Origin of the sequence: Micromonospora sp. NPDC023814 (assembly GCF_040639595.1) — a bacterium.
In the GTDB taxonomy this organism is placed as follows: Bacteria; Actinomycetota; Actinomycetes; order Mycobacteriales; family Micromonosporaceae; genus Micromonospora.
The window spans coordinates 1-85,046 of record NZ_JBFAAF010000030.1 but is presented as its reverse complement, the minus strand read 5'-3'; the positions used below and the strand labels follow the sequence as shown (position 1 = coordinate 85,046).

The following is an 85,046-nucleotide window of genomic DNA, read 5'->3' as shown; positions in this document are numbered from 1 at the left end:
CGTTGGCGCGCGGGCTCTACTCGATTCCTTGGACATGGAGCGTCGCCGGGAGGGTACGCCTCCCGACGCTCATCCACAGGTTTCGAGCATTGCTCTGCCGGCCGATGCCGTTGCAGCCCTCGACCGCCCAAAGGCGGTCCTTGTGCTTGCGGCCGGCGCTCAGCATGGCCAGGTAGCTGTCGCGGTCAGTGCCGAACCGGCCCTGCCCGACTGTCTTCTCCCGAGCGTTGATGATCTCAATGGTGGCGGAACGCTTGTGCGGGTCCACGCCGATGATGACCCGGGCCATCGTGTCCTCCCTCGATCCGACAGTGTTCGTCGACGGGAGGGCAGCGCTACCTTGAGCTGGGCAGTCCCCTCTTGAGCCTCTCTCCGCCGCGGTGACCGGCGGGGCGCACGCCAGATGAGAGCCACACCAACCTGCGGTGGGCAGCCGCGATGAGAGCGACCCCACCGGTCACCTCGACCAGGCCTGGCCTGGCTGCGGTCGTACTATCAGTCAATAGGTAGCCGCCCTGCGTGCGCGCTGGCTCGTCACAGTCGGTGATGGTCGCTCCGCACTGATCTGCCGCTCCCCGTGTATCGCGATGCGGCTGGAATATGGCATGGAGGTTCCTGGCCGGGTCGGGCACGATACGGGCGTGATGCTGCTGGTTCCTGCGGATCCACTGCGACCGCGCCGTCCCGACGAGCACTTCAGGGCGGAGGCGGTCGCCGCTCGTGAGGCCGGGCTCGACGTGGCTGTGGTCGACCACGACGCACTGACCAGGCCGGATCGTGCGGAGCAGGCGGTGGCGTTGGTGCCAGCCGGCGGTGAGGCTGTCTACCGCGGCTGGATGCTGCGCAGTGAGCAGTATGCGGCCTTCGCTGAGGCGCTGGCCCGGCGCGGCGTGACGCTGCGAACCTCCGCCGAGCAGTACCGGCGGGCCCACGAGCTGCCCGGCTGGTATGCCGCCTTGGCGGCGCTCACCCCCGCGTCAGTGTGGACCAGAGGCGTCATGCGAGCGGATTTCGATCGGGCGCGCGTCGAGCTGGGCACGGGTCCGGCCGTCCTGCGCGACTACACCAAGTCGATGAAGCACTACTGGCACGAGGCGGCGTTCATTCCCGACCTTGCCGATGGCGAGACGGCCTGGAAGGTGGCAAGCCGCCTGTGGCACCTGCGTGAGGACGACTTCGTCGGCGGATTCGTGCTACGCCGCTATGAGCGATTCACCTCCGCCGAGGCGCGTACCTGGTGGGTCAACGGCGGTTGCGTCGTGGTCAGTTCGCATCCGGACACCCCGAACGACTTCCCGCCCCTCGACGTGGACCTTGAAGCGGTCGCACCGATGATCGCCGCACTGGGTCTGCCGTTCATCACGGTGGACCTTGCCCTACGCGCCGACGGAGTCTGGCGGGTCATCGAGATCGGCGACGGGCAGGTCAGCGACCGTCCGGCCACCACCGAGCCCAGCAAGCTGATCACAGCGCTGCTCGCCCGCACCCCCTGACTGTCACACGTGCACCGCCTGCCGGGGCATCCGCTTCCGCGAATCGCTCGCTACCCAAGGTGAGGCGGCTACCCGGCAGCCGGCGCGTCACTCAGCCCGGCGTTGGAGCGGAACTGGAGTACGTCCATGGCCTGGGGTAGCAGGATCGGCCGAACGCGGCACCTCGTCGACCTGCCCTGCCTGCCGTCAACGCGAGGCCACCCGGCTGACCAACCGGATTCGCGGTCTGCTCACCCAGATCCACCCCGCACTGGAACGAGCGTTCGGCAAGAACATCCAGCACAAGGCCGTCCTCGAACTGCTGTCGCGGTGCGGCGGCCCAGCCGGGCTGCGCAAGGCCGGCCGCCGCAAACTGGTGTCGATCGCCGGCAAGAACGCACCCCGCATGGGCGAACGCCTGGTCGAGCGGATCATGGCCGCCCTCGACGAGCAGACCGTCGTTGTTCCCGGCACCGCCGCAGCCGAGACGATCCTGCCCCGGCTAGCCGACAGCCTGCGTGACGTCCTGCAACAACGTGACCAGGTCGCCGCCGAGGTGGACAGGATGCTCGATGCGCACCCTCTTGCCCCGGTCCTGACCTCGATGCCCGGCATCGGCGTCAGGACCGCAGCCCGGATCCTGCTCGAAGTCGGCGACGGCACCGCCTTCGCCACCCCAGGGCACCTGGCCGCCTACGCCGGGCTGGCCCCGGTCACCCGCCGCTCCGGCAGCAGCATCCGCGGCGAACACCCTCCCCGAGGCGGCAACAAACAACTCAAACGCGCCTTCTTCCTCGCCGCGTTCGCCGCCCTCGCCGACCCCGTCAGCCGCGCCTACTACGACCGCAAAGTGCGCCACGAGGCGCTGCACGATCGAGTGGAGGTGAGAGACCGCCACCTCTTCGCTGTCGCAGCAGCGAGGTGAAGCTGGGGGCAGCCTGAGCCGGGGAACGCCGGGGAGGGTGGGAAGCAGCCCCGACAACGCCGGGACGGGTCGGCACTGCCAGACGGCCCGGGTTCGGCAAGCGAGGTCAGAAGGTGTAACGAGAGTGAACCAGTGGTTGAAGCTCCGTAAGCGTGGTACCGGCTCGAACCTGGTGGATCTGGGCCGGACGCAGTACGCGGTTCCTGTTTTGCGGAGGAATCGCCTCTCGGTCGATGTCTTCGGACATGGGTCGGGTGACCGCGGTGAAGGTCTGCGGCGTAACCGCGGGGAAGCTGCCGGAGTAGAGCTGGGCGCCGCCCTGACCGATCGATCGCGTGGTGAACGTGGGAACCATCTCAGGTCGCCCTACCCGCCTGGTTACCAGCCGGGCGGCGGGCAGGTCCGTTGCCGACCGAGGGCCATGGGGTGGGGCGGAGGTCTCGTAGTAGTCCGAGCGTCGGAGAGCGGCGCACATGGCGAAGGAGACCAGCAAGTCAGCAACGAGGAGACTGGAATGCCAGGAGGCCGTGGGTGAACACCAACGCGCCGACGTTGCTATGGCCGTCGTTCACGGCAGCCGAACGCCGGGTACTGGAGATCCAGGCCAAGCTGCACCGATGGGCGACCGGTGACCCTCAGCACCGGTTTGATGATCTCTACAACCTTGTCGCCGATCCCGCCTTCCTCGTGGTGGCGTGGGATCGGGTGCGGGGAAACAAGGGGTCCCGCACGGCCGGAGTGGACGGCAAGACCGCCCGCTACATCGAGGCCGAGCAAGGGGGCGAGGTATTCCTCGGCCAGCTGCGCCAGCAGTTGAAACAGCGCAGTTTCCAACCGGTTCCGGTCCGGGAGAGGATGATCCCCAAGGCGGGCGGCAAGCTGCGCCGTCTGGGCATCCCCACCACGGCCGACCGGGTGGTCCAGGCATCCCTGAAACTGGTGTTGGAGCCGATCTTCGAGGCGGACTTTCTCCCGTGTTCCTACGGGTTTCGCCCCGGACGCCGGGCGCACGACGCGATCGCTGAGGCTCGCCATCTGGCCAGCCACTCCTACGAGTGGGTGGTCGAGGGCGACATCACGGCGTGTTTCGATGAGATCTCGCATCCGGCCCTGATGGACCGGGTGCGGGCACGCATCGCGGACAAGCGCGTGCTGATCCTGGTGAAGGCATTCCTGAAGGCGGGCATCCTGGGGCAGGATCGGCATCTGAGGGAGACCGATACCGGAACTCCGCAGGGCGGCATCCTGTCACCGCTGCTGGCCAACATCGCCCTGTCGATCCTGGACGAGTATTTCGCCCGGATCGCGGGCGGTCCGGCCACGCCGGAGTGGCAGCGTCGGGGCCGCCGTCGTCAGGGCAAGGCCAACTACCGCCTGGTGCGGTATGCGGACGATTTTCTGGTGATGGTGTCCGGCGATCGTGAGCACGCCGATCAGGCGCGCGACATGGTCGAAGCGGTCCTGGTTCCGATGGGTCTACGCCTGTCGGAGGCCAAGACGTTGATCACCCATATCGACGAGGGTCTCGACTTTCTCGGCTGGCGCATCCAGCGTCACCGGAAACGAGGCACCAACCAGCACTACGTCTACACCTATCCGGCCAAGAAGGCACTCAAGGCCGTCACGGCCAAGGTCAAGACGATGTGCCGACAGAACATCAACCACCCGCTGGAGGCTCTGCTGCACCGGCTCAACCCGGTGCTGCGAGGCTGGGCCATCTACTTCCGGCCAGGGGTGTCCAGCTCGACCTTCCAATACCTGTCCAAGTACGCCTGGGAACGGGTGATGGGATGGATCCGACGCAAACACCGAAAGATCACCTGGAAGGAACTCCGCCGACGCTACTGCGCCGGCGGATGGTGGCCCGCTGACGGCGAGATGACGCTCTTCGATCCCGGCAAGGTGCGGACCACCCGCTACCGCTACCGGGGCACGAAGATCCCCACGCCGTGGACCCCAGCAAGCTGAGTGACGACCTGACCCATCGCGGCTTGTGGAGAGCCCGGTGCTCAGTGATGGGCACGCCGGGTTCGGCGGGCGGCCCGAGGAAACGGGCCGGTCGAAAGACCGGCACCGCGCCTCGGGCCGACCCAACCGCGCCCAAGGCAAACGCCACAACGCCGCCCTCATCTGCCTCGCCCGACGCCGCTGCGACGTCCTGTTCGCCATGCTCCGCGACAAGATCCCCCATCAGCCCCGCCCCACACCGCCGATCACCGCTTGACGAGACCCATAGGGACACCCCCCGGAGCCCGGCTCGTTATCCCGTTGGACCAGTGCTGGAGTTGTTTTGGTCCGTAAGCTACCGGCAGGCCGGTGGGGGTAGATCGTCGAGCCATCCACGGACCGCGGTCGCGCTGTCGGTGTCACCAGTGCTGGTGAACGCGTTCACCGCTCGCTGCCAACTGGCACGTGCCTCGTCGAACCGGCGCACCTCAGCCAGGGTGAGGCCGAGGTTGCTCCACGCCGTGCCTTCGCCGTGCAGGTCGTTAGTCTGCTGGCAGATGTTCAGGTCCTTGGTGTGGGCGGTGATGGCCTCGTCGAACCGGCGCACCTCGGCCAGGGCGATGGCGACGTTGTTCCACGTCTGGCCTTCGCCGTGCAGGTTGCCGGTCTGCTGGAAGATGTCGCGGGCCCTGCTGTGGGCGGTGATGGCCTCGTCGAACCGGCGCACCTCGCGCAGGGCGACGCCGAGGTTGTTCCACGCCGCGCCTTCGCCGTGCAAGTCGCCCGTCTGCTGGAAGATGTCGCGGGCCTTGGTGTGGGCGGTGATGGCCTCGTCGAACCGGCGCACCTCGGTTAGGGCGGCGCCGAGGTTGTTCCACGCCGCGCCTTCGCCGTGCAAGTCGCCAGTCTGTTGGCAGATGTTCAGGTCCTTGGTGTGGGCGGTGATGGCCTCGTCGAACCGGCGCACCTCGCGCAGGGCGAGGCCGAGGTTGCTCCACGCCGCGCCTTCGCTGTGCAGGTCGCCGGTCTGCTGGAAGATGTCGCGGGCCTTGGTGTGGGCGGTGATGGCCTCGTCGAACCGGCGCACCTCGGTTAGGGCGGCGCCGAGGTTGCTCCACGCCGCGCCTTCGTCGTGCCGGTCGCCGGTCTGCTGGTGGATGTCGCGGGCCTTGGTGTGGGCGGTGATGGCCTCGTCGAACCGGCGCACCTCGCGCAGAGCGAGGCCGAGGTTGTTCCACGCCTGGCCTTCGCCGTGCAGGTTGCCAGTCTGCTGGCAGATGTCGCGAGCGTGGGTGGTGATGGTGATCCAGTCGGTGAAGTGACGGCGGAAGTCCAGGAACCGGGCGAGGTCGGACGCGAGGCCGACGGTGGTGTCGGCCAGGTGGTGGGTGGGGGCGGTGGTGGCTGCGGCGATGAGGTTGGTGTGTTCGGCGTCGAGCCAGACCAGCGCCCGTGCCCGGTCACCGAACACGCTGGTGTCGGTCGGAACGGTCGGGTCGAGATGGGTTTTCGCGGTGCGGACGGTGTCCTGGTAGTAGCCGTACAGCTGTCGCCGGGCCCGTTCGGTTTCGTCGCTCATGGTGGGGGCCTGGTCGGCGGCGTACAGGCGGATGAGGTCGTGCATGCCCCACCGGTCCGCAGCGGGTTCGGCGATCAGGTGGGCGCGGTGGAGGTCTTCGAGCAGCACGCTGGCCTGAGGTTCGGGTAGGTCAGCGAGGTGGGCGGCGGTGGTGGTGGCGACGTCCGGGCCGGGGTTGACCGGCAGGAGCCGAAACATCCTGGCTTGGGCGTCAGTGAGGTGCTGGTAGGACAGATCGAACGCGGCGCGGACCGCGGCCTGCTGCCGTGACAGCCCGTCCAACCGGCCTTGCTCGTCGCGTAGCCGGCCGGCGAGGGCCTGCGGGTGCAGGTGGGGGCGGTCGGCCAACAGCGCGGCGACGATCCGCAGGGCGAGGGGTAGCCCGGCGCACAGCCCTGCCAGGTCGGCCAGCGCCGCACGCCCGCCGGTCTGCAAGCGCGGGTCGCCGGGACCGCGGCGGACGGCGATGACCTCACTGATCAGGGTGACGGCCGCGACCGGGTCAAGCACGTCCAGGTCGTGCAGGCGGGCGTCGATGTCCAGGGTGTGCCGGGAGGTCACCAGTACCGGGATCCGGTCTTCACCGGGTAGCAGCGGGGTGACCTGGCCCTCGCTGGCGGCGTTGTCGATGATCAGCAGCAGGCGCCGGCCTTGGCCGGTGTAGGCGTCCAGGACGCTGCGCCACAACCGGGACCGGTCCTGCTGTGTGGGCGGGATGTGCTCGCCGGGAATCCCGATCGCGCTCAGCCAGCCTGCCAGGGCGTCGGCGGCGGACAGCCGGCGTCCGGAGTCGTAGCCGAACATGTCGACGAACAACACCCCGCCGGGAAACCAGCCCTCCCGGATGCTCTGGTGGGCGGTGTGTAGGACCAGTTCGGTCTTGCCGACCCCGGCCATTCCCGCTATCGCCGACACCAACTGCGTCCCGCCCGCCTGGTCGGGCCGCAACGCCTCCCGTAGGGTCTGCACCGCAGTGTCACGGCCGGTGAACACCGCCGCAGCAGGTGGTAGTCCGGTCAACGCGGGCCGGATCTGCGCGGGTAGGACCACCTGGATGTCGCGGCCCATCACTACCGCGCTGAAGAACACCCCACCGGTGATCCGGTTCGACACCTCGCCCGGGCTCGTCCCGGAAGCGGCGTCGGTCACCGGCTGGTCCCGTCCCCGCCCTGCCGCCCGCCGGGCGGAGGGGGTAGTACGACATCGCGCATGTCCCGGCCCATGATCAGCGGCCCGTGAAACGTGCCGCCCTCGACCCGGTTCTCCACATCCCCCGACGGGCCCCCACCGGCGGGCGTCGCTGGGCTATCCGAGCCTGCGGGAGCAGCAGGCGCAAGCGGGTCACCGGCCAGGCTCACCTGCTGCATATCCCGGCCAAGCAGCGCAGGCCCGGCGACCTCACCGTCGCGGATCGTGTTCTGCACCCTCTCCGATGGCCGTTCCGCGGTCCCGATCTGCCGGGACCGGCGGGCCTGGACCACACTGCACACGGCCACCACCAGGCCGGCGATGTTCAGGAACACCCCGATCACGCTGGCCCACCGGTCCGCGTTCACCAGCCCGGCCCGCGCCAGGAACCCACCCAGCGCGAACGCCACCAGCCCGAGGGCCGCCCCGACGATCCACCACCGCTTGCCGCCACGCATGGTCATGAACCAATTGTCGACCGTTACCACAACCGCCCGCCACCCGCTGACGATACGGCCCTTGAGGACCAACGGCGCTGGATCCGGCGCTAGCCGTAATCGCCTGGTCGGAGGGTTGCAGCGCCCGGTAGAGGGTGGAGCGGCCGACTCCGAGGTGCCGGGCGATGGCAGTGACGGATTCGCCGCGGGCCTGGCGGGTGCGGGCGACGGCGAGATGTCGGTGACGGTGGTGGGGCGGGCGTCCGGGCCTGCCGCTAACTTCCGGACCAGAAACAACTCCAGCACTGGTCCAACGGATAACGAGCCGGGCTCCGGGGGCGTTCGTGCAGGCTCCAGTGTCACGCCTCGGTTGCGGGCCGTGCCTGAATCCGAAAGGGGAGGTTTCCGCCATTTTCCGCGATGCGTAAATATGGGGGTATGGCATATAGATCAACATCGGTCAACAGCGGTGAATGGCTGACACGCCACACAGTCGCCGGCGGCCGACCGTGGTCCCGTCCCATCGCGCTGGCGGGGGAACGGAGAAGCCCGTGGCGGGGGCGGGCCGGTCGATGCCCACCCCCGCCACGGCGTCACCCCCGCAGCAGCGGCAGCACCCGGCGGCCGAGCAGGTCGACACCGCCCGCCGGGGTCAGACCGTGCGGGGTGCCGAACTCCACCCGGGTGGCCCCGGCATCGAACACCGCCGCGGCCTGCGCCGCGACGTGTTCCGGGGTGCCGGAGAAGGCGAACAGGTCGAGCAGGTCCCCGCCGATCAGCGCGCCGGCGAGGTCGTGTTCCTGGCGGGCGACGTGCTGCTGGATCCGCGACAGCAGCTCCGGATCGATGTCGACGTTCGGGTCGAGGGCGGCGACCACGGCGAGGTACATGGCCACCTCCGTACGGGCCACCCGACGGGCCAGCGCGCCGTCCTCGTCCACCACGGTCACGGCGCCGAGCACCACGCCGACCTCGTCACCGGTCCGACCGGCGGGCGCGGCGTCGTCCAGCCAGGCCCGCATCGTCTTGGCCATCGCCGGGTTGGCCGAACCGCCAACCTTGATCTCCGAGGCGAACGCGGCGGCCGTCCGGGCGGTCTGCTGACCCCACGTCCCCACCAGGACGGGCACGTCGGCGCGGACCGGGGCGTAGCGCAGGGCGGTACCGGGCGCCACGGTGAACTCCCGGCCCTGGAAGCCCCCGTCGTCGCGGGACAACAGCAGCCGGACCACGTCGACGGTCTCGGTGATCCGCCGCAGCGGCCGGGCCTGCGGCACCGCGATCTGATCCAGCCAGGTGCCCCGGGCCAGCCCGAGGTAGGCCCGCCCGTTCGACGCCAGGTCCAGCGCCGCGACCTGCCCGGCGATCTCCGCCGGATGCATGGTGAACGGGTTGAGGCAGGCCGACCCGAGCCGGATCCGTCGTGTGTGCCGCGCGGCCACCAGCAGCGGGAAGAACGGCGGCTGGTACATCAGGTCACCGAAGACCGACAGCACGTCGAAGCCGTGCCCTTCGGCGAGCTCGGCCAGCGCGGCGTACTCGTCGGCGCTCTTGTCGGACTGGAGTCCGATGCCGACCAGCCGGCGCCCTTCGTCGGTGCTCACGTGAGTTCTCCAGTCGGGATCTGTCGCCGGGCGGTCCGCTCGATCCGCAGGATGACCCGCTCGTCCGGATCCGGGCAGGCCACGTGGCAGTCCCGGGCCAGCCAGTCCTCCGGCGGCAACGGACGTTGCTTGGCCGGCAGCAGCGGCAGGCACGCCGCGAGGGCGTAGAGGCAGAAGTGCCGGCCGGTGGGGATGGTGAGCCGGCTCGACTCGGTCAGGTCGATGTGGTCGCCCGGCTGGAGGCCGCAGACGGAGCGGCCCTCGATCCGTTCCACCACGACCCGCAGGTCGTACAGGTCGGTGACCGGTTCCTCGCCGCTCAACGGAGGGCCTCAGCGTGGTGGTGCACGATCCGCCAGCCCCGCTCGTCGCGGCGCAGCACGTCCGTCACCCGGAAACAGCCGTCCGACTGCCCGGTCGCGTACCGGGCCCGCAGGACGTAGCGGACCAGGCCCGTGTCCTCCCACGCCTCGGCCCGGAACTGCTCGGGGGCGACCGAGGTCGGGGGCGCGGCCGGTCCCCGGGCCGCCGCCCGGCGGTCCCGCAGGTCGTCCAGGGCGGCCAGACCGTCCAGCAGGTCGGGTGCGTCGGACTCCCAGATCGTCAGTTCGGGGTGCAGCCGGGCGTCGAACGCCGCCCGGTCGCCCAACGACCGGTACATGTCGGTGATGGCGGCGGTGAGATCGTCAACGGTCATCGGGGCTCGCTTCCGGTCGGGGCGGACGGGGGTGTCGGGGGCGGATCAGGAGAGCTCGGCGAGGCGGGCGCGCAGCGGATCGAGCCCCATCGGCCCGAGCCGCAGGGCCCGCTGGTGGAACCGCTTGCGGTCGAACCCGGCGCCCTCGCGCCGTTCGACCTCCCGGCGGGCCTGCTGCCAGAGCCGCGCCCCGGCCTTGAAGGCCAACGCCTGCGCCGGCCAGCCGAGGTACCGGTCGACCTCGAACCGCGCGGTCGCCGGGTCCAGCCCGGCGACGCGGACCAGGAAGTCCACGGCCAGCTCGGGGGTCCACCGGCGCGCGTCGGTGAAGCCGGTCCCGGCCGGGATCGGCACGTCCAGGTGCAGGCCGAGGTCGATGACCACCCGGGCGGCGCGCCACATCTGCCCGTCGAGCATCCCGAGCCGCTCGGCGGGACCGGCGTAGAGGCCGAGCTCGTCGGCGAGGCGTTCGGCGTAGTGCGCCCAGCCCTCGGCGTACCCGTGCACCTGGCACAGCGACCGCTGCCACGGGTGCAGGTCGACGGTGGTGAGGGTGATCGCGTGCTGGAGGTGGTGCCCGGGCAGCCCCTCGTGGCAGAGCGTCCCGACGTGCCGCCACACCGGCACCGTCGACTCGCCGGGGGGCGTCGACCACCAGATCCCGCCCGGGCGGGTCAACCCGGCGTCGGGCGGGGTGTAGTACATGACCCCGGAGGCGGCGGGGCTGATCCGGCACACCACCCGGCGGGTGGCGGCCGGGATGTCGAAGTGCGGGCCGTCCAGGGCGTCGGTGAGCCGCTCGGTGCGCTCCCGCAGCCACTCCTCCAGGTCGGGCCCGACCGGCACCCGGCCGGCGGGGTCGGCGTCCAGCCCGGCCCGTGCGCCCGCCACGTCCGGGTACCCGAGCTCGGCGGCGATCGCGCGCTGCGCGGCGGCGGTCCGGGCCAGCTCCTCCCAGCCGTACGCGTACAGCTCGTCCAGGTCGACGGTCGCGCCGAGGAAGCTGCGCGCGGTGACGGCGTACAGGCCGCGGCCGACGCCGTCGACGTCGGTGGCCCGTGGCGCCAGCTCGGTACGCAGGAACGCGGCGAAGTCCGCCGTCGCGGCGGCGGCCGAGCGGGCCCCGGCGGCCAGCTCCCCGGCCAGCGGCCCGTCCGGACACCCGGCCACCAGCCGGCCGTAGAAGTCGTCGGAGGTGACCCAGGCGGTGCACTGGTCGGCGACCGCCAGCACCTGCCGGCGGGCGACCAGGTGCCCCCGCCGGGCCGACCAGCGCAGCGTCTCGGCGTACTGGCCGAGGGCCGTGGGCACCCGGCGCAGGTGCGCGGCGACGACCGCCCAGTCCTGCGCGATGTTGCGGGGCAGGTTGTCGAAGACCTGCCGGACCAGGTGCACCGGCGTCGCCAGCGGGGCGAGCAGCCGGGTGGTGAAGCCCGCGTCGTAGAGGTCGACCTCACTGGCCAGCCGGTCGATCAGCGCGCCGGCGAGGGCCCGCTGGGCCGTGCCGTCGACACCGGCGCCGTCCGCCGCCGTGGCGGTGCGGCGGGCCAGCTCCGCGCGGGCGGCGAAGCCGTCGGGGGAGAGGTCCGCGAAGTGCGAGTCGGGCGTACGACCCGCCGCCTCGGCGGCCTCCGGGTCCAGCTCGGCGAGCGCGTCGAGGTACCCGTCGGCGACCTCGGTGATCGTTGTCATCGGGCGACGCCGAGACGGCCGTGGTCGTCGCGGTAGGAGACGCCACCCTTGAGCACCGCGTGCAGGGTGCGCAGCGCGGACACCGAGCGGGTGGGATCGTCGCGCAGGACCAGCAGGTCGGCGTGCTTGCCCACCTCGACGCTGCCGAGCGTGTCGGCCTGGCCCAGCCACTGCGCGGGGCGGATGGTGGCGGACTTCAGCGCGTCGGCGACGGGCATTCCGGCGTCCACCATGAACTCCAGCTCACGCACGGTCGCGGTCGTCTCGTCGTAGCCGACGTGCGGTGGCATGTCGCTGCCCAGCGCGATCGGCACCCCGTTGCGGATGGCGTGCTGGAGGCTCTCCCAGTGCCGGGGCCCGGCGGACAGGGCGCGGTCCATCAGCCAGCCCGGCACGCCGGCGTCGCGGAAGAACTGCTCGCAGCGACTGACCACGATGGTCGGGACGTACCAGACGCCCCGGTCGGCCATCAACCGGGTCACCTCGTCGGTCAGCTCGTAGCCGTGCTCGACGCAGTCCAGCCCGAGTTCCACGGCGCGGCGCACCGATTCGGCCGGGCCGGCGTGCGCGGTGACCTTGCGTCCCCAGTCGTGCGCCACCCGGATCACCGCTGCCAGCTCGTCGTCGAGCAGCTGTGGGGTGTCGATCGACTCGAACTCGCCGGCGATGCCGCCGGAGATGCACACCTTGATCAGGTCGGCGCCGGCCCGGATCTGCTGCCGGGTGAGCCGGCGGAACCCGTCCGCCCCGTCGGCCTCCAGGGCGTCGGCCTCCCAGCCGTGCCCCCCGGTGCAGCAGAGGGCATGCCCGGCGGTGAAGATCCGCGGACCGTCCACCGCGCCGCGCTCGATCCCTTTGCGCAGGGCGAAGTCGGCGTAGCGGCTCTCGCCGACGAGCCGGGCGGTGGTGACCCCGGAGTGCAGGGTCCGCCGCGCCGAGTCGGCCATCAGCAGCACCAGCTCGGCCAGGTTCGACCGGTGCACCTCGTCGCCGAAGTGGCCGGGCAGGCCGAGCGAGAGGTGCACGTGCATGTTGGTCAGGCCGGGCATGACGTGGTCGCCGTGCAGGTCGACCACCCGGGCGCCGCCGGCCTCGGCGAGGATGTCGTCGACCGGGCCGACCGCGCGGATCGTGCCGTCGGCGCCGATCCAGACGCCGCTGTCGCGCTGGACGTCGTCCCGCACGCCGTCGTAGAGCGCGAGGTTGACCAGGACCTGTTCGGTGGGGATGTGCATGCGGTGTCCTCTACGCGGCGGGCACGGTGGTCGGCGCCACCGTGGGGTCGTTGAGCCAGCAGGCGGCGCTGCGGCCGCCGAGGTCGAGCGTGGGCGGCTGCTCGCCGCACGGCCGGAAGGCGTGCGGGCAACGCGGCCGGAAGCGGCACCCGACCGGCGCGTGCGCCGGGTCGGGCACCTCCCCGGCGAGCGTCCTGGGCAGCTGCGGGTGCGGGCCGATCTGCGGCACCGCGTCGATCAACGCCCGGCTGTACGGGTGCCGGGGCGAGGACCACAACTGACGGGTGGGCGCGGTCTCCACGATCCGGCCCAGGTACATCACCGCCGTGACGTCGGCGATCTCGTGCACCAGGGACAGGTCGTGCGAGATGAACAGCATGCCCATGTCCAGGTCCCGGACCAGCCCGACGAGCAGGTTGACCACCTGCGCCTGCGACGACGCGTCCAGCGCGGTGACCGGCTCGTCCGCGATGATCATCCGGGGTTCCGGCGCGAGCGCCCGCGCGATGGCGAGCCGCTGCCGCTGGCCGCCGGAGAACTGGTGCGGGTACCGCTCCGCGGCCCCGGCCGGCATGCCGACCCGGTCCAGCAGGTCGGCGACCCTCGCCCGGCGGGCGGCGCCGGTCACCGTGTCCGGCACCCCGTCGAGGAGCTGCGCGCCGATGGTGCGCCGGGGGTTCAGCGACGCGTACGGATTCTGGAAGACCATCTGGAGCCCGACCTCCGGCACCGGCCGGCGCCGCCAGCCGAGCGGGGTGATCGGGCGGCCGGCGAACCGGATCGTCCCGGCGCTCGGCGCGGCCAGCCCGACCGCCACCCGGGCCAGCGACGACTTGCCGCAGCCGGACTCGCCGACCAGGCCGACGATCTGGCCGGGCGCCACCTCCAGGCTCACCCCGGCCACGGCCCGGACCGGCCCCCGGCCCCGCGGCTTGTACTCCACCTCGACGTCGCTGATCTCGAGCAGGTTGCCCGACCCGACCGGCTCGTTCATGCCGCCACCTCCAGGTGCGGACGGACCACGCAGGCCACCGACCGGTCGGTGCCGGCGGGGGACAGCGGGGGAGGCGCGGTGCCGCAGGACGGCTCGGCGTACCCGCACCGGGGTTGGAACGGACATCCGGGCGGTGCCTGCCCCGGCGTCGGCGGCCCGCCCGGGATGGGACGCAGCGTGCCGACGGCCTGGGTGCCGTGCGGGCGGGCGCCGAGCAGCGCGGCCGTGTACGGGTGGCGCGGCGCGGTGAGCAGTGCTCCGGTGGGGCCGGTCTCCACCACCCGCCCGGCGTAGAAGACGTACCCGCGGGTGGTGAGCGCGCTGAGCACTCCGAGGTCGTGGGTGATGAAGGCGACGGCCAGCCCGGTCTCGGCGCGCAACTGGTCCAGTAGCGCGAGGATGCCGGCCTGCACCGTCACGTCGAGCGCGGTGGTCGGCTCGTCGGCGATCAGCAGCCGGGGGCGGGCGGCGAGGGCGATCGCGATGGCCGCCCGCTGCCGCATGCCGCCGGAGAACTGGTGCGGGTACGCCCGCACCGCCCGCTGCGGGTCGGGGATGCGGACCTGGTCGAGCAGTTCCACCGCCCGCCGGTCCGCCGCCCGCCGGTCCAGGCCCAGGTGGACCTGCATGTGTTCGGTCAGTTGCCGGCCCACTGTGAGCATCGGGTGCAGCGCCGCGGTGGGGTCCTGGAAGACCATCGCGATGCCGGCGCCGCGCACCTTCTGCCAGCGCCTGGTGTCGAGGCTGAGCAGTTCGGTCCCGTCGAACCGGGCCGACCCGGTGACCTTGGCACCGGCGGGCAGCAGCCCGAGCAGGGTCTGCGCGGTGAGGCTCTTGCCGCACCCGCTCTCCCCCGCGATGCCGACCATCTCGCCCTCACCGACGGTGAACGACACGTCGTGCAGGATCGGCAGCGGCCCCGTGGGGCCGGGCAGGGTGACGGCCAGGGAGTCGACTTCGAGCAGCGGTCGCATTCTCAGCGTCCCTTCGCGTAGCGGGGGTCGATCCGGTCGCGCAGCGCGTCGCCGAGCACGTTGAAGGCCATCACCACGGTGAGGATGGCCAGGCCGGGGAACACGCTGACCCACCACATGGAGAGGTCCTGTGAGCCGAGCGCCACCATCGACCCCCACTCGGCCGCCGGTGGGCGGGGGCCGAGGCCGAGGAAGGACAGCGCGGACAGCAGCAGCACGGCGTTGCCGAGCTCCAGGGTGGCCAGCACGATCGCCGGCCCCACGCTGTTGGGCAGGACGTCGCGGCGCAGCGCGCGGACCGGCCCGATGCCGAGCAGCCGGGCGGCGCTGAGGTAGTCCTCGCCGCGCATGGTCAGCACGGCGCTGCGGATGACCCGGGCGTAGACGGGCCAGGAGACGATGACCAGCGCGAGGACGGCGTTGCGGGTGCTGGGCCCGAACGCGGCGGTCACCGCCATCGCCAGGATGATCTGCGGGAACGCGAAGACCAGGTCCGTCAGGCGCATCAGCGCCTCGTCGACGAACCGTCCCACGTAGCCGGCGACCAGGCCGAGCAGACCGCCGATCAGCAGGGCGAGCGAGACGATGGCGAGCGCGAGCGGGATCGACAGGCGGGAGCCGTGGATCACCCGGCTGAACACGTCCCGGCCGAGGGAGTCGGTGCCGAACCAGTGCGTGCCCGACGGCGGGGCGTACGCGTCCGGGCTCTGTGCCAACGGGTCGTACGGCGCGACGACCGGGGCGAACAGCGCCATCAGCAGCCACCCTCCGAGGATGACCAGGGCCGCCACGGCGATCGGCTGCCGCCAGATCGGCCGCCCGGTGGAACGTCCGCGCAGCCGGCCCAGGAACCGGCGCCGGGCCACCGCGTCGGTCGCTTTCGGGTCGGGGGCCATGGTGTCGGGTGCGAGTGTGGTCATGACAGCCGGATCCTCGGGTCGATGAGCCCGTACAGCAGGTCGACGGCGAGGTTGACCAGCGTGTAGACCAGCGCCACGAACAGGCTGACGCCGAGGATCGCGGGCAGGTCCAGCGCCGTCGCGCTGCGGTACGCGTACTGGCCGAGGCCCGGCCAGCCGAAGATGTTCTCCACCAGCACCGTGCCGGAGAGCAGCGAGGCGAAGGCCAGACCGGAGACGGTGATCACCGGGACCAGCCCAGCCCGCAACAGGTGCCGGCGGAACACCACCCGGGCGGGCAGGCCCTTGGCGTACGCGGCCCGGATGTAGTCCTGCTGGAGCACCTCCAGCATGGACGAGCGGACGAACCGGACCAGCATCGCCACGGTCAGGCTGGTCAGCACGAGCACCGGCAGGACCAGGTGCTGGGCGGCGTCCCAGGCGACGTCCCACTGACCGGCGAGGGCGGCGTCGACGGTGTACATCCCGGTCACCGTCGGCGGCGGGCTGAAGTCGGTGGAGAGCCGGCCGCCGCTGGGCGCCAGGCCGAGCTGGTAGAAGAACACGTAGAGCACGACGAGCGACAGCCAGAACGGCGGGGTGGACAGGCCGAGCAGCGCGCCGACGCGGATCAGCTGGTCGGTGATCCGGCCGTTGCGGACGGCGGCGAGCATGCCGATCCCGGTGCCGATCAGCAGCGCCAGCACCATGGTGGGGATGGCCAGTTCCATGGTCGCCGGCACGTACTGCAACAGGTCGTCGGTCACGGTGCGGCCGGTCTGCTGGGAGATGCCGAGGTCGCCCGTCAGCAGGTTGCCCAGGTACTGGAGGTACTGCACGTACAGCGGCTGGTCCAGGCCCCACTTCTCGCGGAACGCGGCCACCGTCGCGGGGTCGTTGAGCGCCTGGTCGGAGAGGTTGGCCGTGACCGGGTCGCCGGGCACCACGGTGACCAGGCCGAACGTCACGATCGTGACGCCCAGCAGCAGGCCTGCCGTGATCGCCACCCGCTTGGCCAGGAACACCAGCAGCGACCGGTGCGGCCGAGGCCGGGACGCGGTCGTGGTGACCGCGCCCGGCTCGGCGTCGTCGACTGTCGTCGTCATGAGATGGTTACTCCCGGCCGACGGCGGCCAGGTCGACCTGCCAGCCCGCGGCGGTGTAGTCGGTGCCGGTCAGGTCGCTGCTCGCCACGACGGTGGAGGAGTTGTTGGCCAGGACGACGTACGGCGAGGCGGCGTTCATCGCCCGCTGCCACTCCTGCATGGCGGTGGCCCGGGCGGCCAGGTCGAGGGTCTCGGTGACCTTCTTGCCGGCGGCCACGACGGCCGGGTCGGCCCGCTCCACCGTCCAGCCCGAGCGCAGCGCGGTGGCCTGGCCGGGGGACATGTTGTTGATCAGCGAGTCGGCGACCGGGTAGTTGAGGCTCTGCGGGGTGAATCCGAGCGCCATCTTGCCCGTACGCATCTCGTCGAGGAACGTGGTCAGCGGCTGCGGGGTCAGTTCCAGCTTGATGCCGGCCTCGACGGCGTCGCCCTGCACCTTGGTCGCCACCGTGCCCAGGTCGACGCCCTTGTACGTGATGGCCGGGTAGTTGAACTTGACGGTGGGGTTGGTCAGCCCTGCCTCGGCGAGCAACGCCTTGGCCTTCGCCACGTCACGCTTCGACTCCTCGCCGGCGGGCAGCGCGCCCGGGTAGGCCGGGGCCACCAGCCCGGCGCCGGGGGCGGCGCCCTTGCCGTACAGCCCGGCGATGCCCTGGTAGTCGATGGAGGCCCGCAGCGCCTGGTTGAACTTCGCGTTCGAGGTGACCCCGGAGACGGCCGGGTCGGCGTTGAGGAAGAGGAAGTAGACGGTGTCCTGCATGGCGGAGGTCTTCAGCGTGTCCGGCAGCCCCTCCAGCAGCTTGCCGGAGATGTCCAGCGCGATCTCGGAGCCGCCGGCCCGCTGCATGGTCAGCTTCTGGGTCTGCACGTCCATGTTGCGCAGCACGACCCGGCCGAACTCTGGCTTGGTGCCCCAGTAGTTGGGGTTGGCCTCCAGTACCACCTGCGCCGACGGGTCGTACGACTTCAGCACGTACGGGCCGCTGCCGATGGAGTTCTTGTCGAGGTACTGCTGGGCGGTGTCGGTCTTCGCGGCGTCCGCGGCGTCCGTCGCGCCGTTCTCCTTGGCGACCTTGGAGTTGACCACGCCGGTCGAGGGCATCGCGAGGACCACGGGGATGTTCGGGTCGGCGGTCGCCGAGGTGACCACCACGGTCCGCTCGTCGGTCTTGGCGACCGTGAGGCCGCTGACCATGACCGCCGGGCTGGCCTTGACGTTCTTCAGCCGGTTGAGGGAGAAGACCACGTCGTCGGCGGTCAGCGGGCTGCCGTCGGAGAACTTCACCCCCTCGCGGAGCTTGAAGGTGAAGGTCTTCGCGTCGGCGGAGGCCTCGTACGACTCGGCCAGCGCCGGGACGGGCTTGCTGACGTCCGAGCCCTTGAAGGTCAGCAGGGTGTCGTAGAGGGAGTGCACGGCGGTGAGGCCGGTCGCCTCGTAGATCCGGCCGGGGTCGAGCGTCTTGAGGACGAACGAGGTGTTGACGGTGAGGGTCTTGGCCGAACCACCGCTACCGTTTCCTCCGCTGCCGCCCGCGCTGCACGCGGTGCTGGAGGCTGTGACCAGCGCCGCCAGAGCGATTGCTCCGACGCGGAGCCGGCGAGGGGACACCGACATGCTGTTCCTACCTTCGTATGGGCCGGCCCGCGCGGGACGGGCTCTGGGGTTGTCGCGCCGACGTCGCCGGTGACGCCGAGGTCGGGGGCCGGTGCCAACCGATGGCGGCTCGCGGGGCTTCGCCCGTAGACCGTCATGAGGTTGGATGTATCCGGACGGGACTCCTGTCCGGTTCGCACCCCGACGTCGCTTGTCTAGTTACGCCAAACACGTTCGCCTTGTGTTTGACCATGCTAGACAGGGGCGTATAGTTGCGTCAAACATTTCTAGCCACACTGTTTTGGAACGAGGAAAGACGCATGCTCGGTGACCAGCTCCGCGACCTGCGCCAGCAGCACTCCCTCACGCTGCGCCAGCTCGCGGCCGCGGCCGACGTCTCGCCCGCCCTGCTCAGCCAGATCGAGAACGGCGCCACAGACCCCAGCCTGGCCACCCTGCGTAAGCTCGCCAAGGTCTTCGACACCTCCATCGCGGCGCTGTTCTCCGAGCCGGACGCGCCGCTGGTGCACATCAGCCGGCCCGGCTCGCGGACCCGGCTCGCCGCTCCCCCCGGGCAGATCGCCTACGACCGGCTCACCCCGGGGCGGGGCGACCTGGAGGTGCTCGAAGCCGAGCTGGCGCCCGGCGACTCCAGCTCCGGCGAGCCGTGGGCGCACCCGTCGACCGAGTGCGCGATCGCCGTCACCGGCGAGGTCGTCGCCGAGATCGGTGGCGAGAAGTACGTGCTGAGTACCGGCGAGGCGATCACCTTCGATTCCCGGCTGCCCCACCTCTATCGCAACGCCAGCAACCAGCGGGCCCGGCTTATCATCGCGGTCACCCCGCCTACCCCCTGACCCACCCGGCACGTCACCCGGCCCGCGTCGCGCACGCGGGCGGTACGACGCCGCCCGTCGAAAGGACCCCGCAGTGGACCGCGACAGCGTCGACTGGTTCGGCTACCTGCCGGCCGTCACCACCCCGTTCACCGCCACCGGCGAGCTGGACCTCGCCGCCTGGCGCGTCCAACTGGACTGGCTCGCCGCCGAGCGGCTGCACGGGATCATCGTCGGGGGCACCACGGGCGAGTGGTTCAGCCTCACCGAACAGGAACGCGCCGCGCTGTTCCGGATGGCCGCCGAACGGGTCGGCGACCGCCTCACGGTGCTCGGCGGCTGCAACGCGTACACGCCGGCGGAGGCGATCCGGCACGCCGAGGCCGCCCGGGACGCCGGCCTGCACGGCATCCTGCTCACCCCGCCGCCGTACGTGGTGCCCACCCGGTCGGAGATCGTGGCCTTCTACCGGACCGTCTCCGAGGCGGTCGACCTGCCGCTCTGCGTCTACAACTGGCCCCGTGGCACCGGCGTCGACCTGGACGCCGACCTGCTGTCGGAGCTGAGCGGGCTGGACACCGTGGTGGCGGTCAAGAACTCCACCCCGGATTTCGGCGGATTCGTCCGCAGCCTCGTCGCCCTGCGCCACCGCGTGCGCTACTTCGGCATCCCCACCAACGAGGTCGGCATCGAGCTGATGACCACGATCGGTGGCGACGGGCTGATGGGAGCCGGCGCCGTGCTCGGCGCCGACCACCCCGACTTCTTCCGCGCCCTGCGCGCCGGGGACCTCGACCGGGCTCGGGTCCTCGGCGCCCGCGACCGGGTGATCATGGAGGACTGGTTCGGGCCGGACTACGGCGCCCGGTTCGGCAACGCGCAGGCGATCATGAAGTACGCGCTCACCCTGCGCGGCGTACCGGCCGGTCACGTCCGCGCGCCGCTGCTCCCGCTGACCCCCGCCGAACAGGACCGCGTCCGGGCCACCATGACCCAGCTCGACCTGCTCCCATGACTTCGTACGACACGGCGGTCATCGGCGGCGGTCTGCTCGGCTGCGCGACCGCCTGGCACCTGGCCCGCGCCGGCAACCGGGTCCTGCTCGTCGAGAAGGACCAGGTCAACCGGCACGCCTCCGGGCAGAACGCGGGCAGCCTGCACTTCCAGCTGGAGTTCCGGATGGTCGAGCACGGCGACGACGGGGCCCGCGCGGCGGCCCGCGCGCTCCCGCTGCACCTGGACGCCATGCGGGCCTGGGCCACCGTCGAGGACGAGCTCGGTGAGCGGTGCGGAGTGTCCCGCACCGGCGGGCTGATGCTCGCCGAGACCCCGGCGGAGATCGCCGTGCTGGACCGGAAGGCCGCCCTGGAACGCGAGTACGGCCTCGACGTCGCCGTGCTCTCCGGCCCGGAGCTGCGCCGGTTCGCGCCGTACCTGGCGGACACCGTGCTCGCCGCCGGTCACGTGCCCGGCGAGGGCAAGGCCAACCCCCGGCTGGTCACCCCGGCGCTGGCCCGGGCCGCCGGCCGATACGGCGCCGTGCTGCGTACCGGCTGCCGGGTCGCCGGGCTGCACCGGCGCGGCCGGCACTGGGAACTGCGCACCGGGATCGGGCCCGGGGACACCGCCGGGGAGACCCACCTGGCCGACACGGTGGTGCTCGCCGGCGGGGTCTGGACCGCCGAGCTGGCCTCGATGGCCGACGTCCGGCTGCCGGTCTTCCCGGTCGGGCTGACGGTGAGCGCCACCGCCCGCAGCCGGCCGTTCCTGCCGCACCTGATCCAGCACGTCGGCCGACGACTGTCGATGAAGCAGACCGAGGACGGCAACGTGCTGATCGGTGGCGGATGGCCGGCCAAGCTGGTCAGCCGGGCTGGACAGGTCGACCTGGAGACCAACCCGGAGTTGCGGTACGAGTCGCTGGTCGGCAACGCCGACGCCGCCCGGGTGGTCCCGGCGGTGTTCGACCTGCCGGTGATCCGGACGTGGACGGGCATGACCACGCTCACCCCGGACCACCTGCCGTTGATCGGCGCGGTCCCGCGCCGGCCCGGGCTGTTCGTCGCCACCGGCGGCTCGGCCTTCACCCTCGGCCTCACCTACGCCCGGCTCCTCGCCGGCATGGTCGTGACCGGCGAGACCGACCGGTCGATCGAGGACTACTCACCCTCCCGCTTCGGAGCGCTGAACTTTGTCTGAACACCGCCCGTCGAACCCTCCGGACGCGCCGAGGCGCACCCCGATGGGCCGACCCGAGCCGGTCACCATCGAGGTGGACGGGCGGACCGTTCCCGCCCACCCGGGCGAGTCGCTGGCCACCGCGTTGCTCGCCGCCGGTGAGCGGTCCGTTGGCACCACGCGCGGTGGCGCCCGCCGGGCGCCCTACTGCAACATGGGGATCTGCTTCGAGTGCGTCGTGACGGTGGACGACGTGCCCTGCCAGCGTTCCTGCCTGATCCGGGTGCGGGCCGGCATGCGGGTCCGCACGGCGGTGCCCCGGTGAGCGCGCCCGACGTGGTGGTGGTCGGCGCCGGCCCAGCCGGGCTGGCCGCCGCCGCCACCCTCGGCCGGCACGGCGCCGCCGTCACCGTCGTCGACGAGCAGGAGCAGCCGGGCGGGCAGATCTACCGCCAACCGCCGGCCGGGTTCACCCCGCCGGCCGGATCGTCCTCCGCCGGTTGGGCGCTCCTGGCCGAGGCCACCGCCGCTCCCGGCGTCCGGTGGCTCGCCGACACCACGGTGTGGGGCGTCCTCGGCACCCGGGCCGGCCTCGACGGGTACGCCGGCGACCAGCCCCCGCCGGGCCGCTACCGGGTCGCCACGCACGGTCCGGCCGGGGTCCGCCTGCTCGAACCCCGGGCGGTGCTGCTCACCGCCGGCGCGTACGACCTGCCGGTGCCGTTTCCGGGCTGGACCCTGCCGGGAGTGCTCACGGCGGGCGGTGTGCAGACGTTCGTCAAGGCACAGGGCCTGCTGCCGGGCGGCCGGTTCGTCCTGGCCGGGGGCCACCCGCTGCTGCTGGTCGTGGCTGCCCAACTGGTTCGGGCCGGCGCCCGGGTGGTCGAGGTCGCGCTGATCCAGCGTCGCCGCGACCTCCTGCCCGGACCGGCCGGGCTGGCCGCCGTGGCGGGCGCGGGAAGCAAGATCGCCGAGGGTGTCGACGCGCTGCGCGTCCTACACCGGGCGGGCGTGCCCGTCCGGTTCGGCACGGTGGTCCGCCGTGCCGCCGGCGACCCGGACCTGACCACGGTGACCCTCGCCGAGGTCGGCCCCACGGGGCTGCCGGTGCCCGGGACCGACCGGGACGTTCCCTGCGACGTGCTGGCGCTGGGGTACGGCTTCGTCCCCTCCGTCGAGCTGGCCCGGCAGGCCGGTTGCGCGGTGACCTGGGATTCCCCCGCGGGCGGCTGGGTGGTCCGGCACGACGAGTGGCTGCGGACCTCGGTGCCTCAGATCGCGGTGGCCGGCGAGCTGACCGGCGTCGCGGGCGCCGAGCAGGCGGAGGTCGAGGGCCGGCTCGCCGCCCTCGGCGTGCTGCGCGACCTGGGGCTGCTCGACGAGCACCGGGCCGTCACGCTGGCCCGCCCGGTCCGCCGGGAGCTGCGCCGCCGGCGACGCTTCGTCACGCAGGTGCTCGACCGGTTCGCGCCGGACCGGGCGGCCCTGGGCAGCCTGGTCACCGACGACACCGTGCTCTGCCGGTGCGAGGAGGTGCGGGCCGGCGACGTGCGCCGCGCGCTGCGGGCCAATCCGCACCTCGCCACCGCGAACGCCGTGAAGCTGGTGACCCGCGCCGGGATGGGCCTGTGCCAGGGGCGGTCCTGCCAGCCGGGCCTCTGCCAGCTCATCTCCACGCTGACCGGCCGGGGGCCGGAACAGGTCGGCGCGTTCACCGCTCAGGCGCCGGTCAAGCCCGTCCCGCTGCGCGCCCTCGCGGTCGGCGACGAACCGTCCGCCGCGGACTGACCGAGGATCGGCCCAGTCGACGCGGCGCCGATCGGCCCTGCCATCGGGCCGATCGGGCCGTCAGGCTCGCCGTGCAGCAGGACTACTTCGGCGGCGGCCCGCTGGAGATCCAGTACCCGCCCCACGCCGAGTCGCTGCCGCAGATCACGCACGTGATCGATGCGGCCACCTCCGTGGGCGTTCCCGTTGTCGCGGTGCAGCACACGATGGGCGAGGACGCACCCGTGTTCAACCCGACCCAGCCCGGCTTTCAGCTGCACCGGAGGTCGAGAGCCGCCGCACGGGCGAGTGGAAGTCCGTCGTCAAGCAGTACGGCACCGTGTTCGCCGGCGCCGACCTCCTCGCCTGGCTGCGCGAACGCGAGATCGACACCATCACCCTCGTCGTCTACCTGACCAACAACTGCGTGCTGGCCTCCGTCGCCCGAGGCTGAGACCCACGGCCTGGCAGCCGGAGTCACTGGCGGAACAAGAACGCCACCACTCCCGAAAAGCCCTCCGTGTGGACGGAGAGCCGCTGAGCCAGTACGTTATAGGAGTCTAAGCTCACGATAGAGATATTTTGCCCGGTTCCGACTACGGATCAGATGCTCGTGTACGGCAGGCAGGCCACGTTCTCGGCGGTGCGGCAGAGCCTCTGGGCGTACCCATAATGCGCAGCCGGCGATCCACCATGCGCAACGCCTCCGGCTCCGTCTCGAACTCCCACCGCAGCACCTTGCCCGTCTCGCTGTCACCGGTGCGGGCGACCACCGTCCAGCGCGTCCGGCGGATGAGCAACACGTCCCGGCGCGCCAAGCGCCCCCAGATCCCGTTCCACCACCGCCGGACCTCCTCATCCGCGGTGATCGTACGCATGTTCGATAACGTGGCGGGGTAGGGTAGCGAACCAGCGGAGGTAAGTCACTCGCAGCGGTCTTCGGCGCCTCGGCCGTACGGCTCGCAACAGTCCGGGCGGTGCCGGTAGACCCGCAGGTCCCGGCCGCGCCCGTGACCGTACTCGGTCGTGATCTCGTAGAGGCAGGCCTGCCACACGACGGTCTCCCCGCCGCCGGGCACCACCTGTCCGTCACCCGGCCCGCCGCGCAGCAGCACGTCCACCCTCCGACGGTACGTCCACCACGAGCACGCGACGCGGCGCGTGAGACTCCGTTCCCCCGAGCGGGCAGGCGCTGCCGGCTGCAGCCGATATCCAACTGAACGCGTCGCCCCAGGTGCCGCCCGTCGGTAGCTGCGGCGAGACTCTCCGCTCGCACGTGGCGCCTGACCCAGCGTCAAGCGCGCTGCGACCGCCCGCTGGCGCATTCGTTGTCGCGGATCTGGGCCCGAGGCGGTCCGTGTCTCTCCCACGATGACGTGGGGGTGGGGATGAGTGGGGCGCGCGGCCGGCGTGGTCGGGACTGGAGGTGACTCCCGCCCGCCCGCGGGCGAGGGCCGGAGCGGAGCCGGTGCTGCGTCGCCCGGTCGCGCCGATGCTCGCGGCGCCGGTCGACGTGGTGCCGGAGGGCCCGGGCCTTGTGCACGAGCCGAAGTGGGACGGGTGGAGGTGTATCGCCTTCCGCGAGGCCGACGATGTGTACCTGCAGTCGCGGGCCGGCCGGAACTTAACCAGGTACTTCCCTGACATCACCCGCACGCTTCGGGCGTCCATGCCGCCGGGCGTGGTGCTCGACGGTGAACTGGTCGTGTGGGAGCGTGGCCGGACGAACTTCGCGCAGCTGCAGCGGCGTGTCGCGGCCGGCCGCGGCGTGCTGCGGCTGGCCTACGACTGCCCCGCCCACTACGTGCTGTTCGATCTGCTCGCGGACGTCGACGGTCGGGTGATCCTCGATCTGCCGCTGTCGCAACGGCGGGCTCGGCTGGAGTTGCTGCTCGCCGACGTCCCAGCGCAGTTGACCCTGACTCCGCAGACGGCCGACATGCGGCAGGTGGGGGACTGGCTCATGCACTGGACCGTCGCGGCGGGCATCGAGGGTGTGGTCAGCAAGCGCCTGGTCGGCCGGTACCAGCCCGGCCGCCGCGGCTGGTCGAAGTACCGCACCCGAATCGTCACCGAGGCGATCATCGGCGGGGTGACCGGCAGCCTGCGCGAGGCGGACACGCTGCTGCTGGGCCGGTTCGACCGGATGGGCCGGCTCCGCTACACCGGCCGCACGCACCCGCTCAACGCCGAGCGACGGCAGGAGTTCGGGGCAATCCTGTCTCCGCCGCGGTCGCCGCCGCACCGGCGGGCCGCCGTGGCGCATCCGTGGCCGCAGCCGTTGCCGGCGTCCTGGTCGGGGCAACTGGACCGGCCGGAACCGCTGGAGTACGTGCAGGTGGAGCCGACGGTGGTGGTGGAGATCGAGGCGGACGTGGCGTTCGAGCACCAGCGGTGGCGCCATCGGGTCAAGGCCGTCCGGGCTCGCCCGGACATGTCGGTGTACGACGTTCCGCTGCTGCTCGGCGAGGAGGAGGGCTACTTCGGCGAGACGTAGAAGCGACACCGAGCACACCATCCGCATGTTCAAGCAGACTCTCGGCTGGACCAACTCGAAGCTGCGGGACCTGCACGCCGCCGACCGGGAGACGTGGCTGGGCCGTGGTCTTCGAGTTACTCGAGGGTGGGTTCCAGCAGCGGGGAATCGTGGCGGTTGGCGCCGGTCAGGACGCGTCCCGGCGGGATACCGCGGGCCTCGACCATCGTGGAGCGTTTCATGCCTTGCTTGCCGCGGTCGACCGGGGACCTGCCGGCGACCTCGCCGCCGCCGGGGGCCTTGGTGATGCACCCGTCGAAGGCGAGGTCGTCGAGCAGCAGGCCGACGATGCGGTCGTAGGCGTCGATCGCGATTGCTTTGATCTGGGCGGCGGGTTCACCAATTCGTCGCGGCGGTTGCGGATCGTGGTGGCCGAGCAGGTCGAGTCGGCGATGGCCTCATACGAGCAGCCGAACCTCAGCACCTCCTAGTCGCGGTGCAGGGCCGCCCCGTCAGCCCTCACGCCGGTACGCCCGACACGACGTCCGCGACGTTGCCCCGGTAGCAGGTGGTGGTGGAGATGTTGGGGGCGTTCACCGTCGGGCCGTAGACGATGTACCGCTGGCCCGTCTGCACGTTGCGGCACTGGATCTGGACCTGGTAGCGGCCGGTGTCGCACTGGGCGGTACCCCGGCCGTAGTAGTGGTTGCTCCCCTCGTGGACCCACTCCGCCCACGAGACGCAACCGGTGACACCGATTGTGGGCAGTGGGTCCTCGACGGGGTACACGCCCTCGGCGACGTTGCCGCTGTAGCACTGGGTAGTGGCCGTGCCGGGGGCGTTCACCGCGTAGCCGCCGTAGACGACGTATCCGACGCCCGTCTGCAGGTTGCGGCACTGGAGCTTGACCTTGTAGCGGCCGGTGGCGCACTGCACGTTGCCGCGACCGTAGTAGTAGCTGTTACTGCCCTCCTGGACCCACTCCACCCACGTCGTGCAACCAGTGGGGGCGACCTGGACGCCCAGGTCGGAGTGCGCCACCGCGCGGGCCTGGGCCGGGGCGGCCTGGATGGGAGCAGCCTGGACGGGAGCGGCCTGGGCGGGAGCGGCCACGGCGGAAAGGCCGAGAACGGCCGCCGCGACCAGCGGAAGCGAATGCCTGAACAAGTCTGTCTCCTGACGGGGGATGGGGGAGAACTCGCCGAACGGCAGGGACCATATTAAGAAGCGCTTTGAAAGACGTCTATAGAATGGCGGAAAAATGCGCTTTGTCATGGGCGGGATTGGCGGCGGTTTGGGCGTTTTCACAGGTCCGAGCAGGCCAGCTACGCCGTTCGGGTACGTCGTTCGGTCCCCTGTGGAGCTGCCTCGTCCATGCGCCCGCGCCCTTCGCCTCGGCGGGCGCGAGAATTGTGTCGGAGTCCGAACTCCGGATGACAAAGACCGCTTTGTCGCCAGGGAAGGCGGGAGGAGGGCGGGCCAGTTCGAGCGCGGCGAGGGCGGTGCCGGCGGCTTGTTGGGGCTCACCGGCGGCGGCGTAGGCGGCGGCGGTTCGCGCCAGGTGCAGGCCATGTTCGCGTCGGTAGGACTCCGGCCACGTATCGAGGGCTCTGTCGAAGCACTGGACAGCGGTGCGCGGGCGGCCCAGCCGAAGCCAGCCGTCGCCTTCCTGCGCCCACACGTACGGGGTGGTGCAGAAGGAACCGAGGCAGCTGGCGTCCCCTTCGATATCGGCGACGAGGTGTTGGGCGTCGTCGACAGCGTGCGCTCCTTCGGGCTCTGGTCGCCAACGACCAACTCTGGGATCCGAAGAACGGCAGCTGCGGGCTGGTATTCAAGGAGGCCGGGTCACCACGCGGCCGGGATGCCTGCCGCCAGCTTGCCCAGTGATGAACTCTGATGATCCGGGCGCCCTGATCTGCCGCTGATCGGGCGTTGGCAACCCAGCGAGTGGGCACGTCCGGAACTGCCGATGAGCGTGCGGCATCCGAGTCCTCACGTCTGTTGAGAAAGCAACTGCCATCCGCGCTCCTGCCAGGGCTCGTCCCGGCGCCGGAGTGCCCCGGCACGATCTTCGGCCGTGGACTGCGCGAGCTTGGCTTCATCCGCGCTCATCCAGCCGTTGCGGCACGACTGTTCGTACTCGTCCCAGTCCTCGATCTCGACACGCGAATCCCGCTCGTGAAACACTGGGTCCAGTTCGAGATCGATATACCGCCAGCCTGCTTCGGTGCTCTCCGGCGGGAGGCACACGTCGATCTCAAGCCGCCGATCAGCAGGATCGCCGACCCACCACGCCACCCACGGACGGCCCGCCGCGAGCAACACCACGACGGGTACTGAAAGAGCGCCACTGTCGTCCGGAGCGGCCCATGGTGAACCGGCCGGGCCCCGCAGCCACGTCCCGTCACGGTCCTGGTGGACCTGCTGGAGATCAAACCAAAAGACGCCTCCGGGGCGTTTGATTTTGCACAGACGTACGCTTCCGCTGTTCTGAACCGCGCCCATGGGAGAACGCTAGGGGCAAACGGAGTACGCCCGCGACCCGGCGCACCATGGAGGCGTCCGCATCTGCCGCCGACAAAGCGCGGCACCTGACCCGCTTCCCGCCTCAGGCCAGTCCTCCACGGTTGCGTCACGAATCATGCGGTGACTGACGCTTGTGCGCACCGCGTCGGCCGACCGGTCTGGTCGGACAGTTCCTGCGAGGACGTTCCGTCGACCTCGTGGGCCACGGGTCCGATGACGACGTCCGTAGGATCTGGGAGTGGACGATGTGCATGGCGCAGATTATCGACCTCCGGCATCCGTGACCGGCTGGGCGCGGCTGTTCGTCAGCCACTGCCAGTACGAGGTGTTCACCGTGCCGGGCGCGTCCGGCGTGGGGATCTATGTCCTCGGTGACGACCTGCTGCACATCGGCGGGCCGAATCAGCTCACCGGCTTCTGCGGCATACACACCGGCTGGATCGAGGTACGCGTCCGTGTGTTGCCCGGGCCTCCGGCGGAGGTTGACGCTGGCTGGGACGCGATCAGCGAGGCGACCCTCTGGAGTCCCAGTGGCAGGCTGTCGGTCGTCGGCTTGATGGGTGGCACCGCGGAGGCGCTCACCGACGTCGCCGTGCCGCGCGGGCTGATCCGGGTGCGGGTGCATGCGCGCGACCGCTTGCATGAGACGGTACGCACCGATGACGACCCGCCCGAGCGGCACGAGTTGCACATTTGGGCGGTGTCCGAGGAGACACCACGGCGTACGGTGCTGGCCGACCCGGGGGGCCGTGACTGGGAGCAGAAGCCGGCGAAGGCCGCCGAGCGGGCGATGCTGTCCCTGGTGCCGCGCCCGTCCGGCCGTCCGGCCATCCTTCGGCCACTGCCAGCCGATCCGTACGAGGACGACGCCGGCCTGCCCCGGGTGACGGTGGTCCGTCACCGGCCCGCGCCGGTCGAGGTTGCCGGGGGAGTGCTGCCCGCCGGTGACCTGGAGGTCCGGCTGGAGCGGGTCGACGGCGAGACTCTCACGTGGTCGTGGGCCAGCGCCGGCGAGCCGATCTTCCCCCATCCGCTGGACACGCTGCCCGACGACGAGCAGAGTTCCGTACGGCTGACGTCCGGCCCCGACGGCTTCACGCTGCGGCACGAGGGAGTGCTGGGTCGGCAGGCCTTTGCCCTCGGCCTGATCTGGGACCATCTGCTCGAGACCGCCGGGTCGTATCCGTGGATGGAGACCTTGCGGGTTCAGGCCGCAGAGGCGACCGCGCTGGTCGAGAAGACCCGCCGCCTGAAGGCCGAGCGCGAGGCCGAGCAGTGGGGAGGTTCGCCGCCGTCGGACCGCGTCCGCGCGCTCGTCAGCCAGGCGCGGTCCCTTGCCCGGATCGACCGCCTGTTGCTCGACCGCATCGACGCGCTGCCCGCCGCCCGTCAGCGTGAGGCAGCCTGCTGGGCGGCCCGCCGCGCGATGCGGGTGGCCGGGCTGGAACGGATCGGGTGGATCGCCGACGCGCTCGCCGCCGCCGATGCCGACCGCGCACTGCCCCGACCCTTCACCGAGCAGGGCGGCACCGCCGCGTTCAACCGGCTCTTGTCCGATCCCGAGGTACCACGCACCACCATCACGCTCCGCCTGGCGCCGAAAGCGTTCGGCGAACATCGTGTCACCACCGGGGCGCTCCAGCAGGCCGCCGCGTTCCCCGCCCTGATCGCCCTGGCGAATGACGATCCGCTGGTCGCCGCGATCGACGCCATCTACAACGCGGCAATCGCCCACGGCGACGACCGCGACCGCTTCCTCACCGACGCCCACACCGCCCTGCCCTGAAGCGCCGACCCGGCATGCAAAGGCCAAGGGCGGCACCAGAAGCGTCGCTAACGCCTGCGCAGCCGAGTCGACGGCCCCGACCGAACGCATGACGGAACCGCGCCCGCGCTCTCTCATAGCCGATTTGAGCGAGTCGGGCAGGCGATTGGGCAGCCGGACGCGGCCGACCGCGTAGTCGCATGCAATAAACCGGTGACGTCGGTGGTGAACTCCGCGACACTGGCCGACGTGGAAGAGGTCGAGGTCGTCGTCGCCCATCACGAGCGCGCGACCCTGCGCGTCGGCGACGTGTTCCTGAAAGTCGACGCTGATCAGACCCGCACGGATGTCGAGGTCGAGGCGATGATTATGGCGCCGATCCCTACTCCGGAGATCCTGTGGCGCAGGCCGCCCGTACTCGCGCTCGCCGCCCTCTCCGGGACGGCGCTCGGCCGCCTCGGCGAGCCGTCGACCGCGTCTTCGGCGGCGTGGGCCGCAGCGGGTGCCGCCGCACGGATGCTGCACGACGCGCCGTTGCCGCCATGGCCCGGTCGCCGCCTCGACGAGTTGGCGTCGCGCCTCGACGGTGAATGCGAGTGGCTCGTTACGAACGGCGTCCTTCCCGCTGACCTGGTCACGCGCAACCGCCGGGTTGCCGAGGCTGCGCTTCGGCCGTGGACCCCGGTGTTCATGCACGGCGACCTGCAGATCGCCCAGTGTTCGTCGACGACGACGAGGTCACCGGCGTGGTCGACTGGTCGGAGGCGGGCCAGGGCGATGCCCTGTACGACCTCGCCAGCTTGACGCTCGGACACGAGGAGCACCTCGGCAACGTCGTCGCCGGCTACGGCGCCGACGTCGACCTGGACGTGATCCGCGCGTGGTGGTCATTGCGAAGCCTGCTGGCGATCCGCTGGCTGGTGGAACACGGCTTCGACCCGGCCGCGCCAGGCTGCGAGGTCGACGTGCTGAAATCCCGGATGTGAGGCCGCACGAGCCCGCCTGCCACGAGTGCCGTCGCGATCTGCGCGTGTCGCGGTGCGGTCCGATCATGCCGACTTGAGGACGTTCTTTCGGCTGGCCCGGAGTTGGGGTCAGGAGGTCGGCTACCAGCCGGACCAGTGCCATCGGCGGACATCGAGCCATCGGGCGGTAAGGGCGGTGGCCAGCAGCCCACCGAACGCTACGGTTCCTTCATGTGAGGCGTAGGCGATCCAGGCAAGGCTGTTATCGCTCCATACGCCCTCGGCGCCGGTATATCGAGGCACGAACAGATCGAGGTCGACCAGGTAGTCTGCGCCGTATTCACGCAGCTCAGCGACCCGTCGGCCGCCCGCGTCCTGTAGCACCTGGCGAACTCGGGCGGCACCCTGCTCATCCCACATGTACGCCTCGTGCAGCACCAGAACCTCGTCTGGCACGGGAGTTGCCAGCATCGGGTGCCAGGACAGACCCTGCAGCCCCCATCGCTGCTGCAGGCGTTGCCGCCAGTCCGACGACTCCCTGGCCGTCAACACGCGGCGATATCCCAGCGGCTCGACGTCGATGTCGGATTCCGAAGTCCAGCCGCCGATGGCGGCGGCGAACATCTGGCGCTCGTCGCGGATGACCTCAGCCTCGGCTTTGCCTTGTGGTTTGAACAGCGACTGGGCGTCGTTGGCGGCGCGGAGCAACGCGGCCGAGAGGTCGGCAAAGCTGGGTAGCCGGTCTGGGTCGAGCCGTTCGACCTGTCCAAGCATCGCCTCGACGATGTTGTATCTGGGGAAGATGCGCCGAGCCTCCCGCGTGTAGTGGTAGTCGTCCATCGCCCGGCCCTGGTTGGGCAGCTCCGCGTACATGTCGGCCAGCTCGTCGTACCTCCGCATCAGGTATCGGCGGGCTACCAGGTGCAGCATCTCGGGTTCCACCCGACGATTCTGCCGCCCTGTCGACCAAGCGCGCATCGTGTCATGCCGCTACCCGCGCGCTACGGGATGTCACGACGAGATGGGTCACCTCAGCTTCTGGTCATGGGCCGATGAGCGGACACGTTGAGTGCTGGTGTTGATGCTCCGCCGTCCACGAGCGCGCCCCCGACGGAGCGTCTCGAGCCGGTAGGGTCGCGGCGTGACGACGAGCGCCGGTTCCGGGGCTGACCCTGCGCCGGAGCAGCGGCGGTGGACATGGGAGCTTCCGGTCGGCCCGCGCTGGCTGCTTCTTGGCGATGTCGGTTTTGAGGGCTTCTACGAGGACGACACCCCGCTGGCACTGTGTGTGGAGATCGAAGGACTGTTCGTCGACCTGCCGCCCCGGCCGCGGGAACGGTTCACGCTCGTCGGCTGCGCTCCGGACGGCACGCTTGCCGACCTGCTCGACCGGCTGCCCGCCGAGGCACTCGGCACCGAACGGGCCTGGCTGGGTGACATCTCGATAACGGCGCCACCGCCACCGCCAGGTACGCCGCCGTCCTGGTGGGGCGAGGACCTCGGCGACGTCGTCGTGCTCGCGCAACGGCCAAACCGCACGATGCCGGAAACCGTGGACATCGATCTCGACGGGTTCATCCACGTCTACGACCGCACGGACGCAGTAGTACGTCCGGGCGACGTCACCCAATTCGTCCTCTCGGGCCGGGATGAGACGCCGTACGGCACATGCCGGGACCTCACCGGCGTGTTCCGCGAGCAAGCCGCACCGCCGGTGCCGCAGGTCCGACTACTCGGCTGCCGACCGGAAACGCCGTTGCTGACCGCACTCGACGCGGTCGGGCAATCGACCAAGGCGAGCCTGCGTCGCCGCCGGATCCGCGCCGAGGTGCACAGGATCGCCGCCGATGGTTCGGTCGATCGGGTGATCGGCGCCGTGGTGTCCGGAACGGTCGAGGCAGGCGAGCCGTCGCGGCTCGGTGCCGGGCTCCTCGACGTGGCCGTCGACAGCGACCCACAGGAACCGCTGCCCACGGGAGTCCTCGGCATCCTGGAGCAGTGGCACAACGGCCCGCCCGCCCAGAAGAATCTGTGGGCCGGCTACGACCGGGAGCTGCGCCACCACTGGGCTGGAGTGGCGCTCGCCCACCGGTCCGGTGCGCCGGACCGGCCGCCCGACACCACGTACGACCTCGACGGCCGGTTCGTGACCAACATCGAAGGGTTCTACTGCGCGATCGGCGAGGCGATCAATGGCCCGGGCGGATACTTCGGCTGGAACCCCGACGCCCTCGACGACTGCCTCTGCGGGAACTTCGGCGCACGGACACCGTTCCGGCTGAGGTGGCACGACTCGGTCGTCGCCCGCGAACACCTCGTCGCCGGCTACGACCGGCGACGACTGGGACCAGCAATCACCCTGGAATATCTGCTCGGCATCTTCGCGCAACACCATGTCGAGGTCGACCTGCGCCGAGCCACGAGCGGACACTGACTACCACCACGCCACCTGCAAGTAGGTGGCCCGCCCCACCAATGTTTCACGATCGAATGCTCACTCATGCCGCGATCCGGGCTGTGTCGCTACGTGTCATCGATGCGTCGTCCTTACCGCAGTCGGAAGACGGGGCCGCGGGGCGTGAACGGTAACCGGGCGGCTTCCGGGATGAGGAAGGCGTGTTCGCGGCGGATGCGTACGACGTCGCAGTATCCGTCGGTGATGAGCAGGATCGGTGCGGCGGTGGGGAAGTCAGGGGCGGTTTCCAGCAGGTGTATGCCGGGCTGAAGCACGGTGCCGCCGCGCCCGCGGACCCGTACCCGGCCGGCGATCTGTTCCACCGGCAGGTATCCGGCGTCGTAGGGGTGTGCATCGCAGAAGACCACGCGGGCGGCGGGCACGTCACGGGCGATGGCGTACGAGGCGATGGCGCCGAGTGCCTTGCCGAGCAGTTCGTGGTTCATGGATCCGGAGGTGTCCAGCACGACCCCGAAGGTGCATCGGGGTATCGGTTCGTCGGGCCATCGCCAGCCCGGTCGCGGGATGTTCGGTGTGCTGGCCTGCCGTCGTGACGGGCGGGCGTAGGAACGGGCGCGCTGCGGTGAGGGTACGTACTCGTCGAACCAGCGGGCCAGCTTGGCATCCCACGGCAGTGGCGGCTGTTCCAGGACCCGGATCTCGGCGACGAGTCCGGCTGGCAGCTGCCCCCGACCTTCCTGCTGGTGGTAGGCATAGCCGGTCAGCAGCGCCCGCCGGTAGAAGTCGTCCAGGTCCACCCGGTGCCCGGGTGTGCCGTTGCATGGCAGGGGTTCACCGAGCACGTCACCGAGGCCGGTGCCGCGCAGCGTGGCGAGTTTGCGTAGGCGGCGTAGGTCCCTGGCGATCTGGTCGTAGACCGCCTCGGCGGACACGCCGGCCAGCTGCGGGTCGTGGAGCAGCCCGTCCGGTGGTTCGCCGACACCCATCTCGATCAGCCAGCCGTTTATGACGTAGTCCGCCGCGACGTTCCACAGGTATGCGTCGCGTCCACCGATCCGGTCGCCGTGGCGCAGCGCGGCGTGCAGCATCTCGTGCGCCAACACGAACCGCCACTGCATGCTCGACAGATTCCGCAGCGGGTTCAGGTAGATTTCCCCGGCGGACGAGGATACCGCGGCGATCGTGATGTTCCAGCGCTGCGCCAGCTTGGCGTCGGCGACCAGCGTGAATCGTGACGCCAACGCACCGAGCAGCGGGTAGGACGAGACGAACCAGCTCATCGCCAACTCCCAAGGTTGACGGTGGCTGGCCCGGTCGGTCAGCGACCTGCGTGCCCCGCCGGCGACATCCACCGCCGCCGTCGCCGCTGCGGACAGCCCCACCGCGAATTGCGCCGGCCAGTCCGGCGCACCGACCCCCGCCACGCCCGTACCTGGAGATGGTGAGGGGATCAGGTCTGGTGCGTGGCCGCCCGTACCGCAACCCGCGTACTCGGCCGGCACGCCGGCGTGCCGCCACTGCCGCAACAGCACCGACTCATCGGTGGTGGGCAGTTCAGCCGGCAGCAGCAACGGTTCGGCGCCGAGTTTGAGGGCCCGCTGGAACCGTGCCACGGCGAGGCAGGCCACGTCGGCGTACGCCGGGTCGGCGGCGTAGCGATCTGGGGCCAGGTGACCGAACCCGAGGTGCAGCAGGCAGTGCGCCAGTACCCACGACCACTGATCCTCGTCCAGCCGGTGCGCTTTGCTGGCCCGGATCACCCCACGCGCGTCGACCACGGCGATCGCCTTTGCCGCCACGAGTTGGCCGTCGTCCACCAGCACCGCCCGCGCCCCGGCACGCTGCCACGGCCCGACCTGGAAGCTCAGCAACGGGGCGAACATCGGATGCCCGGTCAGCTTCCGCCACGCAGCGTCGAACGCAGCCACGTTCGGGTCGACCGGCGCCCGCTTCCTGCTTCCCATCGCGTTGTCCTGCGTCAGGTTCGGGCGGCGACCAGCCGGGGCAGGTCCCGGCTCACCTCGACCAGGAACCACGCTGGCAGCACCGGCGCGCCGTCCTCCCCAGCGGCGATGACCATCTGGGCACACTCCAGCGAGATCTCCGCCAACTGGACCAGCAGCGCCTTGGCCCGGTGCGCGAACTGCCGCAAGGCCGGCGAGGCGCGCTCCTTGCTGGCTGGCAACTCCTTGACCAGCCTGGCCCGGAACGCCTCCGCCAGGAAGTACAGCAGGTCCCGGTCCCCGACTGCGGTAGGCCACGCCGCGTCCCCACGTACGACGGCGTCGAGCCCGTAACGATGCCGCACGATCTTCAGGTAACCGCAGAACCCGGCCGCATGGGCAGGGCTCAGCGTGCCAGCGGCCAACAGCCGCAGGGTGTGTTCGTCTATGCCATCACCGTAGGACGACAGCGCGTCGGAGAGCATGTGCCAACTGCGCGGGGTGGAGAACACCTCCTTCACCTTGGGCGGACTCACCCACAACTGGTCCGGCCGCTCAGACAGGTAGTCGACCACCCAGCGGTGGATACCGGCGCCCTGCGCCCACGCCAGCCAGTCGTCGACACTGGCACGCAGATGCACATGGACCAGCCGGTTGACCAAGGCTGAGGCCATCGGCCGGGCCAGCGCGTTGTCCGTAGCCCGGTTACCCGCACCGATCACGATCGATCCCGCCGGCAACTCGTAGGCCCCGATGCGGCGGTCCAGGATCAGCGAGTAGAACGCCTTCTGCACCTCCGGTGTCGACGCGTTCAACTCGTCAAGGAACAGGCAGTACGGTTCGTCGCGGGCAATCGACTCCGGCGGCGCGAAGCGGCTGCGGCCGTCCCGCAACTCCGGCACTCCGATCAGGTCCTCCGCCGCGAGTTGGGTGCCGACCAGGGTCACGCAGTCCAACCCGAGCGAGGCGGCGAACTGGCGCACCAGCGAACTCTTGCCGATGCCCGGAGCGCCCCACACGAACACCGGCCGGACCACCGCCACATGCAGTAGCAGATCCGGCAGTTGGGCGGGCGTCACCGAGATCGCAGAATGCACCCGCCCATCCTGCCCACCACCAGGACCAACCCGCATCCCATATCCGTCGCGCCGACGCGAACAGGAACAACCGAGCCAGCGCGCAACGTGCGTCGATGCCAGCCCCCCGACGGTCTCACGGCGCCTGTCGGTCGTGATCGGGCTCTATCAGGTCTGCGTCATCGACGCCATCCTGGATCACTCGCCGGCCGACTACGTCCGCCGGCCCACGGTCCCGGTCAAGTCGCCGACCCTCGGGCTGGATCACCTGCAGTTCGAAGCTCTGATCACTACCGCCCGGCCGTCGGCCAACCCGAACGACTTCGCCTTGGTCGCGCCTCTGGGCCTGCGCGGGCTGCGGAGCTTCGAAGCGTGCAGGTTGAATATCGCCGACCTGAGCGAGGAGCGCACCTCGCGGTCGACGGGGCCCGCCTGCTGCGCCGTTCTTGGAGAGGCACCGCCAAGGAGCGGCGTAGTAGCCGCGATCTTCCCAACCCGCAGGCCGCCCGCGACGCCCTCGCACGGGAGGCCACCGCTCGCATGCGCGAGGGCTTCGTCTTCGTCCGTGACTCAGCCGACACCCCACCTGGCGAGCCCGTCCTGCGCTGCGCCCCGCCGGACCGAGACGGCCGCGCTGTGACGCTCGAGTGTGGCACGATGCTCCACGCGTATCCGCACCCCCGGATTCGCCGCAAGTTCGCCAAGCGGCCGGCCAAGCTCTCACCGACTGTCAAGATCAGACGCACTCATCTGACGCGCGCCGTGCGCGCCGAGCCGCCGAGGTCCGTCATGTCCCGTCTGGTCGGCCCTGCTTGTCGCCCGTGTTCAAAGCGTGGCTCGCCGGCATAATGCCTACGTGTCGAACGCCGATCTCACGTTGTCTGCTTGGTTGGACCTGTCCGACGAGGCCGCCGGCCGCACCGCCGCTGCCATCGCGCGTAGCACCGAGGTCCGTCTCGCCGGCATAGGTCCGCATGCGTACGCTGGCCGGATCGGGCGGGTCGCCTTTTTCGATCGCGACGGCATCCGCTTCGCCCTGGTGCCCGGCGGCACCGTGCAGCTCGGCCATGACGCCGACCGTTTCGTTCCCAGCGCCGGACAACTCGCCGACTTCACCAAGGCCGTCGCAGAGTACGGCCTGACCGGGCCGCTCAACCGTTTCGTGGCCGAGGCCACCTCGCCGCCGCGCCACGTGTTTCTACCGGCCCGGCTCGTCGCGGTTCGCTCCGAGGAAAGCGACGCGCTGCTGGCAGCCGACGACGACGCCGATGTTGACGACAGCGACGAGGAGTACGACCACGCCTGGCTGATGGCCGGACTCGATCGCCGCGGCCTACGGCCGCCGACTCCCGACGAATGGGAGTACGCCTGCGCAGCCGGGGCCACCAGCCTGTTCCGCTGGGGCGACGAGTATCCCGAGGGCGCACCCTACGGCGACGTGCCCCTCATCCAGGAACCGAACCTGTTCGGCCTGGTCATCGGAGACGACCCGTACCGGGCCGAGTTCACCACCGACCCAGCGGTCCTGTGCGGCGGAGACGGCGGCGCGGCACTCTGCGGCGGCTACGGCAGCTTTCTGACCTGGATCACCCTCGCCACCGCCTACCGTGACCCAGACCTGGCGGAGGCCGTCTACGACGGAGGCCTCACCGGCGAGAGTCCGGTGCGTCCCGTCCTGCAGATACCCTGATCAGATAACTCCAGCAGGTCCGCTGCGCCCGCACCGTCGGCACCCCGATGCACCTCATCGCCCACGAAGACGTCCTCGTGTTCACCAAGACCCTGATTTCCGGCAGTTCGGACGACATCAAGTGCTGAACATCGGAACCGGAGCAGGCTCAGGGCTGATCTTTGCATATGGATCCCGGGTTGGTGAGAACCCGGGGAGTCCGCGCGGATGGGGGTTGGGGTGTGTGACCGGTCGCCGGTCAGGTGCGAGGGGCATACATGATGCCGGCGACCCCGGTTACCCGTACGACCGGTCCCGGCCCGAAAACTCATCGGGAGACTCCGGAAGTCGCTCGTCGCGGGTGGCGATCGCGGCGGCGCGGTCGGCGATGGGCAGGCCGACGCCGATGCACCTTCGGCTACCCCACCATCCGCCGGGCCGGTAACCACAACACCTGCGTGATCTGCAGAAGGAACCACCCGGCGCCGTGCACAACGAGCCGGCCGATCACGCGTTGGGCCACTCGCGGGGCGGGCTGACCACCAAAGGCGAGCCAACAACCGGCTGACGCTCGACCGGCATGACCTGCTCGAACCGCACCGTCGTCCACGTGTCCACCCGGACCCATGAGGGCCGGGTCGGGCACGTCCGGCAGGACACCGAGGGTGGCGGCGTAGATCAACTCTCAGGGATCATCGACCTCCAACACGGCCACGTGCACTGGACGCCATTGATCGCGCGGCGTGGCGTCGGCGATCACCATGACCGGAAGGTCCCACGGCGCGCTCCGCCTGACCCGGTACGGAAGGTCGGCGTCCAGTACCTCGCATCCCTGTCCGCAGCGGGTACGGAAGCCATGGCCGACCTGCCGGCCCGTACCTTCCCGCATCTAGCCAGCACTGCGAAGACAGCGCGAGGCGTCGCGCACCAGGAGCCAAGATCACCGTGAGCGGAACCGAAGCTGGCATCTTCCTGGCGCCTCAGGCGAATGCCTCGGTCGAGAGGTAGGGGGAGGCGTCTGCACCGCGTCTGGCGGTCATCGCCCAATGCCACGTAGCAAAGTTGATCATGCAGTGGACGAACCCTGCATCGATCCCTTAGAGGAACCCCTTCCGTTGGCGGCGTGGTGGAGGAAGGCGGAGGCGAGAGCGGTCAGGTCGCCGGTGCGCCAGACGATGGCGTAGTCGAAGGTGGGACCGTGGGCGATCGGTAAGCAGGTCAGGCCGGGGCGTGGGTAGAGCTTTTCGGTTTGGGCGCCGACGATGGCCACGCCGTGGCCAGAGGTGACGTAGGCCAGCATTTCTTGGAAGCCGGGCAGCCGGGTGATCGTGGGCACCGGCCGGGTGAGTGGCAGGTGGTGCTCGATCCAGTAGTCGGGAAGATTCTGAGCGAACAGGAAGGTCTCCTGAGTCAGGTCCTCGGGGGTCACTTGGTCGCGTCGGGCCAGATGGTGGTCGGCGGGGACGGCGAGCAGTGCGGCTTCGGACAGCAGCACAGGCCCGACCGTGAGGTCCGGTTCGGCAACGGGCAGCGGCAGGATCGATAGGTCGACTTCGGCGCGGCGCAGTGGCCCGTAGAGGTCGTTCAGTGCGGTCTCGCGGATGGTGACCCGGCAGCCCGGCGTACCGGCATGGAAGGCGTCGACCAACGGCAGGACGCGGCGGGCGATGGCGGCGGACATGTAGCCGAGGTGGAGCTCACCTGTGGTGCCGTGGCCGGTGGCAATCGCTCGCGCGATCGCCGTCTGGACCTGCGCGTAGGCCGGGCCGAGCTCGTCCAAGAGCTGCCGGCCGAGCGGGGTCAGCTCCACCCGGCGCGTGCTTCTGGCGAACAGTGGCGCCCCGAACCGGCGCTCGAGCTTCTTGATCGTTTGGCTGACCGAGGCAGGCGCGACCCGCAGCCGCTCTGCGGTGCGGGTGAAATGCAGCTCCTGAGCCAGAGCCAGAAACACCTCGATGTCCTGCCGTTCCATCCCCCCATTGTTCACCCTGGCTGAACGATTGTTGACAAACCCGCCGTTGATGGCGGGGTTGCCGGCGTTCAGGATTGCCCTGATGTCACAACGAACCGCAGGACTGACGATGTGGGTACCGCGGCTGCTGGCTCAGCATCGCTACCTCGTCCTCGGCACCGCGGACGGTGAGGGTCGGCCATGGGCCAGCCCGGTGTTCTTCGCCGCCGACGGGCAGCACCGGGTTCTGTGGGTGTCCTCGCCGGACAGCCGGCATTCACGGAATATCGCAGCGCGTCCGGAGGTGGCGATCACCGTCTTCGACACGGCTGCGCCCGTCGGCGGGGCGGAAGCGATCTACCTGGAGGCAACTGCGGGGTCGGCTGCCGACGACGCCCGCGCGGCGGACCTCGCCTTGCTTAACACCCGCCTGCCGACCGGTCACCAGCTCGTGCCGGAGGACCTCGAACCGGCTGGGCCGTTGCTGGTCTATCAGGCCGCGATCTCCAGGCATTTCGTGCTCATCCGCGGAGGGGATGCCCGTTTCGACAACGTCACCGATGCCCGGCTCGCGGTGTTTCCACCCGACCCCGACCCCGACCCCGACCCCGACCCCGACCACAGCACCCACACCATCTGAAGGAGACGCATGGCAAGGCTCATCTACTCGATGATCACCTCGCTCGACGGCTACGCCGAGGCGGCGGACGGAAACCTCGGCATCGGGGCGGAGGATCCGGAGGTGCATACCTTCATCAACGACGTCTTCCGTCCCGTCGGCACGTACCTCTACGGCCGACGGATGTACGAGACGATGGTCTACTGGGAGACCGCGCACACCGAGCCCGACCAGCCACCGCATATCCTGCAGTACGCCCGCGACTGGCAGGCCGCGGAGAAGATCGTGTACTCCACGACGCTGGAGTCGGTGTCCAGCGCGAAGACCAGGATCGAGCGGACCTTCGACCCGGACGCGGTGCGCAGGCTCAAGGCCGAGGCTGATCACGACCTGACCGTCGACGGTCCGAACCTCGCGGCCCAGGCGATCGCGGCCGGCCTGGTGGACGAGTACCACCTGTTCATCACCACGAGCGTGGTCGGCGGCGGCAAGCGGTTCTTTCCCGACGGCGTGCGCCTCGAACTCAAGCTGGTCGAGGAACGTGCCTTCGACAGCGGACTGATCTACGCGCGCTACCGGACCCGCTGAGCCGCGCCGGTTGCTGACATTGCGCCGGCCTCGGCTGTGCGGCGCTGGGGGCGTACCGCCACCTACATCGCCGTCGCGGTGCCCCTGATCTACTGCCTGGCCCGATGGGCGTGGGCGCTCGGCATCCCCCTCGGCGTATCGCCCGAGTTCCTGCGGGCATCTCCACAGGCCACCGCGGGTTATCGCTCGTCTAGTGCGGTCACGGCTAACACCGCCACGGCGGTGGCTTACGACCTGAAGGTGTTCTTCGCGGTGGTTGCATGAGGCGGAGCGGGCCAAAGGTCAGCGTCCATCCGGCGTTTCGGGCCGCGTTTGCTCCCGCGTCTCGATGAGGCCAGTGCCGTGAAGCAGCCGCAGTCCTGTCCGCAGGGCCCGTCATGGGCCACAGTGGTCAGGGCGGCCGACACGGCCTGCAACCGGGCCGCGTCCTCGGAGAGCGACGCGCTCGCGCTGAGTTCGGTCGCCCAGGCCGCGGTGCCCGGACCGGCCTCGACGGCCTGTCGGTTCCGCGCGGCGAGATCGGCCTGCACCTGGTCGAGCCGGGCGGTGACCGCGTTGGCCAGCAGCCGCCGCGTGCCGGGGCAGTCGCCGTCGCGCCGGCCGGCAGCGAGCGGGCCGAGAGCGTCGGCGTCGAGGCCGAGGTCTTCGGCACCGGCCAGCGCCCGCACCGTGTCCACTTCGGCAAGCGGGTAGCCGAACCGGTCGCCGTCGCGGCGGTCCGGCGGCACCAGCACAGCCTCCGCGTAGCGCCGCAGCTGCGCGGCGGGCACCCCGGACCGGGCGGACAACTCGGCGAGTTCCAGCAGCCCGGTCACGACATCGCTTCCGCGCGGACGGCGTTCGCGCGCTGGGTGAGGGAGGCGAACACGTCCGCGTGCGCGGCGGGGACCTCGATGTCGAGCACCGCTTCGCCGTCGGTCGCCTCCTGCGGGGTGATGGTGAAGGTGAAGAACGAGCAGCACTCGGTCTCCCGCGCGGCCAGATCGCGTACTCGGTCCGTCAGCCCGGCGGGGCCGGTCAGGTGCAGCCGGGCGTGGGTGGTGCTGACCTGGTCGACACGGCGCACGGCGGTGGCGAACAGGTTGTCGAACTCGGCCAGCCGTAACGGCTGCTCAGCGGTGGGTAGCGTGCACGCGCCGGGGACGTCGAACGACATCACAGGTTCCTTCGAACGGATGGCTAGGACGCCGGTGGGGCGCTGTCCACTCGACGGTAAACCTGTACCTGGGTACTGGATGCAAGCCTTCGGTCCGGGGTGACGCCGGGTGGGACGCAGCCACCGATCATTCCTGTAGCCGTCGCCGGCGTGCGGTGTGCCATGGCGGCTTGGGCCAGGCTCGGGTTGCAGCAGCGCCTGGGCGTTGGCGGCGTATCGCACGGCGGCGCGCTCGCTGATCGCGAAGACCTTGGCCAGATGCAGCGGATCGCCGCCGGTCGCGAGGGCCTCCTCCAGCTGGCGGTCGATACGTAGCCGCTCGAGCGTGGCCGGGAGTCGCCGCAGGTTCAGGATCCAGGTGTGGCCGACCGGTCCGAGCCGCAGGGCGGTGATCTGGTTGATCAGCAGGTGCGGGTTCGCGGTCCGGGGCCAGGTGCGGCGCCGGTGTTCGAGCCATTCCAGCAGTACCCGGTAGGTCAGGTCGTCGAGCGGTCGGGTGTTGCCGCCGATGGTCAGCGACCGTCCGGCCAGGTCGAGGTCGACCAGCTGCATCGCCCGGATCTGGATGGGGCGGGCTGCGTGGATAGCGGTCAGGACGACGAACACGCGGGCCTGCACCGTGTTGGCGGCAGCGATGGCGGCGTTGATCTCGACGCTCGTCAGCGGCTGCCAGATCGCATGTTCGCGTCGTGGCCCTTGGACGCGCACGGTGGGGTTCCGGAAGATCGTGCCCGTGCGTCTGGCCCAGCCGAACAGCGACCGTAGCGCGCACAGGGCCGTCCGCCGTGCCTCGCCGTGCAGGGTGTCCAGGTAGGCCACGACGTCCTCGCGGGCGACTTCCCGCAGATGGGCGTACCGGGCCGACCAGGCCGTGACGGCCAGCGATGCGGCGTGCCGTACGCCGCATAGACACCGACGGATTGGCGACACCGGCTGCGCCGGCAACGGTCGCACCGGCTGCCGTTTCCGATCGGCCTTGGCGGTGGTCGTGTCCCGGCAGGCCGCGTTGCTGCGGTTGCGCCGCCCGTGCGGTGGCCGCCCCGGGTGCCCGGGGCCGACGACAGGTGCCCGATCCGTGGGCTCTCGAAGCACGGGCTCCAGGGGCTCATGGGCACCCTCGCGAACGAACTGGGGAAGCACAACATCCGGGTGAACACCGTCAACCCGGGGATGGTCAACACCGAGATGGCGATGAACGAACGCCTGCTGAGGGCGTACATCCCCGGCGTGGAGAACCCGACCCTCGACGACGTGGCCCGGGTCTTCGGCGGCCTGGCGTTGCTGCCGGTGGCGTGGGTGGAGCCCGAGGACGTGAGCAACGCGGTGCTCTGGTTGGCGTCGGAGGAGTCCCGTTTCGTCACCGGGATCGCGATTCCCGTGGATGCGGGCCTGCTCGCGAAGTTCTGACCCCAGTGCCGACGGCTTGATCTCAAGCGCGCTTGACGGTGTGGGGTTCGAGGTTGACCTCGAACCCCACACCGGATGCGCGGGCCAGCCCCGGTGACCGCGCGGACGTGGGTCAGGCGCGCTGGGCGAGGGCGTCGACCAGACGGCGCGCCGAACCGGCCAGGTTCCACTCGCCGGCCAGCTCCAGCAGCCGGTCCGGGTCGGCCGGGGCGCTGGGCAGCGCGGTGGCCAGCTCGGGCAGCGGCACGTCGAGGGCGACCCGGACCACCTTCGGCGCCACGGCCAGGTAGTCCCGCGCGGCGGCGAGCTTGGTGCGCAGCCCGGGGGCGAAGCCGGAACCCGGGTCGTCCAGGGCAGCCAGGATGCCCGCGATGTCGCCGTAGCGCTCCACGAGCCGGGCGGCCGTCTTCTCGCCCACGCCCGGCACCCCGGGCAGCCCGTCGCTCGGGTCCCCGCGCAGGGCGGCGAAGTCGGCGTACCGGGCGGCCGGCACCCCGTAGCGGGACCGCACGGCGGCGTCGTCGCAGTCCTCCAGCTTGGCCACGCCCCGCCCGACGTAGAGCAGCCGCACCGGGCGGGCGTCGTCGACGAGCTGGAACAGGTCCCGGTCGCCGGAGACCACCTCGACCGGCGCCGGCTGGGTCACCGACAGCGTGCCGAGGACGTCGTCGGCCTCGTAGCCGGCCGCGCCGACGTGGGTGATGCCGACGGCGTCGAGCACCTCCAGGATCAGCGGCACCTGTGGGCTGAGCGTGTCGGGCACCACCTCGCCGCCCTCGGGGGCCAGCCGGTGCGCCTTGTACGACGGCAGCAGCGCGACGCGCCACTCGGGTCGCCAGTCGTGGTCCATGGCGCAGACCATCCGGTCGGGCCGGCGGGTGCGGATCAGGGCCGCCAGCATGTCGAGGAAGCCGCGCACCGCGTTGACCGGGCTCCCGTCGGCGGCGCGGGCCGCGGACTCGGGGATGCCGAAGAAGGCCCGGAAGTAGAGGCTGGGCGCGTCGATGAGCATGATCGGGGGTCGCTGTGCCACGCCCGACAGCCTGGCACACCGCACCGACGTTCGGGGGGTACGGCACGGCGGGACAGCCCGGCGGTCAGGAGCGCTCGTCGCTGGAGTAGAGCGCCTCGCGGCGGGCCAGGTACTGCACCGCGTAGCTCGCGACCAGCAGCGCGACCGCGAGCGCCACCTCGATCCAGGCCGCCGTGCCGTTGGCGATCGTCAGGCCGACGATCAGCAGCACCAGGCCGGCGACCGCGAGGATCCCGGACCAGAGCAGGCGGCGGCGGCGCGCCGCGGCGCGGTCCGGGTCGTTCGGTGCCACGGCTGTCGCTCCTCTCCGCCGGCGAGGCGCTCGCGGCTCCAGGCTATCGGCGCGACCGGCCGGCCGCGCCGGAACCGTGCTGCGAGCGCCCCGGCGAGGGGCGCAGACTGGCCGGTGTGACGTTCCTTCCCGGCCTGACGCTCGGCCGACGGTTCCACGACGAGGTGCTCGCGCCGATCCTGCGCCGGCGCTTTCCCGGCCTGCGCTACGCGGCCGGCCTGCTCGACGGTGGCTCGGAGCTGCTCGGGTTGGACACCGCGCGCTCCACGGACCACGACTGGGGGCCGCGGGCGCAGCTCTTCGTGGCGGCGGCCGACGCGTGGCGGATCCCGCGGCTGCACGCCGCGTTGGACGCCGACCTGCCGGCCGACTTCCTCGGCTGGCCGACCCGGTTCGCCGGGCACGGCCGCCTCGGCGTGGTCGACCCGGCGGGCGTCCGGCACGGGGTGAAGATCGACGAGCTGGTCGGCTGGTGGCGCGACCGGCTCGGCTTCGACCCGGCCGCCGGGATCACCACGGCCGACTGGCTGGCCACCCCGACCCAGCGGCTAACCGAGGTGACCGGCGGCGAGGTCTTCCACGACGGCCTCGACGGGGCACTCACCGGGGCGCGGGCGGCACTGCGGTGGTACCCGGACGACGTGTGGCGGTACGTGCTCGCCGCCGGGTGGACCCGTGTCGCCCAGGCGGAACACCTGCCCGGCCGCTGTGCCGAGGTCGGCGACGACGTCGGCAGCCGGGTGGTCACCGCCGGGCTGGCCCGGGACGTGATGCGGCTCGGCCTGCTGCTGCGCCGCCGCTGGCCGCCGTACGACAAGTGGCTGGGCACGGTGTTCGGCCGGCTGCCCGGCGCGGGGCCCGTGGTCGCGGCCCTGGCCGACGCGTTGGGCCCGGGCGACTGGCCGCGCCGGGAGGACGGGCTGGTCCGGGCGCTGGAGACCGTCGCCGCCTGGACCGACGACACCGGGCTGGCGGCGCCGGTGGGCGCCCGGCCGCGCCCCTTCCACCGCCGGCCCTTCCTGGTCCTGGACGCCGGCCGGGTCGCCGCCGCGCTGCGCGCCGCCGTCACCGACCCGGCCCTGCGCGGGCGGCCGCCGGTCGGCGCGGTCGACCAGTTCGTCGACAGCGTGGACCTGCTGACCCACGCCGACCGGGCCCGCCGGCTGGCCGGCGCGCTGTCCCCCGTCGTGCCGGACGGGCCGGGCTGAGCGCGGGGTCGGGCCGTCAGCGGCCCGCCGGCACGGGGCTTGCCCGGCGGTCGCCGGCCGCCCGCTCGTGGTCGGTGAGGTCGCGCAGGCGGCGGACGGGGGACAGCAGCAGCGCCAGGGGCGCGCAGACCGCCGCGAACGCGAAGACCAGCAGGGTGGCGCGGGTCCCGGCGACACCGGCGAGGGCGCCCGCGAGCAGGCCGCCGACGGGGATGGCTCCCCAGGAGACGAACCGGACCGTCGCCATCACCCGGGAGAGCAGCTCGGGCGGGCTGGCGATCTGCCGGTAGGTCCGGGTGGTCACGCTGAGCACCACGACGCCGGCCGCGAAGACGACGTTGCCGATCGCGAAGGCGACGTACGCCGGCCAGCCGGTGCCCCAGGGGACGACGAACGCGCCGCCGACCGACACGAAGCCGGCGACGACCAGGGCCCGGGCGGTCCCGATCCGGGCGGTGATCCGGGACGTCAGCGCAGCCCCCACGAGCGAGCCGATGCCCTCGACGGCGAGCAGCAGGCCGACCAGGCCCGCCGGGGCGTGCAGCTCGCGCACCAGGTGCAGCGGGTAGAGCGCGAGCTGCGCCCCGCAGACGAAGTTCACCGCCGTCGCGGCCCACATGCCGGGGCCCATCACCGGGTGGTACGCCACGAAGCGCCAGCCCTCGCGGATCATCTCCCCGACCGGCGGCCAGCGGTCCGGCGCGTCGACGCGGCGGGCGGGCAGGGTGCGGAGCAGGGCCGCCGAGACGAGGTAGCCGGCGGCGTCGACGAGCAGGGTCGGCACCGCGCCGAGCGCCTGCACCGCGAGGCCGCCGAGCGGCGGCCCGCCGAGCTGGGTGGTGGCGTGCGTGGCGGAGGTCAGGCTGTTGCGGGACTGCAGCTGGTCCCGGTCGACGATGCTCGGCAGGAAGGTCGAGTTGGCCACGTCGAAGAGCACCGTGGCGAAGCTGACCACCAGCGCGGTGACCACCAGGTGGGCGACGGTCAGCCGGTCGGACCACCACGCGACCGGCACCGACGCGACGGCCAGCGCGCGGGCCAGGTCGGCGCCCACCTGCGTCCCACGCAGCGGCAGCCGCTGCGTGACGACGCCGGCCGGCAACCCGATCACGAGCCAGGCGACGTAGCTGGCCGCCGCGATGAGGCCCATCTCGAACGCGGTGGCGTCGAGCACCGTCAGCGCGGTCAGCGGCAGCGCCACGGCGCCGACCGCCGACCCGACCGCGCTGGTCGTGCCGGCGGCCCACCACCGCCAGAACACCCCGGCTGCATGCCCGACGCCCATGTCGTCCGCCCCCGTTCGCGAGCCAGTGAGTTCCAATTTGAAACGGACTATAGTCGAGGGCGACGGAGCGGGCGGGGGTGGGATGTGCGGCGGGCCGATCTGGCGGACGCGGACTGCGGCATCGCGCAGGCGCTGGGCGTCCTCGGCGACTGGTGGACGTTCCTCATCGTGCGCGAGGTCGCCGGCGGGACCACCCGCTTCGACGCGCTCCACCGCGAGCTGGGCGTCAGCCGGCGGGCGCTGACCGAGCGCCTGGCCGGGCTCGTCACGCACGGCGTGTTGGAGCGACGGCCCTACTCGGCGCACCCGCCCCGCTTCGACTACCTGCTCACCGCCAAGGGCGAGGGCCTGTTGCCGGTGCTCATCGCCCTGCAGGACTGGGGCACCCGGTACGTGATGGGCGACGGCGACCTCACCGCGACCGCCGACGCCGCCTCCGCCGAGGCGCGCCGCGTGCACGACCTGGTCGGCCGGCGGCTGCCCGACGTCGTGCTGCCCGGGCACGACGGCCGGCCGGTCGCGCCGGCCGACGCGCGGGACTGGAGCGTGCTCTACTTCTTCCCGGGGGCGTTCGCGCCCGGGGCGCGGGCCCTTCCGCCGGGCTGGGGGGAGATCCCCGGCGCGGCCGGCTGCACGCTGGAGTCCACCAGCTACGCCGCCCGGCACGCGGACTTCCGGGCCGCCGGCACGCGCGTCCTCGGAGTGAGCACCCAGCGGCCCGACCAGCTCGCCGACTTCGTGGCGCACGCCGAGCTGCCCTTCCCGCTGCTGTCCGACCAGGACGGCCGGCTCGCGGCGGGCCTGTCGCTGCCCACCTTCCGCGCCGGCGGCGTCGAGCGGTTCAAGCGCCTGACCCTGCTGGTCGGCTCCGACGCCGTCGTCCGCGCGGTGCAGTTCCCGGTGACCGACCCCGCCGGCTCCGTCGACGAGATGCTCGCCCTCGTCCGGCGCCGGGCCGCCTCCTGAGCGTCCGGCCGGGGAGCGCCCGTTGGCGCGCCGGGTGGGCTGGGTCCGCGCCCGAACGACCGTTAAGCTGACCGGTGTGGGATCCGAGGAGCTGTATCCGCCGCAGCGGCTGGCTGCCGCGCAGCGCGCCACCGCCGCCGCCGGGCTGGACGCGCTGCTGCTCACCCCCGGCTCAGACCTGCGCTACCTGACCGGCTACGACGCGCACGCCGGCGAGCGCCTGACCTGCCTGGTGCTGCCCGCCGAGGGCGAGCCGACGCTGGTCGTTCCCACCCTGGAGCGGCCGGTGGCCGAGGCGTCCCCGGCCCCGGCCACCGGCGTGCGGATCGTCGACCACGCCGACGGCACGGATCCGTACCCCCTCGTCGTCGCCGCCCTCGGCGGGCCGGTGGCGGCGGTAGGGCTGGCCGACCGGATGTGGGCCGAGCAGGTCCTCGCCCTGCGCGCCACGCTGCCCGGCGCCACCCAGCGGCTGGCCTCCGAGGTGCTGCGCGAGCTGCGCATCCGCAAGTCCCCGGCGGAGGTGGCGGCGTTGGCCGAGGCGGGCGCGGCGATCGACGCGGTGCACGACCGGATGGGGGAGTGGCTGCGGCCGGGGCGCACCGAGACGGAGGTCGCCGCCGACATCGCCGCGGCGATCCGGGCCGCCGGCCACGTCACCGTCGACTTCGTGATCGTCGCCGCCGGCCCGAACGGCGCCAGCCCGCACCACGGCACCTCCGACCGGCCGATCGGCGCCGGCGAGCCGGTGGTGGTGGACATCGGCGGCACGATGCCCTCGGGCTACCGCTCCGACTGCACCCGCACCTACGTCGCCGGCGGTCCCCCGCCGGCCGAGTTCGCCGACTACTACGAGGTGCTGCGCGCCGCCCAGGCGGCGGCGGTGGCCGCGGTCCGCCCCGGGGTGACCGCCGAGGCCGTCGACGCCGCCGCGCGGGAGCCGATCGCCGCCGCCGGCCACGGTGCGGCGTTCCTGCACCGCACCGGCCACGGCATCGGCCTGGACGGCCACGAGGAGCCGTACGTGGTGGCCGGCAACGCCCGCCCGCTGGAGGCGGGGATGGCGTTCTCCGTCGAACCGGGCATCTACCTGGCGGGCCGGCACGGCGCCCGCATCGAGGACATCGTCGTCTGCACCACGGACGGCGTGCAACGGCTCAACACCACCCCCACGGAGCTCATCGCACTATGACTGTCGACCGGATCCTCCCCACCGACGAGGCCCACGACCTGCTCGACCTCGCCACCGAACTCGCCGACCGGGAGCTCGCCCCGAAGGCGGCCGGCTTCGAGGAGCGCGCCGAGTTCCCCCGTGAGGTGCTGCGCACCCTCGGCCGGGCGGGCCTGCTCGGCCTGCCGTACGCCGAGGAGCACGGCGGCGCCGCCCAGCCGTACGAGGTCTACCTGCAGGTGCTGGAGATCCTGGCCAGCCGCTGGCTCGCGGTCGCCGAGGCGGTCAGCGTGCACACCCTGTCCTGCTACCCGCTCGCCCAGTTCGGCACCGACGAGCAGCGCAAGCTGCTGCCGGACATGGTCGGCGGGGAACTGCTCGGGGCGTACTGCCTCTCGGAGCCGCAGGGCGGGTCGGACGCGGCCAGCCTGACCACGAAGGCCGTGCGCGACGGCGACTCCTACGTGGTCACCGGCACCAAGGCGTGGATCACTCACGCCCGGGTCGCGGACTTCTACAACATCTTCTGCCGCACCGGCGGGCCCGGCCCGAAGGGCATCTCCTGCCTGCTGGCCGACCGGGGCACGCCGGGCATCGCCCCGCAGGCGGCCGAGCGGACGATGGGCCTGCACGCCTCGCCGGTGGCACAGGTCGCCTTCGACGACGCCCGGGTGCCGGCCGAGCGGCTCATCGGCGGGGAGGGGATGGGCTTCACCATCGCCATGTCCGCCCTGGACTCGGGGCGCCTCGGCATCGCCGCCTGCGCCGTGGGGCTGGCCCAGGCGGCGCTGGACTACGCGGTGGGCTACGCGAAGGAACGGCAGCAGTTCGGCCGGGCGATCATCGACTTCCAGGGGCTGGGCTTCACCCTCGCCGACCTGGCCACCCAGATCTCCGCCGCCCGGGCGCTGATGCTCTCCGCGGCCCGGCTGCGCGACGCCGGCCGGCCGTACTCCATCGAGGCGGCGAAGGCGAAGCTGTTCGCCACCGACGTGGCGATGCGGGTCACCACCGACGCGGTGCAGGTGCTCGGCGGCGCCGGCTACGTGACCGACCACCCGGTGGAGCGCTACATGCGCGAGGCCAAGGTGCTGCAGATCGTCGAGGGCACCAACCAGATCCAGCGGCTGGTCATCTCCCGGGCGCTCGCGAAGGGCTGACGGTGTCCCGACGGGCCGGCACGACGCGTACGCCGCGTCGTGCCGGCGGGGGTGCGTCGTCGCAGCCGGGCGGATTTCCCGGTAGGTTGCACGCCGTGGAGGAGATCGACCGCGCCATCGTCGCCGCACTGACCGCTGACGGTCGGCTGTCGTACACGGATCTGGCGGAGAAGGTGGGCCTGTCGGTGTCCGCGGTGCACCAGCGGGTGCGCCGGCTGGAGCAGCGCGGCGTGATCAAGGGGTACGCCGCCCGGGTTTCCTTCGAGGCCCTGGACCTGCCGCTGACCGCGTTCGTGGCGATCCGGCCGTTCGACCCGTCCCAGCCGGACGACGCCCCGGAGCGGCTGGCCCACCTGCCGGAGATCGATTCGTGCTACTCCGTGGCGGGGGAGGACTTCTACCTGCTGCTGGTGCGGGTGGCCAGCCCGACCGATCTGGAGCGGGTGCTCCAGGAGATCCGGACGGCGGCGAACGTGACCACCCGTACGACGGTGGTGCTGTCGACCCCGTACGAGAACCGGCCGCCGAAGATCAGTGCCGAGTCCCAGGATCGGGGGCGTTCCCGGCCAGCGGGGCAACCGGCTGGTTCCACCGCTGGATGACCCGCCGGCCGTGCTCATGACCGAGCACGCTGACGGTGGCGGTGTCCAGCCGCAGCAGCCCGCCGGCCGACGGCGGCAGCCCGACCCAGCGGGCGCCGAGCACCCGCAGGCTGTGGCCGTGCCCGACGAGGGCCACGGTGCCCCGGTCGAGCAGCGGGTGGACCCGGGCGAGTGCCCGGTCGACGCGCTCGCCGACCTCGCTGGGGGACTCCCCGCCGGGGCAGCCGTCCGTCCAGAGGTTCCAGCTCGGGTGGTCGTCGTGGATGTCGGCGGTGGTGCGGCCCTCGTAGTCGCCGTAGTGCCACTCGGCGAGGTCGTCGTCGGTGCCGGTGACGGGGAGGCCGGCGAGCTGCGCGGTGCGCAGCGCCCGGGCCCGGGGGCTGGTGAGGCCGGCGGCGACGTGCCGGCCGGCGAGGAACTCGCCGAGGGCGCGGGCCTGCCGTTCGCCGTCGGGGGTGAGCGGCAGGTCGGTGTACGAGGTGTGCCGCCGGCTGGCGCTCCAGGTGGTCTCGCCGTGCCGGATCAGCAGGATCTCTCCCATTCGTCCAGTCAACCAGAAGCCCGCCCCTCCCGTTCACCTAGTGTCCTAGGACGCCCTAGGGGGAGTGCAGCCCACCACACGGCACAGCCCAGGTTTCCGTCTGCCGGGTCCGGGCACGCAGTCGGACGAGGGGCACGGAAGGCCCGGCCCGGGGCAGGAGCAGGGGAGGCGACATGAGCTTCACCGACAAGGCGAAGAACAAGGTCGAGCAACTGACCGGCGCGGCCAAGGAACGGATCGGCGACGTCACCGACAACGAGCGGATGCGGGGCGAGGGCGCCACGCAGCAGAGCGACGCGCGTGCCCGGCAGGCGAAGGAAGCCGGCCGCGACGTGAAGGACGCCTTCACCCGGTGACCCGTGTGCGGTGACGGCCCCCGGTCCACCCGGGAGCCGTCACCTGATCCGGGGCGAATGGGCCCGGCCGCAGCTTCCAGCCCAGAACGAGGTCAAGAACTGGAATGTGATCTAGGCGCCGCCACTGCGCCAGGTGCGCCGCCGAACGCCAGCACCAGGCCCAGCAGATACGAGGCGAGTGTCAGGCCGGCGTCACCGCGAACCCTCGTCGGCGCAGCAGTCGTCCGTGCGGCTGTCGGCCGCCGGTCCGGCCGGGGTGAGCCCGGGTGTGCAGCAGGTGTCACCGCGCCACGCTTCGCGGCCTTCCTTGACCGCCACGGCGGCGATGGCCAGCGCGGCGATCGGGTCGGCCCAGGACCAGCCGAACAGACTGTTCAGCCCCAGGCCCACGAGCAGGACGGCGGACAGGTAGGTGCACAACAGGGTCTGCTTGGAGTCCGCGACGGCCGAACGCGAACCCAGTTCCCGGCCGGCGCGGCGCTGCGCGTGCGACAGCAGCGGCATGATCGCCAGCGACAGTGCCGCCAGCACCAGGCCGGTGCGGGAGTGCTCGGCGTCGGCGCCGCCGACCAGGGCCCGCACCGACTCCACCGTCACGTAGGCGGCGAGAGCGAAGAACGAGAACGCGATGATCCGCAGCGCCACCTTTTCCCGGGACTCGGGGTCGCGGCCGGCGAACTGCCATGCCACCGCCGCTGCCGACGACACCTCGATCACCGAGTCGAGGCCGAAGCCGATCAGCGCGGTCGACGACGCGATCGTGCCGGCGGTGATCGCCACGACCGCCTCGATGGCGTTGTAGGTGATCGTCGCGGCGACCAGTAACCGCACCCGGCGGGCGAGCACCGCGCGGCGCGCCGGCGACGGCCCCGCCGGTGTCAGGTTGATCAGGGGCAGGGTCATCAGCAGCAGTCCTTCTCGTCGGAGTCCGGGCAGGCGGCCGGGTCTACCGTCAGTACGAGGCCGAGCAGGTCCGCGAGGGCGTGCGCCAGCCGGGCGTCGGTCAGTTCGTACCGGGTGCGGCGGCCCTGCGGCACCGTGACCACCAGGCCGCAGCCGCGCAGGCACGACAGGTGGTTCGACAGGTTCTGCCGGGTCGTGCCCAGCAGTTCGGCCAGTTCCGCTGGATAGCCTGGCCCGTCGCGCAGCGCCAGCAGCAGCCGCGCCCGGGTGGGGTCGGACAGGGCATGACCGAAGCGGGCCAGGACCTGCCCGTGCGTCAACGTCTCCACACTGCGGATAGTACACCGGGTGGTGTACTAATCGAGGTGACCGCCGCCTACGGCAAACCGGGGTGAACCGCCGTGCGGAGGTGTCGTCGTGGGTCGGAGACGCGCCACCCCCGGAGCCGGTTTCGGCTCCGGGGGTGGCGGGGTGCGGGTGGGTCAGTCGTCGACGCGGTGGTCGGCCCACCACTTCTGCCCGGTCTCGGGCAGGGTGTCGATCGGGTCGTAGTAGGCGTAGCGCTTGTTGAGCGCCTCGGTGTCGGCGGACTCGATCGAGGTGCGGTAGTTCTTGGTCCAGTAGGAGATGCCGCGTTCGCGGTCGTACTCGGTGAGCATGTGCACCCAGCGCTTGCCGACGAAGGGGACGTCGCAGACGATGCGCGGGGTGGCGTAGCCGGGCAGGTAGCCCATGATGTCGTGCTGGAGCTGCTGGGCGTGCCAGACCGGGACCCGCCAGTGCTCGGCGTTGGGGATCATGTCGCACATGTAGAAGTAGTACGGCAGGATGCCCGCCTCGCCCTGAAGGGCGAAGCAGAGGTCGAGCAGGTCGGGGGCGGTGGCGTTGACGCCGCGCATGAGCACGCCCTGGTTGCGGACGTCGCGGACGCCGACGTCGAGGGCGGTCTGGGCGGCCCTGGCGACCAGCGGGGTGAGCGACTGGGCGTGGTTGACGTGGGTGTGGATGGCCAGGTTGACGCCGCGGCGGGCGGCGGTGCGGGCGACGCGTTCGAGGCCCTCGACGACGTCGGGCTGGAGCCAGTGCTGGGGCAGGCCCATGAGCGCCTTGGTGGCGAGGCGGATGTCGCGGATGGTCTCGATCTCGAGCAGCCGCATCAGGTAGGACTCGAGGTTCTTCCAGGGAACGTTGGCCACGTCGCCGCCGGAGACGACGACGTCGCGGACGCCGGGGTGGGCCTTGAGGTAGCTGATGTGGGCGTCGTAGCGGTCGACGGGCTTGAGGGTGAGCTTGAGCTTGTCGACGGTGGGGGTGGAGTTGCCGACGAGGTCCATGCGGGTGCAGTGGCCGCAGTACTGCGGGCAGGTGGAGAGCAGTTCGGCGAGGACCTTGGTGGGGTAGCGGTGGGTGAGGCCCTCGGCGACCCACATGTCGTGTTCGTGCAGGGAGTCGCGGCTGGCGTACGGGTGGGAGGGCCAGTCGGTGCGCCGGTCGGAGGCGACGGGGATCATGTAGCGCCGGATGGGGTCGGCGAGGAGCGCCTCGGTGGTCATCGGGGTGAACGGGACCATGGTGTTGAGCATCTGCGGCGGCACCAGCATGGACATGGTGGCCAGGGCCGTCTGGTCGGCCTCGAGGTCGGCGTAGAAGGTTTCGTCGACGAGGTCACCGAGTACGGTGCGTAGCTGCTTGATGTTCTTGACGCAGTTGACGCGCTGCCACTGTGCGTTCTCCCACTGGTCGCGGGTGACGTGGCGCCAGCCGGGGAAGCGGGTCCAGTCGGGTTCGACGAGGGGTGCGCGGCGGTATTCGTAGGGCTGTCCGGCGGTGGGGACCGCGACCGGCGCGGGGCGGGACGCTGGGATGGTCTCCACCGGTTGTGTCTGGGTCACGGCCCCTCCTCGGGTGGTGCGGTTGATCAGCGATTCCGAAGGCTACTGGAAAATATCCGGTGAAGAAATTAGTCTGCCGGAAGTTTTCCCGCTACGCGAGCCCTGGCCGGGGCTTCGGGCGGCTTGACAGGGGGGTGGTCGGCGTGACGTCACCGGTGGGTCTGCACCGCGTTGTCGAACCGGCGGGGGTGCTGCCGCAGGCGGCGTGGCGGCTCGACGCGAGCCCGGAGATCGCGGCGAACGAGGTCCGCATCCGGGTGGAGCGGTTGAACCTCGACGCGGCGAGCTTCCGGCAGCTGTGGGAGAAGCACGGCGGTGACGGCGACGCGGTCCGCGCCGAGGTGCTGGAGATCGTGTCGACCCGGGGGAAGATGCAGAACCCGGTGACCGGTTCCGGCGGGATGCTGATCGGCACGGTGGAGGAGGCGGGGCGGCGTTCCCCGCTGGGGTTGAAGGCGGGGGAGCGGGTGGCGACGCTGGTGTCGCTGACGCTGACGCCGCTGACGATCCTCGACGGGCTGGCGCGGTGGGACGGGCGCAGCGAGCAGGTGCCGTGCGACGGGTACGCGATCCTGTTCGCCCGGTCGATCGCGGCGGTGCTGCCGGCGGACCTGGACCCGCAGTTGTCCCTGGCGGTGCTGGACGTGTGCGGGGCGCCGGCGTTGACCTCGCGGGTGGTGGCGCGGCACGTGGCGGACCGGGAGCGGGCGGGGGACGCGTCGCCGGTGCGGGTGGCGGTGATCGGTGGCGCGGGCAAGAGCGGGTCGTTGTCCCTCGCGGCGGCGCGGCGGGCGGGCGCTGGCCGTACGGTCGGGGTGGTGCCGGTGGCGGCGGAGCGGGACGCGCTGACGGCGGCGGGTCTGGCGGACGTGGTGGCGTTGGCGGACGCGCGGGATCCGGTGGCGTTGTCGTCGGCGGTGACCGCGGCGCTGGGTGCGCCGGCCGACGTGACGGTGGTCTGCGTGGACGTGCCGGGTTGTGAGCACGGGGCGGTGCTGGCGACCGCGGACGGCGGCACGGTGATCTTCTTCTCGATGGCGACGAGTTTCGCGGCGGCGGCGTTGGGCGCGGAGGGTCTGGCGGCGGACGTGACGATGCTGGTGGGCAACGGCTACGTGCCGGGGCACGCGGAGCTGGCGTTGGGGTTGTTGCGGTCGGAGCCGGGGGTCCGGGCGCTGTTCGAGTCGCGGCTGGCGGCAGACTGATTGTCATGACGAACCCCTCGACTCTGTACCGCGGCGGCGTGCTGCACTGTCCGGCCGATCCGCGCGCGACGGCCCTGTTGGTGACCGACGGCAGGATCTCGTGGTTGGGGGCGGACGCGGACGCGCCGGCGGCCGACCGGGTGGTGGACCTGGACGGGGCGTTGGTGACGCCGGCGTTCGTGGATTCGCACGTGCACGCGACCGACACGGGGTTGGCGTTGTCGGGGCTGGACCTGTCGGCGGTGCGGTCGGCGGGGGAGTTGCTGGACGCGGTGGCGGCGTTCGCGGCGGGGTTGCCGTCGGACGCGGTGGTGCTGGGGCACGGGTGGGACGAGTCGAGTTGGCCGGTGCCGGAGCTGCCGGATGCGGCGACGTTGGATCGGGCGGCCGGGGGCCGGCGGGTGTATCTGTCGCAGGCGTCGATCCATTCGGCGTTGGTGTCGGCGGCGCTGCTGGCGGCGTGTCCGGAGGCGGTGTCGGCGGCGGGGTTCGACCCGTCGGGTTGGTTGCGGCGTGACGCGCACCACGTGGTGCGGGCGGCGGCGTTCGGGTCGGTGACGCGGGCGCAGCGGGTGGCGGCGCAGCGGGCGGCGTTGGCGCACGCGGCGTCGTTGGGCATCGCGGCGGTGCACGAGTGCGGTGGTCCGGAGATCTCCGACGAGGAGGACTTCACGGGTCTGCTGGCGTTGTCGGGCGACGGCGTGGCGGAGGTGTACGGGTACTGGGGTGAGCTGCTGGGTGCGGCGCGGGCCCGGGAGTTGGGCGCGGTCGGGGCGGGGGGTGACCTGTTCGCCGACGGGGCGTTGGGGTCGCGTACGGCGCACGTGTCGCGGGACTACCTGGACGGCGACGGGGGCTGCGGGCACGGGTACGTCTCGGCGGAGCAGGTGCGGGACCATCTGTTGGACTGTGCGGCGCACGGCATGCAGGGCGGTTTCCACGCGATCGGTGACGCGGCGATCTCGACGGTGCTGGAGGGTTTCGCGGGCGCGGCGGAGAAGCTGGGCACTGATCGGGTGCGGGCGGCGCGGCACCGGGTGGAGCACGCGGAGATCATGAACAAGCGGCTGATCGCCGGGTTCGTGGAGTACGGGATCGTGGCGAGCATGCAGCCGGCGTTCGACCGGTTGTGGGGCGGTGCGGGCCGGATGTACGAGTCGCGGTTGGGCCTGGACCGGTCGTTGGCGTCGAACCCGATGGGGGCGATGCACGGGGTCGGGGTGGCGTTGGCGTTCGGGTCGGATTCGCCGGTGACGCCGTTGGATCCGTGGGGTTCGGTGCGGGCGGCGGTGTGGCACCACAATCCGACGCAGCGGATGAGTGTGCGGGCGGCGTTCGCGGCGCACACGCGTGGCGGGTGGCGGGCGGTGCACCTGGACAACGAGGGTGTGCTGGCGTTGGGGGCGCCGGCGACGTTCGCGGTGTGGTCGACGCCGGCGGGGGTGGAGCGGGGTCTGCCGGTGTTGTTGGCCGAGGATCTGGAGGCGCGGGGTCCGGAGGATCCGACGCCGTTGCCGGTGTGTCGGCGCACGGTGCTGCGTGGTGACGTGATCTACGAGGAAGGGTCGGCGTGAGCGAGCGTGGCGGGTGGTTCGGTGGGGGCGCGGGTCGCGTCGTTGCCGGCCGGAGTGAGGTGACGGTGTGACGGGCAAGCTTGACCTGGATCCGCGGTTGGTGGCGCGGGCGCGGGAGTTGGCGCGCCGTGCCGGGCAGCCGGTGGTGGATCTGGCGCGTAGCCACACGACGGTGTCGGTGGAGCGGGCGGTGCTGCGGTTGGCGGGGGTGACCGGCGCCGACCCGGACGGCATTCCGTGGGTGAACCGGCTCGTCGACGCGGTGGTCGCGGACGTGGGGTTGGGGCACGGGGTGGCGGTGCCGGTGTTCGACGCCATGGCGCGGGAGCAGATCGGTGACGTGACGTTGCTGGCGCAGAAGGCGGCGGCGGGGTCGGTGCGGTTCGAGGTGCCGTCGGGGAAGGCGGCCACGGCGGCGCGGAAGGCGGCGCGGAAGGCCGTGGGGGCCGGAATCCGGCTGGTCGACCGGCGTCGCGTCGAGCGGGAGCGTCTGGTCAAGCGGTACGGGGATCCGAAGCAGCGGCCGTGGATCTACCTGATCGTGGCGACGGGGGACATCTACGAGGACATTCCGCAGGCGCAGGCGGCGGCGCGGGCGGGTGCGGACATCATCGCGGTGATCCGGTCGACGGGGCAGTCGCTGCTGGACTACGTGCCGGAGGGCGCGACCCGGGAGGGGTTCGCCGGCACGTACGCGACTCAGGAGAACTTCCGGCTGATGCGGGCGGCGTTGGACGAGTCGTCGAAGGAGTTGGGCCGGTACGTGCGGCTGACGAACTACGCGTCGGGGCTGTGCATGCCGGAGATGGCGACTCTGGCGGGCCTGGAACGGCTCGACATGATGTTGAACGACTCGATGTACGGGATCCTGTTCCGCGACATCAACCCGATCCGTACGTTCGTGGACCAGCGGTTCTCGCGGCAGGTGCACGCGCGGGCGGGGATCATCATCAACACCGGTGAGGACAACTACCTGACCACCGCGGACGCGGTGGACGAGGCGCACACGGTGACGGTGTCGCAGTTGCTGAACGAGTTCTTCGCGCACGAGGCGGGGCTGGCGGACTGGCAGTTGGGCCTGGGGCACGCGTTCGAGATCAACCCGGATGTGCCGGAGTCGTTCCGGTTGGAGTTGGCGCACGCGCTGCTGGCGCGGGAGTTGTTCCCGGACGCGCCCCTGAAGTGGATGCCGCCGACGAAGCACATGACGGGGGACGTGTTCCGGGGGAACCTGCTGGACGGGTTCTTCAACCTGGTGGGCACGATGACGGGTCAGGGGATCCTGCTGGTGGGGATGATGACCGAGGCGGTGGTGACGCCGTGGTTGTCGGACCGGGACATCGCGCTGCAGAACGTGCGGTACGTGCTGGGTGCGGCCGGTGGGTTGCGCGAGGATTTCGTGCCGGCGCCGGGCGGGTTCATCCAGCAGCGGGCCAACCGGGTGCTCGGTGAGGCGGTGGACCTGCTGGAGCGCATCGGGGACCAGTCGCTGTTGACGGCGATCGCCGAGGGCACGTTCGGGATCATGAAGCGGCCGGCGGACCGGGGCAAGGGTCTGGCGGGGGTGGCCGCGCACGAGGCCGACTACTTCAACCCGGCCACGGAGATCCTGGAAGGGGATGCGGCGTGAGCGCCGTCGAGGTCGGCGCGGTGGCGCCGGGCGGCGGGGCCGCCGAGAAGAAGATCGTGCGGCCGTACGGGGACACCACGGGCGACGGCATGGTGCAGGTGTCGTTCACGTTGCCGGTGCCGCACGACAAGCGGGCCGAGGGCGCGGCGGTGCAGTTGGCGAACAAGATGGGCATCGACCCGGCGATGCTGGTGCACGCCAAGCCGATGAGTGACGGTTTCACCTTCTTCGTGGTGTACGGGCGGGTGAACCACCTGGTGGACCTGTCGGCGGTGCAGGTGGTGGAGCGTGACTTCCCGCTGCTGTCGGCCAAGGAGGTCAACGCGGTGGTGAAGCAGCGGTTGCGGCGCAAGTTGTCGGTGGTGGGGGCGTGCATCGGCACGGACGCGCACACCGTGGGCATCGACGCGATCCTCAACGTCAAGGGCATCGCGGGGGAGAAGGGCCTGGAGTACTACCGGGAGTTGAAGGTCACCAACCTGGGTGCGCAGGTGAGCGTGCCGGAGTTGGTGGAGGCGGCCCGGGTGGAGAAGGCCGACGCGGTGCTGGTGTCGCAGGTGGTGACGCAGCGCGACGCGCACCTGCACAACACGCGGGAGATGTCGGCGGCGTTCCGGGAGGCGATGCCGGCGGGACGCCGGCCGCTGCTGATCGTGGGTGGGCCGCGGTTCGACGAGACGATGGCCGGCGAGTTGGGCGTGGACCGGATCTTCGGCCGGGGCACCACGCCGGGCGAGGTGGCGAGCTATCTGGTGCACGCGTTGATCACGGAGAAGAAGGCGAAGGCATGAGTGATTCCCGGGTCGGTCTGACCGTCACCCACCGGCGGTACGTGCCCTACTCGCACGCGCACTACGCGGGCAACCTGGTCGACGGGGCGTACGCGTTGGGGTTGTTCGGGGACGTGGCGACGGAGGTGTGTATCCGCACCGACGGCGACGAGGGGTTGTTCGCGTCGTACTCGGACGTGCAGTTCCGCGGTGCCATGCGGGCCGGGGACGTGTTGGAGGTGACGGCGACGGTGACCCGGGTGGGCACCCGCAGCCGCACGATCGACTTCGTGGCGCGGGTGGTGTGCCGGGGCCGCCCGGAGCGGGGCGAGTCGGCGGCGGAGGTCCTCGACGAACCGATCGTGGCGGTCACCGCGACCGGCACGGTGGTCGTCCCGCCGGCGGCGTGAGACACGCGGTCTGCGCCGACGTCGGGTCCACGTACACGAAGGTGGCGGTGGTGGACCTCGACGGCGGCGCGCTGGTCGCGGCGGCGGCGGCGCCCACGACGGTGGGCACGGACGTGCTGCACGGCCTGAACGCCGCGGTCGGCGCGGCCACGGCCGGCCTGCCGGTGGGTGACGTGCCGTGGTACGTGTGCTCGTCGGCCGGTGGTGGGTTGCGGCTGGCCGTGGTGGGCTACGAGCACCTGGTGACCGCGCAGGCGGGCCGGCGGGTGGGTCTGTCGGCGGGCGCGAACGTGGTGCACGTGGCGGCGGGGCGGCTCGGCGCGGCGGAGCTGGCGGGGCTGCGGGCTGCCCGCCCGGACGTGGTGCTGCTGGTGGGCGGCACCGACGGCGGTGACGCCGAGACGTTGACGCACAACGCGACCCGGCTGGCGAAGGCCCGCTGGCGGGTGCCGGTGGTCCTCGCGGGCAACGTCGACGTCCGCGACGACCTGCACGCCCTGCTGGCCGGCGCGGGGGTGCCGGTGACGGTGGCCGACAACGTGCTGCCCCGCATCGGGGTCCTCGCGCCGGCGTCGGCGCGGGCGGCGATCCGGGAGGTGTTCCTGCGGCACGTCATCGGCGGGAAGCGGCTGTCGCGGGGGCCCCGGTTCGCGCGGCTGGTGCGGGCTGCCACGCCCGACGCGGTGCTGACCGGCGTGGAGGTGCTCGCCGACGCCCTCGGCGGTGACCTGGTGGTGGTGGACGTCGGTGGCGCCACCACCGACGTGTACTCGGTGCTGACGCCCGACGAGCGGGCCACGGGGCCGGGCCGGGAGGTGGCGGGTTCGCTGTGGCGGGCCCGGACCGTGGAGGGGGACCTGGGCATGCGGTGGAGCGCGCCGGGGGTGGTGCGGGCCGCCGTCGAGGAGCGGCTGCTGAGCGATGTCGAGGGCGACGACCTGGCGGCCGCGGCGGTGGTGCGCGCCGACGACCCGGGGTTCCTGCCCGCGGGGGACGTCGACCGGGCCGTGGACGCCCGGATCGCGGCCCTGGCGGCGACGGTGGCGTTGCGGCGGCACGCCCGGGGCGCGGCGACGGGTGAGCGGGCCGGCCGGGACCTGCGGGACGTGCGGCTGCTCGTTGGCTCCGGTGGGGTGCTGCGGCACGCCGCGCCGGCCGACGCGGCGGGTGTGCTCTCCGCGGTGCTGACCGACCACGCGGGCGGATGGCCGCTGCCGCGTGCCGCCCGGCCGGTCGTGGACACCGACTACGTGCTGGCCGCCGGTGGGTTGCTCGCCGCCGAGCATCCGGCGGCGGCGGGGGCGCTGCTGCGCCGCCACCTGGCCACGGATTGAGACTCGCCGACGCGACACGCCGTGTTGCAACACACGACAGGCCCGGGTGGGTTGACAGCGGCGGGGGTCCACGCCGTACCGTCTTTGAGTCCTACTACGGGAAGCGGCTGTTGTTCGCTTCGTCCCTTCGTCCGCTGGCCGAGCGACATGTGCAGTGCGTCGCGGCGGCCAGGTCCAGCGGGCGGGGGTCGGCGGGGCGGCGCGAACCGGCCGCGGTTACCGGTGTACGGGCAGGGTGAGGTGCACGGCCAGTAGACAACGGCCAGGCGGGGGCAGCCAGTCCGCGTCGGGTCGGTCCGAAGGTCGGCGTAGCTCGTTCTCGCCCCACCGGCCGGGAAGGGCCTGGGAGCATCGGGGCGCGGCTTGCGCCGCGCCCCGATTTTCGTTTTTTGCGGCCGGGCTTCGTTCAGCGGGCGGATCCTGTTGCACCGGTCCGGTGTCGCCTGCCGGCCGGGACGGGCTTCCAGCGGGTGAGGGAGGCCAGGCGGCCGTCACCGTCGGCGTTGCTCGGCTCGATCTGACCACTGTGTCTCAGCGGTCGGCAGGATGGGCCTGGGTGCGGTAGGCGTCGAGTTGGTCGGCGAGGCGTCGCGGCTGGCTCAGCGCGATCAGGTGCCCGCCGGGCAGCACGTCGACGTCGACGCCGAGGCGTTCGCGGGCCAGGCGGCGCTGGAAGTTGGCGGGGAAGAACCGGTCGTCGCGGCCGGTGACCACCCGGGTGGGCACGTCGGGCCAGCGGCGCAGCGGGTTGGGGCGGGTGAACACCGCCGGCGACTCGTCGGGCGCGTCGGCGGCGGTGAGGCGCGCCACCACCGGCTCGGGGACGTCGTGGAAGAAGTCCACCGCCAGGTCGACGTGGTCGTCGGGGGTGCGGCGCTGCGCGACGGCGTGGTCGGCGCGGGCCTGCGCGTGGCCGGTGGCCGCCCACCACTGCCCGGCCGTCTCGCCGGGGGCGGGGATCATCGGGTTGACCAGGACGACCATCGTCACCCGCGGGTCGTCGGCGACCAGTGGGGCGGTGAACGCGCCGAGGGACTGCGCGACCAGCACCACCCGGTTCCGGTCGCCGATCGCGGCGCGGACGGTGGCGGCGTACTCCGGCAGGGCGGCGGTGTCGTCGGCGGCGGGCAGGTCCACGGCGACCGCCTCGCGGCCGCGGCGGCGCAGCTCGTCGACGAGCAGGTGCCAGTAGTCGGCGCTGCCCCCCGCGCCGGGGATCAGCACGTAGGTCACGACCGGCCCCGGGCGGCGAAGTCCTCGGCGGTGCCGCCGCCGGGGAAGCGGGTGGTGAAGTCCAGCACGCCCACCCAGGCGGGGCGCAGCCCGATGCGCGCCATCCGCACCTGCTGGCCGTCCATCTCGGCCAGCACGGCGTCCAACTGCTCCTGCCCGCCGTAGCGGCGGTGGGCGGCGAGGTACTCGGGTGCGACGCCGTCGACGTCGGTGACGGTGACCGGGCCGCGCAGCAGCAGCACCTCCGGCGGCGTGGCGGCGGTGTCGACGGTGACTGCCACGTGCGGACGGGCCCGAAGGTGAGTGATCTTCCGCGCGCCGGCGAAGGTGCAGAAGACCACCTCGTCGCCGGTGAAGTGGAACAGCATCGGCAGCACCCGGGGCGTGCCGTCGGGCGCGACGTAGGCGACGCGGGCCAGCTCCGTGGAGGCCAGCAGTCGCTGCGCCACCGGATGGTCGAGTAGTCGTACGTCGCCCTGCGGCAGGGTGGTGGTCGTGGTCATGGGGCCTCCCTCGAACGGCTCGCTCCTACATTAGGAGTGGTCGCTTCGTCAGGGCAAGCACTGTGGCTACCCTGGGCGGGTGCGCTCCTACGACGATCTGTGCGGGCTGGCCCGCGCGCTGGCGGTGGTCGGCGAACGGTGGGCGCTGCTGGTCGTGCGGGAGCTGCTGCTCGGGCCGAAGCGCTTCTCCGACCTCAGCCGTGGTCTGCCGACGATGAGCCAGAACGTGCTGTCCGCGCGGCTACGCGAGCTGGAACGGGCCGGCGTGGTGACCCGCCGCACCCTGGGCCCCCCGGCCAGCGCCCGCGTGTACGAACTCACCCCGCGGGGCCGGGAGTTGGAGGAGAGCCTGCTGGCGCTGGGGCGGTGGGGCAGCCGGCAGCCGCTGCCCGCCACCGGTCGGTTGAGCGTCGACGCCCTCATGCTCGCCCTGCGCACCACGTACGACCCGGGCCCCGCCGGCGAGCCGGTGGCGCCGGTGGCGCTGCGGTTGGGCGCCGACCGGTTCGTCGCCGAGGCCGACCGGGCCGGGCTGCGGATCAGGCGGGACGGCGGCGAGCGCTGCGCCGCCGTCGTCGACACCGACCCGCGCACCCTGCTGGAGGTCGTGTTCGGCTACCGGCCCCGCGACGAGGCGGAACACCACGGCACGCTGCGCGTCACCGGCGAGCGGCGGATCGCCGAACGATTCCTCGGCTGCTTCACCCGCCCGACGGCCACCGGCGACGCCGGTGCCGCGCCGGCCGCCGGGTAGCCTTCCGCTCTGTGATCGAGGTGAGGTGCCCATGACGACCGTGGACAACAGCCAGCCGCGCGCCGACGCCCCGCGCGTGCCCGACGTGGCGCCGCGGGCGCTGCCGCTGCGGGTGGCCGCGCCGATGGTGGTGGCCGCCGGGCTGGCGCTGCTGGCGGCGTTCCCCCCGTACGGGGTGTGGCCGCTCGCGCCGGTCGGCGTGGCGCTGCTGGCCGCGGCGACGCACCGCCGCCGTGTCCGGGCCGGCGCCGGGCTGGGCTTCCTGACCGGGGTGGCGCTGTTCGCGCCGCTGCTGAGCTGGACGAACCTGCACACCGGTTACCTGCCGTGGACGCTGCTGTCGCTGTTGCAGGCCGCCTACCTGGCGCTGCTGGGCGCGGCGAGCGCGTACGCCTCCCCACTGGCCGACCGCCTCCGGTGGTCCTGGCCGGCGCTGACCGGCGTGCTGTGGGTGGGGCAGGAGGCGCTGCGCGACCGCACCCCGTTCGGCGGGTTCCCGTGGGGGCGGCTGGCGTTCAGCCAGGACGACTCGCCGCTGCTGCGGCTGGCCGCGCTGGGCGGCGCGCCACTGGTGACGTTCGCGGTGGCGCTGACCGGGGGGCTGCTCGTCGCGGCGCTGTGGCGGCCGTGGGACGGACGGCGACACTGGGTGCCGATCGCCGGGCTGACCGCCGGCGCGGTCGCGGTGCCCGTCGCCGGGCTGCTGGTGCCGGTGGCCGCCGCCGGGGGCGGCGACACCGCCACCGTGGCGATCGTGCAGGGCAACGTGCCCCGGCTGGGGCTGGACTTCAACGCCCAACGCAAGGCGGTGCTCGGCAACCACGTCGACGCCACCGTCGAGCTGGCCGAGCAGGTCGCCGCCGGCGCCCAGCGCCGCCCCGACCTGGTGGTGTGGCCGGAGAACGCCAGCGACATCGACCCGCTGCGCGACGCCGACGCCGGCGCCCTGATCTCCCGGGCCGCCGACGCGATCGGCGCGCCGATCCTGGTCGGCGCGGTGCTGCGCGGCCCCGGCGACGGCGAGGTCCGCAACGCCGGCATCCTCTGGCGGCCCGGCACCGGCCCCGACCTGGAGCAGGTCTACACCAAGCGGCATCCGGTGCCGTTCGCCGAGTACGTGCCGATGCGCGACCTCGCCCGGATGGTCAGCAAGCAGGTGGACCGGGTGCGGGCCGACTTCGTGCCCGGCACCGAGCCGGGCGTGCTGCGCGCCGGCCCGGCCGTGCTCGGCGACGTGATCTGCTTCGAGGTCGCCTACGACGAGGTGGTCCGCGACACCGTCACCGGCGGGGCGCAGCTGCTGGTGGTGCAGACCAACAACGCCACCTTCGACGTGGCGGAGGCGCGGCAGCAGCTGGCCATGGTGCGGCTGCGGGCCGTCGAGCACGGCCGGCCGGCGTTGATGGCCTCCACGGTCGGAGTGTCCGGGTTCGTTGCCCCCGACGGGCGGGTAAGCGACGCCACCGGGTTCAACACCCGCGCGGTCGTGGTGCGGCAGCTGCGCCTGGACGACGGGCGCACCCTGGCCACCCGGGTCGGCCTGTGGCCGGAGGCGGCGCTGGCCACCCTGGCGGTGGCGGCCCTGGTCGGCGCGGCCGTGCTGCGCCGCCGGCACCGCGCCGGATGACACCAGCCGGCAATCCGGCGGAGGGGAAGCGACGGTGGGCGAGACGACCGACACCCGAGGGCCACGCGCCGGCCACCCCGGGCTGGGTCGGGTGCTCGTGGTGATCCCGACCTACGACGAGGCCGACAACGTGGCGCCGATCGTGGCGCGCGTGCGCCGCGCCGCCCCGGCCGTGGAAATCCTCGTCGCCGACGACAACAGCCCCGACGGCACCGGCGCGGTCGCCGACGCCCTGGCCGCCGCCGACCCGCACGTGCACGTGCTGCACCGCGAGGGCAAGCAGGGCCTCGGCGCGGCGTACCTGGCGGGGTTCGCGTGGGCCCGCGAGCGTGGTTTCGACGCCGTGGTGGAGATGGACGCCGACGGCTCGCACGCCCCCGAGGACCTGCCCACGCTGCTGGCGGCCGCCCGCGACGCCGACGTGGTGATCGGCTCCCGGTGGACCACCGGCGCGCGGGTGGTGAACTGGCCGCTGCGGCGGCTGCTGCTGTCGCGCTGCGGCAACCTGTACGCGCGGCTGGCGCTGGGCATGCCGGTGTCCGACGCCACCGGCGGTTACCGGGTGTACCGGCTGTCCGCCCTGGACGAGATCGACCTGGGGTCGGTGTGTTCGCAGGGCTACTCGTTCCAGGTGGAGCTGTCGCGGCTGGCGCACCGGGCCGGGGCGCGCATCGTCGAGGTGCCGATCACGTTCGCCGAGCGGGAACGCGGCAGCAGCAAGATGAGCCCGCTGATCGTGGCGGAGGCGCTGTGGCGGATCACCGCGTGGGGTCTGCAGGACCGGCGGCTGGCGGTGCGGCGGGGCCTGCACGGCACCCCCGACGGTCAGGTGCGGTGGCCCTGAGCGTCGGCGTGTCATGCTGGACGAAGTGCCTGCGCGGACCGACCGCGCCGCGGATGGCGGATGAGGTGAGATGCGCCGAGGACTGAGGTACGTGCCGCTGGGCCTGTTGCTCGCGGTGCTGCTGGAGCTGGCGGTGTTCGTCGTGGTGGGCCGGGCGATCGGGTTCGGCTCGGCGCTGCTGGCGGTGTTCGCGGTGTCGCTGCTCGGGTTGGTGCTGCTGCGCCGGGAGGGGATGCGCGCCTGGCGTGGCTTCCGGGCCGCCGCGGAGGCCGGCCAGCCGCCGGGACGGCAGGTCACCGACGGTCTCGTCGGGCTGGTTGGCGCGCTGCTGCTGGCGACCCCCGGCCTGGTCAGTGGCCTGGTGGGGCTGTTGCTGCTGGTGCCGCCGGTGCGTCGGCTGGCCCGCGGCGGCGTGCAGCGTGCCGCGGAGCGCCGGGTGTCGTCGATGGTCGCCGGTGACCTGTTCGGGCCCCGCCGGGTACGGGTGCGCCGGGGCGCCCCGCAGCCCGCGCCGCGCCCGACGGCCGAGCCGCCGACCGTGGTCGACGGGGGCCGGGCCATCGAGGGCGAGATCGTCGAGCCCGGCCGGAACTGATCCGGGCACCGGACCTGTCCCGGACGGCGGCCGGAACGGGCCCGAGGACGTCCGGCCCGCAACGGGCTCAGACACGACGGCGCCCCGGGAGCGTGGCTCCCGGGGCGCCGTGGCGTGTGCGGTCAGGCGCGGCCGCGGCGGGTGCGAACCTCCTGCAGCCGCTCGGCGAGGATGTCCTCCAGCTCGGCGATGGAGCGCCGCTCCAGCAGCATGTCCCAGTGGGTACGCGGCGGCTTGGCCTTCTTCTGCTCCGGCTCGCTGCCGTCGACCAGCCGGGCGACGCTGCCGTCGAACTTGCACTCCCAGGTCGTGGGGACCTCGGCGTCGACGGCGAACGGCACCTCGAACTGGTGACCCTTGGCGCAGAGGTACTCGCGGGTCTGACGCGGCGCGAGCTCCGTGTTGCGGTCGGATTCGTAGCTCACCGCGCCCAGACGGCTTCCGCGCAGCATACGCTCGCCCATGATCGACTTCCCCTCGTTGGTGGTGCTGGTCTTCTCTGTGTAACGGTCCGTTCCCGCCGGGCCATTCCCGCCCCGGGCGCTGCCGCGCCGCCGGGCGAGCCTGAACAAGGGTAGCCGGCCATGCCAGCCGCCCGGCGGGGTCGTCCCCGGCCGGGTCGGTTGGGTGGAGTGTTTCCGTTGCCAACGGGGATGTTAACCGCCCGAGCGGAGCGGAGGTTGCGATGGTGGGTGACGCGCCGGCGCAGTCCCGCCCGCCCTCCGGGCGGACGTTCTTCGGGCACCCGCGGGCGCTGTCCACCCTCTTCCTCACCGAGATGTGGGAGCGGTTCAGCTTCTACGGCATGCGGGCGATCCTGGTGCTGTACCTGACCGCGTCCGTGGCCGACGACGGGCAGGCGATGGGCGAGGCCAGCGCCAGTGCCGTCTACGGCACCTACAACGCGATGGTCTACCTGATGGCGCTGCCGGGCGGCTGGGTCGCCGACCGGCTCATCGGCGCCCGCCGCAGCGTCCTGTGGGGCGGGGTGGTCATCGCCGCCGGGCACTACGTGATGGCGATCCCGACGCGGTGGAGCGTCTTCGCGGGCATGGCGCTGATCGTCGTCGGCACGGGACTGCTCAAGCCCAACATCTCGACGATGGTCGGCGACCTCTACGACCGGGACTCCCCGCGCCGCGACGCCGGCTTCTCGATCTTCTACATGGGCATCAACATCGGGGGGTTCGCCGCCCCACTGGTCACCGGCTTCCTCGGCGAGAAGGTCAACTGGCATCTGGGTTTCGGGGCCGCCGCGATCGGCATGACCTTCGGCGTGCTGCAGTACGTGCTGGGCCGGCGCAACCTCGGCGACGCGGGCGCGCGGCCCGCCGACCCGCTGCTCGGCGCCGACCGCCGCCGCGCGCTGACCCGCGTCGGCGCGGTCACCGCCCTGGTCGTGCTCGCGGTCGTCGTCCTCGCCGTGGCCGGGGCGTTCACCGTCGACACCGTGGTCAACCTGCTCGCCGCCGCCACCGTACTGATCACCATCGGGTACTTCGTGCGGATCATGGTGGACCGGGAGCTGAGCGCCACCGAACGCAGCCGGATGAAGGCGTACGTGTGGCTGTTCGTCTTCGCCGCCGCGTTCTGGCTGATCTACGACCAGGCCGGGTCGGTGCTGAACATCTTCGCCGCCGACAACACCGACCGCGACGTCGCCGGGTTCACCTTCCCCGCGTCGTGGCTCCAGTCGGTCAACCCGATCCTGATCATCATCGGGGCGCCGCTGTTCGCGCTGCTCTGGCTGCGGCTGGGCCACCGGGTCTCCACCCCGGTGAAGTTCGCCGTGGGCCTGGTGCTCAACGGCCTGTCGTTCGTGCTGATGGCCGCCGCCGCCCAGGCCGCCGTCGGCGGCGACCTGGTCTCGCCGTGGTGGCTCGTGGCCGTGTACGCCATCCAGGTCGCCGGCGAGCTGTCGCTGAGCCCCGTCGGCCTGTCCGCCACCACCAAGCTGGCGCCGGTCAAGTACGCCAGCCAGATGATGGGGCTGTGGTTCCTCGCCACCGCCGTCGGCGACGCGATCGGCGGGCAGGTGGCCCGGCTCGCCGACACCTGGCCCGAGCCGACGTACTTCCTCACGTTCGGCCTGGCCTCGGCGGCCCTCGGGCTCGGCGCGGTGATGTTCGCCCGGCACATCCGGGGCCTGATGGCCGGCATCCACTGACCCGGGCGGCCACGGCAGGCCGGCTGGCGCCGCCGGACAGCCGGGCCGCACGCCAGGCCGGCGCGGGCCGAAACCGGGCGCGCGGCGGCAGAGTCACCCGCCGGGGCCCGGCACGGCCGGGACCGGGCGTGCGGCGGCGGGGTCAGGCGGCCGGGGTCGGGGGCAGCGGCAGCGGCAGGCCGGGCAGCCCGTCGATGCTGCGGGCGATGTGCTCCTTGCCGGCGAAGTAGTCGCTCAGTGAGGCGTCGTCCTCCCGGGCGAACCGCTTGCCGTGCAGGTCACGGTCGGCGTCGTAGGTCATGAACGGCACCGCGTAGCCGCAGGTGTCGCGGATCAGCTCGGCGCGCACCACGATGATCGCCCGCAGGCCGTGCACGCTGGTGTCGACGTCCGGGAAGTGGCCCGTCAGCTCGGCCCAGCGGGGGTCGTCGCGGAACACCGGCTCACCGCGCCCGTGCACCCGGACGATGTTCGGCGGCCCCTGGAACGCGCACCACATCAGCGTGATCCGGCCGTTCTCCCGCAGGTGCGCGATCGTCTCGGCGTTGCTGCCGGCGAAGTCCAGGTACGCCACGGTGTGCGCGTCGAGCACCGCCCAGGAGCCGCGCAGGCCCTTGGGGGACAGGTTGATGGTGCCGTCGCCGGACAGCGGCGCGGTGGCGGTGAAGAACAGCGGCTGCTCCTCGATGAACGTGCGCAGCCGGCCCTCGATGCGTTCGTGTGTCTTTCCCACCCGGCCATCATCGTCCCGTCGTGACTGTCGCCGTTGCCCCGCCGTCGGTGGCGTCCCACACCCCGGACACCGTCGTCCCGCCCGGACGGCGGGGCGCGCCTTCACCCGGGCAGGGCGTGCCGGCCCGCGGCCCCGCCGGAGTCGGGCCAGCGCAGACCGTCGGCCGGTCGGGCCAACCCGGACCGTCGGGGCGGGTTCAGGTGGACGGCGGGCCCGCGTCGCGGGGGCCGAGGTGGGCCAGGGCGGCGGCGAGGTGGCCCACCTGCTCGGCGAGCTGGGCCACCCGCCGGTGCGCCTCGTCGCGGTCGGTCTCGGCGGCGCGCAGCCGTACCGCCAGCTCGTCGAGCCGGCCCTGCGCGGCGGTGGCGGCATCCCGCGCGGCGGCCAGCTCCGCGCCCAGCGTGTCGTGGCGGCCGGCGAGCGCGACCAGTTCCGCTCGGGCGCGGTCGGCCTCCGCCCCGGCGTGCGCGCGGGCCGCCTCGGCCTCCTGCCGGGCCCGCGCCGCCTCGGCGGCCGCCGTCCGGGCCGCCTCGGCCTCGGCCCGCGCCTGGTCGGCCTGCTCGCGCGCCCGGTCGGCCCGGTCCCGGGCGGCGTCGGCGTCGGCGTGCAGGCGCTGCGCCCGGTCGAGCGCCTCCGTGGCGGCGCGGGCCGCCCGGTCGGCGTCGCCACGGGCGGCGTCCCGCTCGCCCGCCAGGTCGGCGGCCCGGCGGCGCTCGGTGTCCAGGTCGGCGCGCAGGGCACGCAGCTCGTGGCGGGCCGCGTCGCGGTCGCGTTCGGCCTGTGTCCGCAGCGCCTCCGCGGCGCTGGCCTGCCGGCGGGCCTCGTCGCGGGCCGCCTCGGCCCGGTCGGCGCGCTCGGCCGCCGTCGTGGCCTGCTCGGCGGCGCGTCGGGCCTCCTCGCGGGCGGCGTCCCGCTCGGCGGCGGCCGACCGGGCCTCCTCGCGGGCCCGGACGGCCGCCGCGGCGGCGTCCTCGGCGTCGCGGCGGGCCTCGTCCCGTTCGGTCTGCGCCGCCGCCACCTGGGTCGCCGCGTCGGCGCGGGCCTGCGCCAGCTGGCGTTCCACGCCGACCGGGGACAGCTCGGCGTGCAACGCCTCGGCGAGGGTCTCCGCGACCTGCTCCAGCCGGTCCACGGCCTCCCAGGTGCGGGCCACCTGGCCGGGCAGGCCGGGGGCGTTGCGGTGCCGCATCCGGCTGTTGCGTGAGGCCCGCTGGCAGGCGCCGTCGTTGTCGCGGCAGTAGCGGAACGGTCGGCCGGCGCCGACGCGCTGCGGCACCTCCCGACCACAGTGGGCGCAGGGGCGGGTGTCGGCGGCGGCGGGCTGGGCGTCCATCGAGGGCGGAGTCTACTGCGCCGCCCGACCCCCGCCGGCGCAGCGGCCGACCCCCGCGAGGGATGGTCCGTCGGCACCGCGCCGACGCCGACTAGCGTGTCCGGTGTGGCAGTCTCCCCGTATGTTGCGAAGCTGCGCGCCCACGTCGGCACGGACCTGCTCCTGCTGCCCGGCGTCAGCGCGGTCGTCCGCGACGACGCCGGTCGGGTGCTGCTGGCCCGCCGCGCCGACAACGGCCGCTGGTCCCTGCCCGCCGGCCTCATCGACCCCGGCGAGCAGCCCGCCGACACCCTCCTGCGGGAGGTGTACGAGGAGACCGGCGTGCACGTACGCATCGACCGGGTCGGCGGCGTCGCCACACACCCGGTCGTCTACCCCAACGGCGACGCCTGCGAGTACCTGAACGTGTGGTTCCGGTGCCACGCGGTGGGCGGCGAACCGCGGGTCAACGACGACGAGTCCCTCGAGGTGGGCTGGTTCGACCCGGCCGACCTGCCTGAGCTCGACGACTGGGCGCGGCTGCGCATCGACACCACCCTGCGCGAGGACGCTCCCACCTGGCACGCCCCACCCGGCGAGCGGCACCCGGCACTCGACCAGCCCGACGCGCTCTGAACGGGCCGTCAGCGCCCCGGCTACCTGCCCAGCGCGTCGGCGGTGGGCACGGCACGTCGGGCGGCGGCGACGTCGGGGTGCGGCGTCAGGGCATGGCGACGGCGGCGCGGGACCGGTCGGCGGCGATCCGCACCGCCAGCGCCGCCAGGACCGTGCCCGTCAGCAGCCGCTGCACCCGCAGCCAGAGCGGCCGGCGGGCGAAGAACCCGGCGAGCGCGCCCGCGGTGAGCACGATCAGCGCGTTCACCGTGAGCGCCACCGCGATCTGGGTCAGCCCCAGCACCAGGCTCTGCGCCGCGACGTGACCCCGGGCCGGGTCGATGAACTGCGGCAGCAGCGACACGTACAGGATCGCGATCTTCGGGTTGAGCAGGTTGGTGACCAGGCCCATGGTGAACAGCCGCCGGGCCGGGTCGGGCGGCAGCGGCGCCGGCGTGAACGGCGACTGCCCGCCGGGGCGCAGCGCCTGCCAGGCCAGCCACAGCAGGTACGCCGCCCCGGCCAGCTTGACCGCCGTGTAGAGGGCGGGCACCAGCACGAACACCGTGGCGATGCCGGCGACCGCGGCGACCAGGTAGACGCCGAAGCCGGCGGCGACGCCGAGCAGCGAGACCAGCCCGGCCCGTCGGCCCTGGGTCACCGACCGGGAGACCAGGTAGACCATGTTCGGGCCGGGGGTCAGCACCAGCCCCAGGGCCACCAGCGCGACACCCACGAGCGCACCCGTACCGACCATGTCGCCCCCCGTCCCGTCCCACTCGGCTGCCGCCGACCCTACGCCCGGACCTCCGCCGGCCGGCGTCCGGCATCGGGCACCCGGCGGGCCGCGACGGCCGCGCGGGTCTCCTCGGCGACCAGGTCGGCGTTGATCGCCGCGCCGGCCGCCAGACCGGCGGACACGGAGGTGACCACCTGGGCGCGCGGGTCCGTGACGTTGCCGGCCACCCACACGCCGGGTACCGCGGTCGCCCCCGTCGGGTCGGACGGGACGGCGCTGCCGATCACCTGGCCGCCCATCTCCTGCTCCACCGCCGCGAGGCCGAGCGACGCCAGCACGTCGGCGCGGGCGTGGAAGCGGGGAGCCACCACCACCGCCCCGCACGGCAGCACCTCGCCGCCGGCCAGCCGCACGCCGGTGAGCGCGTCACCGGCGACCTCGAGCGCGGCGACGGGACCGTCGACCACCCGTACGCCGCGGGCCGCGAGCTGCTCGTCCTCCTCGGCGGTGAACGCGTGCGGGGTGTGCCGCACGACCGTCACGTCGGCGCTCCAGTGCCGCCACAGCAGCGCCTGGTGCGCGGCCAGCGGGCCGGTGGCCAGCACCACCAGCGGCTCGTCGCGCGCCTCCCACCCGTGGCAGTACGGGCAGTGCAGCACGTCGTGGCCCCACCGTTCGGCCAGCCCCGGCACGTCGGGCAGCTCGTCGACCAGGCCGGTGGTCACCAGCAGCCGCCGGGCGTCGACCGTGCGGCCGTCGGCGAGGGCCACGCGGAAGCCGCCGCCGTCGCGCGGTGCCGCCGAGCGGACGGCGCCGTGGACGAACTCCCCGCCGTATCCGGCCACCTCGGCCCGGCCGGCCGTCAGCAGCTCGCCCGGTGGCGTGCCCTCGCGGGTCAGGTAGTTGTGCACGTGCCCGGCCGGCGCGTTGCGCGGCTCGCCCGCGTCCACGACCAGCACCGAGCGGCGGGCCCGGGTCAGGGCCAGCGCCCCGCTCAGCCCGGCCGCGCCGCCGCCCACGACCACCACGTCGTACGTCTCACGCACGGAACTCTCCCTCCGTCGTCGGCGGGTCCCACGCCCGCCGCCGACGCGACTGTCCGCCGGGAGCGACGAAGGCGGCAAACATCGTTGCTGGAACGGCAAACTCGGGGTACGGCCGGGCCGAGCCCGCCGCCCGACATCGGCGGCGCGACCGGCCGGCAGCGCGTGGGGATGCCCGACCGCGCCCCACGGCGGCGGCCGCAACGGGGAGACTGGGCCGATGTTGCGCGCACCGGCCACCCCGACCCTGCCGGAACTGTCGTTGCGGCCCTGGCGCGACGACGACGCCGACGCCCTGGTGGCGGCGTACCGGGACCCGGTGCTGCTCCGCTGGACCCGGGCGCCGGTGACCACGACCACCGAGGCGCGCCGCTTCGTGGCCGCGGCCCGACGCGACTGGGACGACGGCTGCCGGTTCAGCTTCGCCGTGGTCGAGCCGCACCCCGCCGGCGAGACCCTGGTCGCCCAGGTGGTGCTCAAGAACGTCGCCGCGGGGCGCGGGGACGCCGAGGTCGGCTACTGGACGGCCGCGCCCGCCCGGGGCCGGGGCATCGCCCCGCACGCCCTGGACGCGGTCACCGGCTGGGCGTTCGCCCGGTTCGCCGGCCTGCGGCGGCTGGACCTGATGCACCAGGTCGACAACCCGGCGTCCTGCCGCGTCGCCGAGAAGGCCGGCTACCGCTTCCAGGAGGTGCTGGCGGCCCGCCCGCCGTTTCCCCGCGACGGCCACCGGCACGCCCGCTGGGCCTGACCGCCGGGAATGCCCGGCACCGCCACCGCGCTGTTCCTTCCGGCGGCCCCGACAGCGGGGGCCGCGTTACCGTGGGCCGGGGAGGTGTCGGCGGGCGGACAGCTGGGAAGCGACGGTCGAGGCGCGGATCCGCGCGGCCCAGGAGCAGGGCGAGTTCGACAACCTGCCCGGCGCGGGCAAGCCGATCCCGGGCCGCGGCGAGCCGTACGACGAGTCGTGGTGGATCAAGAGCTTCCTGGAACGGGAGAAGCTCCCGACCGACCTGCTGCTGCCGACCCCGCTGCAACTGCGCCGCCGCGTCGAGCAGGTGCCCGACGAGGTGCGCGACCTGCCCACCGAGGAGTCGGTGCGCGCCTTCGTCGCCGACCTGAACGCCCAGATCATCGCCTGGCTGCGCATGCCCACCGGCCCGCGGGTCACCGTGCGGCCCGTCAACACCGACGACGTCGTACGCCGCTGGCAAGCCGAGCGACACCTCGCCGCCGCGCCGGCACCGCCGCCCGCGCCGCCCGCCCCGCCGCGCGCCAGGCCCCGTCGGGCCTGGCGCCCGCCCTGGCGCCGCCGGGCGGCGTAGCCCGCGTCACGCCACCGCGGCCTGCCACGACCACGAAGTGCGCCGCGGCCGGCCGGGCAGCTCACCGCGGCCGGTCAGCCACCGCAGCACCTGCGGCGCCGGCCCGGCGGGGGCGTCCGGGAAGAGCCGACGCACGACGCCGGCGCTGAGCCGCTCCGGCGGCTGCCACGGCACGCCGAGACCACGGGCGATGTCGTCGGTGTGCAGCAGCGTCTCCGCCACCCCCATCGCGGCGAAGCCCGCCGGGTCGCACGGGCCGAAGTGCCAGGCTCGCGTCTGCGGCGCGGCGGCGTCGACCGCCAGCCGCAGCAGCCCACCGCAGGCGGCGACGACCCGCAGCACCTCCGTCGGCCCGGCGGCGGGGGAGACGACCAGGTCGAACGGCAGGTATGCCGCATCGGGTCGCCCGGTGACCTGACCGGCGTACGCCAGCAGGTCGTGCGCCACGTGCGCGGCGGTGGTCCAGCAACTCCACTCCAACCCGCCGGCGGGCACGCTCCAGTCCCGTCCGGTGTGCGGGCCGAGGACGGCGCTCATCTCGGTCACCGCGCGGTCCACGTCGGCACCGGTCAGTTCGATCATTCCCCGACCGTGCCAGCACCCCACGCACCGCGCAACCGAACATCGTTGCCCTCGGCCGTCGCGGGCCGCTAGGGTCGGACCCGTGACTGCCGGGTCGGCCATGGGCCACGAGCGGACAGGGCACCCGGCCATCCGGTGAGCCGGGGGCGGGCCCGCGGCCCGCCGATGCGCCACATCTTCCGGTGTCGACGTCGCGTCCACCGCCTCGCGCGCCCTTCCCACCGTCCACGCCGGCCGTACGCCGGCGCGACTCCACCTTCGCCGCCACCGGTCGCCGGACGGGCGATCCACTGTGGCCACACTCCTCCTGCCCAGCAGAAAGCAGCGCATGCCCAACGACTTCAACCAGCAGATCATCGACGAGTTCCGCGCCAACGCCGGCCGCGTCGGCGGCCCCTTCGAGGGCGCCCGGCTCATCCTGCTCACCACCACCGGGGCCCGCTCCGGAGCCCCGCACACCACCCCCGTCGGCTACCTGCCCGACTCGGACCGCATCCTGGTCATCGCCTCCGCCGGGGGCGGCCCGAAGCACCCGGACTGGTACCACAACCTGCGCGCCGACCCGCTCGCCACCGTGGAGGACGGCGTCTTCACCTACCAGGCGCGCGCGGAGGTGCTGACCGGGGACGAACGCGACGCGGTCTTCGCCCGGGCCGTGGAGGCCGACCCGGGCTGGGCCGCGTACCAGGCGAAGACGTCGCGGGTGATACCGGTGCTGGCGTTGCACCAGGTGGCGGGCGGGCCGCCGAACGCGCCGTCCTGGGGCGCGGCGCTCAAACTGGTCCACGACGCGTTCCGGCGGGAACTCGCGCTGATCCGCGACGAGGTCGACCGCTCCGGTGCGGGCCTGGGCGCGCAGCTGCGGGTGAACTGCCTGACTGTCTGCCAGGGCCTGCACCACCACCACACCAACGAGGACGAGGGCATGTTCACCGCCCTCGACGGGCAGCGCCCCGACCTCGCCGCGACCCTGGCGCGGCTGCGCGAGGAACACCAACGGATCGCGGCGCTCGTCGCACGCCTCCAGCGGGTCGTCGGCGCTCCCGACGCCGACCCGGCCGAGGTCCGCCGGGAGGTCGCGCGGCTCACCACCGAACTCGAGGCCCATCTGGCGTACGAGGAGGAGCAGCTCATCCCCGTCCTCGACGCGACCGGCTAGCGGCCGCCCGTGGTGGCGCGCCCCCGGCGGCCTCGCCCGCCGCCGGGGGCGCGCGGTCGCTCAGACGCACGGCGGGGTTGCGCCCCGAGTTGAGGGTTCAGCGTTACAAATATGGACAAATAGTGCGCATGCCTCAATAAGCATTTCAATGAAAAACTTGAGGCATGGACATCGACGAAATGAAGGGCTACATCTGCCGGACCTTCGCCGGGGTGACCGCACCCGAGGCGAACGGGGACACCTTCTTCCTCTACGACCCGCAACGGGACCTGCCGGCCGAGCGGCAGTTGCCGTTCGCGACGATCGTGACCGGCGACCACTACGACACCGCCTCCGCGTTGAGCCGGCCGGGCTTCTGGCGGCTCAACATCGGGTTGACCCGGTCCGGGTACGCGGCCCTGTTCGGGGCCCCGTCGACGCGGGGCGAGCACGGAGAGACGGACGCGCGCGTCGGCCACGCGGCGACGGACGTCGTGCTGCCGCATCCGGTCTACGCGGCGCAGCACTGGGTGTGCGTGGTGAACCCCGGCGAGGCGACCCTGGGCACGGTGTCCACGCTGCTGGCCGACGCGTACGACTTCGCGGTCCGCAAGCACGCCAACCACCGGGCCCGCCGCACCCCGTCCTGACCGGACCGGGCCGGCCGGCGCGTTCCGCCTCGGGGTGTCGCACCGCGGGTTGGCCTCGGCGGGTCTGCCGTAGGGGCAGGCCCGCCGAGGGCGAGGAGACACCGCACGTGCCGCGCAACACGAAACCATCGAGACCTACCTCGACGGTTTCCGGAAGAACGACCACGCGGCCGGCGACATCGGGAACCGACACGCCGGGCCGGCATGACGCCGGCTAACGCAACAGCCCACGCTCATCGACGAGACGAGTCGGATTCCCCGTGAAGACGTCCACCGTCGTCGGCCCGGTCCGGCTGCCCGTCCCGCGACGACTCCCGCGGCTCGAATCCGCGCGCCTCGTCCATCAACACCTCGTGGACGGCGGGGCACCTGAGCGTCGGCAGAACGAAACCCACCGGCGCCGCGTTCCGACGCGCCGCCGCTGGCCCACCCCGGGACCGCTTGGTCCACGATGTCCGCACCCACTGCGCCGTAACATCCACAAACCGATCATGGCAGGCGCCGGGCTGGTCGCCGATGGCGGCAACGTCGGGCTGACCCCGGTGAACCGTCGAGGCGGTCCCGGACGCCCGGTCGCCACCTGGACCGTCGACGACCTGTCGATGCTCACGCCACCGGCCACCACGTTCGCCCCGCGGGGGCGTCCTTGACGAACACGATCCCGTCAATGCTTGCCAGGTGGGCCGGGTCGAGCGGGGAGTAGCCGAACCAGGGGGACACGCGGGGAGCGGGCGTCACGTCGTCGAGGGCGACGGCCAGCCGGCGGGCGTCGACGACGTGTCGGTCCTCCGGGAGCGCGTACAGGAGCCCTTCGATGGTGTCCGGGGGTGGGGTGTCCACGCCGCGGTGGCGGATCGTGCCGAGGGCCGTGGCCAGGAAGGCGTACCCGTCGCCCAGTCGGGTGCTGACGATCGCCCCGGCGCTCCACCATTCCACCGGCAGGCCGCCCATCTGCATCCTGCTCTTGTCCCGCTGCAGATGCCCGTTGTGGGCGTGCACCAGCGCCGGACCGCGCTCGGCGATGGCGAGCAGGTTGGCGGCCATCATCGAAGCCCGCGCGCCCAGCAGCCGCGCCATACGACTCGGTGACGTGTCGGCCATCCAGAAGTGGTACCTCAGCAGCCCGGTGGCGGTACGCCCGTACATGCGTGCCCGGTCCCAGTCGTCCGGCGCGGACGCCGCGATCAGGTGTGGCGCCTGCGCGTCGAGCAGGGCTACCAGGTCGTCGGCGAGCAGCCGCAGCTGTTTGGCCTCGGGCGTCTGCCCCACGGACTGGGACGGGTCCATCATCGCGGCGGGATTGGTCCACCGGTCGTCGGCGCCGATCAGGCTGTCGAGCGTCTCCGGGGTGCAGGGAAGCAGGTCGGCGTCAACCCGGGCGGTGAGGTAGGCGTGGAGTGCGGTGAGGGCCTGCCGGGGGCTCGCGGCGCCGGTGATCTCCAGCGGGCCGTCGAGACCGGCGAAGCGCAGCCGCTCGGACGCGGACCGTCCGTCGTTGTACGCGCGCATCCAGCTCACCAGCTCGCGGTTGGCTGCGGACGCGCCGAACCTGTGGCTGAAGCCGCGCTCCATGGCCTCGTCGAGGGTGCCCGTGCCCGAGGTGACGTACTCGTCCACCACCAGGCCCATCAGACAGTCGCTCTCGATAGCGATCGTCCGGTAGCCCTCTCGCTCGACGAGTTGCCGGAAGAGCTCGTTTCGCACGTCGAGCAGAACGTCCTCGCCGTGGGTGGGCTCGCCCAAGGCGAGCAGTCGGGGCCGAGCCGGAAGCAGCCCCATGACAGAGGCAGCGTCAACGACATGAGCGATGTCTTTGATACCGGTGGTCATACCCTCAACGGTATCGTTGAACCAACGGTTGAAAGTTATCCTCGACATCGGCAGGACAGTGAGGGAAAACCTTCAAAACGGCAGACAGCTCAGGCCGGTCGACCTGGCGCGCCGGCACGGTCTGTCCACACAGGCGATCAGGAACTACGAGGCGGCCGGCATCCTTCCGGACGCCGAACGCACCCCGCACGGCTACCGCACCTACACTCCGCTGCACGCGCACGCCCTGAGCGCGTTCCTCGCCCTGGTCGCCGGGCACGGCCACCAGACGGCCGCAGCGATCATGCAGGCGATCAACCGCGACGCGACCGAGGACGCGCTGCGGCTCATCGACGAGAGTCACGCCCAGCTTCTCGACGACCGTCGCACCCTCCAGGCCGTCGAAGCCGCGCTCTGCGACCTCAGTCCCGTACCGCAGGAACGCGGCGACACGTTCGTCGGCCCCCTGGCGAGGCGGCTCGGCATACGCCCAGCCACCCTGCGCAAGTGGGAACGCGCCGGCTTGATGCAACCGCGCCGCGACCCGCAGACGGGCTACCGGGTCTACAGCGCGGCCGACGTGCGCGACGCCCTACTCATCCACCAGCTCAGACGAGGCGGCTACCTGCTGGAGCAGATCGCCCCGCTGATCGTCCAAGTGCGCTCCGCCGGAGGCGTCGCACCCCTTGAATCGATGCTGCGCGACTGGCATGCCCGCCTCTCGGCCCGTAGCCGCGCCATGCTCACCGGTGCCGCAGAGCTGGACGCCTACCTCGGCTGCCGACCGGACCCCGCCCGGAGACAGGCCGAGCTCGTCCGCACTGGGCGCGCTTGAGGAAGTGGAGCGCGGTCGCCGCGAAACTGTCGTGCTGTCGGATCGCTGACGACCAGCGTCCCGGAACGTTCTGCAAAAGAATCCGGGTGGCGGTGTCGGATCGGGGCGGTGGTGTTCGTAGCAGGGGTGAGGCCGCCCGCAAGGGGCGGCGCCGAGGTAGAGGAACCGCGATCATGAAGCTGACGACCATGACCCAGGTCACCCTCGATGGAGTGATGCAGGGAAACGGCGCCGCGTCGGATGACCGCAGGAACGGATTCGAGCGCGGCGGATGGGCCCGGGGGGCGGGTGACGACGAGACCAGGACGTTCATCACGCAGACCTACCAGCGCGCCGAGGCGTTCCTGTTCGGCCGGCGCACCTACGAGTTGTTCGCCGGCTCCTGGGGATCAGTCGACCAGATGCGCGCACATCCCATCGGCGTGGCCTTGAACGAGGCCCCCAAGTACGTTGCCTCGACCACGCTCACCGCGCCGCGTTGGGAGGACACGACCGTTCTCCGCGGTGACCTCGCGGCGGCCATCAGTGAGCTGAAGGCCAAGCCCGGGGGTGAGCTGCAGGTGCACGGCAGTGGCGTCCTGACCCGGTGGCTGCTGGAGAACGATCTGGTCGACGAGATGACTCTGATCGTGATCCCGGTGATCCTCGGCCAGGGCGCGAGACTGTTCCCGGAGACCGGCCCGGATCTTGCGCTCGACCTGGTCGAGTCGCGGGTCGACTCGAAGGGCGTGACGATCCAGGTCTACCGGCCGGTCGGGCGCCCGCGGTATGCAACGGCCTGAAGTCCCGGACCACCGAACCACGCTTTCTCGACACCACAGGAGATGATCTTCAGATGCGGTACCTGGTTTCCGTGATCGATGACAAGAGCAATCCCGGCAGCACGGACAGACAGCCTGCCATCAGCGCATTCAACGAACGACTGATCGCCGAGGGCTACTGGGTTTTCGCGGGCGGACTCGCGGACAGCGACGCGGCCACGGTCATCGACAACCGGGGCGAGCAGGCGGTGTTCAGCGACGGGCCTTTCGTGGAGTCGAAGGAGTACCTCGCCGGCGTCTGGGTGTGGGAGGCCCCGGATCTGGATGTGGCGCTCAAGCTCGCCGCCGAGGCGTCGAAGGTCTGCGATCGGAAGATCGAGGTGCGGCCGTTCCGGTGAGCGACGTCGGGGAGGCGATCACCCGGGCCCACCACGACGAGTGGGCCCTGGTGGTCGCCGCCCTGACCAGGCGCTTCGGTGACCTCGACATCGCCGAGGAGGCAGCGGCCGAGGCGTTCACGACCGCCGTGGAGCGGTGGCCGGCCGACGGCGTGCCGCCCAACCCCGGCGCCTGGCTGACCACCACCGCCGTTCGCAAGGCCATCGACCGGATCCGGCGCGAGAACAAGCGCGACGACAAGCACAAGGAGGCTCAGATGGTGTACGACAACACCCCACCCGAGCCTCTCGGCGCCATCGACGACGACCGGCTGCGGCTGATCTTCACCTGCTGTCACCCGGCGCTGGCGATGGAAGCCCGCCTGGCGTTGACGCTGCGCATGGTCGGCGGTCTGACCGTTCCCGAGATCGCCCGTGCCTTCCTGGTGGCCGAGAGTGCCATGGCGCAGCGGATCACCCGCGCGAAGGCAAAGATCAAGGCGGCGCGCATCCCCTATCGGGTGCCCTCCGCCGAGGATCTCCCGGCCCGCGTCTCCGGCGTGCTCGCCGTCCTCTTTCTCGTCTTCAACGAGGGCTACCTGGCGACCGGCTCCGACACCGATCCGGTACGGCACGACCTGACCGCCGAGGCGATCCGGCTCACTCGCCTGATCCGTGCCCTCCTTCCGGACGACGGCGAGGTGGCCGGGCTGCTGGCGCTGATGCTCCTCTCCGAGGCCCGCCGCACCGCCCGGGTCTCGGCCAGCGGTGAACTGGTCGCGCTCGGCGAGCAGGACCGTGGCGCCTGGGACAAGGCGCTGATCGCCGAGGGCCATCGGCTGGTGCGTGAACGCCTCGCCGCTGCCGCTGCCGGGGTGGCTCCGGGTCGCTACCAGATCCTCGCCGCGATCAACGCCGTGCACACCTCCGCCCGCGACATCCGCGACACCGACTGGTCACAGGTCCTCGCCCTCTACGACCAGCTCGTCCGCCTCGACCCCTCCCCGATCATCACCCTCAACCGCGCCATCGCGGTCGCCGAGCTCGACGGCCCGGACGTGGCACTCGCGGCCGTCGACCGCCTTGAGCACAGGTTGGCCGGATATCACGCCTACCACGCCACCCGCGCCGACCTGCTGCGCCGGCTGGGCCGCGGCCAGGAGTCGCGCGCGGCCTACGACAAGGCCATCGAGCTGGCAGGCAACACCGCCGAAACCGCCTACCTGACCCGCCGCCGCGGCCAACTGCGGTAGCGCCCACGGATCCCGTTCGAAACCCCGCTCGCAGCGGCGGTCGATGGTGTCGTCGAGGCCGGCCGGTAGCCGTCGCTGGTGTCCACGGTGAGGGCCGCCCGTAGTTCCCAAACAAAACAACGCTAAGCAGTTGATCTAGGCCCGCACCTGGGCGATTGGCTCAAGGCGGCGGGCTGCCGTGGAGCTGCTTCGCCGTTTTCCGTGTTCCAATAGGTGGGATGCGAGGTCAGCGCCGGTGTCGGCGGTGGTGCTCGTCGTTCTTGGCGGTGATGCGGGCGGAGGTCTCCTCGCCGAGCCGGACGTAGATGCCGAGCGTGGCGAGGTGCCGGTGGCGGGACTTGGCCTGTAGTTCGGCGGCGCTGCGGCCCTTGGCGGCGAGGTGGGTCAGGCCGCTGTGGCGTAGCTGGTGGAGGGTGTATCCGGTGCCGTGTGGGTCGTGGAGCTTGGATGCCTGTTTGAACAGGTACTCGGCGCGAGGGTAGGACAGTCGGCCGCGGCCGGAGTCCGGGCAGATGTCGCCCAGGGCCGGGGCGCGGCGCCCGGCGGCGGGAGCGCGCCGGTCGGCGAGGAACACCGGCCCGGTGGTGCGCCCGGCCAGCAGCCGGGGCAGGAGCCGGACGGTGGGGGATTCCCAGTGCACGTAGGCGCGGTCGCCGCCCTCAAGTGTGTCTACCTCGCGGTGATGAGCCTGGACCCGACCGGGCAGGGCCGTCGGCGATGGACCATGCGCTGGAAACCCGCCCTGAACGCCTTCGAGATGGCCTTCGAAGGACGCCTGTCCGCAGGCCGAAAGTAACCCTCAACAACCCGGGTTACACCGTTCGTTTGACAGACCCGGGCGGCCGGTTTCGCGCGTAGCCAGATGAGGATGTCGGCGATCTGCACGGTGGTCCGGTAGCGGCAGGCGAGCTTGTCGTACCTGGTGGCCACGGCGCGGAACTGCTTGCGCCGGTTCATCAGCCGTTCGATGGTGTTGCGCTGCCGGTAACTGCGGGCGGAAGGTGGGTGGACGGCCACCAGTTGCCCTACTTGGTCAGCACACGCGGGCGAACCAGGTCCGGTCGTCGATGGTGCGCCGCAGGAAGCCGTTGTCGAGGATGGCGTGCTCGTTCCGCCAGTGCGTTGACGGGGCCAGCAGCCCGGCGCGCCGTCCCGACGCGGCATCGACCAGTGCGACGGCGACGAGTTCGTTGTCCCGTACGACATCTAGCGCCACGGTGCTGTCACGCGTGAACATCGCACCGCCCAACTGCAGATCCTCGTCGTCGAGCAGCTCGATGCCGCTGGCGACCCACCGGTAGGTAACCTCCGGCGCCTGCCATGCGAACGCGGTGATGGTCCCATCGTTGTCGAGCGCAAACAGCTCATGCTCGCTGAGCCCGATGCCGTTGACGCATTCGCCGGGGATGTGCCGCGCGTACACCTGGCCGGCGTCCGCACCGTGCACCCGCAGCCGGCTGTCGCGGACCTCGGCGACGGCGAGGACCTGCGGATCGTCACCAACGTTCGCGGCGAAGCCCACCGCCGACGAGGCGTGCGTAACCTCGGCACCCTCACCCCATCCGGCCAACGGGTCCACGTCCAGATGCAGGGGCCCGCTGGTATCAAGCCGGTCGAGCGTGACCGCATCGTGCAGGTGCAGTCGGGCCGGCTCACCCGCCACGCCGAGCAGCAGGTGTGCACCGCTGGCGGTGTAGGCGAGCCAGTCGCAGGCCTCGACGGGGACGGCGCGCTCCCGTTCACCATGGCGCCACACCTCGAGTTCCCAATGTTCGGACAGCACCGCGATCGACGTTCCGCTGGGATGGACCGTGAGGTGGCGCGGCGGCGGCATGGGTTGCGACACGACCTCGGTCAATTCGCGGGCCAGGTCCTGCACGGTCAACACGCCACCGGCTAGTGTGGCGACGTGCCGTCCCAGCGGATCGGTCGCCACAAAAACACCCGGCGCTGAGCCCGCCTCAACGATCACTCCGTCCATCTCGCCAAGATATCCATGCCAAGCGCTTTCGTCAGCCATGAACAGCCAGTACGCCCGACGTGACTGATCAGGTGGTCGTTCCGGTTGCGGGTAGCCAGGGACGGCCGGTGGCGAGTTCGGTGAGGGCGTGCATGATGTTGCGGCCGTGCGCGGC

General features: G+C 72.2%; 82 protein-coding genes and 6 pseudogenes. 45 read left to right on the top strand and 43 right to left on the bottom strand.

Features of this window, described 5'->3' with window-relative positions:
- Positions 1-16: 16 nt before the first annotated feature.
- A complete protein-coding gene (locus tag AB0G14_RS18330; RefSeq protein WP_357698758.1) occupies positions 17-289 on the bottom strand; it encodes a hypothetical protein in 273 nt (90 codons plus the stop codon).
- Positions 290-644: 355 nt separating this feature from the next.
- On the opposite strand from AB0G14_RS18330, the gene AB0G14_RS18325 reads away from it, so the two are divergent.
- From AB0G14_RS18325 to AB0G14_RS18310, 4 genes and pseudogenes are all read left to right on the top strand, one after another.
- The gene (locus AB0G14_RS18325; protein WP_357698773.1) at positions 645-1,493 is read left to right on the top strand and encodes an ATP-grasp domain-containing protein; all 849 of its coding nucleotides are present in this window, start codon (positions 645-647) and stop codon (positions 1,491-1,493) included.
- A gap of 193 nt (positions 1,494-1,686) precedes the next feature.
- Positions 1,687-2,397, top strand: a pseudogene (locus AB0G14_RS18320) (transposase); the annotation flags it as partial.
- Between the two features lie 531 nt (positions 2,398-2,928).
- A complete protein-coding gene (ltrA, locus tag AB0G14_RS18315) occupies positions 2,929-4,365 on the top strand; it encodes a group II intron reverse transcriptase/maturase (protein WP_357698755.1) in 1,437 nt (478 codons plus the stop codon).
- 127 nt (positions 4,366-4,492) lie between these two features.
- Positions 4,493-4,621: pseudogene (locus tag AB0G14_RS18310) on the top strand (IS110 family transposase); the annotation flags it as partial.
- A 78-nt stretch (positions 4,622-4,699) separates the two neighbouring features.
- Here the strand turns inward: AB0G14_RS18310 and AB0G14_RS18305 are convergent.
- From AB0G14_RS18305 to AB0G14_RS18245, 13 genes and pseudogenes are all read right to left on the bottom strand, one after another.
- Entirely contained in the window at positions 4,700-7,072 is a 2,373-nt protein-coding gene (locus tag AB0G14_RS18305; RefSeq protein ID WP_357698753.1) for a tetratricopeptide repeat protein, read from the bottom strand.
- Positions 7,069-7,575, bottom strand: a complete 507-nt coding sequence (locus AB0G14_RS18300; protein ID WP_357698750.1) for a hypothetical protein — start codon at positions 7,573-7,575, stop codon at positions 7,069-7,071. Before AB0G14_RS18300 ends, AB0G14_RS18305 begins: the two co-directional genes overlap by 4 nt.
- A 124-nt stretch (positions 7,576-7,699) precedes the next feature.
- Positions 7,700-7,960: pseudogene (locus AB0G14_RS18295) on the bottom strand (hypothetical protein); the annotation flags it as partial.
- A gap of 181 nt (positions 7,961-8,141) precedes the next feature.
- Complete coding sequence (locus AB0G14_RS18290; RefSeq protein ID WP_357698747.1) at positions 8,142-9,152, bottom strand: LLM class flavin-dependent oxidoreductase; 1,011 nt, start codon at positions 9,150-9,152, stop codon at positions 8,142-8,144.
- Positions 9,149-9,475, bottom strand: coding sequence for a TIGR04076 family protein (locus AB0G14_RS18285; RefSeq protein ID WP_357698745.1), 327 nt, complete (start codon positions 9,473-9,475; stop codon positions 9,149-9,151). Before AB0G14_RS18285 ends, AB0G14_RS18290 begins: the two co-directional genes overlap by 4 nt.
- Positions 9,472-9,849 (bottom strand): nuclear transport factor 2 family protein, encoded by a 378-nt coding sequence (locus AB0G14_RS18280; RefSeq protein WP_357698742.1) that lies wholly within the window; start codon positions 9,847-9,849, stop codon positions 9,472-9,474. The genes AB0G14_RS18285 and AB0G14_RS18280 overlap by 4 nt, the downstream gene beginning before the upstream one ends.
- 45 nt (positions 9,850-9,894) lie before the next feature.
- Positions 9,895-11,541 carry a DUF885 domain-containing protein gene (locus AB0G14_RS18275; protein ID WP_357698740.1) on the bottom strand — a complete coding sequence of 549 codons (1,647 nt, stop codon included), beginning with the start codon at positions 11,539-11,541 and terminating at the stop codon, positions 9,895-9,897.
- Positions 11,538-12,776: an amidohydrolase family protein gene (locus AB0G14_RS18270; protein ID WP_357698737.1), complete on the bottom strand. Its 1,239-nt coding sequence runs from the start codon at positions 12,774-12,776 to the stop codon at positions 11,538-11,540. The genes AB0G14_RS18275 and AB0G14_RS18270 overlap by 4 nt, the downstream gene beginning before the upstream one ends.
- Positions 12,777-12,786: 10 nt before the next feature.
- Positions 12,787-13,770, bottom strand: coding sequence for an ABC transporter ATP-binding protein (locus AB0G14_RS18265; RefSeq protein WP_357698734.1), 984 nt, complete (start codon positions 13,768-13,770; stop codon positions 12,787-12,789).
- On the bottom strand, positions 13,767-14,744 hold the full coding sequence (locus tag AB0G14_RS18260; protein WP_357462284.1) for an ABC transporter ATP-binding protein: 978 nt from the start codon (positions 14,742-14,744) through the stop codon (positions 13,767-13,769). Before AB0G14_RS18260 ends, AB0G14_RS18265 begins: the two co-directional genes overlap by 4 nt.
- Before the next feature lie 2 nt (positions 14,745-14,746).
- Positions 14,747-15,664 (bottom strand): ABC transporter permease, encoded by a 918-nt coding sequence (locus AB0G14_RS18255; RefSeq protein WP_357698732.1) that lies wholly within the window; start codon positions 15,662-15,664, stop codon positions 14,747-14,749.
- Positions 15,661-16,749 (bottom strand): ABC transporter permease, encoded by a 1,089-nt coding sequence (locus tag AB0G14_RS18250; protein WP_357462287.1) that lies wholly within the window; start codon positions 16,747-16,749, stop codon positions 15,661-15,663. The genes AB0G14_RS18255 and AB0G14_RS18250 overlap by 4 nt, the downstream gene beginning before the upstream one ends.
- A 7-nt stretch (positions 16,750-16,756) precedes the next feature.
- A complete protein-coding gene (locus AB0G14_RS18245) occupies positions 16,757-18,364 on the bottom strand; it encodes an ABC transporter substrate-binding protein (protein ID WP_357698729.1) in 1,608 nt (535 codons plus the stop codon).
- Positions 18,365-18,663: 299 nt separating this feature from the next.
- Between AB0G14_RS18245 and AB0G14_RS18240 the strand changes: the two genes are divergently transcribed.
- From AB0G14_RS18240 to AB0G14_RS18220, 5 genes are all read left to right on the top strand, one after another.
- Complete coding sequence (locus tag AB0G14_RS18240; protein ID WP_357698727.1) at positions 18,664-19,200, top strand: helix-turn-helix domain-containing protein; 537 nt, start codon at positions 18,664-18,666, stop codon at positions 19,198-19,200.
- A 73-nt stretch (positions 19,201-19,273) separates the two neighbouring features.
- Positions 19,274-20,194 (top strand): dihydrodipicolinate synthase family protein, encoded by a 921-nt coding sequence (locus AB0G14_RS18235; RefSeq protein WP_357698725.1) that lies wholly within the window; start codon positions 19,274-19,276, stop codon positions 20,192-20,194.
- Positions 20,191-21,378: an FAD-dependent oxidoreductase gene (locus AB0G14_RS18230; protein ID WP_357698722.1), complete on the top strand. Its 1,188-nt coding sequence runs from the start codon at positions 20,191-20,193 to the stop codon at positions 21,376-21,378. The genes AB0G14_RS18235 and AB0G14_RS18230 overlap by 4 nt, the downstream gene beginning before the upstream one ends.
- 43 nt (positions 21,379-21,421) lie before the next feature.
- Positions 21,422-21,682, top strand: coding sequence for a (2Fe-2S)-binding protein (locus tag AB0G14_RS18225; RefSeq protein WP_357462300.1), 261 nt, complete (start codon positions 21,422-21,424; stop codon positions 21,680-21,682).
- The gene (locus AB0G14_RS18220) at positions 21,679-23,145 is read left to right on the top strand and encodes an NAD(P)/FAD-dependent oxidoreductase (RefSeq protein WP_357698720.1); all 1,467 of its coding nucleotides are present in this window, start codon (positions 21,679-21,681) and stop codon (positions 23,143-23,145) included. Before AB0G14_RS18225 ends, AB0G14_RS18220 begins: the two co-directional genes overlap by 4 nt.
- A gap of 902 nt (positions 23,146-24,047) precedes the next feature.
- Here the strand turns inward: AB0G14_RS18220 and AB0G14_RS18215 are convergent.
- Positions 24,048-24,245, bottom strand: a complete 198-nt coding sequence (locus AB0G14_RS18215) for a hypothetical protein (protein WP_357698718.1) — start codon at positions 24,243-24,245, stop codon at positions 24,048-24,050.
- A gap of 347 nt (positions 24,246-24,592) precedes the next feature.
- Between AB0G14_RS18215 and AB0G14_RS18210 the strand changes: the two genes are divergently transcribed.
- Positions 24,593-25,621, top strand: a complete 1,029-nt coding sequence (locus AB0G14_RS18210; RefSeq protein ID WP_357698715.1) for an ATP-dependent DNA ligase — start codon at positions 24,593-24,595, stop codon at positions 25,619-25,621.
- A 119-nt stretch (positions 25,622-25,740) separates the two neighbouring features.
- Here the strand turns inward: AB0G14_RS18210 and AB0G14_RS18205 are convergent.
- From AB0G14_RS18205 to AB0G14_RS18195, 3 genes and pseudogenes are all read right to left on the bottom strand, one after another.
- A pseudogene (locus tag AB0G14_RS18205) lies at positions 25,741-26,087 on the bottom strand (IS5/IS1182 family transposase); the annotation flags it as partial.
- A 32-nt stretch (positions 26,088-26,119) separates the two neighbouring features.
- The gene (locus AB0G14_RS18200; protein WP_357698712.1) at positions 26,120-26,767 is read right to left on the bottom strand and encodes a hypothetical protein; all 648 of its coding nucleotides are present in this window, start codon (positions 26,765-26,767) and stop codon (positions 26,120-26,122) included.
- A gap of 828 nt (positions 26,768-27,595) precedes the next feature.
- Positions 27,596-28,108, bottom strand: coding sequence for a DUF402 domain-containing protein (locus tag AB0G14_RS18195; protein WP_357698709.1), 513 nt, complete (start codon positions 28,106-28,108; stop codon positions 27,596-27,598).
- A 259-nt stretch (positions 28,109-28,367) separates the two neighbouring features.
- Between AB0G14_RS18195 and AB0G14_RS18190 the strand changes: the two genes are divergently transcribed.
- The 3 genes from AB0G14_RS18190 (at position 28,368) to AB0G14_RS18180 (ending at position 30,880) form a co-directional block, all read left to right on the top strand.
- Entirely contained in the window at positions 28,368-29,915 is a 1,548-nt protein-coding gene (locus AB0G14_RS18190; protein ID WP_357698706.1) for a hypothetical protein, read from the top strand.
- A 192-nt stretch (positions 29,916-30,107) separates the two neighbouring features.
- On the top strand, positions 30,108-30,698 hold the full coding sequence (locus AB0G14_RS18185) for a hypothetical protein (RefSeq protein ID WP_357698704.1): 591 nt from the start codon (positions 30,108-30,110) through the stop codon (positions 30,696-30,698).
- Positions 30,641-30,880 (top strand): hypothetical protein, encoded by a 240-nt coding sequence (locus AB0G14_RS18180; protein ID WP_357698702.1) that lies wholly within the window; start codon positions 30,641-30,643, stop codon positions 30,878-30,880. The genes AB0G14_RS18185 and AB0G14_RS18180 overlap by 58 nt, the downstream gene beginning before the upstream one ends.
- 120 nt (positions 30,881-31,000) lie before the next feature.
- On the opposite strand, the gene AB0G14_RS18175 is transcribed toward AB0G14_RS18180, so the two are convergent.
- Positions 31,001-31,801, bottom strand: a complete 801-nt coding sequence (locus tag AB0G14_RS18175) for a hypothetical protein (protein ID WP_357698700.1) — start codon at positions 31,799-31,801, stop codon at positions 31,001-31,003.
- A 199-nt stretch (positions 31,802-32,000) separates the two neighbouring features.
- Between AB0G14_RS18175 and AB0G14_RS18170 the strand changes: the two genes are divergently transcribed.
- The gene (locus AB0G14_RS18170) at positions 32,001-33,293 is read left to right on the top strand and encodes a barstar family protein (RefSeq protein WP_357698698.1); all 1,293 of its coding nucleotides are present in this window, start codon (positions 32,001-32,003) and stop codon (positions 33,291-33,293) included.
- A gap of 113 nt (positions 33,294-33,406) precedes the next feature.
- Here AB0G14_RS18170 and AB0G14_RS18165 read toward each other — a convergent pair whose 3' ends face one another.
- Positions 33,407-35,239 carry a hypothetical protein gene (locus AB0G14_RS18165; RefSeq protein ID WP_357698695.1) on the bottom strand — a complete coding sequence of 611 codons (1,833 nt, stop codon included), beginning with the start codon at positions 35,237-35,239 and terminating at the stop codon, positions 33,407-33,409.
- Between the two features lie 14 nt (positions 35,240-35,253).
- The gene (locus AB0G14_RS18160; protein ID WP_357698770.1) at positions 35,254-36,297 is read right to left on the bottom strand and encodes a MoxR family ATPase; all 1,044 of its coding nucleotides are present in this window, start codon (positions 36,295-36,297) and stop codon (positions 35,254-35,256) included.
- An 853-nt stretch (positions 36,298-37,150) separates the two neighbouring features.
- Between AB0G14_RS18160 and AB0G14_RS18155 the strand changes: the two genes are divergently transcribed.
- On the top strand, positions 37,151-37,984 hold the full coding sequence (locus AB0G14_RS18155; protein ID WP_357698693.1) for a hypothetical protein: 834 nt from the start codon (positions 37,151-37,153) through the stop codon (positions 37,982-37,984).
- A 1,045-nt stretch (positions 37,985-39,029) separates the two neighbouring features.
- Here the strand turns inward: AB0G14_RS18155 and AB0G14_RS18150 are convergent.
- Entirely contained in the window at positions 39,030-39,935 is a 906-nt protein-coding gene (locus AB0G14_RS18150) for a LysR family transcriptional regulator (protein ID WP_357698690.1), read from the bottom strand.
- Between the two features lie 7 nt (positions 39,936-39,942).
- Here AB0G14_RS18150 and AB0G14_RS18145 point away from each other — a divergent pair, with 7 nt between their 5' ends.
- Positions 39,943-40,554, top strand: a complete 612-nt coding sequence (locus AB0G14_RS18145) for a pyridoxamine 5'-phosphate oxidase family protein (protein WP_357698688.1) — start codon at positions 39,943-39,945, stop codon at positions 40,552-40,554.
- Between the two features lie 9 nt (positions 40,555-40,563).
- Positions 40,564-41,121, top strand: a complete 558-nt coding sequence (locus tag AB0G14_RS18140; RefSeq protein ID WP_357698685.1) for a dihydrofolate reductase family protein — start codon at positions 40,564-40,566, stop codon at positions 41,119-41,121.
- Between the two features lie 227 nt (positions 41,122-41,348).
- Here the strand turns inward: AB0G14_RS18140 and AB0G14_RS18135 are convergent, their stop codons facing one another.
- Entirely contained in the window at positions 41,349-41,936 is a 588-nt protein-coding gene (locus AB0G14_RS18135; protein WP_357698682.1) for a MerR family transcriptional regulator, read from the bottom strand.
- Positions 41,933-43,207 carry a hypothetical protein gene (locus tag AB0G14_RS18130; RefSeq protein WP_357698680.1) on the bottom strand — a complete coding sequence of 425 codons (1,275 nt, stop codon included), beginning with the start codon at positions 43,205-43,207 and terminating at the stop codon, positions 41,933-41,935. The genes AB0G14_RS18135 and AB0G14_RS18130 overlap by 4 nt, the downstream gene beginning before the upstream one ends.
- Before the next feature lie 96 nt (positions 43,208-43,303).
- Between AB0G14_RS18130 and AB0G14_RS18125 the strand changes: the two genes are divergently transcribed.
- A complete protein-coding gene (locus AB0G14_RS18125) occupies positions 43,304-43,684 on the top strand; it encodes an SDR family oxidoreductase (RefSeq protein ID WP_357698678.1) in 381 nt (126 codons plus the stop codon).
- Between the two features lie 112 nt (positions 43,685-43,796).
- Here the strand turns inward: AB0G14_RS18125 and AB0G14_RS18120 are convergent, their stop codons facing one another.
- Together AB0G14_RS18120 and AB0G14_RS18115 are read right to left on the bottom strand one after the other, a co-directional pair.
- A complete protein-coding gene (locus AB0G14_RS18120; protein WP_357698768.1) occupies positions 43,797-44,696 on the bottom strand; it encodes a 5'-3' exonuclease in 900 nt (299 codons plus the stop codon).
- An 85-nt stretch (positions 44,697-44,781) separates the two neighbouring features.
- Entirely contained in the window at positions 44,782-45,009 is a 228-nt protein-coding gene (locus AB0G14_RS18115) for a hypothetical protein (RefSeq protein WP_357698675.1), read from the bottom strand.
- Between the two features lie 116 nt (positions 45,010-45,125).
- Here AB0G14_RS18115 and AB0G14_RS18110 point away from each other — a divergent pair, with 116 nt between their 5' ends.
- Positions 45,126-46,217: a DUF4037 domain-containing protein gene (locus tag AB0G14_RS18110; protein WP_357698673.1), complete on the top strand. Its 1,092-nt coding sequence runs from the start codon at positions 45,126-45,128 to the stop codon at positions 46,215-46,217.
- Positions 46,218-46,233: 16 nt separating this feature from the next.
- Here AB0G14_RS18110 and AB0G14_RS18105 read toward each other — a convergent pair whose 3' ends face one another.
- Complete coding sequence (locus tag AB0G14_RS18105; RefSeq protein ID WP_357698671.1) at positions 46,234-47,502, bottom strand: MFS transporter; 1,269 nt, start codon at positions 47,500-47,502, stop codon at positions 46,234-46,236.
- 84 nt (positions 47,503-47,586) lie between these two features.
- Between AB0G14_RS18105 and AB0G14_RS18100 the strand changes: the two genes are divergently transcribed.
- From AB0G14_RS18100 to AB0G14_RS18085, 4 genes are all read left to right on the top strand, one after another.
- A complete protein-coding gene (locus tag AB0G14_RS18100) occupies positions 47,587-48,468 on the top strand; it encodes a winged helix-turn-helix transcriptional regulator (protein ID WP_357698668.1) in 882 nt (293 codons plus the stop codon).
- 76 nt (positions 48,469-48,544) lie between these two features.
- Positions 48,545-49,660: a Xaa-Pro peptidase family protein gene (locus tag AB0G14_RS18095; RefSeq protein WP_357698665.1), complete on the top strand. Its 1,116-nt coding sequence runs from the start codon at positions 48,545-48,547 to the stop codon at positions 49,658-49,660.
- Entirely contained in the window at positions 49,657-50,799 is a 1,143-nt protein-coding gene (locus tag AB0G14_RS18090; RefSeq protein WP_357698663.1) for an acyl-CoA dehydrogenase family protein, read from the top strand. Before AB0G14_RS18095 ends, AB0G14_RS18090 begins: the two co-directional genes overlap by 4 nt.
- Before the next feature lie 95 nt (positions 50,800-50,894).
- Positions 50,895-51,401, top strand: coding sequence for an Lrp/AsnC family transcriptional regulator (locus AB0G14_RS18085; protein ID WP_357698661.1), 507 nt, complete (start codon positions 50,895-50,897; stop codon positions 51,399-51,401).
- Here AB0G14_RS18085 and AB0G14_RS18080 read toward each other — a convergent pair.
- Positions 51,331-51,942 carry a histidine phosphatase family protein gene (locus AB0G14_RS18080; RefSeq protein WP_357698659.1) on the bottom strand — a complete coding sequence of 204 codons (612 nt, stop codon included), beginning with the start codon at positions 51,940-51,942 and terminating at the stop codon, positions 51,331-51,333. The two genes, AB0G14_RS18085 and AB0G14_RS18080, sit on opposite strands and share 71 nt — an antisense overlap.
- A gap of 173 nt (positions 51,943-52,115) precedes the next feature.
- Between AB0G14_RS18080 and AB0G14_RS18075 the strand changes: the two genes are divergently transcribed.
- The gene (locus AB0G14_RS18075; RefSeq protein ID WP_357698656.1) at positions 52,116-52,298 is read left to right on the top strand and encodes a CsbD family protein; all 183 of its coding nucleotides are present in this window, start codon (positions 52,116-52,118) and stop codon (positions 52,296-52,298) included.
- A 192-nt stretch (positions 52,299-52,490) separates the two neighbouring features.
- On the opposite strand, the gene AB0G14_RS18070 is transcribed toward AB0G14_RS18075, so the two are convergent.
- From AB0G14_RS18070 to AB0G14_RS18060, 3 genes are all read right to left on the bottom strand, one after another.
- Positions 52,491-53,201 carry a cation transporter gene (locus tag AB0G14_RS18070; RefSeq protein WP_357698654.1) on the bottom strand — a complete coding sequence of 237 codons (711 nt, stop codon included), beginning with the start codon at positions 53,199-53,201 and terminating at the stop codon, positions 52,491-52,493.
- Positions 53,201-53,530 carry a metalloregulator ArsR/SmtB family transcription factor gene (locus AB0G14_RS18065; RefSeq protein WP_357698652.1) on the bottom strand — a complete coding sequence of 110 codons (330 nt, stop codon included), beginning with the start codon at positions 53,528-53,530 and terminating at the stop codon, positions 53,201-53,203. Before AB0G14_RS18065 ends, AB0G14_RS18070 begins: the two co-directional genes overlap by 1 nt.
- Before the next feature lie 153 nt (positions 53,531-53,683).
- Positions 53,684-55,093 carry a lysine 2,3-aminomutase gene (locus tag AB0G14_RS18060; protein ID WP_357698651.1) on the bottom strand — a complete coding sequence of 470 codons (1,410 nt, stop codon included), beginning with the start codon at positions 55,091-55,093 and terminating at the stop codon, positions 53,684-53,686.
- 155 nt (positions 55,094-55,248) lie between these two features.
- On the opposite strand from AB0G14_RS18060, the gene AB0G14_RS18055 reads away from it, so the two are divergent.
- The 6 genes from AB0G14_RS18055 to AB0G14_RS18030 all read left to right on the top strand — a co-directional run bounded on the left by AB0G14_RS18055 (position 55,249) and on the right by AB0G14_RS18030 (position 62,016).
- The gene (locus AB0G14_RS18055) at positions 55,249-56,298 is read left to right on the top strand and encodes a zinc-binding alcohol dehydrogenase (RefSeq protein ID WP_357698765.1); all 1,050 of its coding nucleotides are present in this window, start codon (positions 55,249-55,251) and stop codon (positions 56,296-56,298) included.
- Positions 56,299-56,303: 5 nt separating this feature from the next.
- The gene (locus AB0G14_RS18050) at positions 56,304-57,872 is read left to right on the top strand and encodes an amidohydrolase family protein (protein WP_357698649.1); all 1,569 of its coding nucleotides are present in this window, start codon (positions 56,304-56,306) and stop codon (positions 57,870-57,872) included.
- Positions 57,873-57,939: 67 nt separating this feature from the next.
- Positions 57,940-59,502, top strand: coding sequence for a lysine 5,6-aminomutase subunit alpha (locus AB0G14_RS18045; protein WP_357698646.1), 1,563 nt, complete (start codon positions 57,940-57,942; stop codon positions 59,500-59,502).
- A complete protein-coding gene (locus AB0G14_RS18040; protein ID WP_357698643.1) occupies positions 59,499-60,293 on the top strand; it encodes an OAM dimerization domain-containing protein in 795 nt (264 codons plus the stop codon). Before AB0G14_RS18045 ends, AB0G14_RS18040 begins: the two co-directional genes overlap by 4 nt.
- A complete protein-coding gene (locus AB0G14_RS18035) occupies positions 60,290-60,682 on the top strand; it encodes a hotdog domain-containing protein (protein ID WP_357698641.1) in 393 nt (130 codons plus the stop codon). Before AB0G14_RS18040 ends, AB0G14_RS18035 begins: the two co-directional genes overlap by 4 nt.
- Positions 60,679-62,016 carry a glutamate mutase L gene (locus AB0G14_RS18030; protein WP_357698639.1) on the top strand — a complete coding sequence of 446 codons (1,338 nt, stop codon included), beginning with the start codon at positions 60,679-60,681 and terminating at the stop codon, positions 62,014-62,016. The genes AB0G14_RS18035 and AB0G14_RS18030 overlap by 4 nt, the downstream gene beginning before the upstream one ends.
- Before the next feature lie 531 nt (positions 62,017-62,547).
- Here AB0G14_RS18030 and AB0G14_RS18025 read toward each other — a convergent pair.
- Entirely contained in the window at positions 62,548-63,249 is a 702-nt protein-coding gene (locus tag AB0G14_RS18025) for an alpha/beta fold hydrolase (RefSeq protein WP_357698636.1), read from the bottom strand.
- Positions 63,246-63,752 (bottom strand): pyridoxamine 5'-phosphate oxidase family protein, encoded by a 507-nt coding sequence (locus tag AB0G14_RS18020; protein ID WP_357698634.1) that lies wholly within the window; start codon positions 63,750-63,752, stop codon positions 63,246-63,248. The genes AB0G14_RS18025 and AB0G14_RS18020 overlap by 4 nt, the downstream gene beginning before the upstream one ends.
- A gap of 79 nt (positions 63,753-63,831) precedes the next feature.
- On the opposite strand from AB0G14_RS18020, the gene AB0G14_RS18015 reads away from it, so the two are divergent.
- From AB0G14_RS18015 to AB0G14_RS18000, 4 genes are all read left to right on the top strand, one after another.
- Entirely contained in the window at positions 63,832-64,506 is a 675-nt protein-coding gene (locus AB0G14_RS18015) for a helix-turn-helix domain-containing protein (protein WP_357698632.1), read from the top strand.
- Positions 64,507-64,537: 31 nt separating this feature from the next.
- Entirely contained in the window at positions 64,538-66,133 is a 1,596-nt protein-coding gene (gene lnt / locus AB0G14_RS18010; RefSeq protein ID WP_357698630.1) for an apolipoprotein N-acyltransferase, read from the top strand.
- Positions 66,134-66,167: 34 nt separating this feature from the next.
- Complete coding sequence (locus tag AB0G14_RS18005) at positions 66,168-66,977, top strand: polyprenol monophosphomannose synthase (protein ID WP_357698628.1); 810 nt, start codon at positions 66,168-66,170, stop codon at positions 66,975-66,977.
- A gap of 70 nt (positions 66,978-67,047) precedes the next feature.
- The gene (locus tag AB0G14_RS18000) at positions 67,048-67,572 is read left to right on the top strand and encodes an FxsA family protein (RefSeq protein WP_357698626.1); all 525 of its coding nucleotides are present in this window, start codon (positions 67,048-67,050) and stop codon (positions 67,570-67,572) included.
- A gap of 122 nt (positions 67,573-67,694) precedes the next feature.
- On the opposite strand, the gene AB0G14_RS17995 is transcribed toward AB0G14_RS18000, so the two are convergent.
- Entirely contained in the window at positions 67,695-68,036 is a 342-nt protein-coding gene (locus tag AB0G14_RS17995) for an RNA polymerase-binding protein RbpA (protein ID WP_046564157.1), read from the bottom strand.
- Positions 68,037-68,257: 221 nt separating this feature from the next.
- On the opposite strand from AB0G14_RS17995, the gene AB0G14_RS17990 reads away from it, so the two are divergent.
- Positions 68,258-69,739 carry a peptide MFS transporter gene (locus AB0G14_RS17990; RefSeq protein ID WP_357698623.1) on the top strand — a complete coding sequence of 494 codons (1,482 nt, stop codon included), beginning with the start codon at positions 68,258-68,260 and terminating at the stop codon, positions 69,737-69,739.
- Positions 69,740-69,881: 142 nt separating this feature from the next.
- On the opposite strand, the gene AB0G14_RS17985 is transcribed toward AB0G14_RS17990, so the two are convergent.
- The gene (locus AB0G14_RS17985) at positions 69,882-70,472 is read right to left on the bottom strand and encodes a pyridoxamine 5'-phosphate oxidase family protein (RefSeq protein WP_357698621.1); all 591 of its coding nucleotides are present in this window, start codon (positions 70,470-70,472) and stop codon (positions 69,882-69,884) included.
- Between the two features lie 196 nt (positions 70,473-70,668).
- Positions 70,669-71,805, bottom strand: a complete 1,137-nt coding sequence (locus tag AB0G14_RS17980) for a hypothetical protein (RefSeq protein ID WP_357698618.1) — start codon at positions 71,803-71,805, stop codon at positions 70,669-70,671.
- Between the two features lie 105 nt (positions 71,806-71,910).
- Between AB0G14_RS17980 and AB0G14_RS17975 the strand changes: the two genes are divergently transcribed.
- The gene (locus AB0G14_RS17975) at positions 71,911-72,420 is read left to right on the top strand and encodes an NUDIX domain-containing protein (RefSeq protein WP_357698616.1); all 510 of its coding nucleotides are present in this window, start codon (positions 71,911-71,913) and stop codon (positions 72,418-72,420) included.
- Between the two features lie 85 nt (positions 72,421-72,505).
- Here AB0G14_RS17975 and AB0G14_RS17970 read toward each other — a convergent pair whose 3' ends face one another.
- Both AB0G14_RS17970 and AB0G14_RS17965 read right to left on the bottom strand, forming a co-directional pair.
- Entirely contained in the window at positions 72,506-73,156 is a 651-nt protein-coding gene (locus AB0G14_RS17970) for a LysE family translocator (protein ID WP_357698613.1), read from the bottom strand.
- A 38-nt stretch (positions 73,157-73,194) separates the two neighbouring features.
- Positions 73,195-74,184 carry an NAD(P)/FAD-dependent oxidoreductase gene (locus tag AB0G14_RS17965; RefSeq protein WP_357698611.1) on the bottom strand — a complete coding sequence of 330 codons (990 nt, stop codon included), beginning with the start codon at positions 74,182-74,184 and terminating at the stop codon, positions 73,195-73,197.
- Between the two features lie 217 nt (positions 74,185-74,401).
- Between AB0G14_RS17965 and AB0G14_RS17960 the strand changes: the two genes are divergently transcribed.
- Both AB0G14_RS17960 and AB0G14_RS17955 read left to right on the top strand, forming a co-directional pair.
- Positions 74,402-74,932 (top strand): GNAT family protein, encoded by a 531-nt coding sequence (locus tag AB0G14_RS17960; RefSeq protein ID WP_357698608.1) that lies wholly within the window; start codon positions 74,402-74,404, stop codon positions 74,930-74,932.
- A 127-nt stretch (positions 74,933-75,059) separates the two neighbouring features.
- Entirely contained in the window at positions 75,060-75,506 is a 447-nt protein-coding gene (locus tag AB0G14_RS17955) for a DUF1992 domain-containing protein (RefSeq protein ID WP_357698763.1), read from the top strand.
- A 6-nt stretch (positions 75,507-75,512) separates the two neighbouring features.
- Here the strand turns inward: AB0G14_RS17955 and AB0G14_RS17950 are convergent, their stop codons facing one another.
- Positions 75,513-76,079, bottom strand: a complete 567-nt coding sequence (locus AB0G14_RS17950; RefSeq protein WP_357698761.1) for a maleylpyruvate isomerase N-terminal domain-containing protein — start codon at positions 76,077-76,079, stop codon at positions 75,513-75,515.
- Between the two features lie 337 nt (positions 76,080-76,416).
- On the opposite strand from AB0G14_RS17950, the gene AB0G14_RS17945 reads away from it, so the two are divergent.
- Complete coding sequence (locus AB0G14_RS17945; RefSeq protein ID WP_357698606.1) at positions 76,417-77,247, top strand: nitroreductase/quinone reductase family protein; 831 nt, start codon at positions 76,417-76,419, stop codon at positions 77,245-77,247.
- Positions 77,248-77,411: 164 nt separating this feature from the next.
- Positions 77,412-77,876 carry a DUF6194 family protein gene (locus AB0G14_RS17940; RefSeq protein ID WP_357698603.1) on the top strand — a complete coding sequence of 155 codons (465 nt, stop codon included), beginning with the start codon at positions 77,412-77,414 and terminating at the stop codon, positions 77,874-77,876.
- Positions 77,877-78,482: 606 nt separating this feature from the next.
- Here the strand turns inward: AB0G14_RS17940 and AB0G14_RS17935 are convergent.
- Entirely contained in the window at positions 78,483-79,655 is a 1,173-nt protein-coding gene (locus AB0G14_RS17935) for an erythromycin esterase family protein (protein ID WP_357698601.1), read from the bottom strand.
- Between the two features lie 28 nt (positions 79,656-79,683).
- Here AB0G14_RS17935 and AB0G14_RS17930 point away from each other — a divergent pair, with 28 nt between their 5' ends.
- The 4 genes from AB0G14_RS17930 to AB0G14_RS17915 are packed head-to-tail and all read left to right on the top strand — an operon-like array spanning position 79,684 to position 82,911.
- Complete coding sequence (locus tag AB0G14_RS17930; protein ID WP_357698599.1) at positions 79,684-80,520, top strand: TioE family transcriptional regulator; 837 nt, start codon at positions 79,684-79,686, stop codon at positions 80,518-80,520.
- Positions 80,517-81,302 carry a dihydrofolate reductase family protein gene (locus AB0G14_RS17925; RefSeq protein ID WP_357698597.1) on the top strand — a complete coding sequence of 262 codons (786 nt, stop codon included), beginning with the start codon at positions 80,517-80,519 and terminating at the stop codon, positions 81,300-81,302. The genes AB0G14_RS17930 and AB0G14_RS17925 overlap by 4 nt, the downstream gene beginning before the upstream one ends.
- A 53-nt stretch (positions 81,303-81,355) precedes the next feature.
- On the top strand, positions 81,356-81,679 hold the full coding sequence (locus AB0G14_RS17920; protein ID WP_357698594.1) for a YciI family protein: 324 nt from the start codon (positions 81,356-81,358) through the stop codon (positions 81,677-81,679).
- Positions 81,676-82,911: an RNA polymerase sigma factor gene (locus tag AB0G14_RS17915; RefSeq protein ID WP_357698591.1), complete on the top strand. Its 1,236-nt coding sequence runs from the start codon at positions 81,676-81,678 to the stop codon at positions 82,909-82,911. Before AB0G14_RS17920 ends, AB0G14_RS17915 begins: the two co-directional genes overlap by 4 nt.
- A 226-nt stretch (positions 82,912-83,137) precedes the next feature.
- Here the strand turns inward: AB0G14_RS17915 and AB0G14_RS17910 are convergent, their stop codons facing one another.
- Entirely contained in the window at positions 83,138-83,551 is a 414-nt protein-coding gene (locus AB0G14_RS17910) for a site-specific integrase (protein ID WP_357698589.1), read from the bottom strand.
- A gap of 12 nt (positions 83,552-83,563) precedes the next feature.
- On the opposite strand from AB0G14_RS17910, the pseudogene AB0G14_RS17905 reads away from it, so the two are divergent.
- Positions 83,564-83,707 (top strand): annotated as a pseudogene (locus tag AB0G14_RS17905) (IS256 family transposase); the annotation flags it as partial.
- A gap of 56 nt (positions 83,708-83,763) precedes the next feature.
- On the opposite strand, the pseudogene AB0G14_RS17900 reads toward AB0G14_RS17905, so the two are convergent.
- Positions 83,764-83,898: pseudogene (locus AB0G14_RS17900) on the bottom strand (IS5/IS1182 family transposase); the annotation flags it as partial.
- A gap of 46 nt (positions 83,899-83,944) precedes the next feature.
- Positions 83,945-84,892 (bottom strand): hypothetical protein, encoded by a 948-nt coding sequence (locus tag AB0G14_RS17895; RefSeq protein WP_357698587.1) that lies wholly within the window; start codon positions 84,890-84,892, stop codon positions 83,945-83,947.
- Positions 84,893-85,046 lie beyond the last annotated feature (154 nt).

Excerpts from the sequence above, each read along its gene's own strand:
- AB0G14_RS18260 (WP_357462284.1), bottom strand. The coding sequence starts at position 14,744 with ATGCGACCGCTGCTCGAAGTCGACTCCCTGGCCGTCACCCTGCCCGGC.
- AB0G14_RS17920 (WP_357698594.1), top strand. The coding sequence starts at position 81,356 with ATGCGGTACCTGGTTTCCGTGATCGATGACAAGAGCAATCCCGGCAGC.
- AB0G14_RS18070 (WP_357698654.1), bottom strand. The coding sequence starts at position 53,201 with ATGACCCTGCCCCTGATCAACCTGACACCGGCGGGGCCGTCGCCGGCG.
- AB0G14_RS18225 (WP_357462300.1), top strand. The coding sequence starts at position 21,422 with ATGGGCCGACCCGAGCCGGTCACCATCGAGGTGGACGGGCGGACCGTT.
- AB0G14_RS18245 (WP_357698729.1), bottom strand. The coding sequence starts at position 18,364 with ATGTCGGTGTCCCCTCGCCGGCTCCGCGTCGGAGCAATCGCTCTGGCG.
- AB0G14_RS18265 (WP_357698734.1), bottom strand. The coding sequence starts at position 13,770 with ATGAACGAGCCGGTCGGGTCGGGCAACCTGCTCGAGATCAGCGACGTC.
- AB0G14_RS18050 (WP_357698649.1), top strand. The coding sequence starts at position 56,304 with ATGACGAACCCCTCGACTCTGTACCGCGGCGGCGTGCTGCACTGTCCG.
- AB0G14_RS18105 (WP_357698671.1), bottom strand. The coding sequence starts at position 47,502 with ATGGGCGTCGGGCATGCAGCCGGGGTGTTCTGGCGGTGGTGGGCCGCC.
- AB0G14_RS18165 (WP_357698695.1), bottom strand. The coding sequence starts at position 35,239 with ATGGGAAGCAGGAAGCGGGCGCCGGTCGACCCGAACGTGGCTGCGTTC.
- AB0G14_RS18280 (WP_357698742.1), bottom strand. The coding sequence starts at position 9,849 with ATGACCGTTGACGATCTCACCGCCGCCATCACCGACATGTACCGGTCG.
- AB0G14_RS18080 (WP_357698659.1), bottom strand. The coding sequence starts at position 51,942 with ATGGGAGAGATCCTGCTGATCCGGCACGGCGAGACCACCTGGAGCGCC.
- AB0G14_RS17895 (WP_357698587.1), bottom strand. The coding sequence starts at position 84,892 with ATGGACGGAGTGATCGTTGAGGCGGGCTCAGCGCCGGGTGTTTTTGTG.
- AB0G14_RS18255 (WP_357698732.1), bottom strand. The coding sequence starts at position 15,664 with ATGACCACACTCGCACCCGACACCATGGCCCCCGACCCGAAAGCGACC.
- AB0G14_RS18250 (WP_357462287.1), bottom strand. The coding sequence starts at position 16,749 with ATGACGACGACAGTCGACGACGCCGAGCCGGGCGCGGTCACCACGACC.
- AB0G14_RS18150 (WP_357698690.1), bottom strand. The coding sequence starts at position 39,935 with ATGGAACGGCAGGACATCGAGGTGTTTCTGGCTCTGGCTCAGGAGCTG.
- AB0G14_RS17935 (WP_357698601.1), bottom strand. The coding sequence starts at position 79,655 with ATGGGGCTGCTTCCGGCTCGGCCCCGACTGCTCGCCTTGGGCGAGCCC.
- AB0G14_RS18195 (WP_357698709.1), bottom strand. The coding sequence starts at position 28,108 with ATGGGCGCGGTTCAGAACAGCGGAAGCGTACGTCTGTGCAAAATCAAA.
- lnt (WP_357698630.1), top strand. The coding sequence starts at position 64,538 with ATGACGACCGTGGACAACAGCCAGCCGCGCGCCGACGCCCCGCGCGTG.
- AB0G14_RS18090 (WP_357698663.1), top strand. The coding sequence starts at position 49,657 with ATGACTGTCGACCGGATCCTCCCCACCGACGAGGCCCACGACCTGCTC.
- AB0G14_RS18275 (WP_357698740.1), bottom strand. The coding sequence starts at position 11,541 with ATGACAACGATCACCGAGGTCGCCGACGGGTACCTCGACGCGCTCGCC.
- AB0G14_RS18270 (WP_357698737.1), bottom strand. The coding sequence starts at position 12,776 with ATGCACATCCCCACCGAACAGGTCCTGGTCAACCTCGCGCTCTACGAC.
- AB0G14_RS18120 (WP_357698768.1), bottom strand. The coding sequence starts at position 44,696 with ATGCTCATCGACGCGCCCAGCCTCTACTTCCGGGCCTTCTTCGGCATC.
- AB0G14_RS17990 (WP_357698623.1), top strand. The coding sequence starts at position 68,258 with ATGGTGGGTGACGCGCCGGCGCAGTCCCGCCCGCCCTCCGGGCGGACG.
- AB0G14_RS18325 (WP_357698773.1), top strand. The coding sequence starts at position 645 with ATGCTGCTGGTTCCTGCGGATCCACTGCGACCGCGCCGTCCCGACGAG.
- AB0G14_RS17970 (WP_357698613.1), bottom strand. The coding sequence starts at position 73,156 with ATGGTCGGTACGGGTGCGCTCGTGGGTGTCGCGCTGGTGGCCCTGGGG.
- AB0G14_RS18020 (WP_357698634.1), bottom strand. The coding sequence starts at position 63,752 with ATGACCACGACCACCACCCTGCCGCAGGGCGACGTACGACTACTCGAC.
- AB0G14_RS18300 (WP_357698750.1), bottom strand. The coding sequence starts at position 7,575 with ATGACCATGCGTGGCGGCAAGCGGTGGTGGATCGTCGGGGCGGCCCTC.
- AB0G14_RS17995 (WP_046564157.1), bottom strand. The coding sequence starts at position 68,036 with ATGGGCGAGCGTATGCTGCGCGGAAGCCGTCTGGGCGCGGTGAGCTAC.
- AB0G14_RS18000 (WP_357698626.1), top strand. The coding sequence starts at position 67,048 with ATGCGCCGAGGACTGAGGTACGTGCCGCTGGGCCTGTTGCTCGCGGTG.
- AB0G14_RS18035 (WP_357698641.1), top strand. The coding sequence starts at position 60,290 with ATGAGTGATTCCCGGGTCGGTCTGACCGTCACCCACCGGCGGTACGTG.
- AB0G14_RS17930 (WP_357698599.1), top strand. The coding sequence starts at position 79,684 with ATGTCTTTGATACCGGTGGTCATACCCTCAACGGTATCGTTGAACCAA.
- AB0G14_RS17945 (WP_357698606.1), top strand. The coding sequence starts at position 76,417 with ATGCCCAACGACTTCAACCAGCAGATCATCGACGAGTTCCGCGCCAAC.
- AB0G14_RS18230 (WP_357698722.1), top strand. The coding sequence starts at position 20,191 with ATGACTTCGTACGACACGGCGGTCATCGGCGGCGGTCTGCTCGGCTGC.
- AB0G14_RS17960 (WP_357698608.1), top strand. The coding sequence starts at position 74,402 with ATGTTGCGCGCACCGGCCACCCCGACCCTGCCGGAACTGTCGTTGCGG.
- AB0G14_RS18140 (WP_357698685.1), top strand. The coding sequence starts at position 40,564 with ATGGCAAGGCTCATCTACTCGATGATCACCTCGCTCGACGGCTACGCC.
- AB0G14_RS18330 (WP_357698758.1), bottom strand. The coding sequence starts at position 289 with ATGGCCCGGGTCATCATCGGCGTGGACCCGCACAAGCGTTCCGCCACC.
- AB0G14_RS18075 (WP_357698656.1), top strand. The coding sequence starts at position 52,116 with ATGAGCTTCACCGACAAGGCGAAGAACAAGGTCGAGCAACTGACCGGC.
- AB0G14_RS17940 (WP_357698603.1), top strand. The coding sequence starts at position 77,412 with ATGGACATCGACGAAATGAAGGGCTACATCTGCCGGACCTTCGCCGGG.
- AB0G14_RS18240 (WP_357698727.1), top strand. The coding sequence starts at position 18,664 with ATGCTCGGTGACCAGCTCCGCGACCTGCGCCAGCAGCACTCCCTCACG.
- AB0G14_RS17980 (WP_357698618.1), bottom strand. The coding sequence starts at position 71,805 with ATGGACGCCCAGCCCGCCGCCGCCGACACCCGCCCCTGCGCCCACTGT.